Here is a 113,546-nt window from a genome sequence, read left to right as displayed (position 1 = left end):
GCCCGAGGCGGTGGACGCCCAGCTGCATATCGTGCTGGCCGATCTGATCTCGGCCACCGACGTCATGAAGGGCAAGGGCGGCGACCGCGCCGGCGGCGTGGTGTCGGCGCTCAAGGCGCTGGACCGCTACCAGGCCCATTTCGACCATCCCGGCTGGAAGCCGGTCGGCCACTGACGCAAGCCCAACAAATTCCGGCACGCTTCGACGATTGCTCCGGCAAGGGGCGTATGACTATTGTAGCGGCGCGGGAAAAATGAGGGCTCATACGTAGATGCGTCATCCGACGGTGACCCAGTCGGTCGAAGGGACGGACTGGAAGAAGATCAGGGTGCTGGTGTTCGGCCTGGACGACCAGTTCCGCTTTCTTGCCCGCCAGACGTTCCGCAAGCTGAATGTGCGAGAAGTGACGTCCTTCGATCAGGTCGCCGATCTGGGCAGGTTGTTGGGCCAGGGGTTCGACATCCTGCTCGTCGACCTGGCGTCCAAGCCGGAAGACGGCCTGAAGGTGCTCGAAGGCGTCCGCCGCCCGCTGGGCAATCCCAACGAATCCCTGCCGGTGCTGGCGGTGGCGCCCTCGACCCTGAAGGATTCCATCGACCGCGCCAAGGTGCTGGGCATCGAAGGCGTGGTGCCCAAGCCCATCTCCGGCCATGAACTGGGGCACCGGGTGGGCGAGACCCTGGCCAAGCCGGTGCGCATGGCCCCGCCCGCCCGGCTGGCCGACGCGCCGAAGCGCAATTTCATCAAGGAGGCCGAGCCGCTGCCCGAGCTTGGGGATGGCGGCGACGCTCCGCCGCCCGCCGAAGCCAAGGCGGCGCAATCCCAACCCGAAGCCGTTCCGGAAGTGGCCGCCCTGATGGCCCGGCTGGAGGCGCGGGTCGGCGTTTCGGCGTCGCCGTCGGACCCTCGCCCGGCGCGCAACGGACCGGCCATCGCCTTGACCGGGAAAGACAAGCCGGCGGCGGTTCCCGCCGCGCCCGCCGCGCCCGCTGCCCCATCTCCGGCGCCAAAGAGCCCGGCCCCGAGTGCGGCCCCCGCATCCCCGTCCGCCGCGCCGCGCCCGTCTTCGGGCGGCGGCAATGGCGGCTTCGCCTCGGCCGGGGCCGACGTGCCGGTTCGGCGGCCGTCGGGGGGCAAGCTGTCCGACGAGGATCTGGCCCCGGTCCGCAAGCTGTCCGACGGTTCCATCGAAGTGGCGGGCATCCGTCCCGATCCCGACGCCGAGGAGGCCCGGCGCCGCGCCGCGAAACGCCGCCAGCAATGGGAAGAGGCCATGGCCCAGTCCGGGCACAAGGCCAGAAAGGGCCGCGACGTGGCGGCGCTGGATGTCTCGGCGGTGGTGGCCGAGCATGGCCAGTGGCTGCAGAGCAAGGGGGCCGAGGGCAAGCGCGCCACCTTCACCGGCATGGACCTGGCCGGCGTCGACCTGTCGGGCGCCATTCTCGCCAACGCCACCTTCCGCGAGGTGGACCTGTCGGATTCCTGCCTGGCCGAAGCCCGTCTCGATGGGTCGGACTTTCGCTATGCCACCCTGTCGGCGGCCAATCTGGGCGGGGCCAATCTCGGCGTGGCGGCCCTTCGCCATGCCAAGCTGAACCTCAGCAACCTTGAAGGCGCCGTGCTGCGCGGCACCGACCTGTCGGGCGCCTCCTTGACCGGCGCCCGCACCGCCGGTGCCGACTTCAAGGGTGCCGTCATGATGGGCGCCGACCTGCGCGACGCCGATTTGTCCCGGGTGGAGAATCTCACCCAACTCCAGGTGGATAAGGCAATCTGCGACAAAGCGACCCGGTTGCCGCCAGGGATCTTCCGTCCACTCGCGGAAGATGAACGTCTGTCCTGAGTGCGCCATACAAGGCTGTAAATTGCAATCAGTGCAATTTCAGCCTTGAAAGCTCTTCCGCCAGATACAACATTTAGCCTACTGGACTACAATACTTTAGTATTGTTCCAGAGAGGTCGGAAAGGGTTGGGGGCTTTTCCGTAGGTTTCAATGCGGAGGCGTACCCATCATGCGGCTGACCGACATCAGGATTTCGGCCAAGATCGGCCTGTCGTTTTTGTTCCCGGTTCTCCTGATCCTCGGGTTGGCGGCTTATGTGATCAGCGACAAGGCGCGGGTGGTGGGGGAAACCTCCACCCTGGCCGGCGTCGCTCCGCTCACCGCCGACATCAGCGCCCTGGTCCACGAAGTGCAGAAGGAGCGCGGTGCCTCGGCCGTCTATCTCGGCAGCAAGGGCGAGAAATTCGGAACCGAGCTCAAGGCCCAGCGCAAGCTGACCGACGAGGCGCGCGAAAAGCTGCTCCGCTCTTTGGCCGGCGTGGACACCGCCGCGCTCGGCAAGAGCTTCCCGCCCAAGGTGGAGGCCGCCGCCAAGCGCCTCGACGCGCTGATCGCCACGCGCGGCGCCATCGACACCCTGGCCATCGACGGGCGGGCCACGCTCGCCAATTTCACCGAAACCATCCGCTTCCAGCTGGACGTGGTCGACCAGATCGCGCTGCTGTCCAGCGACGTGCGGGTGGGGCGCATGATCGGTGCCTATCTCCGCCTGATGGAAGGCAAGGAAAAGGCGGGACAGGAGCGGGCCACCGCCGCCGGCGCCTTCGCCGCCGGAAAATTCGAGCCCGACATCTATCGCCGTTTCGTCTCCATCGTCGCCGAGCAGCAGCAGTTTCTGAGCGAGTTCCAGACCAACGCCGCCTCCGAGCAGGTCGAATTCTACCGCACCGCCCTGGACGACGAGGCCACCCGCACGGTGGAGCGCATGCGCAAGATCGGCCTCGACAGCCCGGCCACGGGCAATGTGGGCGACGTCACCGGCCCCGCCTGGTTCGCCGCCGCCACGTCGCGCATCAACCTGCTGAAGAAGGTCGAGGACCGCATGGCGGCCGACGTGCAGGCCCTGGCCGCCCAGGTCAACGGCGACGCCAGGGCGATCTTGTGGACCACCATCCTGGGCGTCGTCGCCGCCCTGGTCGTCGCCCTGGCGGTAGCCTGGACCGTGGTGCGCCAGATGACCTCGGCCATCGGCTCGCTGGTCGCCACCATGGAGCGGCTGTCGGCCGACGATTTCTCGGTGAGCGTGGGCGGCGTCGAGCGCGGCGACGAGATGGGGGCCATGGCCCGCTCGGTGCAGGTCTTCAAGGACGCCATGATGAGGGGCCACGATCTGGCCGACAAGCAGCTGGCCGAGGCCCATCAGCGCGAATTGCGCGGCCAGGCCATCGAGACGCTGGTCAACCGCTTCCAGGGCTCGGCCGAGCGCATGGTCGAGGCGGTCTCCGCCGCCTCGGTGCGCCTGCAGGGCACCGCCGCCTCCATGAGTTCTGCCGCCAGCGACACCAACAGCCGCGCCACCGTGGTGGCGGGCGCCACCGAACTGGCCTCGGCCAATGTCCAGACGGTGGCGGCCGCCGCCGAGGAACTGACCTCGTCGATCCAGGAGATCGGCCGGCAGGTCCACCGTTCGGCCGAAATCTCCGGCAACGCCGTGGCCGAGGCCGGCGAGGCCCAGGACACGGTCGCCGGCCTGGCCACCATGGTCGGCAAGATCGGCGAGGTGGTGACCCTGATCAACGACATCGCGTCCCAGACCAACCTGCTGGCCTTGAACGCCACCATCGAGGCGGCCCGCGCCGGCGAGGCGGGCAAGGGCTTCGCCGTGGTGGCGGGCGAGGTGAAGAATCTCGCCAACCAGACGGCGCGCGCCACCGGCGAGATCGGCCAGCAGATCGCCTCGGTGCAGCAGCAGACCGAACGGGTGGTCCAGGCCATCCACGACATCGTCGCCATCATCCGCGAGGTGGGCGAGATCACCGCCGGCATCGCCAGCGCGGTGGAGGAGCAGAGCGCCGCCACCCAGGAAATCGCCCGCAGCGTCGAGCAGGCCGCCGCCGGCACCGCCGAGGTCTCGGCCAATGTGGGCGGGGTTCAGGATGCCGCCGGCCGCACCGGCGCCGCCGCCGACGAGGTGCTGGGCGCGTCGAAGGCCATGGGTGACGAGGCGGTACGCCTCAAGACCACCATCGACGGCTTCCTGGGCGATATCCGGGCGGTGTAGGGGGGGCCACCATCGTCACCCCCGGACTTGATCCGGGGGGCCATGGATTGCCGGGTCAAGCCCGGCAATGACGGTCATTGGCGTAAAATGGACGGCTTGCGGATGCCTCAGCGCGCCTTGTCCAGCGCCGCCAGCACTTCCGCTTCGCTCAGCAGTTCGGGTAGGGCGATGCCGTCGGGGGCGCTGGGGCCGTAGACGGCGTTGAAGGGGATGCCATAGCGCCCGAACGAGGCCAGATAGCGGGAAATGCTTTCGTCGGGCCGGGTCCAGTCGGCGCGCAAGGCCTCCACGCCGGGCGAGGTCAGGCGACGGGCCACCTCGCCCCGCTCGATCACCGCCGCCTTGTTGACCTTGCAGGTGATGCACCAATCGGCGGTGACGTCCACGAACACCACCTTGCCGTCGGCCACCAGCCGCGCCACGGTCTGGGACTCAAAGCGGCCCCAGGTCACGGCGCCGCCGGTCTCGGGGCCGGTTTCGCCGTTGGCCGAGCCGTGGAAGGGGGCGGCCAGGGCCAGCCCGGCCAGGGCCACCACGCAGGCGGTCACCGCCGGCCGCGCCGCCGCCGGCAGCTTGTGGCGCAGGCCCAGGGTGGCGACGGCCGCCGCCATGGCCCCGCCGGTGATCAGCGCGGCCCAAATTCCCGCCTGGACCATCAGCACGCTGAGCAACCACAGCCCGGTGCCGGCCAAAGCGAGGCCCAGGACCTTGCGCACCGTGACCATCCAGCGTCCGGGCTTGGGCAGCTTCAGGGCCAGATCGGGCCAGATCGCCACCGCCAGATAGGGGACCGCCATGCCGATGCCCAGCGCGGCGAAGATCAGCACGATCTCGGCCGGGCCCCGCGCCAGGGCGAAGCCGATGGCGGTGCCCAGGAAGGGGGCCGAGCACGGGGTGGCCAGCAAGGTGGCGAAGGCGCCCGACAGGAAATGGCCCAGCACGGTGTGATGGGGGATGCCGCCGCCCCGGTTGAACAGGAAGGCGGGCATGGGAATCTCGAACATGCCCCACAGATTGGCGGCGAACAGGGCCAACAGCACCACCATCAGGGCCAGGAAGCCCGGCTGCTGGAACTGGATGCCCCAGCCCACCGCCGCGCCCGCCTGTTTCAGCCCGATGGCCAGGGCGGCCAGCGCCAGGAACGAGGCGACGATGCCCACGCCAGAGGCGACGAAGCTGGCCCGCACATGGGAACGCTCGCCGCCGCCATGGCCCAGCACGCCGATCACCTTGATGGACAGCACCGGCAGCACGCAGGGCATCAGGTTGAGGATCAGCCCGCCCAACAGCGCCACCAGCAGCATGCCGGCCAGCCCGGGGGCCTCGCCCGCCGCCACCGGCGATGCCGTGCCGGCAACCGGAACCATGGCGGTCTCGAAGGCGCGCATTCCGTCGGTGACGGTGACGGTCATGGGGGCGCCGGCCAGGGGCTTCATCAGCGCGCCGGCGGGCACCGGAATGTCGAACACCGCCCGGCGGCGGTCGGACGACAGGCTGATTCGGGGCTGGCCGAAGGCGGCCACGTCCTCGGCCTCGACGAAGGCGTCGGGATCGCTGAACGGCTCCATGGACGAGACGGCGAGGCGCAAGGCGGACGTCTCGCCGCCGCCCAGGGCCTCGGCGGACTCCAGGGACAGGCCGTGGCGGCGGCCGTCGCCGGGCACCAGGGCGGCAAAGCGGCCGATATCGTGGGCGAAGGCCGAGGGCTCGGCCGGGCCGGTCGACAGGTCCAGGCTCAGCTCGGCCTTCTGCGGCACGCAGATCTGGGCGCAGGCCAGGAAGTCCACCGCCAGGCGGGCCGCCACGGGCCGCGAGGGCTCGGGCGCGCGGGCGTCGAGCGGCAGGATCACCTCGCCCATATAGCCGTAATTCTGCAACCCGGCCAATACGAAGCGGTGGGGGGCGGGCCAGCGCGGCTGGGGATTGTCCAGATTGGCGGAACCGGCCCAGTCCAGCTTGGGCGGATAGCCGGCGTCGCCCGGCGTGCGCCAATAGATCTTCCAACCCGGCTCCAGCTTGAAATGCAGGCCCAGGCGCAACTGGCCGGTCTCTCCCGTGCCCGTGGCGGCGGAAATCAGGCGGACCTTGCCGGATTCGCTGGTCGCCCATTCCGACGCTCCCGGCTCCGCCGCCGTGGCGGGCAGTCCGACAACCGCCAGCAGGGCCGCCATCAGCATCGTCCGTAACCAGTTCATCCGCACCATGACCGCCTTCCTTGGAATACGTGGCCGGAACAACAGCACCGCCGGCTATCGGGTGTCAATGACGGCGCGCATCCGGTTCTTGGGCTTCGCCCCCCGGGCACGAATTGTTACGCTCGATTGACCGATTCTCCGGCGAGGCGGATACTTCCTAAGGATAGGCCGGTCAACGGGGGCGGGATGGGGCTGGACATCGCCTGCGGGAATGAGCGCTACGGCCGGGTGAAGCTTACCGGCGACGCCTGGGGCGGGCTGGCCGCCATGCTGGTGGCGCTGCCGTCGGCCATCGCCTTCGGCGTCACCATCTTCGCGCCCCTGGGCGGCTCGCTGGCGGCGCAAGGCGCCATGGCCGGCATTCTCGGCGCCACGGCTCTCGGCATGCTCGCCCCGCTGTTCGGCAGCAGCGCCCGGCTGATCAGCGCGCCCTGCGCGCCTGCGGCGGCCATGCTGTCGGCCCAGGCCTATACCCTGACCGGCCAGGGGCTGCCGGCGGGCAGCATCGTGCTGCTGCTGGGCCTGACCGCCTTGCTGGCCGGGCTGTTCCAGATCGCGCTGGGATTGCTGCGCATCGGCCGGCTGATCAAGTTCATTCCCTATCCCGTGGTCTGCGGCTATCTCAGCGGCGTCGGCCTGATCATCATCGGCAGCCAGATCCCCAAGCTGCTGGGCGTGCCCGGGGGCGTCAGCCTGTGGGCCGCCCTCAGCCTTCCGTCCCTGTGGGTGTGGCAAAGCGTGGTGGTCGGCGCGGTGGTGATCGCCGTGATGGTGCTGACGCCGCGCATCACCCGATCGGTGCCGCCGGCCATCCTGGCCCTGGCGGCGGGGCTGGCCGCCTATTTCGCCCTGGCGGCCTTCGATCCCGCCCTGATGACCATCGACGGCAACCGCCTGCTGGTGGGAAAGATCTCCGCCGGAGGCTATGGCGTGGGCGCCACCATCGGCCAGCATTGGCGCTCGCTGGGGGCATTGGAGCCGGAAATCCTGCTCGAGGTGGTGATTCCGGCGCTCACCCTGGCGGCGCTGTTGTCCATCGACACGCTGAAGACCTGCGTCGTGCTCGACGCCATGACCAATTCCACCAGCAATCCCGACCGCGACCTGCTGGGCCAGGGGATCGGCAACGCGGCTTCCGCCCTGGTGGGCGGCGTACCCGGGGCCGGGACCATGGGGGCCTCGCTGATCAACGTCAACAGCGGGGCCAGCACCAGGGTGTCGGGCCTGCTGGCGGGAAGCCTGTGCTTCGCCGCCTTTCTGGTGCTGTCGCCGGTGATCGCCTGGGTGCCGGTGCCGGCCCTGGCGGCCATCCTGATCGTCATCGGCTTTCGCATGATCGACCGCCATTCGCTGGCGTTCTTCTATACCCCGGCCACGCGGCTGGATTTCCTGGTCATCACCGCGGTGATCGTCGTCGCCCTGTTCGGCAACCTGATCGCCGCGTCGGGGGTGGGGGTGGCCTTCGCCATTCTGCTGTTCATCCGCGAGCAGACCCGCAGCACGGTGGTCCGCAACCGCATCGAGGGCAACCAGATCTTCTCCAAGCGCCTGCGCAGTTCCGACGAGACGGCCCAGGCCGAGCAGGGGCCGTGCGACACCGTCGTCTTCGAATTGCAGGGCAGCCTGTTCTTCGGCACCGCCAGCCAGCTGCACGCCGCCCTGGAACCCGAGACCCACAGCCGCAAGTTCGTCATCCTCAGTATGCGCCGGGTGCAGTCGCTCGACCTTACCGCCACCCACGTGCTGGAGCAGATCAAGGACCGGCTGGAGGAGAACGACGCCTTCCTGGTGTTCTGCGACATCCCCAAGGGGCTGCCCAGCGGCCTCAAGATGAAGCGCTTTCTCAAGGATACCGGCGTGGTGCGCCCCACCAACAAGGCCTTCGCCTTCCGCCAGCTGGACGAGGCTCTGGAATGGGTGGAGGAGCAGCGCACCGGCGTCCGCGACGCCGAGGGCGACGGCGAGCTGGTTCTGGGCATCGCCGACATGCCCATGTTCGCCGGATTGCCGCCCGAGACCCTGGCCGATCTGAACGCGACGGTGACGTTGCGGCCCGTCCATGCCGGCAAGAAGGTGTTCAAGGCGGGCGTGGCGGGCGACGAACTGTTCCTGATCCGGCGGGGAACCGTCAGGATCACGCTGCCCATCCACAAGAAGGAGCATTACCACCTGGCCACCTGCGGCCCGGGCGAGATCATCGGCGGCATCGGCTTTCTCGACGCCGGCAACCATGCCGCCGACGCCGTGGCCATAACCGAGGTGGAAGTCTATGTGCTGAGCCGCGAGGGGTTCACCGCGCTGGGCGAGCGGCACCCCGGCCTGGCGTTCCGGCTGATCGAAAACGTCGCCCTCAACCTGGCGGACAGGTTGAGGGCGACGGTCTCGGAAATCCATGCCCTGAGGGGGTAGGATTCGGCAACTCGACGTTGAGGCGCCCTTCCTTTCTCCGTCACCCCCGGACTTGATCCGGGGGTCTGGATTGCCGGGTCAAGCCCGGCAATGACGGTCAATGGGTTAAGACTTTACGGTCTACCGCGCCCCGGCCGAGGACAACGGCTTGGCCCGCCGCGAGGCGCGCTCCAGATCGGCGTTGGACTTGGGTGCCGGCTTCTTCAGCGAGGGCGGAAGGGGCGGCGGGGCCGAGGCCATGGAGGGCACAGCGGCGTTGCTGGGCACGCCGCTCACCGCTTGCGGCGCGGGGCGCACCGGCGCGCTGGCCGGCATGCCGCTGTCCAGGTCGATGGCGTAGGCCAGCGCCGCCAGGGTGGCCGACTTCATGCCGGGCATGGAACGCGGCCAGGGACGCTGGGTCTCCAGATGCTTGGCCAGCTTCTGGACCGCCCACAGGGCGCAGTGGGGGCCGAAGGCCTGGCGGAAGCCCTTCATCTCCAGCCGGGTATAGGCGGTGAACAGGAACACCGTCACCGGCTTCAGCGCGTATTCCATGGCGGGGAAGATCATGTCCACCGCCTTGTTCTCCATGACGGCGATCTGCGACACCGCCTTGCGCAGCGCCACCTCGTCCATGTCGGTGAACACGGCGTCCAGGCCCTGCTTGGTGAAGGCTTCCATCAGGGCGTTGGAATCGATGCTGCCGTCCACGGCGCGCAGGCGTCTGGCGTCTTCCAGCAGCAGCGGCAGGCGCCCGTCGGGCCCCAGCCCCTCGGCCGCCAGGATGTCGATCTGCGCCGATTCGCGCAGCTTCAGGATGCGCGGCCCCAGGACGCGCACCGTGCTGGGATGCAGGGTCGAATAGCTGGGGATCAGCTGGGCCTGCCATTCGTAGCGCAAATTGTCGCGGAAGACCTCGTAGAGCTTGTCGCCCGGTCCCTTGGGCGCCGCGACGGGGGCGCGGTGGACGGGCTTCTTGATGCCCAGCTTGATGGCGGTCTTGTGCAGCAGCGACGGCGCCTGGACCACGATGGGCGGCGCCTCGGGGGCCGGCATGGCCTCGCGGAAATAGCGCTTGGCCGAGGCCCGCACCACCAGCGCCACCACGTGGTCCAGGGTGCGGCCGCACCACATTTCCTCGTCGCCGGCGGTGATGGGACGCTTGTCCCTGCGCATGACGATCTTGCGGAACAGGTCAGGCTGGTTGCGGAACACCTGGAAGCATTCGTGCAGCAGCCCAGGCGTGTTCAGCACGTGGTCGTAGACCTCGTGCGGCGCAACGGTGGAAAGCTGTCCGATATTGACTCGGAGGATGTCCGCGACCTGGGTGCGCAAGGTATCGCGCACTACGTCCAGCCCGTCGTCCTTCTGCGGCTCTGGCCCTTTGCGGGCTTTGATGCTTGCGCTCACACTCTCCCCCCCGGGAAGTGATGATTATGCCCATAACCCTACGATCAGAATGGTCATGGATTGGCGCAAACATCAATAAATTGTTAATAAATCCATACTTCAGTTTGTGGTTCGCCATATATGCCTAGTTGTGACGACAGCCCGATTCGGTTGTCGTCCCCAATTGTTGCGGCAGCAGACGAAGCGCCGTCATGCCCAGGGTGGCGATGGCCAGGGCGATGGCCATGCCGCCCAGGCCCAGCATCACTTCCCAGGCGCTGGGGGCATAGGCGTGGACGTGGCCGTCGGCGAAGGTGGACGACGCCTCCATGCCGGGAAACAGGTCCAGCGGCCAGACCTGGCCGCCGATGATGATCACCCAGACCTGAGCCAGTCCGCCCAGCACCACCAGGATCGAGGCCATCATGGCGCGCTTGCGGGCCGCATGGCCGCAGCCGCCATAGGCGATGGCCAGGGGGGCGATGCCGCCCAGGCCCACCTGACCCACCCAGAACAGGGTGGTGTGAAGGCCGCCGTTCCACAGGATGAAGGCTTCCACCCCGCCGCGTCCGGCGAAATACAGCTGGGTGACGTGATGGAGCGCGGTGAAATAGAGATTGGCGGCGACGAACAGGCCCAGCAGGCGCACCAGCCGGGCGGACAAATCGTCGCCCAGCGGGCGCCGGGTCATCTTGAACGACACCGACAGGACCAGGATGAACGCCGCCAGGCCGTAGGCGAAGGACATGGCGATGAAGAGCGGCGCCATCACCGCCGCGCCATAGGCCTCGCGCGCCGCCAGGAAGCCGAAGATGCACCCGGTGCCGGTGGTCAGGACCAGCCGCCAGAGAAAGGCGGCCAGGGCGGCCGGCTTGTAGAAGCGCTTGGCCCGCCAGTCCATCATGGTCCACAGATAGACGCCCACCACGGCCATGAAGCCGGAATAGAGGATGACGTTCCAGGCGAAGATGGACTTGAAATTGAAATGGGTCATGGCGACGAACAGGCGGTCGGGCCGCCCGAGATCGAGGACCAGCACGGCGAGGCCGCCCCCCAGCAGCGCCACCGCCAGCAGGGCCGACAGGCGGCCCAGCGGCTGGTAATCACCCCGCCCGAACACCGAACCCATGGAGGCGACGTTGAGCGCGCCGGAAGCCGCGACGATCAGGAACACGGCGAAGACGTGGGGCACGCCCCACACCACCTGATTGGTCATGCCGGTGACCCAATGGCCCTGGTGCTCCATGTGGAAGACGGCGCCCAGCGCCACCAAGATCACGGCGCCAAGGCCCGCCATCAGGGCCAGCCAGCCCCGCGTGTAGGGGCGCACCTGGGTGTAGGTGGTGGTGGTGCTCATGGCTCAGATCCCCTGGTACCGGATGGCGGGCTCCAGCCCCAGATCGGCGCGGATGCGGGTGGTGGCCTCGCGCGCCACCCGTTGCGCAATCTCGGACTTGGGGTCGTTCAAATCCCCGAACAGCATGGCGCCCTTGGCCTTTGCCGCGCAGGCCTCGACGCAGGCCGGCGGGCGTCCCTCGTCGATGCGGTGGACGCACAGCGTGCAGCCCTCCACCGTGCCCTTGCCGCGGGGCAGGTGGGGCTGCTGGCCCTTCTGGTCCTCGTGGGCGAAGGAGCGCGCCTTGTAGGGGCACGCCATCATGCAATAGCGGCAGCCGATGCAGATGTGACGGTCCACCAGCACGATGCCGTCGGCCCGCTTCATGGAGGCGCCGGTGGGGCAGACGTCGACGCAAGCCGGCTTGGCGCAGTGCTGGCACATGACCGGCAGCGAGTGGGCCGCCCCGGTGGCGGGGTCGCGCAGGTTGACCTTGCGCACGTACTGGGCGTCGGTCAGCGGCCGGTCATGGCCGGCGAGACCCATTTCCGTCTTGCAGGCTTCGACGCAAACGGTGCATTCGGCGCCGCATTTGGCGGTGTCGATCAGCATTGCCCAGCGGTTCCGCGCCGACGCCGGCTCGCCCGGTGCGCGGGCAAGAGCAGGGGCGGCGACCAGCACCGCGCCCGAGGCAAGGATCACCTGGCGGCGGGACAGTTCGGTCATCGCGACGCCTCCCTGACCGGGGATTTGGGCGTGGCGGCGTGGCATTCGAAGCAATCGGGCTTGGCCGCCACGTAAGAATGGCACGACTGGCAGAACTGGCCGGGATCGTTGACCGGCAGTACCTTGCCCGCAGAATCGGTGGCGGCGTGGCACTCGACGCAGGCCTTCAGCGACGCCTTGGCGCCCCGGATACCAAGCCGCAGCGTGTCGTCACGCTGGTGCTTCAGCATGTCCGCGTGGTCGCGCCGCATCACCTCGTTGGGGGCGATGCAGGCCTCGCCCTTGGGTTTGGGCCAGTGGGGCAGGTCGGCGGCGAAGGCCGAAGCCGCCGCCGCGCTCACCATCAACAGCACTCCCAACAGCAGCCGAGCCAGCATCCCTATTCCCCCAGCCCCATCTGGATGTAGCCGGTGGGGCAGACGTCCTTGCAGATGTGGCAGCCGATGCACTTGGAATAGTCGGTTTCCACATAGCGGCCGGTGGTGCGCTCGCTCTTCTTGACCCGGCTGACGGCGGTCTGCGGGCAGAACACCACGCAATTGTCGCATTCGAAGCATAGGCCGCAGGACATGCAGCGCTTGGCCTCGTCCACCACCTCGGCATCGGTGAGCAGCAGCAGGCGCTCGTCGAAATTGCCGATCACCTTGTCGGCGTCGATATGCACCTCGTGGCGGTGGTGGCGCGCCGTGCGGGTGAAGTGCCCCAGATACAGGTCGTCGTGGGGGATGATCTCGGCCGCCGCCCGGTTCTCGAAATTGTGGACGGCGAACTTGGCCTCGAAGGTGCCGCGCACCGGGCCGGGCTCGTAATGGGCCGGGTCCAGGTTGCTTTCGTGCAGCTTGGCCAGCAGGTTGAAGTGATGCACGTCCACCTTGGGCCTTTTCGCCACGTCGCCGGTTTCCAGGAACTCGCCGATGCCGGCCGAGGCCACGCGGCCATGGCCGATGGCGGTGGTGAGCAGATGCGGCTTGACCACGTCGCCGCCCACGAAGTGCTTGGGCTTGCCCGGCACGCGATAGGCCTTGTCGGCGTTGATGAAGCCCTTGCCGTTGTCCATCTCGGGCAGGTCGGCCAGGTCGCCCGCCTGGCCGATGGCGGAGACCACCAGATCGGCGTCCAGGGTGAACTCGGTGCCCTCGACCGGCTTGGGGGTGGTGCCCTCCATGGTGCATTGGCAGAGCTTGAGGCCCACGGCGCGGCCGTCCGGCCCCTTGATCACTTCCAGCGGCATGATGCCGCCCCGGATGTCGACGCCTTCACGCTTGGCGTCGTCGATCTCGCGCTGGGCGGCAAACATCTTCTCCACCGGGAACAGCGAGGTCAGCGTGACAGTCGCGCCTTCGCGGCGCGCCGTGGCCGCCACGTCGTGGGCCACGTGGCCTAAGATGACGTTGTCGGCGCGGTCCTGCTCGGAGACCTTGTCGATATGACCCAGGCGGCGCGCCACCGAGGCCACGTCGATGGAGGTGTCGCCGCCGCCCACCACGATGATGCGTCCGGGAACGTGCTGCAGGCGCCCTTCGTTGAAGGCCTTCAGGAAGGCGACGCCCGACACGCAGTTGACGGTGTCCTTCCAGCCGGGAATGGGCAGGCCGCGGCCCGCATGGGTGCCGATGCCCCAGAAGATGGCGTCGAACTTCTCTTCCAGTTCCGACACGGTGATGTCGGTGCCGATGCGGCACTTGGCGCGCACGGTGATGCCCATGTTCAGGATGCGGTTGATCTCGGCGTCCAGCACTTCACGCGGCGTGCGGTAGCCGGGGATGCCGTAGCGGACATAGCCGCCCAGCTCGGCCTTTTCCTCGAACACCGTCACCGCATGGCCGGCGCGGCGCAGGTGATAGGCCGCCGACAGGCCGGCCGGGCCGCCGCCCACCACGGCGACGTGCTTGCCCGTCTCGCGCTCGGGCTTGGGGAAGGTGAGCTTGTTGGCGATGGCCCAGTCGCCGATATGGTGTTCGACCGAATTGATGCCGACGTGTTCCTCGACCATGTTGCGGTTGCAGCCGCTTTCGCACGGCGCCGGGCAGACGCGGCCCATGATGGCGGGGAAGGGGTTGGCCTCGGTCATGCGGCGGAAGGCGTATTCCTGCCAGGCCATGCCCGCCGGGGGCTTTTCCACGCCGCGCACGATGTCCAGCCAGCCGCGGATGTCGTGACCCGAGGGGCACGAGCCCGAGCAGGGCGGCGTCCTCAGCACATAGGTCGGGCATTTGTGCGACCAGCCGGCCTTGAAGATCTCTTCCTGCCAGTGCTGGGGCTGGGAATCGCCATCCTTGTAGCGGCGGTAATTCCGTCCCTCGGTGGTGGTCTCGGCTTTGGCGGCCATGCGGGCTCTCCCTCTCGTTGTTCCGTCCCTTTTGACCGTTTCCCTTTCCCGTCACCCCCGGACTTGATCCGGGGGTCCATGGATGCCCGGGTCAAGCCCGGGCATGACGATGAACAGGGGATGGGTTCTTCTGTTGGGACGGTCCTTCTCGTTGTTGTCAGTCGTTGTCGCCGAGGACGATGGCGTTGCTCACCAGTTGGTGAACGCTGACCACCATTTCCCGGTCGAAGTCGTAATAGGGCAGGATCTTGGTGAACTGCGCCTTGCAGATGGCGCACATGGCGGCCATGTGGGTGACGCCTTCCTTGTCCACCACGTCTTTCAGCGCTTCCATGCGGGGGCTTGCTCCCTTGACGCGCAGCTCGATCAGCTCGTCGGTCAGCAACCCGCCGCCGCCGCCGCAGCAATAGGTCTTGTCGCAGATGGTGTCGGGGTGCATGTCGACGAATTTCGGTACGGCCGCCGTGATCACTTCGCGCGGGATGCTAAACTGGCCGCCGGGCCTGTCGCCCATGCGCGCGCCTCTGGCCACGTTGCAGGAATCGTGGACGGTCAGCACCATGCCGTCGTTGCCTGACTTGTCGAGCTTGATGCCCTTGCGGCGGATCAGGTCGGAGGTGAATTCCAGGATGTGCTGGGGCACGGGATAGCGGGGATCGAGGAAGTCCCAGGGCCCGGCCAGGGTGTTGAGGAACGAGTAGGCGACGCGCCAGGCGTGGCCGCACTCGCCGAAGATGATGCGCTTGACGCCCAGCTCCCGCGCCGCCTCGCGGATGCGCATGGAGATCTTCCTCATCTGCTCGTAATTGCCGATGAACATGCCGAAATTGCCGGCTTCCGACGCCTTGGTGGACAGGGTCCACGACACGCCGGCGGCATGGAACACCTTGGCGTAGCCCATCAGGCCCAGCACGTGCGGCTCGGCGAAGAAGTCGGCGGACGGCGTGACGAGGAGAACCTCGGCCCCTTCCACGTCGATGGGCATCTTCACCGCCACGCCGGTGTCGTCCAGCATGTCCTCCTCGAGACCCTCCAGCGTGTCGATCAGGGCCGGGGCGGGCAGGCCCAGGTTGTTGCCGATCTTATGGACCTTGCCGATGATCTCGTTGCAGTACTTCTGGCCCTGGCCGATGGAATCCATGATGTCGCGGGCCGCCATGGAAATCTCGGCGGTGTCGATGCCGTAGGGGCAGAACACCGAGCAGCGGCGGCACTGGGAACACTGGTGGAAGTAGCTGTACCACTCGTCCAGCACTTCTTTGGTCATGTCGCGCGCGCCCACCAGGCCGGGGGCGATCTTGCCGGCCGGTGTGAAATAGCGGCGGTAGACGCTGCGGAACAGGTCGGCTCTCGCCACCGGCATGTTCTTGGGGTCGCCGGTCCCTAGGAAGTAGTGGCACTTGTCGGTACAGGCGCCGCACTTGACGCAGATGTCCATGAACACCTGCAAGCTGCGGTATTTGGAGAGCAGCCCGCCCATGTGGTCGATGGCGCGCTTTTCCCAGCCCTCGGTCAGTTCGCCGGGAAAGCCCAGCGGCTGCTGGTGCGCCTCGGCGGCCACATAGGGCTTGGAGGCGGCCATGGCATTGGCCTTGATGGCCGGAACCGGGCGCTCGGCGGGATCGCCCAAGGCGGGAATGTCGAAGGGGGCGGCGGCCATGGTCTAGCCCCTCTCTTCCAGCTTGGCGGCCCAGGGCGCCAGATGGCGCACTTCGCGCGGATTATCGGTCTGGTTGCGGGTCGGGCTGAAGAACAGGCCCGGCGCGTGCAGCAGCTTGGAGAACGGGAAGACGATCATCAGCAGGCAGACCAGCAGGAGGTGAAGACCCAGCAGCGGGTCGGCGGGCAGCGGCCGCAGCTCGAACCCCATCAGGCCGGTGAAGAAGGCCTTCACCGTGACGATGTCGGTGTGGACGACGCATTTCATGGCCATGCCGGTCACCCCGATGCCCAGCAGCAGGACCAGCATCAGGATGTCCGAGGGCCGGGTGACGTAGCGCACCCGTTCGGAGACGAGGCGCCGGGCCAGCAGCAGGCTAAGGCCCGCCACCATGGCCAGCCCGGCCGGCTGGGCCAGGGGCTGGACCAGCCCGGTGAGAAAGCCGATTTCCGCCTGGAAATAGCGGCCGTGGCGGATCAGCACCACGGCCAGGCCTAAGTGGAAGACAATGGCGAACAGCCACAGCAGCCGGTTGGCGCGATAGAGGCTTTCGAACAGCACCGCCTCGCGGCCCAGGCGCAGGGCCACGCCGCCCTTGGTGAGCGGCGCCGGGGTGGTGGGAATCTTCAAGGGCGCCGGCGTCTTGGCGTATTGGGCGATCTTCATGGCCAGCCCGGCCACCAGGACCAGGCTCGAGACGCTGAAGAGAATGGCGAAAAAGATCGTCACGACGGCACCCTTCCTCGTCACCCCCGGGCGTGGCCCGGGGGTCCATGGATGGCCGGGTCAAGCCCGGCCATGACGGCTGCGGACAGTATCCGCTACACGCAGCCGGTGGGCTTGGGCAGGCCGGCGATCTTGCACGCCTGCTTGCCGGGGCCGTAGGGGAACAGCTCGTAGAGGTATTTGTTGTTGCCCTTGTCGGGCCCCATCTTCTTGGCGATGGCCTTGGTCAGCACGCGCACCGCCGGGGCGATCTGGTACTCGGCGTAGTACTCGCGCAGGAAGTTGACCACTTCCCAGTGCTCGGGGCTCATGGTGATGCCCTCGTCCTTGGCGATCTGGCCGGCCAAGTCCTCGTTCCACTGGTTGATGTCGGTGAGGTAGCCCTCTTCATCGGCCTCGATGGTGGCGCCGTTGCTGGTATAAGCCATGTGTTTCTCTCCTCAGGTCTTTTCTTGAATTACAGCCAGGCGTTGGTCGCCTTGGTCCCGGCCGCCAGATCCACGAATCCGGCGTAATCCACGACGGTAATGTCTTTTACCACCTTTGCGGGGTCCAGTCCCCTGGCCGCCAGATCGGGGCCGAGGACATGCAGCTTCATGGTCTTGGCCGCATCGGCCATCTTGCCCTCGAAGGCGGTGCCGGACAGCGCGGCGATGACCGCGTCCTCCATCAGCAGGACGCTATCGCCCGGCTGGGCGTGGCCCAGGCAGGAATCGAGGCAGGACCGCTCGAAGGGGGATTTGTTGACGGTGTGCAGAATGCTCATTGCATGATTCCTTTTGTCCCTCAATCGCCGGGCGGGTTTCTTCGAAACCCTTGGCTTTCGCGGCATAAGCCGCGGCGGGCCTTGCCCTTGCCTCGGGGCTTGCGCCCCTCGGAGTTACGCCGTCAGAACCACGTCCATCTCGGCCATCAGCTTGCCCATCTCGGCGCGGCTCAGGACCTCGACGTCGACCAGCAGGTCGTCCTCGGTCAGGCCGCGTTCGGCCAGGCTTTCCGCCTCCACGTACAGCTTCTCTATGTCGTAGCCCTCCAACGCCCGGTAGGTGGGCGAGAAGTTCTTGACCCCGATGCCGGCGGGCGTCTGGCCCTTCTTGATCTGCAGCACGCCGTCGTCCAGGAAGGCCAGATGCACATCCTGGTCGAAGGCCGCCGAGATCAGCACCATTTCCAGCACTTCCAGGGCGTAGACCGTGCCGTGGGGGGCCTTGCGGTTGATGAACATGAACTTCTTGACGATGCCGCTTTCCATATCGTCCATGGCTTTAATCCCCGAAAGTCACGAGACGGTCGGCATGGATGCCGGCCTCGATCAGCTGGCCCAGGCCCGAGATGCGGAAGCCCGGGGCGAGATTGGCCTCGGTGATGCCGCGGCGCAGACCGGCGGCGACGCAGACCACCAGATCGACCTTGTGATCGTCCGCCAGCTTCTGCCAGTTCTTGGTCACGTTGCGGTCGTCCGAGGGCGGCTCGCCCAGTTTGGTCGCGTTGTTGACGCCGTCGTAATAGAAGAACACCCGGAAAATCTCGTGGCCCTTCTCCAAGGCGGCCTTGCAGAACTGGAAGGCTGAGTCGGCGGCCTGATGGTTGTAGGGGCCTTCGTTGACGAGGATGGCGAACTTCATGTCCAATCCCCTCCCTTAGAAGTGCAGATGCGCCGAGGCGTTGAGATTGGCCCGGCCGCCCCGCCAGTTGTCCACGTGGTACTTGGTGAAGGGCAGCTCGGTCAGCTCGAAGAAGCGGGGCCAGCCGATGCGCTCGATCCACTCGCCCATGCGCTCCCAGGCCCGGGCGTCGGCCTTGTAGACCGACAGGATCTTCTTCACCACCTCGGCCACTTCCGGCCAGCGCGGCGCGTTGTTGGGCAGACCGGCGGCCACCAGCTTGTGGAACATGGGCTTGGAGCGGGTCGATGAATGCTTGCCGCCCACCCAGATGGCGATCTTGGAATGGACCGGGTCGTTGATCTGCATGGGCGGGCAGGGCGGATAGCAGGCGCCACAGCACACGCACTTCTTCTCGTCCACTTCCAGCGACGGCTTGCCGTCCACCAAAGCGGGCCGGATGGCCGCCACGGGGCAGCGCGCGATCACCGTCGGGCGTTCGCAGATGCCGGCCACCAAGGCGTGGTTGATCACCGGCGGCTTGGTGTGCTGGACGTTGATGGCGATGTCGCCCTGGCCGCCGCAATTGATCTGGCAGCAGCTGGTGGTGATCTTGACGCGGTTGGGCATCTCCTCGGACTTGAACTCGTCGACGAGTTCGTCCATCAGCGCCTTGACCACGCCGGACGCATCGGTGCCGGGGATGTCGCAGTGCAGCCAGCCCTGGGTGTGGCTGATGAAGCCCACCGAGTTGCCGGTGCCGCCCACCGGGAAGCCCTCGTCCTCCAGGCGCTGGATCAGGGCCGGAACCTTGGACTCGTCGGTGGTCATGAACTCGGCCGAGGACCGCACGGTGAAGCGGATGTGGCCGTCGCAGAAGGCATCGGCGATGTCGCACAGCCGGCGGATGGTGAACACGTCCAGCTGGCGCTGGGTGCCGGCCTTGACGGTGTACACCGCCTCGCCGCTTTCGGCGACGTGGCGCAGCACGCCGGGACGCGGGCGGTCATGGTGGGTCCACTTGCCGTAATTGCGCACCAAGGCGGGGTGCATGAATTGCTTGGAATCCGGCACGCCGCTTTCAACGGGACGACGAAGTTCGCTCATGGGTCCTGTCTCCCTTACTCGGCGGCGTTGTTGGTCTTGCGCTCGGCCCACTTGCGGGCCTCCTCTTCCCATCCGTCGGTGCGGATGTAGGAATTGGTGCGCGGCTGGTTGATCATGTTGACGTCGAGGTCGAGGCCCAGGGCGTCGAGGTAGTTGACCAGCCCGATGCGCTCGATCATCTCGCCGGTGCGCTCGTGCTCCAGCGCGTTGTCGGCGAAGAAGTCGAGCATGTTGTGGGCCAGCTCCAGCAGCTTCTCGTAGTCCTCTTCGGTCTCCAGCTTCATGAAGGGGACCACCACGGTGCCCATCAGGTCGCCGATCTTGAGCGTGCGCTTGCCGCCCACCAGGATGCAGATGCCACGCTCCTTACCGGGCTTGAGCGCCTTGGTGCAGACGTTGATGCAGTGCATACAGCGCACGCAGGACTTGTTGTCCACGTCCAGCGTGTCGTCGTCGTTGAGCCCCAGCGCCTGGGTCGGGCACATGCGGATCACCTGGTTGATGAATTCCTTGCGGCCCAGTTGCTTGACCTTGGCCTGCACCTCCTTCTGGTCGACCTGCATGTCGTCCTTCCAGGTCCCTAAGATCGCCACGTCGGCGCGCTGGGTGGCGTTGGCGCAGTCGTTGGCGCAGCCCGAGAACTTGAACTTCAGCTTGTAGGGCAGCGAGGGGCGGTGGATGTCATCGACGAAGTCGTTGATGATGGCGCGGTGCGCGGCCAGGGTGTCGAAGCAGGCCTGCTCGCAGCGCGCCGGGCCGACGCAGGACGCCGAGGTGCGCACGCCCGCACCCGCGCCACCCATGTCGAAGCCCATCTCGTTGATCTTGTCCCAGGCGGCCTGGACCTGCTCGGTGCGGCAGCCCTGGAACATGATGTCGCCCGATTGGCCGTGCAGCGCGATCAGGCCCGAGCCGTGCTCCTCCCAGATGTCGCACATCTGGCGCAGCGTCTTGGTGTCGTAGAAGAAGCCCGGGGCCGGCATGATGCGCAGCGTGTGGAATTCCGAGCTTTCCGGGTACTGGTCGGCCACCTCGGAAAAGCGCGGGATGACGCCGGCGCCATAGCCGAACACGCCGACCGTGCCGCCTTTCCAATAGCCCTTGCGGGTCTGGTAGCTGTGCTCCAGCTGGCCCAGGAGGCTCTTCATGATGCCGGAATGGGCTTTGCCCTCCACCTCGGCCAGGCGCTTCAGGCCCGTCACGAAGCTGGGCCACGGACCGCTTTCCAGCTGGTCGAGCATGGGGGTGGGCGGCATCTTCTTCGACATTGCTTCTCGCTCCCTCGCATTCGTCACGAAGCGTTCGCACGCGCGCCTTCAGCCGGGCGCGGCAATACGCTGGATGAATATCCGATCCGTTGGGAAGCTCTGCTCCCGGACCTCTCCTGATTCGTCCGGCCGTTCTATGCGGCTCGTTACATTCGAGGATGATAATATTGCAGAACCCTACGATCCAAGTGGATTCTTTAGGAAATTCGCATGAAAATGAGGTGGGAGGAAAAATTCCAATGATTCCAGCCTGTTTCCGCCTCGACGATACCGAGTCCTATGCCCGCTGGCGGGGCGGAAGACTGGCGCGGGCGCCTGTCGCGACCTGCGATCTGGTGGTGGAGGTGGGCGACATCGCCGCACTGACCCCTGGTGAAAGGCAGGCGCTGCACCACCGTCTGGGCCGCGCCAACACGGCGGTCTATGCCGAGGGGCCGAAGCCGGGCCGCGACCACAAGGCGGCGCTGAAGGCCCTGGCCGCCCAATTGGGCCTCGCCTCGCTGGATTCCAACGCCCTGGCCGACGACGACGGCATCACGCCGCTGTCCGTGCATCGCGAGGGCACGCGGTCGCGCTACATCCCCTATACCGAGCGGCCCATCACCTGGCATACCGACGGCTATTACAATCCGCCGGACAGGACGGTGCGCGCCCTGCTGCTCCATTGCGCCGGAAAGGCGGCCGAGGGCGGGGCCAACCGGCTGATGGACCACGAGATGCTCTATATCCAGCTGCGTGACGAGGACCCGGAGCTGATCCGGGCGCTGATGCGGCCCGACGCGCTGACCATTCCCGGCAACGAGGAGGAGGGGATGACACGGCCCGAGACGGTGGGGCCGGTGTTCTCGTTCAATGCCGACGGAAGCTTGCACATGCGCTACACGGCGCGCACCCGCAACGCCGTCTGGTCGGACGAGGCTGCACCGGCGGCGGCGGCCATCAGGCGCCTGCTGGACGGGCCGTCGCCCCATATCTTCGAGCATGTGCTGGAGGAAGGCCAGGGACTGGTCTCCAACAACCCGCTGCATACCCGCGAGCCGTTCAGGGACGATCCCCGATCGCCCCGCCTGCTCTACCGGGCGCGCTATCACGAGAGGATTTCATGACCACCGACACTCCCGACTTCGCCAAGGAAGACGTCACCCCCATCGCCACCCTGGCCGCGCCGTGGAGCCGCGAGATCAGCTTTTCCGCCGTGGATCACGAAAGCGGCATGCGAATCTTAAGGATGCGCATCAAGGAAGGCCGCGCCCGCTTCACCATCGTCGATCTGGACGAGAAGACGGTCGGCGAGATGATGGCGGTGATGGGGGAGTGGGCTAGAGCGGTTCGCGATCTAACGGAATCGCAGGGGATTCACAGGCGCGGCTAATCGTGATTCACTTCCTGTGGAGGTGGCCCACGATGACTCGACCTTTATCCGTAGATCTGCGCGACCGTGTTGCGCGATATGTTCTGGCTGGCCATTCGCGCCGACAGGCGGCCAGTGTCTTCAATATCTCGGTGAGCTCGGCGGTACGCTATGTGGCGCAATATCTGTCGAGTGGGACGGTGGCGCCAAAGCGGCAAGGCGGTGATCGGCGCAGTAAATTGGGCGACCATCGGGCCTATGTGCTGCTGCGTGTTAAGCAGGTTCCGGATATCTCGCTGGCCGATTTAACCAAAGAACTGGCCGAGCGGGGCGTTCAAATCCATCTTTCCAACCTTGCCCGGTTTCTCCGGGCACAGGGGCTGACCTATAAAAAAAACTTTGGTCGCGTCCGAGCAGATGAGGCCGGACGTCCGGTTGCTGCGCGAGGAGTGGATTAAAGGCCGCCAACCGCTGATGCGGCGTCAGGCCCATCGCCTGGTGTTCCTCGACGAGACCGGAACCAATACCAAAATGACCCGTCTGCGGGGCCGCTCACCCAAAGGGGCGCGGTTGAAAGCCGCTGTGCCCTTCGGACATTGGAAGACGGAAACATTCATCGCCGGGCTGCGTCATGATGGCTTGGTGGCGCCCTTTGTCATCAATTGCCCGATGAACCGGAAGATGTTCGAGGCCTATATCGAGACCCAACTGGCCCCAACCCTGGAGCCGGGCGACGTCGTGATCCTCGACAATCTCTCAGCTCACAAAAGTCCTCGGGCAGAACGGATCATCCAAGATCGTGGTGCCTTCATGCTGTTCTTGCCGCCGTATTCCCCCGACCTCAATCCCATCGAAATGGCCTTCTCGAAGCTCAAGGCACACCTCAGAAAAACGGCTGCCAGGACCATTCAGGACCTATGGGACGCCATCGGCCGAATCTGCGATCTCTACGAACCTCAAGAGTGCCGAAATTTCTTCAAGGCTGCCGGATATGAACCAGTGTGATCGCGAATTGCTCTAAGGGGAGCCCCGCACCAGATCGAGGATGATCTCCTCCAACTCCGGCTCGGCGCCCAGGCCGGTGGCCAGGGCCACCTGCCGCCCGTGGCTGTCCACCGGGCCGGTCTGGCCCTGGATCAGGCCGAACAGCGGCGGGATGTCCTGGCCGGCGTGCAGACCTTGCGCCACCAGCAGGGGCAGCGCCACGACCCTCTCGCCCTTGACCCGTTCCGGCCAGGTCTGGGCCAGGGGCTCTTGTTCCAGGAAGACCAGTTCCACCTCGGCGAAGTGGTTCATGGCGGTTAAGGCGCGGGCGATGGCCCGCGGCGTCTCGCCCGCGCCGCCCGGCCGGGCCGAGCCGTGGGCGATGAGCAGCAGGCTGGTTTGCCCCGGTTCCCAGCCGCAGGACCGCGCCACGCCGTCGGCGCGGCAGGCCAACAGGCCGGGCAGGCGGGGATGGGTCCCCGCCGGCTCGGTATAGACCACGCGGCGACCGTCGCGCTCGGTTACCTGACCGGTCAGTCCAATTTCACGCGGGATCAGGGTGCCGGTATAAAAGCCGCGCCCGGCGAAGACCGGAACCACGTAGACGGTGGCGGCGCCGACCAGGGACAGGGCGGCCGACAGCGGCGGGTCCTGCTTCATGAACACCGCCGCCACCTCGGTGAACAGATTGCGGCGCCGGATGGACTCCGCCAGGGCCAGGACGGGCTTGGCGGCGTCGGGATATCGTCCCGAGCCATGGCCGACCAGGACCAGGGCGGAATTCTCAAGCATGCTTGCCGAACCAGTCCAGCTCGTCGGCCAGCCCGACGACCTTGCCGATGATCAGCAGGGTGGGAGCCTGCAGCCCGGCGTCCCGCGTCAGGTCCAGCAAGGTGGCCAGGGTGCCGACCACCCGGCGCTGGCGCGGCGTGGTGCCGCTTTCGACGGCGGCGGCCGGCGTGTCGGCGGACAGGCCGGCGGCCATCAGCTGGGCGGCGATTTCCGGCAGGGCCTGCAGGCCCATATAGACCGCCAGGGTGACGTCGGGGTCGGCCAGCTTGGTCCAGTCCAGGTCCAGCGAGCGGTCGTCGCGCAGATGGCCGGTGACGAAGCGCACGCCGGTGGCCAGCCCGCGATGGGTGAGCGGAATGCCGGCATAGGTGGAGCAGCCGGCGGCGGCGCTGATGCCCGGCACCACCTCGAAGGCGATGTGGTGGCGCGCCAGATGAAGCGCCTCCTCGCTGCCGCGTCCGAAGACGAAGGGGTCGCCGCCCTTGAGGCGCACCACGTCGCGGCCCGAGCGGGCGAGGCGCAGCAGCAGGTCGTTGATCTCGTCCTGCACCAGATGATGGTTGCCCAGCGCCTTGCCGGCGTAGACGCGCTCGGCGGCGGGGGGGATCAGCTCCATGATCTCCTGACTGACCAGTCGGTCATACACCACCAGGGCGGCGCCCTGAATCAGGCGCAACGCTTTGACCGTCAACAGGTCCGGATCGCCCGGCCCCGCCCCGATCAGAAACACCCGCCCCGCCTTGGCATTCGACCCGGCCGTGCTCATGGCCTCTCCCGCTCCAGTATATTAAAACACACTAAAGTACATGGCGTGCTCCGCGCCATGACTTTCCGTCACCGTCCGCCCCTTCCCCTTACGGGGGGCGGTCGGATATGGTGGCGCAAATAAGCGTCTTTGACATCGGCCGTTTTGTGACCAATAGCCATTCCGCCCATCCGCATCCGACCTCCCCGCATCCGGGACATCCGCATCCGGGGCAGCGGCACGTGCGCCGCCGGCGCACGTTGCGGCGCACGGTCTACCACATGCTGGGCGGCGAAGGCCATTCCGACCTGCTGGTCAAGGTGGTCGACGCCTTCCTGATCGCGCTGATCGTGCTGAACGTGCTGGCGGTGGTGCTTGAATCCATCGAGCACCTGTCCATCGCCCACGGACCGGCCTTCCACGCCTTCGACCTGGCCTCGGTAGCGATCTTCAGCCTGGAATACCTGCTGCGGCTGTGGACGGCGGTGGAGATCGACGATCCAAAATTCCGCCATCCTGTCTGGGGGCGGCTGCGCTGGGCGGTGTCGCCCATGGCCATCGTCGACCTGCTGGCGGTGCTGCCGTTCTATCTGGGCATGTTCGTCGAGCTGGACCTGCGGGCCATCCGCGTGCTGCGCGTGCTGCGCGTCTTCAAGCTGGGCCGCTATTCCATGGCCATGACGGTGATGGCGGCGGTGGCCCGCCAGGAGGCGCGGTCCATCTCGGCCGTGCTGTTCGTCATGGTGGTGATCCTGGTGCTGACGTCCAGCCTGATCTACCTGTTCGAGCACCGCGCCCAGCCGCATGTGTTCAGCGACATCCCCACCTCCATGTGGTGGGCGGTGGTGACGCTGACCACGCTGGGCTATGGCGACATGGTGCCCATCACCCCCCTGGGCCGATTATTGGGGGCGCTGACCGCCATCCTGGGTGTGGGCATGATCGCGCTGCCCGCCGGTGTGCTGGCCTCGGGCTTCTCCGAGCAGATGCGCATCCGCCGCGAGGAATACCGCGAGGCGGTGGAAAAGGCGCTGGAGGACGGCTCCATCAACCGCTCCGAACGCCGGTTGCTGGAACGCACGCGGCGCACCCTGCAGCTCTCCGAGGAAGAGGCGTCGCTGATTCTGCGTCAGTCGGTGGAGACCGGGCATCTGTGTCCCCACTGCGCCAAGCCGTTGCGCGGTGCCCATGCCCATCCCGAGGAAGACTGAGGGCACGGCGTGGGGGCAAGATGCCCGCGCTCCATGGAAAGCCTTTGTCAGGAGCGCGGCCGTCCCGGCCGCATCAGCCGAACCCGGCCTTGACCAGCAGGACGTGGAAGTCGCGCAGCGCCTTCTGGGCCCGCACCGGATCGGTGAAGCCGTCGATGAAATGGGCGTCGAAATTGGGCTGGCGCAGCAGGGCCAGGATGCGCTGGCGCGCCCTCGTCATGGCCTTGCCCTCGGGCAGCACGCCGGCGGCGCAGAACTGCACCAGCCGCACGGCGCGGTCGCGCAGCGGCGAATCCTGGTGGTCCAGCTTCTCGACGATCTGCTCGGTGACCAGATAGGCTTCCAGCATGGTGTCGATGAAGCCGCAGATCTTGTCGCGCACCACCTGCGGCAGGGCGGTGTTGGCCGCCGCCGTCTTGTGGGCCAGGGTGGCGCGCAGCATCTTTTCCTTAGGGGGAAGCGAGCGCAGGCAGAAATCGCCCAGATGGCGGGCCGACAGGCAGTAATCCACCAGTTCGGCGATGTCGGGGGTGGCGGTGGCGCCCCAGGGCGTGCCTGCCAGGTCCAGGATGTAGATCAAGCCCAGGGCCCGGTCGGGCAGCATGCGGTACAGGCCGTTGACGGTGGCCTTGCGGCCGGGCGCGCCGCCCTGCTCGATCTGGCGGGAATAGCGGATGGTCAGCGCCTCGGCCGTCTCGGGGCCCGAGACGAAGCCGGTGGGCGTCATGGTGCGCTCCACCAGCTTCTTCAGCTCCTCCAGCTCCTTGCCGTCCTCGCTGCGGTACAGCGGGTTGGGCGACTTGATCTGGCGGTGGGCCCGGTCGAGCAGGCAGGCGCGGCTGATGGGCAGCTTCTTCTCGGCGAACAGCCGATTGAGGATTTCGGCGGATTCGCCGGCCTCGCTCTTCTCGGTGGGGAACTTGCCGTCGGCCAGGTCGAACATGCGGCAGATGGCGGCGCCCAGCCCCGGCTGCCAGCCCAGGATCTCCTGCACCACGGATGAGCCCAGCACGTCGGCGATGACACCGTCCAGCATCTCGACCGCGTGGGGGTCGGTGTCTTCGACAGCCAGCTTGCACAGGAATTCCAGCTTGCCCACCCACGAGCGCGCATTGATCAGGTCGCGCGACAGCAGCACCATGGCCAGGTAATCGACGTCCTCGGCCCCGGCCTGGGCGCGGATCGACCGGATGGCGTCGGAGAAGCGCCCGTCCAGCTTGGGCAGCTTGACGTTCTCTACCCGTTTGGCGCGGGCCGACATCTCGTCGATGGTCTTGAACAGCTCGGCGCTGCGCGACTTGGAATCCTGCTCGGTATCCTTGGTCTGAAGCTGGGCGACGCGATCGACGGCGTTGGGGACCAGGGTGTCCTTTTCCTGAAGCCGCTTCAGCTCCTTGTAATTGTGCATCAGCTCGGTGGGCGTCAGGATCGCCTTGTCGAGATAGGAGCGGAACACCCGGTTGACCACGTTGCGGCCCGACGGAGCCATCAGCTCGTCCGGGGTCTCGCACTTTTCGGGAGGCACGTCCTCGATGGGAGAGATGCGGATCGGGCCATCATCGACGCCCGAACGGGTCTGGGAGAAGATCTCCGACTCGTCCATGGTGCCGTCGGAGCGCATCCAGTTACGGACGATTCGCGCACCCTCGCATTTCTTGTCGGCCAGGAATTTCTTGGCGAGCGCCCGCGCCTCGTCTTCCTTGGCGACCACCGTTTCGGTCGCCCAGCGGCCGCCCTTGTTGACCTGGACTTCAAAGTTTTCCCGACTGGAGACCATTCTGGTCCTCGCCCGCCACAACTTGGTTTGCCGCTCCGACCCCCCAAGTTCCGAGCGCATCCGAGAAAAATAACCATTGGCGACACATCGTGTCACGGAATTATTCAAATGTCCGCCAGGGCGCCATGTCCTTCTGGCGGGTTGCGAACCGCCGCAGAAACGTCCAGAATCCAAGGTGATCCAAGGGGACCGGGCCGGGGGAGGACACAAGGCGATGTCGACCTACAGGATATCGTACATACGTTCAGCAGGGTGGACCCGGCTGGGATTGGCCGGGGCCGTGGCGGTTTTGTTCGGCGGCCCCATGCTGTGGGCGCTGGGCGTCTTCGGCAACGGCGACGACGCCCTGCACCGGACGGTCATCTTCACCCTGGCGGGCCTCTGGTTCTTCGTCGGGACCTTCTATGTGATCGGCTGGGCGCTTCAGGGCTTCATCATCCGCCAGAAGGCGGCGGAGGAGGAATCCGACGACATGCCGCCCCGCCGCCCGGCGCCCAGCGCGCCGCCGCCGCCCAGCTCCCGTCCGCCGGCCCGCTCGGGCGGTCACTGACGCCCGCCGCCCGCCCGCCGCGTTCCGCCCCTTCGTTCCCCGCATGCCCCCATGCGGGGCTGTGGCCCGCTCGGGCCTTGAAATCCGCCGCGGTCCTTATATATTAGCGCAATCTAACATATTGTGCTGATTCTAAGGACGAGGTGCGTGATGCTCAAGGATTGGAACGAACTGGCCAACGGCCTGTCGAAGATGGTCGGCCAGGTGCGCGGCGGGGTGCCCGAGGTGATGAAGGGCTTTTCCGCCATGGCCAAGGCGGCCACCGCCGACGGCGCGCTGGACGCCAAGACCAAGGAGCTGATCGCGCTGGCGCTGGGCATTGCGGCGCGCTGCGACGGCTGCCTGGCCTTTCACGCCAAGGCGGTGGTGGACCTGGGCGGCTCGCGCGACGAGGTGATGGAGACCATCGCCATGTCGGTCTACATGGGCGGCGGCCCGTCCCTGATGTACGGCGCCCTGGCGCTGGAAGCCTACGACCAGTTCGCCGCCAAGAAGCAGGCCGCCGAATGATCGTGGCGCTTTCCGCCGCCGATTGGAGCCTCGCCCTGGCGGGCGGGGCCCTGATCGGGCTGGCGGCGGCCGGATTGATGCTGGCCTTCGGCCGGGTGGCCGGGGTCAGCGGATTGGTGCGGGGCGCCCTGGCCGGGCGGTTCGAGGCCATCGCCTTCGTCGTCGGCCTGCCGCTCGGCGCCCTTCTGGTGCAGGGCCTGACCGGCGCCGGCGGCGCGGTTTCGCTGGCCTCGCCCGGGCGGCTGGTTCTGGCCGGGCTGCTGGTGGGGATCGGCGCCGGGCTGGCCAACGGCTGCACCAGCGGCCACTCGGTGTGCGGCATCGCCCGCCTGTCGCCGCGTTCGCTGGTCGCCACCATGCTGTTCATCGCGGTCGGCGCCGGAATGGTCGCCCTGGTGGGAGTGCCGGGATCATGAGCCGGGCGCTGGTCTTCCTGCTCTGCGGTCTGGTGTTCGGCGCCGGGCTGGCGCTGTCGGGCATGACCGACCCCGCCAAGGTGGTCGGCTTCCTGGATTTCTTCGGACGCTGGGACCCCCGGCTGACCGCCACCATGGGCGGCGCGGTGGCCGTCGCCGCCCTGGGGCAGGGGCTGATCCGCCGCTGGGGCCGTCCCCTGCTGTGTGCCGAGAGTCCGGCGCCGCCGCCTACGCGCATCGATCTCCGGCTGGTGGCCGGGTCGGTCATCTTTGGCGCGGGCTGGGGGCTGGCGGGGCTGTGCCCGGCGCCGGCCCTGGCGGTGTCGGCGCAAAATCCGCTGGCCCTGCTGTTCGTGGCGGGCTTCGTCGCCGGATTGCTGGGAATCTCCCGGCTGGGCGGCAAAGGATAAACTGTTTCCGCCCCGGGGGCCTGCCGGGCTATCCTTGCCGCTCCAACTCGGATTGCGGCCGGACCCCATATGCGTGACCATGAGATCGAGGCGGCCTGGCGCGGGCTGGCCTCGTGCGAGCAATGCTCCATCCGCGACCTTGTGCTGTTCGCCGACCTCAAGGGCGAGGATTTCGGCATCATCCACCTGCCCATCGAGGATATCCGCCTCGCCGCCGGGGCCGCGCTCTATCAGGCGGGCCAGGCGGCCGGGCACGTCTTCACCGTGCGCGAAGGCCTGTTCAAGCTGGAACAGTACCTGCCCGACGGCAGCCACCGCATCGTCAGCCTGCTGGGCCAGGGCGACGTGGCCGGGCTGGAGGCCACGGTGGCCGAGTCCTACGAGCACACGGCGGTGGCGCTGTCGCCGGCCAAGGTCTGCCGCATTCCCCGCGACGTGGTCAGCCGTCTGACGCCCAAGTTGCACCGCCAGCTCATGAAGAAGTGGCACGACGCGGTGCAGCGCTCGCACGAATGCACCCGCGAATTGTCCACCGGCAGCGCCCGGCAGCGGATCGCCCGGCTGTTCCGCCTGCTGGCCCCCGAGGCGGCCCCCGATTGCCGCCTGTTCGGGCGCGAAGACCTGGGCGCCCTGCTGGGCATCACGCCCGAAACCGCCAGCCGGGTGGTGGCGGAGTTCAAGCGGCTGGGCGTGGTGACCGAGACCGCGCCGAACGTGTTCCGGCGCGACCTTGGCCAATTGGACGCCATCGCCGGCGAGGGATAAGCCTCCTACTTCTCCGGCCCGGCGAACAGGGTCTCGGTCCTGACCTCGCGGCCCTGGCCGGACAGCACGAAGACGAGCGGCATCTTCCGCGACGCCACCTTGTCGGCCGGCAGGGTGACGTAGAGGCGGAAATCGCCCACGGAATCGCGCGGCACCCGCAACTCGGCCGAAGCCGCGTCGCTGGCCCCGCCCACCACCGAGATGGTGCCGCCGGTCTCACCATCGAGCCGGAGCGTGAAGCTGCGGTCCTCGCCCTTCATGTTCAGCACCTTGTAGGCATAGCCGTTGCGGATGCTGCCGTCCGACATCTGCACGAACAGCGGCGAGCGTTCGTGCAGCACGTTGACGTCCACGTCGGGGCGCGTGGTGAGGCGGAACAGCATCACCGCGGCGACCAGGGCCAGGATGCCGCCATAGGCCAGGGTGCGCGGGCGCAACAGGCGCAGCCCGCCCTGGCGGTTCTCGCCCCTGGCCGCCAGATTGGCCGAGGAATCGTAGGACACCAGCCCGCGCGGCAGCTTGAAGCGGTCCATCACCTGGTTGCAGGCGTCGATGCACAGCCCGCAGCCGATGCAGGCCAGCTGGTTGCCGTTCCTGATGTCGATGCCGGTAGGGCAGGCCTGGACGCAGGCCAGACAATCGACGCAATGGCCGCGCCCGCTGAAATCGCGGTCGGCCGGCGCCGGGCCGCGGGCCTCGCCCCGCCACGCCTCGTAGGAGATGATCAGCGAATGCTCGTCGAACATGGCCGACTGGAAGCGGGCATAGGGGCACATATAGATGCACACCTGCTCGCGGGCATAGCCGGCCAGCAGGAAGCAAAGGCCCCCCACCACGGCGATGGCGCCATAGGTGGCGGTGCTGGCCTGGCCGGTGAAGATGTCGCGCAACTGCTCGAAGGCGTCGCCGAAATACAGCGTGAAGCCGATGCCGCAGGCGCCCGCGATGGCCAGCCACAGGGCGTTGACCACCGCCTTCTTGGCCAGTTTGCCGGCGGAAAGCGGGGCGCGCTCGAAGGCGATGCGCTGGTTGCGCTCGCCGATCACCAGGCGCTCCACCGCCACGAACAGGTCGGTGTAGACCGTCTGCCAGCACAAGAAGCCGCACCAGACGCGCCCCACCAGCGAGGTCATCAGGAACAGGGCGATGGCCGCCATGAACAGCAGGCCGGTCAGGAAGTAGACCTCCTGCGGCCAGATCTCGATGGAGAAGAAATAGCCCCGCCGTCCCGCCATGTCGGCCAGGATGGCCTGGGATGGCGCGCCGGGGCCGCGATCCCAGCGGATGAACGGCGCCAGATGCCAATAGGCCAGCAACAGGGCGCTGGCCCACCACTTCAGGCTGCGGTAACGCCCCTTCACGCCGCGCGGCTGGACCTTGGCCGAGGCGGCGTAGGCCGGGCTCGATGGGCAGGCCGTGGACGGCTCGGGCGTCTTGCCGATCATCGACATGGGGGAGGCTCTCCTCTTGGATTGGGCGGAACCAACCTAGGGGGAGCGACGGTGCGCCCGCATTGACAATTCGCAGAGCTGGTCTGGAATTTTTATAGAAATGAACAAGGCCGCCGACGGGGAGCGCTCAGCGGCCTTGTCATAATGACGCCAAGGGAGGGCGAGGCGTCAGCCGGTCATCCGGGACGGAAGCGGCGGAGAGGGTGGATGGGGGCTTAAGCCTTCTGCCGTTTTCCGCCCGGGAGGTCTCATCAGGCTAGGCAAGCCCGGGCCCGGCCGCATTGACAATTCGCAGCCCGGAGGAAATTTCGTCCGGCGGTGGGTGAGGGGGGCTTTTACAAAAGTATATATCCGATGGTTGAGGCGGATACCCTGTAGGGCTATAGTGGAAAACACCTACGATATGGGCCGGCGAACCGGCAAGAGAGGCATGATGGAACGCCTTCTCTCTCGATTGGCGCTGCGGCGCCAGGTTGCTTCCCTGGTGGTCATGGCCGGTCTGGTGTTTCTGGCGGCGGCGCTGCTGCTGTGGAACAGCCGCCAGCGCGAGGACGCCGCCCGCCGCGAAGCCGATTCCTTCCGGACGGTGATGACCCAGACCGATCAGGTGGACATCGCCCTGCTGCAGGCCCGGCGCCAGGAAAAGAACTTCCTGCTGCGCCATGACGAGGATTCGGCCTCCAAGCAGCCCCGCCATGTGGCCGAGGCCCGCGAGGCCCTCGACCGTATGGCCGCCGTGCTGCCCGGTGACGGGCCGCCCCGGCGCGAGCTGATCGCCAAGGTCAAGGACGGCGCCGAGCGTTACGGCCGCGCCTTCGCCGCCATGGTCGAGACCCAGCGCAAGGTGGGATTCACCGATCAGGTCGGGCTGCTGGGCGCGCTCAGGGGCTCGGCGCTCGATATGGAAAAGGTGCTGAAGGCCCGCGACCTGTCCGATTTGACCATCCTGGTGCTGCAGATGCGCCGGGCGGAAAAGAACTTCCTGCTGCGTCGCCAGCCGGCGGATCGGGCCGAGCTGGACGGCCTGGTGGCGGCGTTCGCCAAGGCCTTGCCGACGGGCGGTCTCGGCGCCGCGGAGCGGGCGCAGCTGGGGGAAAGCCTGGACCGCTATCACCGCGATTTTAGCGCCGCCGCCGATGGCATCGACGCCGTCGCCGGCCTGGAACGCGAGATGATCGCCGTCCACAAGGATTGGCTCGAGGGCGTGCTGGCCTCCATGGTGGCCGACGCCCGGAACGCCGCCGTCGCCGCCGAGACCAGGGCCGTCGAGGTCGGGCGAGCCGCCCAGCTGACCCTGCAGGCGGTGATGGGCGGCGGCTTCGCCCTGATCCTGACCCTGGGGCTGTGGCTGGGGGCTTCCATCGAGCGGCCGATCAAGCGCATGGCCGAGGTGATGAAGGCCCTGGCCGACGGCGACAAGGCCGCCGCCATTCCCGCCCAGGACCGTCACGACGAGGTGGGCGAGATGGCGCGTGCCGTCCAGGTCTTCCACGACGTCATGGTCGAGGCCGACCGGCTGCGCGAGGCGCGCGAGGCCGAACGCATCCGTTCCGAGGAGGAGAAGGCCGCCGCCCTGATGGCCATGGCCGACGATTTCGAGGCCAGCGTCAAGAGCAAGGTCGCCGAGGTCGAGCGCGCCACCGGCGGCATCCGCCAGACCGCCCAGGTCATGGCCGGGCGTTCGGAACGCAGCGGCTCGCGCTCGCTCGACGTGGGCGACGCGGTGCGCATCACCACCGAACGCGCCACCGGCGCCGCCGAGGCGACCCGCCAGCTGGCCCTGGCCATCAACGAGATCGCCCGGCAGGTGGCCAATTCCACCGACATCGCGCGGCGCACGGTGGAGGACGTCAACGCCACCGCCCGGCAGATGGGCGGGCTGGCTAATTCGGTGCAGTCCATCGGCGAGGTGGTCAGGCTGATCAACGACATCGCGTCCCAGACCAACCTGCTGGCCCTGAACGCCACCATCGAGGCGGCGCGTGCCGGCGAGGCGGGCAAGGGCTTCGCCGTGGTGGCGGGCGAGGTGAAGACCCTGGCCAACCAGACCGCCCGGGCCACCGACGAGATCGCCCGCCAGGTGGGCGAGATCCAGGCCTCGTCGCACAGCATGGCCGACGCCATCACTGCGGTGGTCGACATCATCAAGTCGCTGGACGAGGTTTCGGCGGCCATCGCCGGCGCGGTGCAGGAGCAGGAGGCGGCCACCCGCGAGATCGCCGACGACATCGACGAGGTGGCCCGTCAGGCCCAGTCCGTCTCGGCCAATGTGGGTGACCTGTCGCGCTCGTCCGCCCAGACCTGCGCCGGCACGGTCCGCGTGATCTGGAGCGCCAAGAGCCTGAGCCAGGTGGTGGAAACCCTGACCGCCGAGACCGACCGCTTCCTGGTCCGGGTCCGGCAGTAACCTACGACTTTCCATTGGGGAGGAAGATCATGCAGTACAACGTCGCCAGAAACGGTCAGGCGGTCACCGTCGCCCTGCAGGGACAGCTGAACTTCGCGGCCAACGACACCTTCGCGGTCCTGCTGCGGGATCTGGACGGAGTCGGCAAGGCCAAGGTGGTGTTCGACCTGTCGGCCTTGAGCCACATCGATTCGGTGGGTCTGGGACTGCTTTACATCGCCCAGGAGGAACTGGACCGCGCCGGAGCCTCCATGAGTCTGGCCCGGCCGCAAAGCGGGGTGAAGCGCCTGCTGGAACTCACCGAGGCCGGCGACACCTTCGAGATCACGGCGTGACGGGCGGGACCGGCCGGCGGTGGAAGCCGCCGGCCGCCCGACCGGAAGAAATCAGCCGGTCTTGCAGGTCTTGATGCCGAACGGCAGGTAGGCCGGGCACCAGCCGATGGCGGCGGTGGCCAGCGGCACCACGCCGATCCAGCCCCACAGGCCGATGAGCCCGGCAAGGGTCAGGCCGATCAGGACCAGGCCCACCACGATGCGCAGGATGCGGTCGATGCCGCCGACGTTCTTGTTCATGTCATCCACTCCTCGAAAGATTCAGCCAAGGGAACTGGACGGCAGAATAGGAAGGAGGGGCGGGCGTGTCGGTGACCTAGTCACACACTTTGCTAATTTTCACCCAGGGCAGCGGCGTCGAGCAGCGTCACGCTGCCCCGGGACAGGGTGACCCAGCCCCGGCGTTCGAAATCCTTGAGCAGGCGGCTGACCACCTCGCGGGCGCTGCCCAGTTCCACCGCCAGATCCTGGTGGGTGGCGGCGACCGTGCCGGTTCCCTTGGCCCGCGCCAGCAGGCAGGCGGCGAGGCGGCGGTCCATGCGCCCGAACGCCACCTCGTCGATCAGCATCAAGAGGCTGGAAATGCGGGTGCCGTAGGCGCGGAACACGAAGTCGCGGAAGGATTCCGAGCGGCCCAGCAACTCTCGGAAGGCCGGGGCGGGCAGGATCTGGGCGGTGATGTCGCTTTCGGCGATGCCCTCGGCGTCGTAATCCACGCCGCTCATCAGGCAGGCGGTGGTGACGATGCAGGTCTCGCCCGCGCCGACGCGGTAAAGGACGATTTCGCGGCCCGATTCCGCCACCTTCTGCACCCGCACCTCGCCCGCCAGCACGATCAGATAGGCCTGGCAGGGATTGCCCTCGCCGAACACCTTGGTGCCGGCGGGCAGGGCGGCGCGGCGGCTGATGGCCCGCAGCCGCTCGCGGGTCGCCTCGTCCAGGTCCGAAAGGGCGGGAACCGAGCGGGTCCAGTCCTCGGAGCCGGGAACGGCCATGGCCCCTTAAGCCCCGACCGCCGCCTTGATCCTGGCCACCTGATCGGGGGCGTAGAAGCTGCACACTCCGCGCTTGGCGGCGGGCTCCAGGCCCAGATCCTTGATGGCCTTCTTCACCTTGCCGTCGGAAACGCCCAGCGCCTTGGCGATGTTGCCGGGGCTCAAATTCTCGTCGGCCATGATGAATTACTCCAATGTGAATGTGGCGGCGGCGATGATGCGAGAAACCAACCCTTGAGTCGAGGGGCTTACTCCTTGGCCACGTAGGTGTAGAAGCGGATCGACCCGTCCGGCTCGATCTCGCGGTAGAGCCCCTGGATCTCGGCCTCGAAGCCGGGGAACAGGTTGGCGCTTCGCTCGAACATCTTGAGGTAGTCGAGCATGGGCTTGGCCCGCTCGCACAGGCGCTCGCCGGGGATGATGGTGGCGATGCCCGGCGGATAGACCACCCACAGCGTGGTGGCGATGCGGCCCTCGATCTGGTCGATGGGCAGGTAGTCCACCTGATTACGGGTCAGCATGCGCACCGCGTCGTTGGGGCGCATCACCATGTTGGGGCGATGTTCGGGCGCGAACTGGGCGCGCTGCAGCGAGCTGACGTTGCGGTCGCGGAAGAAGGCGTGCATCTCGGCGCACAATTCCTGGATGCGCAGGCCGCGATAGCGGTGCGGGCGGCGCCGGACGAATTCCGGGATGGCGTCGTCCAGCAGGGCGTTGTCGTCATGGCGGCGCTTGAAGGCCACCAGGGTGCTGAGCAGGGTGCCGGCCTTGCTGGATTCGATGCCCGGCGTCAGCAGGAACAGCATGGAATTGAGGTCGTTCTTCTCCGGCACCACCCGGTTCTCGCGCAGGTACTGGGCGACGACGGGGGCGGGGATGCCGTAATCGGCATAGGCCCCGGTCTTGCGGTCGAAGCCGGGCGTGATCAGGGTCAGCTTGTTGGGATCGGTCATGGCGTAGCCGGGCCGGGTCACGTGCTTGAAGCCGTGCCACTGGGCGCCGGGGGTGAATTCCCAGAAACGGGCGTCGGACGCGATGGTCTCGGTGGGCAGGTCCTCCCAGGCCACCAGGGTCTTGCCGCCGCCGGGTTCGGCCACCACGTCGGGGACGAAGGGCTCGAAGAACCAGTGGCGCGCCGGGTCCTTCTCCTTCTCGCCGAATTCCCGCTTGATGGCGCGGACCTTCTTGCGCAGCTCGATGCCGAGATCGATGGTGTCGTCCCACAGCACCTCGCCCGAGCGGCCGCGCATCATCTGGGCGCCCACGTCCAGCGAGGCGAACAGCGGATAGAACGGCGAGGTCGAGGCGTGCAGCAGGAAGGTCTCGTTGAAGCGGCGATGCTCGATGCGGCGGCTCTGGCCCTTGATGTGGCGGTCGCGTACGTGGATCTGCGACGCCTGGGAGAAGCCGGCCATCTGCTTGTGGGTGGACTGGGTCGAGATGATGCCGGGCGAGTTCTCGTCCAGACGGTCCTTCAGCCCCATGCCGTAGCAGCCGCGGAACAGGGGGTGGAACTTGAGGAAGCCGGCCCAGGCCTCGTCGAACAGGATGTAGTCGCACAGATGGCCGATGCGTTCGAGGATGCGCTCGGCGTTGTAGATGGTGCCGTCATAGGTGCACTGCTCGATCACCGCCACCCGGAAGGGGCGGGGCTTCTTCCAGGCGTCGGGGTCCTTGACCAGGGGATTGTCCCGGATCTTGGCGCGGATGGCCTGCTCGTCGAAGGCGTCGGCGAAGATGGGGCCGATCATACCCATGGCGTTGCGGTCGGTTTCCAGGAAGATGGGAATGCCGCCGCCCAGCAGCAGGGCGCCGTGATGGGCCGCCTTGTGGTTGTTGCGGTCGAACAGCACCAGATCATCCTCGGCCACCAGGGCCGACAGCACGATCTTGTTGGAGGCCGAGGTGCCGTTCAGCACGAAATAGGTCTTTTCCGCCCCGAAGATCTTGGCGGCTTCCTTCTGGGCCTGCAGCGCCGGGCCTTCATGGGTCAGAAGGTCGCCCAGCTCGAGCACGGAATTGTCGAGATCGTCTCTGAACACCGCCTCGCCCAGATGCTCGACGAAGATCCGCCCGATGGGGCTGCGGTTGTAGAAGATGCCGCCGTTATGGCCGGGACAGGTCCACAGCTGGTTGCCTTCCTCGGCGTAATCCACCAGGGCGCCGAAGAACGGGGTCTTCAGGGTCTCGGCGAACTGCTTCAAGCGGCTGACCAGATTCTTGGCGATGAAGTCGGGGGTTTCCTCGGCCAGGAAGACGTAGCCGTCGATATAGTCCAGCACGTCCACCGGAATGTCCTCGAACCGCTCGCCGCGGACCAGGATGACGATGGGCATCTCCAGGCCGCGCCGGCGCATCAGGTTGATCAGCTCGGTGGCTTCCGCCCCCTTGCCGCCCTTTTCCCAGTCCACCAGCACGCAGCCGATGGCGGCGTCGGTCTGCACCGCGATCTCCGCGTCCTCGATGCGCCGGGCGCGGACCACCTCGAAGCCCAGGCGCTCCACCTCGGTGATGATCTGCTGCACCCGCACGCCTTCCAGGTCGTCGGTGTCGAAAGCGGGAGCGCAGACCAGGAAGGTCAGGCGGCGAAAGAACTCCATGGGGCGCTCCAATATGGGGTGGCGGTGTGGTCGGCTAACTCTGCCGCAGCCTAATCAGGGTTGGCGGCGGCTTCCATGGCGCGGTCGAGGTGACACAAAAGATTCACCGCTCGGCCGGCTGTCGGCGGGGGCATCTGACGAGAACCGGTTTGCCATGATTTCAATAGGTTGGGCAAATCGATTTTAACCATAAGATACTAAAACATGGCCGTAAGCCCAGAAAGGCCGAGACGCGCCCAATGCCGTGGCCATTGGGCTCAGGGGCCGAACCCCAGGCAGCGCTCGGGGGGCAGATGGGCCAGGAAGGCCTGTCCGATGGCGTCGGCCGACCGGTTGAGCTCGTACGGAACCAGGGAAAATCCCAGGGTCAGCAGGTTCTCCGAATGCTTGACCCCGACCTTGGCGGCCTTGAGGTCCAGCAGCACCTCGAACACCTTCTGGCGGGTCTTGGCCTCCAGGGCGGCCTCGATCTCGGGCGAGCCGCCCGGCGTTATCACGGTCATGGTGCGGCTGGTCAGGGTGACCGATGTCACCAGATTCCAGGGCACCAACGCGTCTCCCAGGGCCTCCGCACGCAGCCCCCGGGGCGACAATTCGGCCACCGGCTTGTTCCGGGCATATCGGACGAACATCCACAGCGACGCCAGCACGGGAATGACCAGGATCAGGAAAGGCAGCCATTCGCCATCCCATTCCGTGGGCGACCCATCGGGATGGAAGACCACGCACCAAGCCAGGGAGGCGCAGACCGCGAAAATCAGGCCGGGCTTCAGCAGCGCCTTGGGAGTCTGGCAGATGAGGAATGTGTCGGACAATCCGGCGCCTGTGTCGGTTTGGGCATGAGGTCAGAATAGGTCTGCCATGATTTTAATGAGTCGGCCAATCCTGATTTTGGTCAAAGGCATGGCGGACGTTGCGAAAAGACGGCTGACCTGCCCTGGCAGCCATCATTCGGCCGCGACGGGGAAGAGACCGGTCCGGCTGGCCCTTGCCGCAATCTCTTCCCAATTGTCGCGATGCCGCGGCGGTCAGCCTCGCAGGCCGTGCTCGATCAGGTAGACCGCCGCCCCGGCCAGGTAGCCGGCCAGCGCCAATCCGCTGATTTTGCGCACGTACCAGAAGAAGTGGATCTTCTCCAATCCCATGGCGGCGACGCCGGCGGCCGAGCCGATCACCAGGATCGAGCCGCCGGTGCCGGCGCAATAGGCCAGGAACTCCCACAGGAAGTGGTCCGGCGGATACTGTTCCAGGCTGTACATGCCCATGGAGGCCGCCACCAGGGGCACGTTGTCGACGATGGCGCTGGCGACCCCGATGATCATGACGATGACGTCCTGGCGGCCGACCACCTGGTCCAGCCACTGGGCCAGATTGGTCAGGATATGGGTGTGCTCCAGCGTCGCTACCGCCAGCAGGATGCCGATGAAGAACACGATGGAACTCATGTCGATGCGCGAAAGTGCATGGGTGAGCGTCAGGCGGGCCCGGAAGACATCGTCCTTGTTGCGGTGAAGCAGGTCGCCCACCAGCCAGACGACGCCCAGGCCGAACAGGATGCCGAGGAAGGGCGGCAGATGGGTCACGGTCTTGAACACCGGCACCGCCACCAGGGTGCCGAGCCCCAGGAAGAACATCAGGTTGCGCTCGAATTCGGTGGTCCGGGGATCGGGTCCGGCATCGCCTTCGGCGGCCGCGCGGGCCGTCACCTCGCGTCCGCGCAGGGTATAGGCGGTGATGGCCAGGGGGACCAGCAGGCTGACCGCCGAAGGCAGGAACACGCCGGTGACGATGGCGAGCGTGGTGATCTGGCCGCCGATCCACAGCATGGTGGTGGTCACATCGCCGATGGGCGACCAGGCGCCGCCCGAATTGGCGGCGATGATGATGATGCCGGCGAAGAACAGCCGGTCGTCCTGCCGGGCCAGGAGCTTGCGCATCAGCGACACCATGACGATGGTGGTGGTCAGGTTGTCGAGAATGGCGCTGAGAAAGAAGGTCACGCCGCCCACCAGCCACAGCAGGGTGGACAGGCTCGACGTGCGGATCCGCCTTGTCACCACGTCGAAGCCGTCATGGGCGTCCACCACTTCGACGATGGTCATGGCCCCCATCAGGAAGAAGATGATCTGCGCCGTGGCCATGATCGTTTCGCCCAATTGGGCGCCGACCTTGGGCGGATTGCCCTGCGACACGGCGTAGACGGTCCACAGCAGTCCGGCGCCGACCAGGGCGGACGCCGCCTTGTTGATCCGGATGGGATGCTCGAGAGCGATCGCCGCATAGGCGAGGATGAAAATGACGACGAGCGCGGTCAGCATGCGGCGAGCCTCCGACGATGGATGGAAACAAGGGCCGGCGCCCGGCGTGAACGGCCGGTGGACGGAGCGTATGATGGAAACAGAGAGCGGGCGGATGGGGAGAACACGGGCGTGACGGCTCCCGTGCGGCGGCCCGACCAGCACGAAACCTGCCTGCATGGTCACGACATTTGCGCAGGCACCCCTGAGGACAAACTACACGTCCCCAACCCGGACGGCAACGCGAACCGGACCACGCAAATGGAAAGCCCCCGAAAGCCGTCAGGCTCCGGGGGCTTAAATGGTGCCCAGGGGCGGAATCGAACCACCGACACTGCGATTTTCAGTCGCATGCTCTACCAACTGAGCTACCTGGGCCTCGCACGCCTCGCGGCGAAGAGGAGGCGCTTATAGGCGACTTTCGCCGCCTCGGTCAAGCCCCCTCAAGGCAAAAAAGTTCATTCGTCTTCGGGAAGCCCTTCCGGGTCTTCCACCGCCGGGGCCCGGTAGGATTCGTTCATCCAGCGATGCAGGTCCACGTCGGCGCAGCGGGTGGAGCAGAAGGGCTTGTACCTGGGCTCGGCGGGCTTGCCGCAGATGGGGCAGGCGGGCACGGTTGGCTCGGTCATCGGGTCGCTTCCTCGATCAGCACGTCCTCAGGCGCGCGGGCGGCATCCTCGCTGATGGACAGGGAATGGCCCAGCAGGCGTTCGGCCTCGGCCCGCTCGGGGCCAAGGCCCATTAGGGCTGCGGCCACGCCGGGCGCGGCGCGGATGGCGAGTATCCGGCCAGGCGCCGCCAGGGCCTCGGCCAGCAGCCGGCGCAAGGCCGCCAGGGCCAGGGTTTCGGGGGTGGCGGCCAGGGCCCGGCGGCACAGCAGTTCGCCCAAGGACGGCCCGCGCCGCTCGCGGGTCAGCTCCACCAGCCCCAGCGGCGACACGCCGAACACATGGGTGGGGGTGGGGTCGGCGCCCACCGCCTGTTTCAAGGCCTCGGCCAGGCGGAACAGCGGCTTCCTATCGCGGCCCGAGACGAAGTCCACCACCACCTGTCCGCCGATATTGCGCAGGCGCAGCTGGCGGGCGATTTCGGCCACGGCCGCCGCGTTGGTCTCGGCGGGACGGGCGCCGGCCGAATCCACGTCGATGGCGGTGAGCGCGGCGGCCTGCTCGATGACCAGCCGCCCGCCGCCCGGCAGAGGCGCCACCGGGTCCAGCGCGGCGTCGAGCGCCTCGTCCACCTCGTGGTGGGCGTCCGGCACCGTACGGGCTTCAGGAAAGGCGGTGCGCAGGCGTTCCAGCGGGTCGGGACGGTGTAGCAGGGTCGGGGCCTCGCCCAGGGCGGCAAAGCCTTCCTGGGGGCTCAGCAGCGGCCCCTTGCCGCCCCTGGCTTCCGCCCGTACCCGGACGACGATGGCGGCGCCCTCGGACAGGCCCAGAGCCTTGGCGCCGGGCAGGAAGCCGGCGCGTCCGCCCCGGCCCAATTCCACGAAGGCGGCGTCCAGGCCCTTGTCCAGCGCCGTCACCCGGCCGCTGAAGACGCAATCTTGCAGCAGGGTGGGACGGTCGACGATCAGGTCAAGGGGGCGGCCGTCGGCCAGCACCAGATAGCGGGCCTCGCCCGGACCGGCGGAAATGAGGATGTCGATGCTTTCCCGGCTCACGGCCGAAAGCCGAACCCGTCCAGCAGCTGCGCCGTCTCGAACAGCGACAGGCCGACGATGTTGGAATAGGAGCCCTGGATGTCGCGCACATAGCGCGCGGCGAGGCCCTGGATGGCGTAGCCGCCGGCCTTGCCCTCCCACTCGCCCGAGGCGACGTAGGCGGCTTCCTCGTCATGGGACAGGCGCTTGAAGGTCACCGAGGTGGTCACGGTGCGCCGTCCCACCCGTCCGTCGGGGGCGATCAGGCAGATGCCGCCCACCACGCGGTGGCGGCGTCCCGACAGCAGTTCCAGGCATTTGCGCGCCGTGGCGGCGTCCTCGGCCTTGGGCAGGATGCGCCTTCCGCAGGCCACCACCGTGTCGGCGGCCAGCACGAAGGCTCCCGGATGGCGTTCGGCCACCGCCAGGGCTTTCGCCTCGGCCAGACGGCGGGCGTGGGGAACCGGCAATTCGCCTTTGAGGGGCGTCTCGTCGATATGGGCGGGGTCGACGAGACCGGGCGTGATGGCGATCTGGCGAAGCAGGTCGAGGCGCCTGGGCGATGCCGACGCCAGCACCAGAACGGCCATGGGATTACTTATAGCGGAAGGTGATGCGGCCCTTGGTCAGGTCGTAGGGCGTCATCTCGACGTTCACCCGGTCACCGGCCAGCACGCGAATGCGGTTCTTGCGCATCTTGCCGGAGGTATGGGCAAGAATCTCATGGTCATTGTCGAGCTTGACGCGAAACATGGCGTTCGGAAGCAATTCCGTCACCGTTCCCGAAAACTCGATCACATCCTCTTTCGCCATTTGGCCTCCGAACAGGGTTTTGCGCGCGCGAAGATAAGTGAGCGCAGCCAGGGTTTTGGTCAAGCCTTTTCGAGCGTCGGCGGGGTTATTATTCCCTTGCCATGCCGTGGGGCGGGAAGCGCTTGCGGATATGGCGCTCCAATTCGTCCCGGACCGCGCGGTAGGCGTCGAGGCGGACCTCGCGGCTGCCCTCGATCAACGTGGGGTCGAAGGTGGGCCAGAACTCCACCTCGCAGGCATTGTGGCGGGTCAGGTCCACCGCCTTGTGCTGGGCCTCGGGCGACAGCGACACCACCACGTCGAAGCTGTCGTCCTCGAGCTCCTCGAACAGGCGCGGCTTGTGCTTGGAGACGTCGATGCCGATCTCGTCCATCACCTGGACCACGAAGGGGTCGGGCTCGCCCCGGCGCACGCCCACGGAATAAACATAGATGCGCTTGCCGTGGATGCGCTTCATGATGCCTTCCGCCATGGGCGAGCGCACCGCGTTCATGGTGCAGCAGAACAGTACGGCGGAGGGCAGGTCCCCCATCCCGGCCTAGCCTCGGATGTGCAATACGCAGATGAGGGTGAACAGGCGTCTCGCGGTGTCGAAATCCACGTCGATCTTTCCCCCCAGGCGCTCGCGCAGCAGTTCCGAGCCTTCGTTGTGCAGGCCGCGGCGGCCCATGTCGATGGCTTCGATCTGGCTGGGCGTCGATTTCTTGATGGCGGCGAAATAGCTTTCGCAGATCAGGAAGTAGTCCTTGACGATGGACTGGAAGGTTTTGAGCGGCAGCGGCACCTGCACCAGGGGGGTTTCGTCCTCCTTGCGCACGTCGAAGATCAGCCGCGTGTCCTCCAGCTTGATGTACAGCGCGTAGGGGCCGACGAAATCGCCGTTGGGGGCGAAGTAATTCTCCTCCAGCAGGTCGTAGACGGCGACGGCGCGCTCGTGCTCGACCTCGGCGGCGCGGCGCACCTGATACTTCTCCACCAGCTCGATCTTGGCCAGCTTCTGGCGGTGCGGCATCAGCCGGCCCCCATATTGAGCCTGAGCGCCACCGACAAGCCGTGCGCCCCCAGCCCCTCCGCCTCGGCCAGACGCACCGCCGCCGGGCCGATAGCCCGCAGGGACTGGGCGTCGCACCCCAAGAGCGTGGTGCGCTTCATGAAGTCCAGCACGCCGAGGCCCGACGAGAAGCGCGCCGAGCGCGCCGTGGGCAGCACGTGGTTGGGGCCGCCGATATAGTCGCCCACCGCCTCGGGGGTGTAGCGGCCGAGGAAGATGGCGCCGGCGTGCCGGACCTTGGCGGCCAGGGCATCGGGGTCTTCCACCGCCAGTTCCAGATGCTCGGGCGCAATGCGGTCGATCAGCGGCAGCGCGGCCTCCAGATCGGGCACCACGATGATGGCGCCGTGGCCGTCCCAGCTTTCCCGGGCGATCTTGGCGCGGGGCAAGGTCTTCAGGTGGGACTCCACCGCCTCGGCCACCCTTTGGCCGAATTGGGCGTCGTCGGTGATCAGGATGGATTGCGCGGCGGTGTCGTGCTCGGCCTGGGACAGCAAATCGGCGGCGATCCAGGCGGGATCGTTGAAGCGGTCGGCCACCACCAGGATCTCGGAGGGACCGGCGATCATGTCGATGCCCACTGTGCCGAACACCCGGCGCTTGGCGGCGGCGACCCAGGCGTTGCCGGGCCCGACGATCTTGTCCACCGGGCGGATGGTGGCGGTGCCGTAGGCTAGCGCGCCCACCGCCTGGGCCCCGCCCACGCGGTAGATCTCGTCCACGCCGGCCACCTTGGCGGCGGCCAGGACCAGCGGGTTCAGCCTGCCGTCGGGGGTGGGCACCACCATCACCAGACGCGGCACGCCGGCGGCCTTGGCGGGAATGGCGTTCATCAGAACCGACGAGGGATAGGCGGCGGTGCCGCCCGGGACATAAAGGCCGGCGGCGGAAACCGGGCTCCAGCGCAGGCCCAGCCGCACCCCGGCGGCGTCGGTGAAGGCATCGTCGGCCGGTACCTGACGGGCATGGAAGTCGCGGATGCGCGTCGCGGCCAGTTCCAGGGCCTCGATCAGCCCGGGATCGCAGGACGCATAGGCGGCCTCCACCTCGGCGGCGGTGATGCGCAAGCCGGCGGGCGTAAGCTCGAGGCGGTCGAAGCGGTTGGTGTACTCGATCAGCGCCGCGTCGCCCTTGGTCCGCACCTCGGCCAGGATGGCCGACACCGCCTGATCCACGTCCTCGTCCACCTCGCGCTTCATGGCCAACAGGGCCAGGAAGGCGGTTTCGAAGCCAGGGTCGCGGGAATCGAGGCTTTGCACCATCAGCCTCCGCAGGCCTTACGGAAAGCGTCGATCCAGCCGCCGATCTCGTCGGGGCGGGTCTTCAGCGCGGCGCGGTTGACGATCAGGCGGCTCGTCACCTCGGCCAGCACCTCGACCTCCTTCAGGCCGTTGGCCTTCAGCGTCGCGCCCGACGACACCAGGTCGACGATGCGGGTGCAAAGGCCCAGCGAGGGGGCCAGTTCCATGGCGCCGTTGAGCTTGACGCATTCGGCCTGGACGCCGCGCGCCGCGAAATGGCGCTTGGTCACTTCCGGATACTTGGTGGCGATGCGCACGTGGCTCCAGCGCTTCGGATCGTCCGAGGCGGCCAGGTCGTCGGGCTCGGCCACCGACAGGCGGCAGGCGCCGATGCCGAGGTCGAGCGGCGCGTAGATCTCGGGATAGTCGAATTCCATCAGCACGTCGTTGCCGGCCACTCCCAGATGGGCGGCTCCGAAGGCCACGAACGTGGCGACGTCGAACGAGCGCACCCGGATGATGTCGATATGGGGATGGTTGGTGGCGAATCGCAACAGCCGCGACTTGGGATCGTCGAAGGCGGGCTCGGGCTCGATGCCGGCGGCGCGGACCAGGGGCATGGCCTCGTCGAGGATGCGGCCCTTGGGCAGGGCGATGACCAGTTTGTCTTGCGGGCTCACGTCACTTGAAACTCATAGAATCCGGGGAGCCCTGTTTACCCGGTTTCGCGCCCCCATTCCAGTACTGAGAAACAATCTTTCGCCTGTTACCATCGGTTACCGAAAACCAACCGACGCGGGGAGCGGGGCGGGGTATAACGGAAGCCATGGACAACACCAATCCACATATTCTGGTCGTCGACGACGACCGCGAAATCCGCGACCTGCTGGCCAAGTTCATGGTGCGCCACGGCCTTCGGGTCAGCGTCGCCAAGGACGGCGTCGAGATGATGAAGACGCTGGACGAGCGCCGCATCGATCTGGTGGTTCTCGACCTGATGCTGCCGGGCGAGGACGGTCTTTCGCTCTGCCGCCGCCTGCGCGAGACCCGCTCGGGCACGGCGGTCATCATGCTGACCGCCATGGGCGAGGACACCGACCGCATCGTCGGCCTGGAGATGGGCGCCGACGATTACGTGGCCAAGCCCTTCAACCCCCGCGAATTGCTGGCCCGCATCAAGGCGGTGCTGCGCCGGACCCAGACCCCGGAGGAAACGCCGCCCGAGCGCGGCGGAACCAAGGTCCGCTTCCTGGGCTGGATTCTGGACCTGGCCAGCCGCGACCTGCTGTCGCCCGACGGCGTGATGGTGGCGCTGTCGGCGGGCGAGTTCGGGCTGCTGCAGGTGTTCGTCGAGCATCCGCGCCGGGTGCTGTCGCGCGACCAGTTGCTGGACTTCGCCCGCGGCCGCTCGGCGGTGCCCTTCGACCGCTCCATCGACATCCAGGTCAGCCGTCTGCGGCGCCGCATCGGCGACGACGCCCGCGACCCGCAGATCATCAAGACGGTGCGGGGCGGCGGCTATCTCTTCACGCCCGAGGTGGAGCGCCTATGAGCCCTTGCCCCGCCGCCCGCTTCCGCCTGCTGCCCGACAGCGTGGTCGGGCGCACCGCCCTGGTCCTGGTGGCGGCGCTGATGATCTCGGCTGCTGCTGCTGCGGCGCTGTTCACCATCCAGCGCCAGGAAGCGCTGGAAACCATCGGCGGGCGCAATGCCGCCGAACGGGTGTCCGCCCTGGTCTCCCTGGCCGAGCAATTGCCGCCGAACCTGCGCCAGGACACCCTTTCCAGTCAGGACACTCCCAATTTCCGCGTCGGCTGGGGCCCCCAGTCCATCGCCCTGGACAACGAGGATTTCGGACTGGCCGCCTATGTGCGCTCGGCCCTGGAAGAGGGGCTGGACGGGCGCGACATCAAGGTTTCCACCCGCCCCGGCCCCTTGCTGGGTGGGCCCGTCACCGGCATCGGACGCGGCGGCCGCCACATGCATGGGCCGGGCGGCCCCGGAATTGGTCCCGGCGGCGGCCCGGGCGGCGGCCCCGGTGGTGGGGGCGGCCGGGTGATCGGCCCGGCGCTCCGCGTCTCGGTCCCGCTGACGGACGGGACCTGGCTGAACGTGCTGGCGCCGCTGGACCTGGGCGATCCCCTGTGGCGGCCGCGCTTCGTCGCTCCGCTGATCATCGCCCTGGTCCTGGTCACCCTGGTCGCCCTGCGGGCGGTGCGCAGCGCCACCAAACCCTTCGCCACCTTCGCCCAGGCGGCCGAGCGTCTGGGCGTCGACGTTTCGGCGCCGCCGCTGGCCGAAACCGGCCCGCGCGAGGTGCGCCAGGCGGCCCAGGCCTTCAACGTCATGCAAGGCCGCATCACCCGCTTTGTCCAGGACCGCACCCAGATGCTGGCGGCCATCAGCCACGACCTGAAGACCCCCATCACCCGGCTGCGTCTCAGGGCCGAGTTCATGGAGGACGACGACCAGCGCACCAAGATGCTGGCCGATCTGGCGGAGATGGAGGCGATGATCGCCGCCACCCTGGCCTTCGCCCGCGACGACGCCGCCAGCGAGCCGCGCATCCGCCTCGACCTCGCCTCCATGCTTCAGGGCATGGTCGAGGATCTGGACGACCTGGGGGCGCACTGCACCTATGACGGTCCCGCCGCCCTGGTGATCGAGGCCCGCCCGGCGGCGCTGAAGCGGGCGCTGGCCAATCTGATCGACAATGCCATCAAGTATGGCGGTTGCGCCGACGTGACCCTGGCGTCGGGCGGCGGCAACGCCCTGGTCACCATCGACGACCAGGGGCCCGGCATCCCCCTGGAAGCCCGCGAACGGGTGTTCGCCCCCTTCGTGCGGCTGGAGACGTCGCGGTCGAGGGATACCGGCGGCACCGGCCTGGGCCTTGCCGTGGCGCGGGCCGCCATCCGCGCGCACGGCGGCGACATCACCCTGGCCGATCGCCCCAGGGCCGACAACACGGGCGGCGGTCTGCGGGTGACGGTCAGCCTGCCGGGATTGGAAAACTAGGGCGTATCGACTGAACAAGGGGGCCGCCATGCAGCGGATCGCCGTCTCATTCTGGGCCACTCTCGCGCTGCTGAGCGTCCTGTGGCTCGCCACCTCTCCCTTCGCGGCTGCGTCGGCCAACTTCTTCCAGTTCCGCGCCATCATGGTCCAATACACCGGCATCCTCGCCGTGGGCTGCATGAGCCTGTGCATGATCCTGGCCTTGCGGCCGCGCTGGCCGGAAAAGCGGCTGGGCGGACTGGACAAGATGTACCGCCTGCACAAATGGTTCGGCATCGCCGCGCTGGTCACCGGCGTGATCCACTGGCTGTGGGCCAAGGGCCCCAAATGGGCGGTGGGCTGGGGCTGGCTGGACCGGCCGGAGCGCGGCCCCAAGCCGGTTCCCGACAACATGGTCGAGCAGCTTTTCAGGACATCGCGAGGCTTCGCCGAGGATGTGGGGGAATGGGCCTTCTACGCCGCCGCCCTGCTGATCTTGGCGGCGCTGCTGCCCCGCATTCCGTACCGGCAGTTCTTCAAGACCCACCGCATCCTGGCGGCGGCGTTCCTGGTGCTGGTCTTTCATTCCTTGATCTTGCTGAACTTCGCCGACTGGATGTCCCCCCTGGGGCTGGCGGTGGCGCTATTGCTGGCCTGCGGCACCTGGGCGGCGGTGGTCGTGCTGCGGCGGCGCGTCGCAGCCCATCGGCGGGTCGGGGGGGAAATCGTCTCCATCCACTACTATCCCGGGGTACGGGTGCTGGAAACCGGCATCCGCATCCCGGAAGGCTGGCCCGGCCACCAGAGCGGCCAGTTCGCCTTCGTCACCTCGGACGCCTCCGAGGGCGCCCATCCCTACACCATCGCCTCCGCCTGGAACGATGCCGAACGCCGCATCACCTTCGTCATCAAGGAACTGGGCGACCACACGCGGCGCCTGCGGGAAAAGCTGCATGCCGGCCAGACGGTGACGGTGGAAGGCCCCTATGGCTGCTTCACCTTCGACGACGACTGCCCGCGCCAGATTTGGGTCGGCGGCGGAATCGGCATCACGCCGTTCATCGCCCGCATGCATCATCGCATCTTGCAGCGGGAAGCGACCGGCCGGCTGCCCGAGCAGATCATCGACCTGTTCCACACCACCACCGACGTGGACGAAGGCGCCCTGGACCGCCTGAAGGCCGACGCCGCCGCCGCCGGGGTGCGTCTGCACATCCTGATCGATGCCCGCGACGGCCGCCTCGGCGGAGATCGCATCCGGGAATTGGTGCCGGACTGGCGCCAAGCCAGCCTGTGGTTCTGCGGCCCAGCCGGATTCGGCACCGCCCTGCGGCATGACTTCCACAAGCAGGGGCTGCCGGTGAAGCGGCGCTTTCACCAGGAACTGTTCGCCATGCGGTGAATGTGTGGGGGGAGACGGCGGGCAAAAGGCCGCCCCAATCCCCCGCCCTCTACTTCCTGGGCGGCGCCAGGGAAATCTCCACCTTGCCGGTGAAGGGCCGCACGACCGGCTTGGGCCGGGGCGGCGCCAGGGCGATGCCGTCCTCCTCGGCTTCCATCTTGGCCATGGCCGCCTCGACGGCGGCGGCCACCTCGGCCAGGTCGTCGTCGGAAGATTCGGCGGGCGCCTCGCCGGCCTCGGCCAGCAGGGCCTGCATGTCGTCATCGGAAAAGCCGGTGGCGGAGCCGATCTCCGGCAGATCCCCGGCGGGGGCGAAGTCCTCGCCGCGCTCGCCTTCCTCCAGCAGGGCGGCGATTTCATCGTCGCTCATGGCGCCCCCCAGATCGAACGGCGAATGCGGCGGACCGTCGGGGGCGCAGGGCTCCGCCTGCTGTGACAGGGCGGCCAGATCGGCGTCGGAAAAGCCGGTCGACGAGCCTATTTCGGGCAGGTCGCCGGCGGGAATGGCCTCCTCGTCCTCACTTTCCTCCAGCAGGGCGGCGATTTCGTCGTCGCTCATGGCGGTGCGGAAGGAGAAATCGGGCTTCGGCACGCTCTCGTCGGCGGCCAATTGGGCGTTGAATTCCTCTTCCTCGGTGGCCTCGGCCAACAAGGTGGACAGATCGGCGTCGGACAGGGTGGTGGAGGTGAGATCGGCGGCCTCCGCCGGCATCTCGCCCTTCTCCTCCTCCTCCACGTCGCCCATGGCGAGAATGGCGGCCAGATCCTCGTCGGAGAGGGTTCCCCCGGACGTTTCGGGCTCCGCGGCATCGTCCAGCGGCGCGGCTTCCTCCAGCAGGGCGACCATGTCTTCTTCCGACAGGATGGTCGAGCCCAGATCGCCCAGATCGGCCGGGGCGCAAGGAGCCGGCTCCTCGTCGTCCGCCAGTTCCTCGACCTCGCCCATGGCCAGGATGGCGGCCAGATCGTCGTCGGGGATCGTGCCTTCCGAAAGCGGCGGCTCGGGCTCCCCCGTCTCGTCGAGCGGCAGGGCTTCGTCGAGCAGGGCGGCCATGTCGTCGTCGGACAGGATGGTGGAGGCCAGATCGCCGAGATCGGCCGGCGCGCAGGGCGCGGGCTCCTCGTCGTCTCCCAGCTCCTCCACCTCGCCCATGGCCAGGATGGCGGCCAGATCGTCGTCGGACAGGGTGCCTTCCGACAGCGGCGGCGCGGCCTCGCCCAGCAGGGCGGCCATGTCGTCGTCGGACAGGATGGGCGAGCCCAGATCGCCCAGATCGGCCGGCGCGCAAGGCGCGGGCTCCTCGTCGTCCCCCAGTTCCTCCACGTCGCCCATGGCCAGGATGGCGGCCAGATCGTCGTCGGAAATGGCGCCCTCGGCCACGGCCGGCGGCGAAGCCTCCTCCTCGACGGCGACGGGCTCTTCCTCGGCCGCGAAGGGTTCCTCCTCGGCGACAAAGGGCTCTTCCTCCGTGACGAAGGGCTCTTCCGGCGGAGAAGTGCCCCCCTCCTCGGCGGGGATGTCGCGCAGCACCGCCAGCAATTCGGTGGACAGCATCGCCTGGGGGTTGGGTTCAGGCGGCGGCAGCGGCGGCTCGGCCGCTTCGGGCTCCATCGCCTCGGGCGTCACCCGGCGGCGCATGTGGTAGACGGTCTGCTTGCCGAAATCCTTGGCCAGCGACAGCACGCCCACGTATTCGCAGGCGAAGCGTTCGACGAAATCCTCGCCCCGGTTCTGGGCCTCCGAGCGCATGGCGCTCTGCTCGGCGGTCAGCACGGCGACGAATTGCTGGGTGGCGTAGACGTGACCGATCACCGTCACCGGCTCGAGCCGGGCGGCGCGGTTGATGTGGCTGCCGTAGAAGTTCTGGCGGCCGCAGATGGGGTCGATGGCCTGGAACACCGGGCCGGCATGCAGCGAGATGCGCAGGGAAAGGGGATGGGGCAGGCGGTCGGCCAGCTCCTCGTCAGCCTTCAGCACCATCTCCTGCAGGGTCTGGGCGTATTCGGCCATGGGGGTGGCCTTGTCCATCACCGCGAAGATGGCGTCGCCCCAGGTGTTGATGGCCAGCGGCTGGTGCTCGAGCCCCGCCATGCCCTCGGAAATGAGGCGCAGGAAGTCGAGGAACACCGGCGTGTGCTCCTCCTTCAGCTTGGAATAGCCGGCGATGTCGCAGAACATCATGGAGCGGATGACCCGGCCCTCGCCCTGCTCCTCGTCGGCCTCGCCGTCCAGGTCCGGCATCATGGGCATGGCGTCGCCGGCCAGTTCGGGGTGCTGTTGCAGCAAACCGTCCAGGTCGATGATGCGCAGCTGGGAGATATCCTCCCACTGGTCGATGAAGTCGGCGGCGCCGCCGGCCAGCGAGCCGGGCATCATGTCCCACACCGCCAGCAGATAAGGAGCGGTGCGCAGGAAATTGGCCCTGAGCGTCGCCAGGCCGTGCAGGCACTGGTTGGCGAAGCGATAAAGCATGCCATGGCCGAGGAACCGCTCCTCGGTGGCGTAGGTCACGGTGTTGGCCAGCTTCAGCGCGTTCCTGAAGCGCATTTCCCAGCGCGATCCGCCATAGCGCACGTTCTCGGCGATGAAATCGTCGATGGCGTAGGGCATCACCACGTTGACCTCGGCGCCGCGCTCCAGCATGGCCTCGATGAACAGGAGGTCCGAGCCGCAAGCCGCGGTGGAATAGCCCACCTGGGCCCCCAGTTCGTCCAGGGACTTGGCGATCTCGGCGCGCACCGCGCTTTCCAGCTCGGGCGGGAAGTGGGGGCCCTCGCCCGGCCGGTCCAGGGCGTGGCCGGTGAACACCACCACGGTGGGCGGCTTGATGATGTCGAAGACGGCCGCCGGGACGGAAAGCCCGCCTTCCTGCAGCAGGGCCAGCTGCTTCAAGGCCGCCACCGTGCTGCCGTAATGGATGCCTTCCAGCGTGCTGGCCCAGGCGAAGGAGGCCAGCGCGTCCTGCACCTCGCCCAGCAGCAGATGCGCCTCGGCCACCGTGGCCAGCATCTGGTAGCGTTCTTCCGGCGACAGCGAGAGATCGGTCTCGGCATGGCTGACCCGGTCGCGGACCCGGCGCGCCAGTTCCCGCGCCCCGTCGTGGTCGCCCAGCAGCCACGAGGTCACCGCCGCGTCGATGCCGTCCCTGGGCGCGCCGCTGATGTGGAAGGCGCGCAGGAACAATTCGCGGCAATGCTCGAGATCGCCCCTGGATCCCGAGGCCAGCCAGGCCTCGCGGAACACGCCGGCCAGCGCGGTGTAGGTCTCGGCGTCGGCGCTGGCCACCAGCTTCTTGCCGCGCACCAGTTCCAGCGCCTCGGCCAGTTCGGCCATGGAGGCCAGGGTGTCCTGGCTGTCGGCTTCGTCCAGCCCCTCGACGGCGCGGCGCAAGGAGTTGTGCAGGCGATGGAAGGGGCCCTCGTCGATCAGGATGACGTCGAGCACCGGCTGCAGCAGCTTGCGCGCCTCGTCCACCGCGCCGGTCTGCGACAGTGCCACCGCGCCGAAGATGGCCAGCTTGAAACTGTCGGGATACTGCCTCAGGCCTTCCCGCGCCGTGTCGTGGGCCAGGAAGTTCTGGCCCTCCTCCAACAGCTCGCGGGTGATCCGTTCCCACTCGGACAGGCTGCGGGGCGCGCTTGCTCCGGCACTGATCGGGCTCGAATCCGCCAAGGTGGGCCAAACCTTTCCAATGGGTCTGAATACCTGTGTACCATGAGCCGGCCCGCCCCGAAAGGTCCGCAGGAACCATCGCGGGGAACCGCCCGCGCCCATGGTAGGCGGCAAATGTTATTATCTAATTAAATCAATCGGCTAATTCGGCTGCCCAGATGGGGTATCCTCCGTTGACGGGGCCTGGGCTCAAGACTACCTTGATAGGGGAATACTCTCCTTTGGCTCCCGGATCGAGGTGCGCTGACCGCCATGACCGAGATCTACCCCCGCGACCTGATCGTCGATGCCGCTCTGCCCGATTCCGATCAGTTCGCCGTGACCGCGGTGAATGGCCGGGTCGGCAGGGGTATCCGGGCAAAAATCCCGTTCGAGCGGGGCACGCGGGTCGCCAAGTTCGCCGGTACCCTGTCCAACACCGTCTTCCAGCACAGCCTGCAGGTCTCGCCCGAGACCCACCTGCACGACCCTTATTTCGTCGGCCTGCTGTCCCATTCCTGCGCGCCCAATTGCGTGCTGGACATGCAGCGCCTGGAAATCCTGGCCCTGCTGGATATCGAGCCGGGCGAGCTGCTGACCATCGACTACGCGGTGACGGAAGATACCCTTTACCGGCAATTTCCCTGCAATTGCGGCTCGTCCCATTGCCGCCGCTGGATCACCGGACGGCGCGAGGCGGTCAACGAGGAGGGCCGGGCCTACCTCGCCGGGCTGGCCGGCAAGCTTCCCCGCGTTCATCGGGGTGCGAGGTGACCGGGCACGCGCCTGCGCGCGGGGTGACGGACTCCTTCCCGTCGGTCGCCGCCTTCGTGGCGGCCGAGCGCCCCGAATCTCCCGTCCATCTGCTGCGGCCCCGCCGCCTGGAAGCGCTGGCGCGGGACTTCGTGGCCGGCTTTCCCGGCGACACCCTCTACGCCGTCAAGTGCAACGCCCATCCCCTGGTGCTGTGGACCATGCACCGCGCCGGCATCCGCCATTTCGACGTGGCCTCGCCCATGGAGATCGCCCGGGTGGTGGAATGCGTGCCCGACGGCACCATGTTCTACCACCATCCCGCCAAGACGCCGGGCCAGATCCGTCTGGCCTGGGAATGCGGGGTGCGCTTCTTCGCCGTGGATTGCGTCCCCGAGCTGGAGAAGGTGGCGGCGCTGACCGATGCCACCATGCGGCCGGTGGTGCGCCTGGCCATCCCCAAGGGCTCTGGCGCCGTCTACGACCTGTCCACCAAGTTCGGCGCGGTACCCGACGTGTTCGAGGCCACGCTTCGCCGGGCGGCCCAGATGGGGCTGAAACCCGCCGTGACCTTCCATGTGGGTTCGCAATGCCTGGACCCGGCGGCCTTCCGCCTAGGGATCGAGATGGCCTGCGCCTCCCTCGACCGGACCGGCATCGCCATCGACTGGATGGATGTCGGCGGCGGCTTTCCCGCCTATTACCGCCTGACCCAGGCCCCGCCGCTTTCCGCCTATTTCGAGGTGATCGCCCAGGCGCACCACGAGCTGACCGCGCCCCGCGGCATCCGCCTGGCCTGCGAGCCGGGGCGCGCCCTGATGGCCGAGGGCGGCTCGCTGCTGGTCCGCATCAATTTAAGGAAGCCGGACGCGGTCTATCTCAACGACGGCATCTTCGGCGGCCTGACCGAGACCTATTGGGGCAAGGACCAGCTGTCCCTGCCTTTCCGGCTGCTGGACGCCCAAGGCAGGCTGAAGAACGGCCCGGCGGGGTCGTTTGCCGCCTTCGGCCCCACCTGCGACGGCAACGACAAGCTGCCCTGGCCGCTGGACCTGCCTCAGGATGCGGCCGAGGGCGACTACATCGAGTTCAACCTGATCGGCGCCTATGGCCGCGAGATGGCGGCCCGCTACAACGGCATGCATTCCGACCGGGTGGCGGTGATCGACGCCGATTTCGCCGGCCATCAGGCGGAGGAAATCGTTTAGACCGGTGGACTCCGTTCCCAACCGCTTGTATCGTTTCTACAGTTGCTTTGGTCATAAGAGAGGAGATTGGGGTATGAAGAAGATCATTCTCGTCGTGGGCACCGCGATGCTGCTGACCGCCTGTGGCCCGGGCCGTTGGGAGCCCTTCGGCGCCTTCAACGATCCGGTGTGCATGCCCGACGGCTCGGTCTCGTTCTACCAGCAGGCCGACGACAAGGGCAACCTGGGCACCCCGCGTGCGACCAGGGAAAACTGCTCCTGGAACAAGGCCAAGTAAGCCTTCCTTCCAGTGCGTTTTCGTGGAAAGGGCCCCATCCGGGGCCCTTTCTTATTGGGGGTCATTCCTCGGGCGGTACGGGGCGCTTCTTTCCCTTGTCGTCCACCGCCACATAGGTGAACACCGCGCTGGTCACCTTGACCAGGGCGTCGGAACCGCCGTGGCGGCGCACCCAGGCCTCGACCCGCACCGACAGCGAGGTCCGGCCCACCCGGATGATCTCGGTGTAGCAACTGACCTCGTCGCCCACATAGACCGGCTGGTGGAATTCCATGCCTTCGACCGCCACGGTGGGGGTGTGGCCCCGCGCCCGGCGATAGGAATGCGTCCCGCCGGCCAGATCCATCTGGCTCATCAGCCAGCCGCCGAACACGTGGCCGAACGGGTTGGTGTCGGCGGGCATGGCGATGGCCCGGGTGGACAGGCGGCCGCGCGGCGCGCCGCTGATTTCGATGCTCTCGCTCATGAAAGTCCCAATCTCACAATATCTTGTGGTTAACTCCGATGACGCTACAGCATGCGCTTGCGCATCGGGCTCGCATTTCTATAATGCCAGCCATGTCCGACCTGTTCCAGCAACTCGCCCCCAAGGCGACCGAATACTCCGCCAAGGACATCGAGGTCCTTGAGGGGTTAGAGCCCGTCCGCCGCCGCCCAGGCATGTATATCGGCGGCACGGACGACCGTGCGCTCCACCATCTGGTGGCCGAGGTCCTGGACAATTCCATGGACGAGGCGGTGGCCGGCCATGCCGGCTGGATCGAGCTGGAACTGGCGGTGGACGGCACCTGCACGGTCAGGGACAACGGCCGCGGCATTCCCATCGATCCCCACCCCAAATATCCGGACAAGAGCGCGCTGGAGGTGATCCTCACCACGCTGCACTCGGGCGGCAAGTTCGGCGGCGACGCCTACAAGGTGTCGGGCGGCTTGCACGGCGTCGGCGTCTCGGTGGTCAACGCCCTGTCCGATGCGCTGACCGTCGAGGTGGCCCGCGACCGGGTGCTGTGGTGCCAGCGCTTCTCGCGCGGGCTTCCGCTGGGACCGCTGGAGAAGGTGGGGCCGGTGCAGAACCGGCGCGGCACCACCGTGATCTTCCATCCCGACGCCCAGATCTTCGGCGAGCGCGCCCATCTGCGTCCCGGCCCGCTCTACCGCATGGCCCGCTCCAAGGCCTATCTGTTCAGGGGCGTGCAGATCCGCTGGAAGTGCGATCCGCTCCTGATCAAGGAGGGCGACGAGATCCCGGTCGAGGACACGCTGCACTTCCCCGGCGGCCTCACCGACTTCCTGAAAGCGGTGCTGAAGGACCGCCCGCTGGTCACCCGCGACGTCTTCAACGGCACCGCGCCGCTTTCCGACGACATGGGGCAGGTGGAATGGGCGGTGGCCTGGCCCGACGACGACGAGGAAGGCTTCACCAACACCTATTGCAACACGGTGCCGACCCCTGAGGGCGGCACCCACGAGGCGGGTTTTCGGAATGCGCTGACCCGGGGCCTGCGCTCCTACGGCGAGATGGCCGGCAACAAGAAGGCCGGCCAGATCACCGCCGAGGACGTCATGGGCGGCGCCTGTGTCATGGTCAGCCTGTTCATCCGCGACCCGCAGTTCCAGGGCCAGACCAAGGACAAGCTGGCCAGCGCCGAGGCCACAAGGCTGGTGGAGAACGCGGTCAAGGACCATTTCGACCACTGGCTGAGTGGCGACAAGGCCTCGGCCGGCGCCCTGCTCACCCGCCTGATCGAGCGGGCCGAGGACCGGGCGCGCCGCCGCGCCGCCAAGGAAACCAATCGCAAGACGCCCACCAAGCGTCTGCGTCTGCCGGGCAAGCTGGCCGATTGCTCGCGCTCGGTCAATGTCGGCACCGAACTGTTCCTGGTGGAGGGCGATTCGGCCGGCGGTTCCGCCAAGTCGGGCCGCAACCGCGAGACCCAGGCCATCCTGCCGCTGCGCGGCAAGATCCTCAACGTCGCCTCGGCGTCCACCGACAAGCTGCGCGGCAACCAGGAACTCAAGGACCTGATGGAGGCCCTGGGCTGCGGCGCGCGCGACAATTACGACGACGAGAAGCTCAGGTACGAGAAGATCATCATCATGACGGACGCCGACGTGGACGGCGCCCACATCGCCTCGCTGCTGATGACTTTCTTCTACCAGGAGATGCCCGACCTGATCCGGAACGGGCACCTCTACCTCGCTTTACCGCCGCTCTATCGCCTGGCCCACGGCCAGACCGTCATCTACGGCCGCGACGACGCCCACAAGGAAGAGCTGCTGAAGACCCTGTTCGCCGGCAAGAAGAACGTCGAGATCAGCCGCTTCAAGGGCCTGGGCGAAATGCCCCCCGCCCAGCTCAAGGAAACCACCATGGACCCCACGAAGCGCACGCTTCTCCGGGTCACCATCCCCTCGGGCCGCACCGAGGAGGACCACGAGGAGGCCAAGGATGTGGCCCGCCTGGTGGAGAGCCTGATGGGCAAGAAGGCCGAACTGCGGTTCCAGTTCATCCAGGAGCGCGCCAAGTTCGCCACCGATCTGGACGTGTAGGTGCCGCCGCCATGGGCGGCTTACACGACGCTTTACAGCCCAAGTGCCGCGCAAAACCACTTTGCGTCCAGAGGTGTCAGCCTGGAGTTGGTGTCAATCGTTTGATTTCATTGAGAAAGATTTGGCGCAACCGGTAGGATTCGAACCTACGACCTCTGCCTTCGGAGAGTTTCCTGTTCTCCTATTGACTTCATCATATTGCGACTATAAATCGATATCTTTGATGGTTTAAATATAGGAAAACTGCGACTTTCATCGTTCCTGGAATTGACAGACCTATGCCATACTTTCTACCATAGCTTGGTGGCAGGTTTTGGGGACGATCCGGGGACGCTTATGAACGCAGCCAAACCATTGACCCGCAAAGGCAACCACTCCAAGGGCCGTAAGGCAGGGGTTTCAGATCTGGCAACGGAATCGCTCAACGAGTTCCGGTTTATAGATATCCCAGTAATTCTGCGCCGGAAACAAGGTCGATCCATTTGGACCGCCCGCGTCACCATGGCTCCCGCTCCAGGGATGTTCGCCATCAACAATGATGGCAATCGGCTGGAACGCACCACCGGCGAAAGCGACCTTGAAAGGGCTAAAGACAAGGCCCGGCAGCTTTACGCGGCCCTGAATTATCGGGCGGAACGAGGCGAGAGCCTTCACCCCAAGAGCTTCAACGGGTTGGTGTCGGAATATCTGCGATGGCTCGATGAGCGGGTCAATCTTGGCTTCGTCAAACCATACGTCCGTGCCCGCGTCAGCACCACCTTGGAACGGTATTTCGTTCCATTCTTCGACGACAAGTTGATCGACACCATCACCGCCGCTGATCTCGTGCGATATCATGAATGGCGCGAGAGCTATGCCATCGCCTACAAAGGTAAGACGTTCATTAAATATGAACGTAATGGCAAGGAACTGGTTCGCCCCTTCACCCCGGTCACCCCAAGCCCCGCCACGATCAGGAAGGAGCGCCAACAGTTCTACCAGTTCATGGAGTTCTCGGCGTCCAGGGGATATTTGCGTGCGGAGGCCATTCCTCGTTTTAAGCGACTTTCCGGCACTGGCAGTGTCCGCTTGGCCTTTTCTCCCGACGAAATCGAGCGCCTGCAAAAGGTATCAGCATCGCGATGTCGTAAACACCTTCACGCCATCCAGCGCCGTGCCATGGTAATTAACCACTACCGCATGATGGTGTTATACTTATCAGGCTTGCGCACCGTTGAGGCGTCGCGCCTTAGATTTCGCGATCTCATTTCTGGGGTAGATAAGGCGGGGGAAATCTCATACCTCGTCCGGCTGCGGCCCGAGCATTTGAAAAAGGCTGATGTCAGAAAACACCTGCGGACGGTGACGCCACAGTCAGGATTCAAGTCAATCGTGGACAACCTCAAGAAGGCTTACGCCCACTTTGATAAATATGAGGTGACCGAGGACGATTTTGTGTTCCATGACAAAGATGGAACAATGAATCGCAACACAGCGAAGCCATTTATTGAACTGCTGGATGCCGCGAAGTTTTCCAGGGGGGTGCGTTACAAAAGCCATTATGCATTGGGATCGTTTCGCCACACCTTTATCACGGACAGGCTCTATGAACGCCAAGATTTGGGTTTTGTCTCGCGCTGGACAGGAACATCCATCGAGATGATCGATCGGCATTACAGCCACGTTCTGAACGAGATGGAACATCAGGAGCCTCGACCGCCGAACACCGTTGTCGTGCTACCCCATAGCTTAGAGTATCTGCTGGGGAAGGCCGATGTCGATCCAACGGAAGAAGGGCCGACCATTTTCAATACAGCAAAGGCGATTGAGCCTGCATTTGACCTGGATCGACGCAGGAAAGAATGGGGCGGCGACGTGAGGGAGTTCTTGCGGATCATGCGGGATGTCTATGGCGATAGGTTCGTCAATCTCCCAGTCGATCAAAAGCTGGGCGAAATCCACAACTTTGTGGGGGAGCACGGCTTTAATTCTGTGGAAGCAAACGATTTTTTGGTTCTGGTGATCGAAGTTCTTGAGGACGAGTCCAGCGCCGTTCTTTAGGGGCGTCGGTTCAAGGGCCGGGCATCAGCATTTTTGCGGTCCTGAACAGCCACAGAGATAACAACCATGAATAGTATTTGCGCCGAACCCTGTCGCGAAGCCCCTCAATTCTGAGGAAAACGATTTGGAACTGGCCGCAGCCAAAGCCGCGGCCAGTTCCAAGAGATTCACGATGTCAAATAGCGATAACATGGTCAGAATGGCACGCTGAAAGCCCATTGTCGATAATACTTTAACGCGCATTTAAGTTAGACATATCTGTGACGTCACATCACATAAATCAGCCAACATGGGAGCGCAGTCGCCGACCGCTTGGGTCACCCTGGAACAAGATTCCCCTCACGGCCAAGCATGCGTCGGTCGCCGCCTTCGAGGGCTATGCCGGTTCCAGCCGCTCCGGTTTCCTGGCTGAGGTTGAAGCGGAGCGTCACCTCGGCCAACTCGATGATCTGCTAGTCTATTTCGATGACCATCACGCTGGGAACTCTCCCTCGGGACCGGCAGGACCAAGGATTGTCGGCGCCCTGGACGCGGCCGCCGAATTAGGCTCGTCTCCTGTCATAATCGCAGATCGTGGACGGGTGCGCGCGTTGCTCTCCACCTTGCCCGCACGCTACATGTTGGTGTCCTAGCTGACTGCTTCTTCGATCCGTCGACCGCGTTGTGTCTTCAGGATTCAACGGCTGCGAAACGACAAGCACCACTGATCTCCTTGTGCCAGCCGATCCGCTGCCCGAATGCCTGCATCACCGAACGTCACAGGCCAGCTTGGACCCGGGCTGCAGCCGATGCCGAAGACATGCTTCGGGAAAAGCGACTGGCGGAACCGCAGCGGGTGGCGTTACGTCAAGACCTTGAACGCTTTCGGGCCATTTTAGATGCAATCAGCCCGTGTGATGATGTCGAAATATCAAAGGACGCGAAATCCTAAAGGAAGCACCCATTTTTCAGCGGTAGAGAACAAGCGGCGGCCCAATACTGGCATTATGACTGACGATCCGAATGTCCGCTAACTGAGAAAGCGGCCGTCTGGCCGCTTGTCAGCGACGCCCCTACCTGACCCAATGAGGCCAGATAAATTTGCCCCATCCCATTTGGGGGTAGTGGCACTGCGTGCTGGCACATTATAAGGAGCAGACGCCCTACATGTTAAATGTCGAGCGATCCTCCTTATTTTCAGGCTACAGGCCAAAGCTTGGGCCAATACTAATTTATGGGAACGATGACGTGCTGTCCGGTCTTAAGATAAAACAACAAATTGCACTGATTCTGATTCTTCCAATCTTTGGCATTGCTGTCTATGCGATTCATGATTCATTGAATCGGATTAGTTCAATACGATCTACTTTGAGATTTGAAAAATTTATCGACATCTCCAATTTAGTCAATGACACCATTCACGAACTTCAACTAGAGCGTGGCCTCACTGTCTCTACGGGATCACAAGATTTTCAGAATGCTAAGGTGCGGTTAGAGGATCAGCGGGAGAAGACTTCCTCTACAATCAAGGCGCTGCAATTGGCTGTCGATGGCACCAAGCAAAGCCTTCTGTTCATAGACGATCACAGCTCAAATTATGCCATCATCGACGGTTTGTCCGCCGCCGTGGGCACCCTCCGAGGCTTGTCGGAGGATACCCGCATCGACCACACCACGGTATTCGCTAATTATACCAACATCATTTCAAGGCTCATGTCGTGGTCGTCTATCGGCAGGACCCATGCGGCGGATGCACAATCCGCATTGGATTTGTCCGCTCTGTTCCTGATAGCCGATGTAACCGAGACACTTGGAAGGTCTCGGGGTACGGGGGTTAATGCCTTTTGGGGCAAGGGTAGTTCGGAAGAAAGGAGAAGAGATGCGCTGACACTGGCGCGCAAAGGGGAAGATGCCATTTCTGTGCTGGAGACATTCGCCAGACATCAGGGCATCAAGCCGCTCGCATCTCAGATGAAAAGCAGCGAGTTCAAGAGCCTGTCGGCCACCATAAATCAGATGACCGATCGTCTGAATAAAGACACAGGCTCTGTCAATGCAGATGAATGGATCAAGGCGACCTCCGAACGGATAGCCCTTCTGCGTGACGTCGAGACTATCCTTGAGAACGATCTGCGGTCGCATGCCGGGACGTTGATCAGGGACAACTTGATCTCCATCATACTTGACCTCACGGTCATGGGCATTTTAATCACCACTGCCGTCGTGATTGCGTTACGGCAATCCCTCTCTTTATCCAAGTCTCTTGCCACCATCAGCAGAGACATGCAGGCTTTAGCAAGTGGGAAACTTGATCAGAATATCACTGTTTCCAGTCACCCAAATGAGATCGGAGAAATTACGCGCAACATCGAGAAGTTCAGAGAAACACTGATACTCAACGCCGAGCTTTTTCAAGTTAATGAATATGTCGCCGAGAGGCATAAGAATGCGACCGAGATCCTGAACGCGGCAATCGATGCGATTGGTGAAGGGTTCGTAATCTATGATGATCAAGACAGATTGCTGATGTGCAACGAGAAGTACCGTGAGATTTATGCTGAATCAGCCGATCTGTTTCAGGCCGGGACGACGTTCGAGGAGATTATCCGGACCGGGGCCGAACGCGGCCAGTACGCTGAAGCGGAAGGACGCATCGATGAATGGGTGCAAGAGCGTCTTGATGCCCATCGACGTGGTGGAAAGCGCATCATCCAGAAACTTGGCAACGGAAGATACATTCGAATTGAAGAACGGATCACGCCGCATAATTATATCGTCGGCGTTCGGGTGGACGTCACCGACCTTCAACTAGCGCGCCTTGATGCCGAAAAAGCAAACCAGTTCAAATCACATTTTCTCGCCAATATGAGCCACGAGTTACGAACTCCAATGAACGGGATATTGGGCATGGCACATCTCGCACTCAGCCAAGATCTGCCAAAGGATGTGCATAACCATATAGAGACCATAGAGCAGTCCACCAAGCGCCTGCTGGGCGTCGTAAACGACATTCTTGATTTCTCCAAAATCCAGGCGGGAGGACTTTCGATTGAGACGGAACCGTTCGATATCCGCACACTGATCCAAGATCAACTCGCACTGGTTAATCACGCTGCCGACGCCAAGGGGATCAATCTTGCCGTCGAAATTGACAATGACATCCCGCCGATTCTGATCGGCGACCCGTTCAGAATTGGCCAGATCGTCATGAACTATCTCGGCAACGCCATCAAGTTCACCGATACGGGCTCCGTCGTGGTCAAGGTTTCGCAGGCATCCGCCGGAGATGACGATCTGGCTCTAACTGTCTCGGTATCGGATACCGGCATCGGGTTGAGTGACGAACAGAAGGCCATGCTGTTTTCGCCGTTCGTCCAAGCGGAATCCTCTATATCCCGACGATATGGCGGCACTGGGCTAGGATTATCGATCTGCAAGGAATTGGCTGAGTTGATGGGAGGGTATGTCAGCGTTGAGAGCGCACTCGGCAAAGGCAGCACATTCCATTTCACTGTGAATCTCAGGCGTTCCGCCACTGGAGGTGGAAAACATGAGGAAAACCGCCCCAAGCGTTCTGGCGCCAAAAGTGCCCAGAACTACGAGATTCTGAGAGGGACGCGCCTGCTACTGGTGGAGGACAACGACGTTAATCAAAAGGTTGCGTTGGGCATCCTAGGTGCCGGCGGAATATCCGTCGACATCGCAGGCAATGGCGCTGAGGCCATTTCAAAAATTGAAGTGAACGATTACGAAATCATCCTGATGGATTTGCAGATGCCAGTCATGGATGGGCTGACTGCCACCAGGAAAATTCGCGAACACGAAAAGTATGCCGATCTTCCGATTATCGCCATGACCGCAAACGCCATGGCGGAGCATCGGTCTCAATGCATCGACGCGGGGATGAACGATTTCATCAGCAAGCCATTCAACCCAGACGATTTATTCCGGACCATATGGAAGTGGGTAACGGGGGAGAGCGACGCCGAGATGTTTGGTGCGCTTAACTTCGATGACGGCGACATTCAGTTGCCGGGCCAGATTCCTGGCTTAGACATCCGTGCAGGTTTACGCCGGGTTGCAGGGATGAAGGGGCTTTACCTCAATACCCTTCGGAGCTTCGCTGAACAGCAAGGCGATTCAGTCTCTCGAATCCGCGTAGCCCTTAGTGAAGGCGACGTCAAAAGGGCTGAACGGGATGCCCATACCCTGAAGGGGCTCGCCGGGATCATTGATGCTTACGATGTGCAGAAACATGCCGAATACGTTGAAGCCGCTTTTTCCAACAGTGATGTAGAGGCTGGCTTGGCGCTACTGGACAAGTTAGATGCTGCACTTGCACCTCTAATTGGGTCCATATTAGCGCACACAAGCAAAAATGTCAGAGCTAAAAATAACGAGCCTAATGATATTGATTGTTGCAGTGAAAACACTGCATTGCATACGGACATAAACCTCGACTCCGCCTTAGAAAAGGCATCAAAGCTGAAGCAGCTGATTTGTCAAGCTGACACCAGCTCCCTCGAAGCGATAGATGATCTGACAAGCATATTGGCTGAATCTGATTTATTAGGCATGTGCGAAGGGCTTGACCGTTCTATTAAATGCTTTGATTTCAAGAAAGCAGAAGCAATAATTGATAACATTCTGGATAAAATTTTGCACACCAAGGATGGATCGATATGACCTTGGAAAAGCCAACTATACTCATTATTGATGATGGAATTCAGAATATCAGGGTTCTATCTGAATTCCTAAAAAATGAATTTCGCATCATTGCGGCCACCAATGGAGAGGAATCACTTTTTCGAGCAAACGCGATACCGCAGCCTGATGCAATATTGCTCGATATTATGATGCCTGACATGGACGGCTATGAGGTTTGCCGGAGACTAAAGGCAGATAAAGCTACTACGAATATTCCTATTATTTTTATGTCCGCAATGGCCGAGTTAACTGATGAGATTAAGGGCCTGGAGCTTGGGGCTGTTGATTATATCACAAAGCCCTATTCACTCCCCATAGTTCGAAGTCGGCTACAGACCCATGTCCAACTCAAGCAAGCGCGGTTTGATGCGATACGGGCTGCCCGATTTGCAGCTGCGGGCCAGTTGGCAGCAGGCATTGCACACGAAATCAATACGCCCCTTCAATATATTACGGCAAATATTGGGTACATTCAAAATGAGGTAAGTGGCTTGTTTAATACCATTAGGGAAAGCAAATCAATAGACTTGCAAGCCGCCTGCGCGGAATCGGAGCTGCAAGAGGCAATCATTGATTTAAGACGCGGTGTTTCCCAGATATCTGACATTGTTTTGGCAACAAAAGTTTTTTGTTCACAGAATGACTCTGAGATGCAAGCCGTAGACTTAAATAATTTAATCAATAATGTTCTTATGATGTGCGCCAGGTTAATAAGAAATAATCATCACATGGACGTGTGCCTTGATCCAGATCTGCCGCCAATTTTCTGCCACCCTGGTAAAATGAGTGAAGTTATCATTAGTTTGATTCGGAACGCCATTCAGGCTGTTCTCCCGGAGCGTAATGGCGATATTCGTATCTTGACCATGCGCCACGGAGACTGGGCAGAAATCCATGTCACGGACAACGGCGCAGGTATACCGCCAGAGATTCGAGACCATATTTTTGATCCTTTTTTCACAACCCGCGATGTTGGATCCGGGCAGGGACTGGGTTTGGCTATTGTGTACGACACCATCACCAAACTGGGAGGGACCATCTCAGTGAAAGATGGCCCAACAGAAGGTTCCGTTTTTACAATTAGGCTTCCAGTCGATGGCAGCCAGACAAAAACTCCAAATCCGTAAGGGATGGATTATGAGCAGCAACAAGAAATATGGCGTAGTGGTGGAAGATTCGCAGCCGATGCGGCATCTGATCAAACTGGCATTAGAATCCCTTGGAATTAGTCACTGTATTGAGGCTGAGAATGGGGCAGAGGCTATTTCAGCGTTGAAGGCACATGGCGCAAACATTGTCATCATGGATTGGCAAATGGACGTAATGGACGGCATGGAGTGCACTCGCCAAATTCGTGCGGGTATTGATGGGGTCGATCCCAAGCTTCCTATCATTCTGCTCACAGCGATGGTCAGTGAGGAGGCGAAAGAGGCTGCTTACGCAGCAGGAGCGAATTTGTTCATGGGCAAGCCGTTCTCGCTTAAGCAGTTGAACATTGGCATCGCCAAGGTCATGGCAGAAGCATCTCGATAGGCTGGTCACCGACGGGATCCGGGCGTGGCCATGTCCCACTTCTGTCAGTCGGGTTTTGAAACTTGCGGGTCTGGTGCGGCAGGGTGGTGTCAAGCGGGAGACTGAAGTTGAGAAATCAAGCCGACGTGTTGGTTGCTCAGACGGATGATTGCGAGCGCGAGCCCATTCGCTTTCCAGGAGGCATTCAGCCTCACGGCGTATTGCTCTGCATTGATCCCCAAACCCGTCTCATATTGGCCGCCAGCGCCAACCACGGGTTGGTTCCTTCGCTATCGGGATTGTTGATCGGCCAGCGCATCAATGATGTATGGCCCGAGTTGGCGGCGTTGTGCGGTTCGTCCGCTTTCCTGATCGATGAAGCCTACATGGTGCGTAGTTATGCGCAGGAGCGGACGCTCCTGGTTGAGATTGAGCCATTGACGGATGACGACCACCCTGATCCCCGGCATGTGATCAGTTTGGACGAGGTGCTGAGTTCGCTGAACGCGTCCGATACGCTTGAGTCGCTTTCGGACACTGCTGCTAGGGCAATCAGGCAGATCACCGGCATGGAAAGGATACTGATCTATCGGTTCACTGAGGAGGGGCACGGCGAGGTAGTCGCTGAGTCCAAAGTGGACGACTGGAATGAGAGCTTCATCGGCTTCCACTTTCCGGCCGCCGACATTCCGGCTCAGGCACGGGCTCTCTACCTCACTAGTCGCTGCCGGTTCATGCAGAGCCGTGATTATGAGCCAGTTCCCATCATCCCTGGATTGGACCCACGTGACGGGCAACCCTTTGACCTGGGACCCTGCCAACTGAGAAGCCTGTCCCCAGTGCACCGGCTCTATCAGGAGAACCTGGGGGTTGATGGAGCGATGTCAGTGTCGATCATCAATGAAGGGCGGCTTTGGGGACTGGTTGTGGGCCACCATCGTCGCCCCCATCGGGTGCCCATCCCCGCTCGCAGGGAAGTTCTCTGTATCACGACAGGCTTGTCCATGCGCCTTTCTGCGACCGAAACAGCAGAGGAACGCGACGCCCGTGCTAAACATGTGGTGCTGCATGCCAAGCTGCTCGAGCAGATCGCGGGAGCGGACGATTTTGTTTCACCGCTGATCAACGGCGACATCAAACTCACCGACTTGTTTTTTGCATCGTCGGGAGCGGCGGTGGTTTATCGCGGCGACCGCGATCCCGAGGAGCATCTGGAAGTCCGAACTGTTGGTCGCGCCCCCGACAATGAATCGGTGCTGGCCCTGGCTCGGGCCTGCCGTGAACATCTGAGAGACGGTGTCTTCGCCACCGACCACACGGCCTCGATTCTGCCTCCCTTCTCTGTTCATACCGAGTATGCGTCAGGGGTTCTTGCCATTACGGTTGGTGAGGACGGCCGCCACATGATCATGTGGTTTCGATCCGAGACCTTGCGCACTACCGTCTGGGGTGGCGCGTCGCCGGCACAGGTGGCGCTGGAAAAGGTGTCAGGGAACCATCTGCCTCGACGATCATTTGCCCGCTGGGTTGAAGAGCAGAGAGGGCACTCACGTCCTTGGACGCCATGGAAGATTGAAATAGCCCGGTCGCTTCGCACTGCGCTTAACGACGTAATCCTTCGACAAATGCGGACCATTCGGAGCCTGAATGTCCGCCTAGAGGAAAGCGATCAAGCAAAATCACGTTTCCTGGCTCATATGAGCCACGAACTGCGCACGCCGCTGAACGCTGTGCTGGGGTTTACGGAGATGCTTGAATTGGGTCTCTACGGAAACATGGAGGCCAAACAGCAAGAATGTCTCGGTCTGATCCGTGAGGCGAGTACTCACCTCCTAACGATGATCAATGACGTGCTTGATCTGTCTAAGATTGAGGCTGGGAAACTGGAGTTGTCATTGGTACAGGGTGACTTGTCCCAGTTGGCGGATCGGGTCGTTTCCTTACTGATTGGTATGGCCACGGAAAAAAAGATTACAGTCGAAACCCGTTACGAATCCAACCTTCCCTCACTGATGCTCGATGAGCGATTCGCCAAGCAGATGCTAATGAATCTATTGTCCAACGCGATCAAGTTCACGCCAGAAAAGGGCGCCGTCACGGTCATGACCCTCCGTCGGCACGACGGAGGGCTGACCCTGGCTGTGGCCGATACCGGGATTGGAATCCCGAAGGAAAAGCACGCCCATGTTCTGGAACCTTTCCGTCAGGCAGACCCCGACATGACGCATAGCCGCAGCGGAACCGGCTTGGGGTTACCCATCGTCAAGTCATTGATCGAATTACATGGAGGGTCGTTTGAATTGGAGAGTGAGCCGGGCAAGGGCACGACCGTCAGCCTGCACTTTCCTTCTGTGGGAGCTGCATCTTGAGCATCGGCGGCGTTTGGCGGGCCCTGCGTGCCGCAACCGCTCCCATGCATGCAGAACTAGAAGCGGTTCCGATCAACCGGCGACTTTTTTCGGATGATTTCTCCACAGCAGAACTTGGCGAATTGCTCGGGAGGTTTGTCACGATCTATCGCCCCCTTGAAGCCACACTGATGAATGCAGAACCGACGCGCTCGCTTCATTACATGCAGCGATTGCCGTTGCTGTTGAAGGGCTTGGAAGCGCTAAAATGTGAGGTTCCTCAACATGACATTCCCGCTCCCATATTGGCTGACATCCCCTCAAGAATCGGCGCGCTTTATGTAGTCGAGGGCTCGACCATGGGGGGGCAACTGATCCATCGTCATCTCATTTTCAAATATCCTCCGGAAGCTCTGGGTTTTTTTCTCCCTCACGGCGAGAAGACCGCTGAGAGATGGCGGCATTTCCTTGCCGAGATGGAAACGTGTCTCGTGCATTCTGAGGCGTTAGACTCCGCTAAGTTTGGCGCTATTGACACTTTCCGAGTGTTCCATCGGGCGCTGACGGCGTAGACGAAACTGAAAGGCTGGCGCTCCAAATATCAACGGTAGGTGCTGGCCCAACTGGTCCATAGCAAAAGGCTCACGATCAAGATTCCATAAGTCCGTGACTTCACTTATGTAAATTTGAGCGGGTGATATAAACAGCGAATTGAAAAATGGTTATTAGGTGGAATCATTTTCGATCCTGGCCATTTCGATGATGGGCTCAAGCTTCCCCGCCTCGTAAAGATTGGCAAAGGCGGAGACCACGGTGGGATCGAATTGAGTGCCCGCCCCCTTCACGATTTCATCGAATGCCCTCTTGGGTTCCCAGGGATCTTTGTAGCTGCGTCGGCTGACGAGTGCGTCGAACACATCGACCACCGAGACAATCCGGGTCGCCAGATGGAATTCCCGCGACGGGCGGCCTGATGGGTACCCTTTACCATCCCATCGCTCGTGGTGATGCAGGGCGACATCGCGGGCAATCCTCAGAAACTCATCGTTTTCAAGAATGCTGCTGCCAATATGCGTATGTAAGCTGACGGCCGCGAATTCCTCGTCGGTCAACCGCCCCGGTTTGCGGAGAATGGCATCGGCCACTCCGATTTTCCCCACGTCATGCAAACGGCTCGCCTTGCCGAAGAGGACCGCTTCATCTTTGGCAAGGCCCAATTCGGTGGCGACCAACTGGGTATAATGGTCAATCCGGCGGATATGGCTTCCCGTGGTTCTGTCTTTGAACTCCGCCACCTTTGCCAGAATATCGATCATGTGGTCGTGGGAATCCGAAAGATTAATATGCAGCCTCAGATTCTCTAGTGCATTCGAGCACTGCTGAGCGACCATACTGATGAGATTCCGGTCCGCCTCATTGAGGTCTTGGGTTGGTTCGACGTAAATGAATCCTGCGGGCTTTTGCTGAACGATCAACGGAACCACGTACGAGTCTTTGCGTAATCCGCTGGGCATTTGGCCTGACAGGACGGCTTCGGCACATAGTTCTCGAATCTGTCCGAACCGATCCTGGCGGGTCAGGTCACCGGATGTCGCCTGGATGGTGATCGCCTGCTCGTCAAACGTGGCGATCAGACCGTCGATCGTGGATATGAAGCTTGTGTCGGACAGGTTGCAAAGACCGACAATCTGGGTCAGGACGCCTTGAAAAAACTGATTCAATGATCGGTTGCTAATGCGGTAAATATCCGGTGCCGCTTCCAGCACATGCTGCAATCCGATCCGATTCATCTCAATCGCCCTCAGATCCCGGTATGATTTCAGGGCGGATCTGACCGTGGTGTAGAGTCTCGTGGCGGTTAGTTCGGTTTTGTCCTTGTAGTCATCGATGTCGAAGCTATCGATGACATACCGTTCCGGGGCGAGGCCCGGTTGACCGGTACGGATGATCAGGCGGATGAACTGGTTGTTGAGGCTCTTGCGGATATACTCCACCAATTGCAGCCCTGCGTCGTCGGTCTCCATCACCACATCAATTAGGGCGACGGCGATATCATCATGTTGGGCAAGTTGCTCTCGTGCCTCATAGGCCGAGGCGGCCTCGATGATTTCAAGATCCCGGTCGACAAATCGAAATCCCCTGAGGCTGATACGGGTCAATTGCCGTACATCGGATTCGTCATCGACAACAAGCAACTTCCATATATGTCGCGGACCAAGCGGTGTTATGTCCGTGACGGGCGGCTCGCTGCGGGTACGGATAAGCTTCATGATGCGGTCTTCTTTGTGGGAGAGGCGGGGTGAGCCGGAAACCAAATATCGAAACGGCAGCCAGCACCCGGCTTGCTCTCAAGTTGAATCGAGCCTTTTAGCTGAGTTGTCGCGATGGAGTAGCAGATATAAAGGCCCAGTCCCGATCCGCCTTTATCGCGTCGTGTCGTGAAAAACGGTTCAAAAGCCCTTGCAACCGCTTCCGATGACATGCCTGCACCATTGTCCGCGAAAATGAGATGAACCTTTTCGTTTTCGAGGCGCGTCGTGATTGTAATAGTTCCGGAGATCCCGCCGTCGCCAAAAGCGTGCTGAATCGCATTCAAGATCAGATTGGTCAGCAATTGTTCGATCAGACCGGGCGTCCCCTCAAGACGGAGTGATTCAGGACAATCGACCTCGACCTTGACCGGAAGGCGCTTAAGATTGTTGTTGAGGGTCGAGAGAACATCGTTGATCAGTTCCTGCATGCTGTAATTGCGCCGGATTTCTCCTGCCTGATCAATAGACGTGCGCTTGAAGCTCTGAACCAGAGCGGCCGCGCGGCGAAGATTGGCCAGGGCCAGGGTTCCGGCCTGGCGCAGGCCGGTCAACTCGGCGCGCAAATCGGCCTCCTGAACCTCTTCTTGGCCGAGCAAGGTTTCTATCCGCAAGATAACCTCTTCGGTTTGGGAAACGGCCCCAACAGCAACTCCCACCGGCGTGTTGATTTCGTGGGCGAACCCAGCAACCATTCGCCCCAGTGATGCCAGCTTCTCGCTCTGCACCAACTCGGTGCGGGTATCTTCCAGTTCCTTGATTTTTCTGGCCAGATCAAACCACCGGCGCCGCAGTAATTCCAGTAGCCCCCATCCCATGCCCGCAACCATCAAGAAAACCGCGGCATACATTGCCATCGCCTGACGAATATGGGCGTTGGTGGCTGTTTCAATTGGTTCGAATGGCTGCGAAACGCTGATTCCGCCTCGGATATCTCCGAGCTTGTAGCCTTGGATCTCATGGCACTGGAGGCATGGGGTTTCGACACGCAGTGGCGCCATATATCTGAGGAAAGCGCCTTGCGTGCCGGTTTCGACGCCGAATTGTTCAGATATTCCGCCTTCGAACGCCTCGAGGGCGGTTCGTTCCCACGGATCGGGAGCGTTTTGCGGCCGTATGGGCTTCAGACTGGTCAGCCTGAAGATCGCTCCCGAATCCGAAGCTGCCATTTCAGCGATCAATCTGGTCATGTAGGCCGGATTCACCAGGGTAAGCTCCAACCCATCCGTTGTCGTGATATCCCGCCTAGGATGGACCAGATAAGGATTCGGTTGGGTGGTGGGGGTGACAGGTACGTATACGCCGCCATGACGGGCGTTCCAACTGCGGGTCAGGACCACCATCCGAAACATGTTTCGCGCACCTTCGGTTGCTACCGTGAGCCCTTGACTGCGGATGTCGGCAACCTGAGTACGAAAGGCAATCCCCATCACGCCCGCCCAGGCGAGCAATAGGAGCAACCATCGGCGGCGATCCCGGAGCAGGACCGGAACGCTTGCGGTCTGACCATTCAACACATACTCGGGCACGAAGCTCTCCTATCCTCCATGAAGTCAACTTACTACAGACTGACAGGCTGACGACCAAGGGCGTGGTACTTGGGGCCTCGGTGTTCTCCGGCGGGGACGAGTGAGAATTGGGGGTCTCACTGGCGGGGATGCTGGTGCCTATTCCGGGTTTTGGCACGTACAAAAGTTGCCGATTTGAAAAGGGCTTCGTCAAAATCTGTAGCGCACCAAGTTGCTTCATTTGTTGTGAGGAATTCTGGCTTCGATACAGGCCCTGCGCAATAGTCCTACATCTTCTATCCGAATGGCATTGCCGGAAGTTTTCACGCCTAACACCCGAAGTCGCCCAAGGAGCCGCGACAGGCTTTCACGGCGGATGCCAACCCGACTGGCCAAGACTTCCCTGGTGTAGGGAAGTGAGATATCGGCCCGTCCTTCGGAGCTTCCGGTTTGGAGCAGCAGGAATTCGGCAACCCTTTGCCAGGGCTCGCGCCCCTTCAGGTCATAGATCTCGTCCGACAGTCGGCGATTCAACTTCACCAGCCCCGCCAGCATCCGATAGGCCAGGGCGTGATCCGAATGGAGGGCATGCATGAAGGCGCGGCGGCCGACCCGGATCGGCTACCGTCACCATCCACCAAGGGGCGACCTGGACCACCGACGCCCCTTACCGTGAAATCGAGGACGCCATAGCGGCTCACCGAGCGGCGGGAATCCTCGCCGTCGAGATGGAAGCGGCGGCGCTCTACGCCTTTTCACGTGCACGAGGCTGCCCGATGGTCTGCTTCGCCCACGTCACCAACACCATGGCGCAAAGCGAGGGCGACTTCGAGAAGGGTGAGGCCGACGGTGCCGTGGAGGCTCTGGCGCTGGTGGCGGCAACCGGAAGGATGTGGCTGGCGACAACATGAATTATGCCACAGCTCAGTTTGAGCAAGCATCTATCCTGTTTGCGTCCCGGTCGTCCTGATTTCAGGGTATTACGACGCCAGGGCATCGATGATGCGGCAATCAGCGGCCACCGCTATCAAGCATAATGCATGTCATCACCTTGGCTTGGGCCGTAAAGATTACCATTAGTGCATGGAAATGCAACATACTCGGCGCCAAATATATCTATAATATCGCTATTATTTGAATATGATCGATGCGCCTTGTTGACATCACATGTCCATCCGACGGTGACGTGACCTGTATTAAAATCTGTATCCAAGACCGTTAGATAGCATCTTCCTCGTCGGATCACATAAATCATATCAAGGGGATAGCAGTTTCCACTATAAGCAATTTTAAAGCGAACGGCATCACTCTTGCGTTTGAACGCAATGCAATAATAATCATATAAATATCGAACAAAACCCATTCGCCACAAACCAATCTCATGGCTCGTCAAATGACAAACCGCTGCATTTATATTTTGTTTTGTCAATGCCTCCGTAATGTTTTCATATTCGCACTCATCTTCATAAAGCTCAGTAGCCAGCATGTATCCCTGTGAATAGATAGTTGGTATTAACGTCGATGTTATATTAGAGATGCTTTTTTGGATTTTCATGATCAAATCTCTCCTGTTCGCGCCGGGGATGATTCGCCCGGCGCGTGATGATGGGTAACTCAGCAGACGTTCTGGGGTTTTAGATCAGCGTGAGAGCTGCCTGGATAGCGTTTAGCAGGTAGTGGAAGTCCCCGAATTGCAAAAGCGGGGAGGCTTTTCGGCATCAGCCCACTGGGGTGTGGAGATCGCCATTGGTGCAGTTAAATGCAACATATTCTGCCCCAACAAGTCTCGGAAGAATACTATTTGTAGTGTATGAACGATATGCTTTGTTTATATCCCGCACCCATTCAACACAAACCGGAACGGGAGCTGGGAAGTAATCGTCTATATCGCTGTCTTCTCCATCATCGACGATAGTGCTCATCCTATTCTTTACCGAAAGGTATGTGTCGCCGCGTTTAATAACATATATTTTATTCAAGGCCCACGTCTCATCATCGCAAACCATTCTAAACTTAACTGCATCGCTTCTTTTTTTGAATACAACGCAGTGGTATATAATAGGAAGCTCATAGTAACGATTGAGACCATCTGGAGTTGGTGTCTCCCCCAGGTATATTTCATTGCTTTTGAAGATACACATTGTGGCGTTTATGTGGTGTTTTTTAAAAGTGTCCTTGATGTCATTCAATTCACAAACACATGTCTCGAACATATCATCAATCTCACATGTCGCTACCATGTGGGCTTGGGAGTATATGGTCGGGATTAGGTTGGCAGTTATAGTTGCGAATGGTTTTTGGGTTGTCATGACTACATTTCTCCTGTTCGCAATGGGCATGACGACGCCCATTGAGTGAATGATTTGGTTGGTTCAGGCTTATAGCGGGTTACCCGCCACCGATGCCTCTGCGGCAGCCTGATCAATTCGACCAAGCCCACCGAAGCTCAGGCGGCAAAGGCGCTGCTGCGCCTGTGCCAGGGACATGAACCCCGCGTCTCGCATGAGCAAGGTTCAGCGGGATGTCTCGGCCACCTTCCGTTGACATCGGAATGTGTCTCATTGATGTCCAATTTGCCTTTTTGGGACATATCGGATACAATATCTTAGATATCATTGAGACGCTTTGCCTGGAGATAGCCCATGCTCGTCGGCTACGCCCGCACATCCACCCTGGATCAGAAGGCCAGCATCGAAGCCCAGGCCCGTGACCTGACGGCGGCGGGGTGCGGCAAGCTGTTCAGCGAACAGGTCTCCTCAATCGATGTCGGGAACCGGGAACAACTTACACAGGCCCTGGACTTCATCCGGGAGGGGGATGCTCTGGTGGTCACCAAGCTGGACCGACTGGCCCGCTCGGTCGGCCACCTGCTGTCCATCATGGACACCATCAAGGACAAGGGCGCAGACCTCCGCATTCTCAACATGGGCATCGACACCGCCACCCCCACGGGCAAATTGATGCTGACCGTGCTGGGCGGGGTCGCCGAGTTCGAAAGGGAGATCATGCTGGAGCGCCAGAGAGAGGGCATCGCCAGGGCAAAGTCCCAGGGCAAATACAAAGGCCGGAAACCGACTGCGAGGGCCAAGGAAGAAGATGTCCTGCGCCTTAAGTCGGACGGGATCGGTGCCACGGAGATCGCAAGGCGTCTGGGGATCGGACGGGCATCGGTTTATCGGCTACTCGCCGCCGGTTAACTATTCCGGCCTGCCTCAACACGCGCCCAGACATCTGCCCATGCCTTGATCTCCAGAGCCCGCAACCCCTTTATGCCCTGCTCGTATTCAGACAACAGGCCTTTTTCGTTACAGTTCTTGATCTCATCGATGGTCGCTTCGACGATGCCGTCAATGTTCAAAATCAGCGCCAATAGGGCTTCGACAGATGGTCGTCGCCCCCGTGACTTCGACGAACTAAGATAGCTCTCGCTTCGGTTCATGATCTCCCCGAGCCGTCTGCCAGATTGAACAGCCCCAAGGCTACTTAACTCCCTATATATTTCATCAATTTCAAGCATTAGCCCTATCTCCTGCATGATGTTGCAGGCTTATTTATATAAGATTGAAGCGCCATATGGATGTATATTATGCATATAAAATATACGACATGTTAGCGTGCAATTACGCGCATTTGTGCCGCACTAATGTTTATGTAGTTAATGTGTATATATCCATCTATCAGATGATCTAAACTCAACATTTGTTTCTATAGCAATTCTTTTTAGCTTACTCACCCATAACGCCTCCCACTCTCTGTTGAAAGCAACAGCTTCATTGCCGATACCGCCGCATGAATACCTGAATATCTGCTTTGTCATATAGCCATACAGGTTGGAGACAGCCACCTCGGTTGCTTGATTTTCGTATACAGGCTTCACAACAACCCTCCATCGGCCCAGCCATGTTCGCTTTAATTCCTCGGCAAGCTTCTCCACGGCACAGCAGGTGCAGGCCACCAAAAAATGGATGTGCAGGTTTATGATCCGCTCGTGATCCGAAATCGGGGGAACCAGCATGTCTTCAAACAATGATTGTCTATGACCATGGACATCCGATGATCGGCACAGATCGATTTCAAAAAATCCGCGAATCCGAAGACCAGGAAGGCGGCGAGCGCGAGTTAGGCCGATCCACTTTTTCTTGAAGGCCGCCATTTCGTTCAATATATCGCTCCGAATTGACTCGGCTGGCGTGTCTGGTCCGACCTTAATTCCCGATATAATTATAGTAACAAAAGCAATTTTTGAACGATCTGTCCGATTAAAAAACCCCCAACTCCTTGGTATTGATTTGCTTTTTGTTGTATATTCCCTTTGTTCACCTTTCGACAATTTCCCACCTCTACAAGAAACGCCCCCGGTGCGTTCCAGCGCACCGGGGGCAGACATGTGCAGGGAGGTGGCTCAGCACATGCTGCTAATAGTTCATTAAAATCTAATTTTGCCACCTTTTGCGTAAATAGCTGGAACAACGCTAATTCTATTTATAATCATACGCATTTCACTTTGACCTTCCTGCTGTCTATTGTCCGCCTATCTGCTCGCATGATGATGATATCGATCAGGCGCTCTGCTCGGTGCGTTGCCGATTTGAGTGCATCGAGAATATCAATCAGACCGGCACCTAATGTCCCGTCTTCCACAAAGTAAATGTCATCATTATTGGATGGGGTGACGGATACGGCATCAGCTGCCGAAACTGTTAGCTCATTTAGTCGCATATTTTTCCTCCATTTCTTGTTTCAACAGAGGTATTTATGCGTAGTTACTCGGCGGCGTTTGTGACTGGAAGTGCCCTGCTTCTTGGCGGTATCTTGGTCTGATTTTGAAATTCCGCGACATAATGATCAATGCCCCCTCCAATCTCGAATGGATGGACCATTTGCACCACATGCAGCATCGTTGACATAGCGTTGATCCAGTCGAAGACATAGTAATCTGTCAAGATACGCCCGACCTTGTAGATTAGGGGGAGTGGTTGGCCGTCGTGAAGGAACCGAAATAATGCTTTTTCAAGATCAAGAATTATTGATGATGCAACCTTTTCGGTTAGAAGATTTGGTCTGATTATAAGGTTAAAATACCAAGATACTTCCTTAACAACTCTAAGGCTTTGCGGGAACGCATCCCACAATATTGCCATTGCTTTTATGTATTTCCCTGGATCATTGAAATGATAGCTGTATATAGGCACCGTCTTAAAAAAGTATTCCAGGGTATCATCCCTTTGTATTTTTCTCCCAATTTCGTTTTCAAGGTCCTCGACGAAGGCGACATTGCACCGTTTTATGTCTGATTTTGTCATGGTTACCAATTGTGGCGTTTCGTCGACAAACTTCATCCTAAACATTGTAAGGTGACGCCTCTTATCGAGTGGCAGGAAGTAATCGACAGCTAAATGCGGATCTTTTCTGTCGTATACTCTTCTGCAATTGCTTTCGAGCCACGAATCGTGGCCCTTCTGGCCGAGGTTATCAAAAAGCCACTGACTGGCCTTTTCGCTTATCTCGGCCCTAACGGTCATTTTCAATTTTTCCATTTTGTCACCTTCATGTTTACCCCTCGTTGCTGGGTTTTGTTGAAAAGAAAAACCTGTGGAGATGTGGCTTGTCCCCCGCAAGTCAACGGCTCGGCAGTTCGTGTTTGCCACGCCGGAGGAAGCAGCCTGAGGATGGCAGCGAGGGAAATGTCCGACATCTCCCTGATGGAAGTGTCCATGGCTGCGATGCCATTCAGGTCCGTAGATACTCAAGGATCGAGACGGATGGTTCAGATCAGGCTAACCTTCTGCACGTCTTGATGCTCTTTGATCCCTGATGACCATTCACACCGTCGAAAATCGCGCCCTTGTCCGTGATGTCCTGGATGCCAAGCCGCTGGCTTGGGACAGGTTTGTGCATCGCATTGCCGATACGGTCTGGGCTGCCTGCCGATTGCTCTGTGGTGACGACGCCGATTCCCGTGCAGCCTTTTCGGATGTCATGGAGGCCCTTCGCGCCGATGGATTTCGGCGGCTGCGGGCCTATAACGGGTCCAGCAGGATCGAGACCTTTGTCGCCCTGGTGACCAGGGATGTGCTGGCCGAGCGGTTGTTGCGGCTGTTCCAGGCCCATTCTGTGTCCGATGGCTGGACCGCGTTCGAGCGGTTCTTCGCCGCCGACATCAACCGCATCATCAACCGCCGCCTTCCCGGAGCAGATCGTGCGGATTTACGCCAGGATGCCTACCAGGACATCTGCGTGGCCTTGATTGCCGACGATTACCGGCGGCTGAAGGCGTATCGCGGCATTGGCAGCTTCACCGGCTTCGTGTTGCAGATGGTTGATCGGCTGTTGATCGACTTCATCCGCAGCACCATGCCGCTGGGGCGGCAAAGAACCGAGGCCCAGACAACGGAATGGGAGGACATCCCCTCGGACCAGCCATCGCCGGAAGATGCCCTGTTGGAGCAGGAAGGGGACCGCCTGTTGTCGTTGGCATCCGAGGTTCTGCGGGAGGCCGCCGCCGCCCTTTCCGAGACGGAGCGCCTATACCTGCACATCGCATTGGGCAGCGGCGAACCTATCCCGGCGCGGGAGGTGGCGCGTCAGATGCGTCGCCCGGTGGAGGAGGTCTACAAGTTGAAGCAGCGGGTCATGGCCCGGCTGCGGGAAACCCTGGACAAACATCCAGCGGTCAAAATGTGGAAGGCGTCCGTCTAATGGTTCAGCGAGGAGACATCAGACCGTGACCCCCGGCACCCTTCATGCGCTGTTCGAGCGGCTTTTCGGCGATGCCGACAATGTGGCGGACAATGCTGCCCATCCACGCCAAGTCGCCCACCTTGCCGCCGATCTGGATCACGGCGAATCGGACACGCTGGATGTTGTCCAACTGGTCGCCTATATGGATGGTGGCTTGGACGAAGCCAAGCAGAACGACCTTCATGCTCGCCTGTCGCAATCGGCTGCTGCCTTGCACGACCTTGCCAGCGCCGATGCGTTCCTGGAAAACGTGGCGACATCACGGGACGCTGCCCCTGCTGACTTGGTGGCATCCACCATCGCCATGAGCCGACCGGCGGCGATATTGCCGTCGTCACCACGTCGGTCATTCCCAATCTGGAAATGGTCAGGCGTCGCGCTGGCTGTGACGGTTGCCGCCTTGGCCGTGTTGGTTATCGTCAGCCGCACCGCCCCTCCGACCGACACCACCCAGCCGGTTACCGCCAAGTCTGCTCCAATACCTGTTGCGCCCGCTGACGGCCCCAGGCTTGCCCAACCTCGGCCCCGTCAAGGGGGAAGCACCCCTCCCCCGGTGGTGGCCGAAGAGAAGACGGCTCCGACCTATCTGGCTCCGGCGGCTTCAGAGGCATTAATGCCTGTGCAATCTGCTCCAATTCGCTAAAGAATAAGTGGGTTGCAGTCAGTAACAGAATGATTTGCCGCTGACGATGTAGTTAAACTTATTGACAACTCTATTGGCTTCGTTGGTTTTATCCTGTATTTTCTTTTTTGCATCTCTGATAAGACATTCATTGTATGTGTCAACAGATGATAGATATGCTGTAATTTGTATCTTACAGGAGCTAAAGGATAGTTCCGTCAGATTCATCGAGAGCATGGATAGGCATGCTGGCTCAGTTGGCTCGGTACAGAAGTTCATTCCGGCATGGGCTGGAGTAACAACGGACATGATCGCAGCAAGAAGCAGAACGATCTTCGTAGTCATCCGAGCCTCCTTCTCCCTTCCAATCACCATGATGAGATCACCCGATTGCCGTCGCCGATCAATTGCGGCGTCTGGGTGCGGCCCAGCTTTGCCGCCTCGGAGGGCATCTTTCCGGCAAGATAGGCTTCCAACTTGGCGGCGGTGATGGTTCGGTCGGAACCGGCGGCTTCACCCTCCAGCCCCTTCATCAGGAAGTAGCTGAACAACCCATGTTTGGCCTGGGGCAGGGAACTGGATAGCTGGTCGTTTCCGGCAGCGGCCAGGATGGTGACATTGGGCGGCACCGCCTGTTCCTTCGCCGCCACCAGGATTGGCCGGGCGGAGGAAATCAGGGTGTCTTTGCCCCGTGTCCCGCCGGAATAGCAGGTGTCGAGGAACAGGGTGGCCGATTTGGCCCCACTGTCCACGATCATGTCGATCAGTTCCTTGCGCCGCAGGGCGGAGCGGTCCAGAAGTGCGCGATTGCCATCCTGGGGCAGCAGATACAAATCCTTGCCATCGTCGGAGGCAAGGCCATGGCCGGAGAAGAACACGAAGACCTCACTCTGCCCCTTGACCACCTGCGGCTTCAGCCATGTCAGAATGGCGGCCTCCACATCCACCCGCTGGGCATCGGCCCCGGTCAGCAATTTAACCCGTGAAGCCGGAACGCCTAGGGCATTGGTGGCGTAGTCGTAGAACCGGCGGGCGTCGTTCTCGGCGAATTCGGCGGGCGGGGCGCTCTTGTAATGCTCGATGCCGATAATCAGGGCGATGGCGTTGGGGCGAGACTTGCCGTTGAGGTGACCTGGAGACAAGCTTGCCAGCGTAGTTTCAGTGGACGCGGTGATACGCGTCACCTTCACCATGGCTTCGGCTGACTGCCCCCACTCGTCAGTCGCAACCAGTCGGATTACGCTCTCCCCCAAAGGAATGCCCCGGCGCACGGAGAACCCGCCACCGGACTGAAGAGGCACATCCGTGCCATCGATCTGGAGGGAGGTGATCCGTCCCTTGCTGGAAACGTTCCCGGCCACATCGATGGTGGAGGATGGGGTTGTGGCAACAGGCTTGACCGATAGAGTTGGGGCTGCTCCAGCGTGGGCTTTGGGAGGGGCAGCAACTTTCGGGGGATCGAACTGATCGAACGGATTGGCGGCTCCAGTTTGGGCGAATTTTTCCCAAGGGCCAGATGGGGTTTTGGGCTTCCACTCACGGGCCAGCTTCTGGGCCTCGGTCAACTGGGCTGGGGTCATGAATTTGGCTGTATGATCCCTATTCTTTACCGCTTCTTGATTGCCATTAGCTGCGGCAAGGTTGAACCACATATGAGCCTGCACAAAATCTTGGGGAATGGCTCCGCCAAAGGTGTACATTCGACCGAGGCTGAGTTGGGCGTCCACGAACCCCTGTTCAGCGGCTTTGCGGTACCATTTAATACTTTCGGCGTAATCCTGGGTTGTTCCGTTACCCAGGGAGTACATGGCTCCAAGGCTACCTTGCGCCTCGACAAGCCCCTGTTCAGCGGCTTTGCGATACCATTTAACAGTTTCGGCAAAGTCCTGGGGAACGCCTCGGCCAATGGCGTACATTTGACCTAGGCTGTATTGAGCATGAGCAAGCCCCTGGTTGGCTGCTTTGCGGAACCAACTGACTGCTTCGATATGTTCTTTAGATGTTCCTTGGTCCCAGGCGAGCAAAATTCCGAGATTGAATTGGGCTGCCGCAATTCCTTGTTCTGCTGCTCTCCGATACCACTTATAAGCCTCGGTAAAATTTTTGGGGACTCCTGAGCCGCTAGCGTACCCGTTTCCAAGGCCGACCTGCGCCATGGTATTTCCCTGCTCAGCTGCCTTGCGATACCAGCGCATAGCCTCGGAGTAATCCTGGGAAACTCCCAGACCGTTAGCGTAGTAGCCTCCAAGGCTACCTTGCGCCTCAGCATTTCCCTGTTCAGCCAGTGACCGCAGGAGTCTGACTGCCGTCGTATAATCGCCGCGCGTGGAGGCAGCCACTGCATCCTCAACTGACTGGGCCGATGCCATCGCGGTCAGGCATAGGATCACGGCGGCAGCCATCGCCGACAACTTCGTCACCTGTCTCATTGCGCCATTCCATTTCCGCCCAAGCGTCGCACTTTACACCTCCTTGACCGCCTCAGCCGCCAGCACCGGCCTTCCTGGCATCCTGGATGTCCTTCTCCAACTCCTGGAACGCCTTCGACGCCCGCACCTTGCCCTGCAACAGGGTGTTTTTGTTGACCTGATCGACCAGGATGCGGTTGGCGCTGCCCAGCGGATATTGCAGCAGGACATAGGCGCGGTACTGCTGCCCGGCGGGAACGAACTTCTTCTCGGTGACGGCGTAGCCGGACAGGTTGACCTCGGTGATCAGGTTGCTGGTCATCCGCTCGCTCTCGGCCATGACCTGGGTGTTCTCGCCCGCGCCGGATTCCGACAGGAACTCCTTCATCTTGGACGACAGGCGCGAGTTGATGCGATCGGCCAAGGACCGTTTGGCCCCCAGTACCGCCTTGTCTTCGGCGAACTGAAGGTCGGTCGAGGTGGCGGTGCCCGGCGCATAGATGGAGAACTCGTCATCGGGCGGGCTGGCATACCAGGACGGCAGATCGTCCACCGACGCCTTGACCGTCTCGATGCGGGCCTCCTGCTTCTTCTGAGCCTGATCGGCGGTCCAGGCGGGAGTGCCGGGTTGGGGACCGGCGCAAGCGGAGAGGGTCAAAGCGCCCAGGACGGCGCAAAGGGCGGAGCGGTTCATGTCTTCCTCCTGGTCAGATCGGAAAGGGCATCCTGGATGGTCTCGATCTTGGACTGCACCGGGATGCCGGATTGGGAGAGATCACGGAGATCAGCCAGGGCGCGTTCGGCCTTGGCGTAATCACCGGTCTTGAGATAGGCGAGGCCAGCCCCGTAAAAGGCGTCCGCCGCCTCGGTCGGATGACCCGCGTTGAAATGGATGACGGCGCTGTTGTACCAAGCGAAGCCGTTGGTGGAATCGGCGGAGATCGCCATGTCATAGGCGGCCAACGCCCGATCATTGGCCCCTTTGGCGGCATTGACCGCCCCAAGAGCGTTCAGGTATCGGGCATTGCCACGATCCAACGCCACCGCCTTCAGGATGGCAGGCTCGGCCTGGGCATAATCGCGGTCCAGCATCAGGATGCGGCCCTTGAGAAACCAAGCCCCCGACCGGTTGGGATCGGCGGCCAGGGCACGATCAGCGGCGGCCAAGGCACCGGCATGGTCACCTTCGGCTAATAGCTTTTCCGCCATCACCAAATCGTCGGAGGGGGCTGCTTGCTGAATCGGCTTCTGCGGTTCGTTCACCGGGTCGTCCAGCGCCACCACCCTGTTGTCGGGAATGGTGGAGACCAGACGGCGGGCAAGATCGTCGGTCACCCGCAAAATCTGCTCGTCGCGGATGTTGCTGGCGGCATCAAGCACCCCCATGGCGACCCCGACCGGATCGATGGGGATGGAGCCGCCATGGCTGGCGGCGGTGTGATGCCCCTCCCACAACACCACGCCATCGGCGGCGCGAACCATCTTCAGATCGATCCCAACAGCAACGCGGGAATACAGGGCGAGGAAGGTGGTGCCGTATTCGGTGATTTCACCTTCCAGGATGGTGCCGCACTTGATCCGCTCGGCCAGCACCTTGCGGTCGCCCTTGACCTGATTCAGCACATGGTCGATGCGCTCCAACCGAACCCCGCGTTTGGATTGGGTGGCGAGGTGGGCATAGAGCGACAGCCGAACCCTCGCCGCATCCTCGGGGGTTGCCATGGGCTGGGACGGCGTTTTGATGGTCAGCGGCAGGATGGCGACGCAATCGGGCGGATTGGCCTTGTAGGAATCGTGGACCTGGAAGGTGACCTCGTTCATGCCCAGCCAGCCCGTTTCGTCAGCACCTTTGTTGACGTAGGTGGGACTGGCGCAGCCGGTGGCGGCGGCCAGGGCGAGAACGACCGGCAGGGTGCGGGCGGCGCTCATTCGGCCCCCCGCACGATATTGTAGAGCCGACGCACAATGCGGCGATCCCCCTGGGGAATCTCGGCCACCACCCGGTTGAAGTCGTCCAGGGAATAGCTGTCGCGCAGCACCATGGGCTTCTTGGTGGCGACCACCATCAGGTATTCGTCCACCATCTTGCGGCTCGATGGCTGACCGGAGGGGAAGCTCACCTTCAGATCGTAGCGTTTGGCACCGGCCTCGGTGGGAATGGTGACCGATTTGGCGATGCGGTCGGCTGCGTCGAATTGGTTCGGGAAGATACGCCCCACCTGGGTGTCGCCCTTTTCATAGGGCAGCCATTGGAAAATCTGCACCGCCATGGGCTGGGACGGCTTCAGGGTGACGTTCAGATTCTCGCCATCCCGATAGACCGTGTTGTTGAGTGCCACGCCGACATCGAAATTGGGGTCGGGCCTACCCTCGGCCACATGAACATCGGCCTCGAACGACACCACGCATTTGCGGAAGGTTTCAACCTCGACCATGGTTTCGACCTTGCGGTCGCGGATGGAGCGGATGTCGCCACCCACCATGGTCCAGACCGTCGAATTGCGGGCGCATTCGGCTTCGTCGCCCTGCTCGGTGCAGCGCATGGCCTCTTCCGACGACAGGGTTTCCCCGGTTACCTGACGCACGGCATCGGCGCGGGCGCGGGTTTCCGCCTGCTGGCAGGCTTCGGCCTCGGTCATCACCGGCGGGAAGATGTAGCTGCCGGAGGCCCGCACCCATTCGGCGGAGGCCGACTGAGGCGGAAGGGCGATCAGGCCGATGATGAGGACGCTCTTCTTCATCTCACTTCTGCCCGACGATCAGAACGGCGCGGGGAAGCATCTGCTGATACAGGTCTTCCAGGCTCATTTCCGGGGGAGCGGATTCGGCGGCGGCGGTCTTGCCCAGGAAGGCCAGGATGCGGCCGCCCTTGATGCCGATGTTCATGTCTTCCATCAGGGTGCCGCTCTTTTGGTAGATCCCGGCGGTATCGGTCTTGCCGACCGCCACCCCCAGCAGATGCCCGCGCTTGTCGAACACCGGGCCGCCGGAATTGCCCTTGTTGATCTTGGTGGTCATCTGGAAGGTGTTGGGGTCGTTGCCCAACCCGGCGGCCTTGGCGACGATGCCTTCGGTCAGGGCCGGTTGCTCGTCCCCCAACAGACTGATCAGGGGATAGCCCATGACGATGGCGGCGCGTCCGGCGGTGGGCTGGACGATATCGGAGATCGGGGTGACCGCCCCTTCGGGGAAGGGCTTTTCAATTTCCAGCAGGGCCAAGTCATCCTCATTTGAGACCTTGGCGATGCGGGCCTTGCGGACATGGCCGGTGCCGTTGCGCACATAGAGGGTGGTGATGCCCTCGACCACATGCCGATTGGTGATGATCTGACGGCCACCTTCCAGGACCACTCCACTGCCGGTCATGATCGGACTACCGGGGGCGAAGGGGAACGGCTCGGGTTGGGCCAGGGCCACCGCCTGGGTGACCTTGCGGGGTGGCGGCGGCAGTGCCGGGGCGGCTTCGACCGGTGGGCGAGGTTGAGCCTTGGGGGGCGGGGCCTCTTTGGGTGGAGTTGGCCTTTGAAGTTCCGGTTGGATCGGCTTCACCGGTTCCTCGACCGTCGCCTCTTGGGCTTTCCACTTGCCCTGGGGATCGACCGCTTTGATCCATGCCGCCATGGCTTCGGAACGACCGGTCTGGCCGCGATCCAGGTAGAGTTGGCGGGCAGTGTCCCGCGCTTGAACGGCGTCCACCTTGCGCCCGGTTGCCCACAGCAACTGCCCGAGGGCATCATACGCCCCGGCGGAAGTTGGGACTTGGCGCACGAACCGCTCCAGTTCCGCGATACCGGCGGTGGGACCGTCCTGTTGGGCCAGGAAACGGGCGAGGATAATGGCGACATCCTCGGAGTTCTCGCGGTCCCGTTGGAGTTGGCGGAGACGAGCGGCTGCTTCGGCAGCCTTGCCAATGCGCTGATCGGCGCGGGCTAGCACCAGATGGGCGGCGATCAGATCGGGATCGCTTTTCAGCGCCAGGGCGGCATTGCGGCGGGCCTTGGCAAGATCGCCCAAAGCGAGATCGGCTTCGGCCAATCCCAGATAGGCTTCGGCTTCCCCATCCATGGACGCGAAGGACGCCTCCTCGAAGAACCCCAACGCCTTGGCCGGTTTGCCGATGGCGAGGTAGATGCGTCCGAACAGCAGGTCGATCTGGGCGGAAGTGTTGGCGTCACTGGCATCGAGTTGCTTGAGGACAGCAACCGCTTGCTCGAACTGTTCGGCGTCGATCAAGCTCCGAGCCAGTTCCATGGAGGGGATGGGTTTGGACTCAGGAGCAGCAAGGGCAATTCCACTCAGGGCAAGAATGCCAACCGCCAGCCCGACCGTCTTCCGTGTGAAGAACATACCCATACCCCCGTCTGGATCGATCCACCGCACGAAACGATAGCATGGGTGGTTCGTTAATCCATAAGACGGAGGCAATCAGATTTTTTGCCGAAACAATTTTTGAGCCCCGCCTTTGTCGGCTACTTGGATGTGCCTCCCCACATTCTGCCTTCCTGTCAAACGCCCTAAAGAGTCAAAAGTTTATGCTGCGGACAACGGAATTGCGCGACTGCATAAATAACCATTGATGAGGTGCGGCGATAGAAAGCGCATCACTTTTTAAGAATACGTGACACTATAACATAGTAAATTATGAATATAATAGGAGGTTTATTATGAGCAGAAGATTATCTGTTAGGCATTGGCGCAATAGCCCCGGAGCCGCCATTGAGAGGAGATTGAAAATGCTGCGGGAGCGATACCCTTGGCACATCACCATAGCCGCAGATGCAGAGGGCTACCAGTTCCTACAAAGCGTCTTGGCAGGGTGCCGTGGCCGGATCGAGGTCACCGACAATTGCGGGGGGGAGGTTACCTCCAAACATTTGGAGGCGGTGTTTCATAGCAGTCTTGGATATGGGGCTTTCACGGTCTGGACAACCGAACAAGATGATATTTCGATAATTAGAGCAACTCTGCATCCATCTGATAGCACTCCACGAGCACTGGAAGACCGATTTCCAGCCAAGGTCACGTTCTACATAGACTCTGGCGACATAGAGGATTTTGCGTGCCGCTTTGAGATGACTGACAACGCGACTTATGCGGTGATGGTCGGTGGCGTCCAAATCCAAGACGGCGATCATTTGCTTGATGTCGCCGACGAGTGGGGCGAAGTTCCAGTCATGCTGTGCCAAGTGGGTCCGCGCCAAGCGCCGGATGAGATTCGCTGTTGGCTGGATCGGCATGACCAGGACTGCGAGTGATCAGCGTTGATCCGTTGAACGAGATTACCCTTGGGTCAAGGCGATTGAGTTTAGTTATCACGTCGGGCGACCAAAGTGACCGTGGACGCAGACTTTGGGGGCGCATTGGGGGCGCAAGACAAAATGCTTGGCCCCGCCCCCTGGGGGCGCGACATATCATATTGAAAAATATAGAAAATTGGCGCAACCGATAGGATTCGAACCTATGACCTCTGCCTTCGGAGGGCAGCGCTCTATCCAGCTGAGCTACGGCTGCGCGGGTCTCGGGTGAACGAGAGGCGAGGGTTATAGCGCAGGCGGGCGATGGTGGGAAGGGGGGAAACAACCTCTGCCCTCCGACGGCAGAACTCGGCTGAAGCCCTTGCGCCGTACCGTCGCCTGCCACTTGCCACGGAGCTGCCTGATCGTCGCCATCGTCCTCGTCCCCTGTGGTTGTTGTCATCATCGACAGAGGAATTGAAGGATACCGCCGGGTCTTCAGACCCTTGGTCCGGACGGTACGGTGTTGTGGTGGTTATTCCGGGGGCGTCCGGTTATGGACAGGGGAGGCTCCAATTGATGGGGGAATGTTCTTGGCTGCCATGGTGAACGGAACCGAGTGGACAAAGCGCACCATGGTGGGTCTGACAATCTTGTGGGTGGTCAGCGCGGTGTCTGCCGTGCCCGTGGCCCTGTTCTCCATGTTCATGTTCGACGCTCCCGGAAGCGACGGGAACCCGGTGAACATCGCCTTTGCCGTGTCGCTTTGGTCCTTTCCCGTCTTGGCGGCGGCGTCGCCGCTGGCAAGCTGGGGCGCCCGTGTCGCCGGGGCGGCAAAGGTCTCCAAGCTCCTCATGGCGGCGCCGGTCCTGTCGATCGTCGCGGTCATCGTCAGTTGGGCGGCCCTGGAGCTCTTGTGCGGTGGGTCTTTTTCCTGTCACTCGCGGTGGTGACGGCGGATCGGGCCGCCGTGGCTCTCGGGTCACGCGGGATTGGTCACGGCGCGCTTCATTTTCCTATAACGGGCAATCAGCCAGACGCCCGTCGAGCATAATGCGGCGCCCGCCAGGGCGCTGATAATTCCCATCCCCGTAAATACCGTATAGAAGACCGCGATGCTGCGGTCGTTATTAGCCAAGCCCCCCATGCCGTTTTCCATGGCAAACAGGGCCCCGCCGGCCAGGGCAGGCAATCCGAATAAGATCATTGCTATTCCCGCCGCCGCTCCGACGCGCGAGGGGGGCTCCCCAAGAGGATGCCGGTGCTGTCTTTCCAAGGCATCGAGGCGCCTGCGCAGGGCGAGGCGAAATTTCCACGCCCCGGAGAAACGCGGCAGTTCGGGGTGGCGTCTGGCAAAGGCCCCGACCGCATGGGCGGTCAAGTCCGGATCGCATCGCAGCGCCGAAAGAATTTTCGCGTCCTCAACCCCTGGCTGCTCGTTACGCCGTTCTGCCAGCAGGCAGTCAAGAGCCTCCTGGGCCAGGGACGTGGGCAGGCGACGCGTGGCTAAATGGAACGCAAAATAGCCGAGAGCCAATAAAGGAAGCCACTCGGCCACGGACAGGATTTGGGTAAGGTATTCAAGGATAAGAGACATTCCATTGCCTCGGCGTACCGTCGATGACCTGGGTTTTGTTCATACTGGCTCTTCCCCCCGTCCTCCTCAAGCCTCGGTTGCAGGTTCGAGTCCTGCCGGCTGCGCTGTGTTCCGGGAGCGTGGTGGGGCGCGCGTTTTCAGGCGGGCGGCCCGGGGGCTTCTTGCCCGTCGCGTCAGCTTTTGGGCAGTGAGAAGCAGACTGCCGTGCCGCCGTTTAGACCGTCCTCGATCCAAATGCGCCCCTCGTGGCTTTCGACGATCTTCCTGCAGACCGCCAGCCCGATGCCGGTTCCCTCGTAGGCGTCCTGGGCGACCAGTCTCTGGAAGATCTTGAACGCCCGCTCGCGGTCCTCCGGCGAGATGCCGATGCCGTTGTCACGGATGGCGATGAGCCACTCGTGACCATCTGGCCGGCAGGTAATCTGCACGCGGACGGGCCGGTCCGGGGCGCGGTACTTGATGGCATTGCCGACCAGATTCTGGAACAGGCGTTCAAGCTCGGTCGGCGATCCCTGGGCAGAGGGCATCTCATCGATGATTTCCACCACGGCGCCGGCCTCGGCGATCGCCACCTCCAGGTTGGCAAGGGCGGCGGACACCACGTCTGCCAGCGGCGTCAGCTGGAACGAGGAATCGTGCCGCCCGGTGCGGGAGTATTCGAGCAGATCGAGAATCATCCGGTCCATTCTCTTGGCGCCATTCATCGCGAAGGCGAAGAACTCCTTGATCTCGTCGTCGGTCTCGGTGCCCAGCCGCTTGCTGATCAGGCCGAGATAGCTGCTGACCATGCGCAGCGGCTGGCGCAGGTCGTGGGAGGCGACGTAGGCGAACTGCTCCAGCTCGGCATTGATCTCGGCCAATTTGCGCGCCTGGACGGCAAGGTTGCCCCGCGCGGCCTCCGCAATGTCCTTGGCCGCCAGGATGTCCTGGTTTGCGAGGTCTCGCTCCAGGACGGCGCCTGCCCAGCGGGCCAGCAACCGGACGAACTCGATGTCGCCGTCGTCGAACTCGCGTGCATAGGGATCGGGCGAACTGAAGTTGATCGTGCCGAATGTCTGCCCGCGCACCGTGATCGTTGCTCCGATATATGCTTCAAGTCCAAAGGCCTGGTAGCAGGGGTGTCCTGCGTGCCTGGACTTGGCCATATGGGCAATCGCCACCACGTCATTGGTACTGATGGTCAGGGCGCAATACGTGTTGCCCAGCTCGAAGACCTGGCCGTCATGAAGCGGTGCCGACGGGGGCGCGTCGTGGTGGCGGACGGTGTAGGTATCGCCTTCTATTCGGCTGATGATGCCGATGGGCAGCGCCAGATGCCGGGCTCCCAGGACAAGCGCCTCGGTCAATTGCTCGGCGGCATTGATGTGGGGGAGAGCCGCGACGTCGCTCAGCGCGCGAAGGCTTTCGTAGTGACGCTGGACCATGCGTGTCCGCTCGGCCAGAACGATCTCGACATCCTTGCGGGCGGTGATGTCCTCCTTGATGCCGACGAATTGCACGATATCCCCGGAATCGTCCAGAACGGGGAAGATGATCGCCTGCTCCCAATAGCGCTGGCCGGTCTTTCGTTTGTTGCGAAGTTCGCCCTGCCAGTGCCGCTTGTTCTTGATGGTCCGCCACAATTCGTCGTACAGGGCGGACGGCGTTTCCCCCGAGGCCACCAGCCGGGGGGTCATGCCGACGACCTCGGCCTGATCATAGCCCGTGACCTCGGCAAAGCGCGGATTGACGTACTGGATCTTTCCGTCCGGATCGGTGATCACCACGGATACGGGCGACTGGTCGACGATGCGGGAGAACAGCCGGAGCTGCATGGCGATTTCGGCTTGGGCCGTGATATTGGTGCCGCTGCCGCAATACCCGACGAATATGCCGCTGTCGTCATAGCGCGGGGCGCCGCTGATGCTGATCCACTGGGCGGTCTTGTCCTTGCCGATCCAATAGCGATAGTCGCGGAATTTCCGGTGGGACGCCAATTCATCGCGATGGGCCTTCCACGAGGACAGGTCCTTGTCCGTGCTGCGGGCCGAAAGCTCCCAGTAAAGCTTGCCCATGGCCAGGCAGGGATCAATCCGCGCAGCCTCGGCAAAGCCGGGGGAAAGCCAGGTGATGCGATGGTCCTTGTCCGTTTCCCAATACCAGTCGCTGGATGCCTCGGAGAAGGTTCTCAGGCTGGCCTCGTTCTGGGATAGGGTGCGTACCACCTCCTGCAGCTTTTCCGCCATGCTGTTGAATGCCATGGCGGTTTCGGCCAGCTCATCCTTGCCGGTGATCGGGACACGCGTATCAAGTTCGCCGGCCGCGAGGCGGGCGCCCGCCAGTCGCAGCGCTTCAAGCTGCCTGGTCAGGTATGATCCCAGGAACCACGAGAACAGGGCCGTCAGGGCCAATCCGATCACGGCGATGGCGGTGGACAGGCGACTGGTGTTGTAAACGGCGTTGTCCAGGCTTTGGTAATCGATGCCAAGCTGTACGGAGCCAAAGTCATTGCCGGCAACGATCACCCGCTGGCGGCGTTCCGCCAGACCGGGGACGGCGGCGCCCGTCTTGTCTTCCGACAGAACATTGCCGCTCTCATCGGCAAAGCGCAGATAGGCGACGCTGCCGGTGGCCCGCGCCTCCGAGACGATCGCATCAAGCGTCGCGAAGTCCTTGGAGATCATCGCATCCTTGGCGCTCGCCGTGATGAGGCGCAAGGTCACGTCGGCGCGACGATTGATCTCGTAGCGGCCGGATTCCTTCATGGCGCCGACCGTTATGAACAGAATGACGCCGAGCACCACGAGTTGAAGCAGGGCGATGCCCGCGATGGTCCTGGAACGGAATGTCATTCGGCCTTCTGCTTCTGCCATTGTTCCAACAGGTGAATGTCCAAGGCCCGGACATCGTTCCATTCCTGGTCGAGCCCTGCCTCGATGCCCTTCATGGCGACCCCCTCGAGGACGCGCCGGCCGATTTCGTCGTCCTGCAGCGATCTCATGGCGGCCATGATCCGCGCGATCAGCTCGGGGGAGACGCGGGGGTGGGCGGCAAACGGATGGGGCGTGTATTCCCGGGTTGTCGCCAGCACGCGCAGTTCGGCGCGCTGTTCGGCCGGCAGGGCATCCAGGGTCCGGGTGATGCCGCCACCCGCGGCGAAATTGCCGGTGGAAACGCCCCGATAAACCGAATCGTGGGACGAGACGTATCTGGGGGTGATCTTGACGCCTTGGCGCGCGAACTCCGCCTGGGTCAGGATACTGGCGGCAAAGGCCGCCGGGGCCGGGAAGATGACCGACTTGTCGGCGAGGTTGCCGATCGTCCGATACGGGCTGTCGACGCGGACGACGAGGATGCCGATCAGGCGGCGGTCCTTCTCCTTGGCGAAGGCCTGATAGCCCGAATGCCGGTGGAAGACCGAATAGTGGTAGGGGTTCATGTAGGCGAGGTCGTAGGCGCCCGCCCCAAGCTCGGCCTCGAAGGTCGGAATGTCCTTGGTGGTGCGGAAGGCAATTCGCACGCCGGCCCTTTGGCTGACCTCATTGAGAAGCGGCACCCATTGCTCGGCTAACCGTGACGAGGCCGCCTGGGGAACGATGCCGAAGCTCAAGGGTTGAGGCTCGGCCCGAGCGCTGGCGGACCACAGCAAGGCGACCAGCGCCAACACGGCGCCATGCCACGAGCGGAGCGAACGCTCCAACATCAGAACCTCCCACTACGGATATGCCGGCTTGGCTGTGAGTAAGCCTTTCGTATAGGCCGACTATACGTAAAATTCCGTAGGAGTTCAACGAGGACGTGCGTAATCGATTGGCGCCGTCAGCGTTCTTTCAGCGCCGAACTGGCCAAGCCCATGAAGGGCTCGAGAATGTAGGTGAGGACAGTCCGCTCTCCGGTCCGGATATGGGCTGTTACCTGCATGCCCGGGTAAAGCCGGTAGGTTTCGATGCCATGCTGGAAGTGGTCACGGGTCGTTTCAATCCGCACCTTGTAGAAGGCTCCGCCCTTCTCGGTCACGTTGGTGTCTGGTCCAATGTGGACAACGCTGCCGTCGATGGATCCGAAGCGCACTCCGTCCTGGGACGCCAGGCGGATCCGGGCGGGTTGGCCGAGCGAGACGTAACCGATGTCGTAGGTCGGCAATTTGGCTTCGACGATCAGGCGGTCGCCGGCGGGAACAATGTCGAGAACCGTCCCGCCGGCTTTGACCACGCCGCCCCGGGTCGCCACGTAGAGCGTCTTCACCACCCCGTCCACCGGCGAACGGATCGTGGTTCGGTCCAGATTGTCCGATACCTTGCTGAACCTTTGGGACAGTTCGTCCACATCACGCCGGGCCTGGGCCAGTTGCTCGACCACTTCCTGGCGATAGGACTGGCGACCGGTCTCGATCAGGGTTCGGGCTTCCTTGATGGCGGCCTGGTTGCGCTTCAGGGCCGCCTCGTCCTCGTCGATTCGCGATCGCAGGGCTGATTGCTCGCGGAGCAGGGCGAGATGGGTATAGCGGTTGGACAGGCCTTCCCGGATCATGGATTCGCTGATGCTGACCTGTTCGCCCAGATGGCGCAGGGTGTTGCGCGCGTTGCGCAGCCGGGCTTCCACCTCGCTGGCCGCCTGCTCGCGCTGGGTCAGCGCCTCGTGCAGCCCTCCCAGGGTGGAAGCCAGCTTGCCCCGGCGGCTGCGGAACAGGTTGTCGGTGGCGGTGACCAGATCGGGATGGGAGCGGACGATCTCCTGCGGATAGGTGACTTCTCCCTTGTCCGCGGCCTCCGCTTCCAGACGCGCGACATTGAGGTTGAGCGTCACCAGCCGGATGGCCATCTCGTTGACATCGGCGCCGCTGGCGGTGGCCTGCAGGGCCACCAGCGGCTGATCCTTGCTCACCGCCTGACCCTCGCGGACCAGGATTTCCGATACGATTCCGCCTTCAAGGTGCTGGATGGACTTGAGCTGGGTGGAGGGAACCACTTCCCCCGAGGCCTGGCTGACCACATCCAGGACGGCGACGCTGGACCAGACGAGGAAGCCTATGACCAGCATCGCGGCGCAGGCCACGAACAGGTGGGTTCCGCGGGTGAGTGGACCGATTTCCACGTCTTCCGGTTCAGTCATGGCCGGCCTCGTGGCGAATGGGACCGGTAAGGGCGGGGACCGGCTTGATCCCAAGGTCGAGCATCCAACTCGCGCCCCGGATCACCAGCGGGTCGTGGGAGAAGACGATGATGGTGGTTCCCGACTGGGCCAACTCGTTCATGGCCTGATAGACCGCCGCCCGTCCCTCCGCGTCGAGGGACTCGGTCGGTTCGTCGAAGACCGCAAAACGGCCACCGGACGCCAGGGCTCGGGCAAGGGCGACCCGGCGGCGCACCCCGAGGGCAAGATTCCGGCCGCCCTTGGCTATCGGCGTGTTGATGCCGTCAATGGACGAATCCAGCCATTTTCTCAGCCCGGCGGATTGAAGGACGCGGTTGAACGAGGCTTCGTCCATGTCGGGATTGGCGGACCGCACCGCCGTCTCGATGGTGCCGTCCAGCAGTTCCGGTTCCTGGGGCAGATAGCAGACCTGCTTTCGCCACCACTCCATGGACAATTGCCGCAATTCGACCCCGTCCACCAGGATCTGCCCCCGGACGGGCTCGATCAGCCCCATCAGCAGGCGGGCCAGGGTGGTCTTGCCGCTGCCGTTGGGGCCGGATACCGCCAGCACCATGCCGGCGTCGAGACGCAGCGACAGGTGCTCGGCCAGGGGGCCGGAGGACCCCGGATGGGCAAAGGCCACGTCCACAAATTCCAGCCTGCCGCTCACCGAGCGGAGCGCGGCTCCGGACTGGTGTTCGCGCGGCAGGCGCATCAGATCCTGAATCCGGCGCAGGGCAAGGTCGGCGCGCGCGAACATCTCGGCCAGTCCGGCCATGCGGTTGATGGGGCCAAGGGCTCGCGCCGCCATGATGTTGGCGCCGACCAACGCTCCTACGGACAGGTCCCCCTTCACCGCCAGAACCGCGCCAACCGTTATGATGACGACGCCCTGGAGTACGGCCGTGGCTTGGGTGATGGACTGAACCAGGCTTTGCCGTTCACCCAGCCGCCGCCGGGCGTCCAGCACGGAGCTCCGGGCATTGCGCCAGACTTTGAGGGCGCGTCCGCCCCCGTTGAAGACGCGCAGCGTGTCGGCGCCATGGATGGCCGCGTCCAAGGCGGCCTGGGCCGCCGTCTCGCCCTCGCCTGCCTTTCGCACGACGTTTCGGAGCAGTCGCTCCCCCATCACCACGGTTCCCATCGACACAATCGTGAAGAACAGGGCGATGAAGGCCAGCGGCGGGCTGAGGAAGATCAGGGCGAGAATGGTCAGGATGGCGAAGGGAACGTCCAGGGCGGCGCAGAGATTGGCGGGGGTAAAGACGCGGTCGATCACGTCCAGGCCGCGCATGATCTCCTGCATGAGACCCGATGGCAGGCGCTCCAATACCCCGACCCGGGCCTGGGCCAGTGCCGCGAAGGCGCTTTCACCGCGAAGGGCCTCGGTCGGACCGGTGACCGCACCGCACAGCCTGATGCGGGCCTCGCGGAAGCCGAACTCCAGGGCGACCGCCAGCAGGACGCCAGAGGTAAGGGTAACCAGTGTCGCATCCACCCCATAGGGGACGTAGCGATTGAGAACCAGCATGACGAACAGCGTCGATGCCAGGCCCAGAAGGGTGATGAACAGGGTGGACGCCAGCAACTCGGCAAGGACGAGGGGGTGGGCCGCCAGGCGGCGGAGGAGCTCCTGCACCGCGTCCTCCCCGTTCCCGCCTAGCGCACCACGCCCGGGTCGAAGCTTCCGATCACCGCAAGAACCGTATAGGACGCGATCACCACATCCGCCTGGGCCGAGCTGGCCTGGCTCTGGGCGTTGATCAGCGCCGTCTCGCCCGCCAACACGTCGATCAGGGAGCGGTTGCCGAGCGCGCGCTCCTTTCGGGCCAGTTCCAGGAATTCGTTGGCCAGCACCGCCTGATTGCGCAGCGATTCGGCCCGCGCCTTCTGGTGCATGTAGTTTTCCCAGGCATTGCCCACCTGCTCGTCGATCTGGTCGCGGCCTTCGGCGAGGCGGCGCTCGGTGGCGACGATGGAGCTTTCCGATGCCTTCAGGCTGTTGATGGCCGTGAGCCCGAGATTGATGGGGATGGAGACCTCCATCTTGGCCAGGTATTCCTGCTGGGTTCCCATGGTACCGCTGACGTTGCGCTTGTTGCGGGCCTCGCCCACCATCTCGACCTTGGGATAGAAGCCCTGGGCCTTGGTGGCTTCCGCCTGCATCCGGGCCGCTTCGACGGCGTGGGTCGCGGCCTTGATGGAGGGGCTGTTGGCCCGCGCCGTGGCCACGGCCACTTCCAGGCTGCTCGGCAACGTATCCAGGGGGACCTTGGGCAGGACCATGGACTTGGCGTCCTGCATCGGCTTGTTGAAGACGTTGCGGAACCGGTTCTGGGCCTGGGCCAGGAGGAATTCCGCTTGAATTCTGGCCGCCTGGGCGCCCGCCAGCTGGGTCTTGGCCTGCAGCACGTCGGATGACAGGCCCGAGCCGAGATCGACCTTGGCCTCTTCCAACCCGGTCTGCCGGCGGATGTTCGCCTCGGATTCGCGGGCATAGTTCAACTGCTGCAGGGTCCGGACCAGATTGGTGTAGGCGGAAAGCCCCTCCAGCATCAGCCCCTGGCGAACGCCGTCGCGGGTGGCCTCGGTCTGCCGATGGGTGGCGGCCGCCTTGTCGATCTGCGCGTTCACGCCACCGAAGTCCCAAACCAATTGCTTCAGGCTGGCGCTGTATTCGTTGCGATAGGCGTTGGTGTCCTGCGACCCGCTGGGCTTGTTCTGCTTCTCGTAGCCGTAATTGACCGCAGGGGTCAGGGTCGGATACCAGCCGCCGCGCGCGACCTCGATATTCTGGCGCGCGCCTTCGACATCCGCGTCGGATGCGACGAGGCGGTCGCTGGTGCGAAGCAGATCGTCCATGAGTTGGCGGAGATCATCGGCCCTGGCCTCCGGGGCCAAGACAATCCCTGCCGCCAGCGCCGCCAGAGCGCCCAATCGTACAGCCCGCATGAAATGCCCCCTATTGGATAAGACGGGACCAATGATATAGTGGATAGAACAATTTAGCTACCAGCTTATACCTAAGGTAGTGATTATGACTTTCATAGTCATTCTATCTGGGGATGCGTGGCAGATGGGGGGATTCTGAGCGATGACGGCCTCAGCCAACGGCACGATCCACGATAGCGCGCCGACCAAGGTGTTCGACGCAGCCAGGGGCGGCGCCATCACGGTGCCTGAGGGCTTCGCCCTTGCCTCGGCCGATTTCCACCGCATCGGACCGAACCTGGAAATCGTCGCCACCAACGGCTCGCGGCTGGTGGTGCGGGACTTCTTCGCTCTGGCCTCGCCCCCCGACCTGCACACCGGGGAGGGGGCGATCATTCCCGCTGATCTGGCGGTCCGCCTGGCCGGGCCCATGGCGCCCGGCCAATACGCGCAATCGGCCCCCACCCAGGGACCGGCGCCGATCGGCGAAGTGGACGCCACTTCCGGAATCGCGCAGGTCCGCCACGCCGACGGCACCGTCGAAGCCGCGATCAAGGGGATGGCGGTATTCGAGGGCGATGTCGTCACCACCGGGGCCAAGGGCAGCGTCGGCATCGTGTTCGTCGACGGCTCCACCTTCTCGGTGGGCAATGCCGCCCGCGCCGTCCTCGATCAGCTCAGCTACGACCCCGGCACCAATACCGGCTCGTCGACGGTCTCGGTGACCAACGGCCCGTTCAGTTTCATCAGCGGAGAAATCGCCCGCACCGCCCCCGACGCCATGACGGTCAAGACGCCGGTCCTGACCATCGGCGTTCGCGGCACCACCGTGGCGGGCGTGGCCGCTCCCGAAGGCGGCAGCAACACCGTGGCGCTGCTGGCCGATTCCGGCGGAACGGTGGGACAGATCGCCATCAAGAACGCCGCCGGCGTACAGGTCATGTCGCAGGTCAATCAGGCGGTGCAGATGTCCAGCGCCCTGCTGCCGCCGCCGCCGCCGATCGTTCTGTCGCCGCAGCAGATCCAGGATAGCTTCGGCAGCGCGGTGCAATCCCTGCCGCCGCCCCAGCCGCCCCTGCAGCAGCGGACCGAGCCCCCGGCCTCGCCCCAGATGCGCCAGCAGCAGCAACAGATGCAGCAAAAGAGCGACGCCGCCTCCAAGACCCAGGCGGAAAAGGCGACGGCTGTCGCCGAGGCCAAGGCCGCCGTGGAAGCCAAGGTGAAGGCCGAGGCAGAGAAAGTCGCCAAGGATGCGGCGAAGCTTGCCGCCGACCCCAAGGCCGTCGCCGAGGCCAAGGCCAACGAGGCCAGATTGGCGGCCCAGGCCAATCTGCCGGCCGCCACCGATCTGGCAAAGGCGGCCACCGCCTTGTTCGGCGCCCAGGGGGCCGGCGAGATTGCCAAGGCGGCGACCTCCCTGTTCGGTGCCCAGGCCGGTTCTGACTTCGCCAAGGCCTCCGCGACGCTGTTCGGGCCGACATCGGAGGGCAGCCTGGCGGCGCTGGGGCAAGGCGCGCTCGGAAACGAGGGTTTTGGCGCGGCCGTGGAGCAATTCGCCAAGGCGATCGATTCCCTGGTGGGAAACGCACTGGCCAACGACCCCAACACGGCGCTGTTCGGTGGCCTGCCCATCTTGGCCCCCGAGAACCAGATACTGCTGGCCCAACGGATCGAGACGGTGGTGCAGCAGCAAATTCAAAATCAGGTCAACTCAGTCGCCCAGCAGGCCTCGCAGCAATCCACCACGGTGCATACCCTGACCGGCGGCTCCCAAACCGTCACCACCACGTCGGGGGTCAACGACTACATCACCGGTACCGCCTCGGCCAATACCGTGACCATCTCCGGCGTCATGGGCACCGGCGACAGCTTCATCGATGAAACTGACGGTGATGGTGACAAACTGATCCTGATGGGCGCCAACACCGGATTCCAGGTGGGCAAGGTCGAGACCATCGATCTGAGCGGCACCAACGGCGCCAATACCTTCATCATCGGCAGCGACGGAACCGTTGCCATCACCCTTAGCAGTTACGCCGATTCCATCACGTCCTCGCAACTGGTCGGCCACGCAACCCAGATGACCACGGGCAGCCAGACCTGGAACCTTACCGGCCTGCTCGGCGTCAACGGCGCCGCCGACGCCTTCGACATGGGGGGAGGCACGGACACCATGGCGCTGCTCACCGCCGGCACCCACTCCCTGACCCTAACCGGCGTCGAAACCCTGACCCTGGCCAATGGCGGCAACAGCTTGATCTTCAGCACCCCCGTCTCCAACGGCATGACCGTGACGGGGGGAAGCGGCACCGATTCCATGACTCTGGCCCTGGGCGGAAATTCCATCGTTTTCGGTGGCATGGAGACGATTGTCGGCGGTTCCGGCAGTGATGCCCTGACCACGGCCGGGACTTTTTCCGGCTTCAATCTCGATGGCGGCAACGGCAGCGACAGCCTGACCTGGTCGACCGGAACGGTCCCCACGGCGGGGTCTCAGATCGTCATTTCCCCCACTATCTCCAACGTGGAAAGTTTGATCTTCAATGTCCATCCCGGGTCGGGCTCGGGGAGCTTCGGCAGCCTGGAAACCCATCTGGACCCGACCGACATCAGCGGCGTCACTTCGCTGCAGATCACCGGCGGCGGCGCGTTCTACATCGACACCACCTATTTGCCGAGCACGGTGACCAGCGTCCAGGTTGCCCAGAGCGGCAGCGTCAGCACCCTGGACGGCAGCGGCAATCCCACCACGGTCAATTACGCGGATACGGACATTCATCTCCGCCTGTCGGGAGCCACCACCTCGGTGACCGGCGGCAATGGCAGCAGCGACAGCATCGTGCTGAGCGACGGTACCGCGCACACCCTGAGCGTCAGCGGCGTGGAATCCATCACCGGCGGCAACGGCGTGGACACGGTGAGCGCCACGTCGGGCGCCGTCACGTTCATCGGCGGAGCGGGGGCCGACATCGTCAACTTCACCGCGAGCGGCGGCAACGCCGACATCATGAAGTACACGGCGACCGGCGACGTGGGCGACTATGTCAACTACTTCACCGCCGGCGAGGACAAGATGTCCTTCGACGGAGCCCTGTTCTCCCATACCAACGGCGCCGCCAATGGAACGCTGGGCGGCTTTGCCCTCAACGCATCGGATTTCACCACGACCAGCGCGGCCAATTCAGGCAAGCACTTCGCCTACGATACCAGTACCGGCAACCTCTACTACGACGCGGATGCCAACGCGTCGACCAACGATTCCGTGGTTGTCGCCCATATCGCCAGCGACAGCGGATCGACCGCCGTCAGTACGCTTGCCGCCTCGGATATCCATTTCACCTCTTGAGACAGCGAAGTCCCGAGAGCCCGTTGGCGTGAGCGGTGGGGGCCGGGTGTTGCGGACCGGCCCAAGGGGGAGGGAACCTGCCTCTTGCGGCCCGTCGTGCGCGGTGGGATGTTTATGCCGTGTGTATGGGGGCGGTCGGCCGTGATGGTGATCCAGGCCCCGTTGTTGCTGGGCAACGGCCTGTCCTGGCTCGGCATCCTTTGGGAGTTCTCGCTTTGAAAACCATGGTGCGGTTGATCGGTCTTGCCGCCGTGCTGTTCGGCCTGGGACTGGCCGGGGCGGCGTTGATGAGCGACGCCGGCGAGCTTCAGGTGCTGTTCAGCCTCTTCGCCCTGGCCGGATCGCTGATCGCCCTTGTGGGGGGAGGGGTCTTCGTCATGGGTGCCCTGCTGGGGGGGAGCAAGACGAAGGTGGACGGCCCGGGCCTTACGGCCGAGCAGCAGCAGCTTCTGGACGCCCGGGAATTCCTGGCCAGCCGCCGAGAGAAATAGCCGGGGCGATGTTTCGCGCCACAACATTTGTGCATTGCAGCATTTCCGCATGGCGGGGATGTGATCTTCGGGAACCACTTCCGCCGTGAAAGCGGGCAAAACGGAAGGGCGCGGCATGTCGCCGCCGTGAAGGAGGCCGAAGATGCCGAAATTTCATGTATCCATGGTCCGGGGCGTGGCCCGGCGCGAAGTGCTCGAGGTGAGCGCCGATACCGCGGAGGAAGCACGCTGGATCGCGCTTTCCAGCTGCGACGCCTGGATGGACCTGGACAATGACGCCGTCACCGTGACGCCCGCCGAGGCGGTCGCGTCCAAGGTCGTGGCGCTGAAGAGCGCCGCCTGAATCAGGGGAAGGTCAGAACAGGTAGTTCATCACGCTGCCGGGCTTCACTGAGCCAGGCGAGGTGATGCGGATGTTCTGCTCGTAGGTGCCGACGCCGCGCAGGACGTCGTTGAGGAAGATCCGGGACGAGGTCGGGTCGCTGCCGTCCTCGGATGTGTCGGTGCCGTATTCGAAGATGCGCAACGAGGTCTGCGGCGCGAAACCGCCCCTGTCCTCGCGCTGGCGGCGACCGCCATCGGGATTGATGCCGTTTTCCTGCTGGAACCGGAGGATCGATTCCTCGTTCAGCCCCATATGCTGGGCATAGTCCAGCCGTTCGACATCGGGTCTGGTGGAAGAGGCTACATTGCGCCCGCCATGGCCGATACGGGTCGTCGCCGCCGCCACACTGGACGCCGCCGCTGATGCCGATCCGACCTGTTTGGTGCTCAATGCCATGATGGGCCTGGATACACGAAACCTAGATTAATCCGACGTTAAGCATACCCCCCTGGGGTCCCGAAGGGAAGCGCTAACATAACGCCGGGGCGAGTCTTGGTCGCGGTCCGGGCGGATTACCCATTGAAAATACAGGGGTAAATGGGGGCGGGCGGAATTTGCCGGCAAGATCGGCCGGATGGTGTCGACGCGACGCGACGGCTGTCTTTCAGAACCCCTTGGCCGCCAGCCAGGCCAGGGTCCGTTCGGCCGTCGGCTGCCACCAGCAATCATCGAGCATCAGCCCGTGGGGCGCGCCGGTCAGCAGGGAAAGGTCGGCGCCGAAATAGGTGGCGGTCTCCATCAGGGCGGCGGACGGCACCAGGACGTCGCGGTCTCCGCCCAGCACCAGGACCGGGGGGCGGTCGCCGCCCAAGGGTAGGCGCGGCCGCACCGGATTGAGCAATTCGACGCAGATGCGGTGCGATTCCTTCTGCAGCCGGGGCAGCAGATGGGCCAGGGTGTCGGCGGGCGTGGCGTCGGAGAAGAAGGCGCGGCGGATGACCTCGCCCTTCACCACCGACGGCCCCAGGGCCTGCAGCAATCCGAACTGCAGGCAGACGTCGGGGGAAAACACCGAAAGGTGCAGGGCCGAGGACATCAGGCCCGACGGCGGCACGCTGGCCATCAGCACGGCGGCGCGCACGCGGTCGTCCCCGGCCAGGCAGTGCTGGACCAGCAGGCCCCCCATGGAATGGCCGACCAGGATCATCTCGCCGCCCACATGGGCCATGGCCGAGTGGATGTCGGTGACGTAATCGGCCAGGGAGGCGTAATTGAAGCCGCCTTCGCTTTCCCCGTGGCCGCGCAGCGACAGCGCGTGGCTGGACCAGCCGCGCCGGGCGAAGAACGGCATGAAGCGTTCGGCCCATACCCAGGCGCCGCAATAGGAACCGTGAACGAACAGCAGCGACGGACGCCCCTGAACCGGGCCTTCCGGCGGATGGCAGTGCAGCAGTTCCAGTTTCACTTGATTCCGATCGAGTTCATCAGCCGGGCCAGCAGGCCGGGCTTGGGGGCGGGCTTTTTCGCGGGGGCCGGCTTGCGGGCGGCGGATGCCGCCCCGGCGGGCCGCGCCTTGGGCACCGGTTTGCAATTGGGATTGGTGTAGGAGAAGAACATGCGGAACTCGCCGTCGGCGGCCACCTTGTAATAGGCCACCTTCTTGATGAACGGGTCCAGCTTGCAGCGGCGCTTGGCATCGATTTCGGCGGTCTCGCGGTCCTCGATGTCGGAATAGTCCAGCTTGCCCTGCTTCAGCTCCTGGCCTTCGCGGCAGGAATAGATTTCCGTGCTCATGCGCCCTTCCTTCCGCCCGGCCGGATCATAGCGGGGCGAGGCGCGAAATCGCAACTGTCTCCAATATGCAGATGGCGCATACGGCCTTTAACCGGATGTTGGGAAATGCCGGTTATGCTCCATATTGTGAAGCCCCGCGTGACCGGGGCCAAAAGGATGAGGCGACATGGCCGACGACGACGCGATCAACGCAGCCCTGGGGATCGGAGACAACCGCGAGGCGGTCTACGACGTCTCGGTGGAGCTGTCGGCGGTGCTGGGCACCGCCAACCTGCCCATCGCCCAGCTGCTGAAGCTGGGCCGCGGCGCGGTGGTGGAACTGGACCGCAAGGTCAACGATCCCGTCGACCTCTACGTCAACCGCAAGAAGGTCTGCCGCGCCGAGGTGGTGGTGGTCGAGGACCATCTGGCGGTGACCATCACCGAGGTGCTCAAGCGCGCTGCTGATTGACGGCGCGCCGCTCCCTGGTAGTCTGAGCCCCGCATCCGCCAGAAGCAGGGGCCTTTCATGAAGTTCTTCATCGATACCGCCGAAGTCGCGGAAATCCGCGAGCTTGCCGCCACCGGTCTGGTGGACGGCGTCACCACCAATCCGTCGCTGATCGCCAAGTCGGGGCGCAAGATTCTCGACGTGATCGCCGAGATCTGCGACATCGTGCCCGGCCCCATCTCGGCCGAGGTGGCCGCCACCGATTTCGACACCATGCTGGCCGAGGGCCGCAAGCTGGCGGCGTTGCGCCCCAACGTGGCGGTCAAGGTGCCGCTGACCCCGGCCGGCCTCAAGACCTGCAAGGTGCTGGCCGACGACGGCGTGCCGGTCAACGTCACGCTGTGCTTCTCGGCCAATCAGGCCATCCTGGCCGCCAAGGCCGGCGCCGCCTTCATCTCGCCCTTCGTCGGGCGTCTGGACGATATCGGCCAGGACGGCATGGAGCTGATCGCCGACATCGTCGAAATCTATCGGGAATATCCGGCCTTCCGCACCGAGGTGCTGGCCGCCTCGATCCGCCATCCCATGCATGTGACCGAAGCGGCGCGTCTGGGCGCCCATGTGGTCACCATGCCGCCCACCGTGCTCAAGCAGATGTACCAGCATCCGCTGACCGACAAGGGCCTGGCCGCCTTCATGGCCGACTGGGCGAAGACCGGCCAGTCGATTCTCTGATCAAATCGCGCACGGTGTCGCGGTCGAGGAAGGACCCGCCCCGGGTCACCTTGGCCGCGCCCCAGCGCACCGCCAGGGGCAGGGCCTGGGCCATGTCGAGCCGGAGCGCCAGGGCATGGGCCATGCCGGCGGCGAAGGCGTCGCCCGCCCCGGTGGTGTCCACCGCGTCCACGTCGGGGGCGGTGGCCCTGAGGCGCTGGCCTTCGATGCCGAACGCCTCGGCGCCCTCGGCTCCGTGGGTGATCACCACCCAGCGCAGCACGTCCCCGGCCAGCCTTCGCCCCTCGGCCAGGGGATCGGCGAGGATGCGTTCATCCAGATCCTTTTGCGAGCCGACCAGCACATGGACGGGCAGCCGGCCTTCGCGTAACGGCCTGAACTGGGCCACGATGGGGCACAGCTTCGCCTTGGTCCGCAGCAGCTCCGACAGGTCCTGGCCGTTGGAGCGCACATAGACGCAGTCGGCGTCCAGGCTGAGCAGGCGCTGCGGCGGCCGGGCCTCGCGCGATCGGGTCAGGTTGACGATGGTGCGTTCGCCACTGGGGTCAAGCAGCACCAGCGAGCGGGTGCTGGCGCCTGATATGCGGGTGACGGGGCCGATATCCACGCCGTGGCGCGACGCTTCCGCCAGCAATTCGTCGGCCAGGGGATCGGTCCCCACCGCCGCGACCAGCGACACCTCGTGGCCGGCATGGGCCAGCGCGATGGCGGTGTTGGCGCCGCCGCCGCCCAGGCGGGGAACAGGCGGCGCGCCCTGCAGATGGCGTCCCTCCAGCAGGCGGTCGTCCAGGTGGATGACTTCGTCGCGGGCAATGCTGCCCAGGACTACGATTCGGGCCATCGCGGCCTCCTTGCCACTACCGACAGGATAGCTCCAAAGCGCCGGTGATGCCATGATCGCCATCATGACCGACGCCGATGCCAGACCTCGTCGATTTCCCTGGGGCCGACCTCATTGGGGACGCGCGCTCCGCCACCGGGGCTATCGCCTGTTCTTTTGCGGCCAGGCGGTGTCGCTGATGGGGTCGTGGATGCAGATGGTGGCCCAAAGCTGGCTGGTCTACCGCCTGACCGGCTCGGCCGAGATGCTGGGGTTGGTGGCCTTCGTCGGGCAGATCCCGGTCTTCGTCTTCGGCCTGCTGGGCGGCGCCATGGCCGAGGGGCGCTCGCGGCGGCGGCTGATCCTGGTGACCCAGGGCGCCTTTTTGGTCCAGGCGGCGGCGCTGGCCGCCCTGACCCTGGCCGGCTGGGTGCAGGTGTGGCACGTCCTGGCCCTGGCGGTGCTGTTCGGCCTCATCAACGCGGTGGACATCCCCGCCCGCCAGGCCTTCACCGTCGATCTGGTGGGCAAGGCCGACCTGGGCAACGCGGTGGCGCTGGACGCCTCCATCTTCAACGCGGCGCGCCTGGTGGCGCCGGCGGCGGCGGGCGCGCTGGTGGCCCAGGTGGGGGAGGGGTGGTGCTTCGCGCTCAACGCGCTCAGCTTCCTGGGCGTGCTGGCCGCCCTGGCGCTGATGGCCGAGCCGGCGACCGCGTTTTCCGCTCCGGCGGGGGAAAGCATGCTGGTCCGGGCCAGGGCCGGTCTGGCCTTTGTCGCCGGGCATCGCCCCATTCTGGCCCTGATGGCCATGCTGGGCCTGTCGGGCCTGATGGGCATGTCGTTCTCGGTGCTGATGCCGGTCTTCGCCGACAAGGTGCTGGGCGGCGGGCCCCAGACGCTGGGATGGCTGATGAGCGGGGCGGGGGGCGGCGCGCTGCTGGCTTCGCTGGCGGTGGCCGGGCCGGCGGGCGGGGCGTCGCGGGGCCGGGTGGCCTGGGGCCTGTGCGCCTTCGGCGCCGTCCTGGTGGCCTTCGCCCTGTCCACCGTGACGAGCCTGTCCATGGCGCTGCTGGCCCTGGCCGGCATGGCGCTGGTGGCCCACAACACCGCGTCGCAGACCATGGTCCAGACCCTGGTGCCTGACGAGTTCCGGGCGCGGACCATGGCGCTCTATACCATGACCTTCATGGCGGCGACGCCGTTGGGCTCGCTGCTGGCGGGCTTCCTGTCCGAACGCGTCGGGCCGCAGCCCACCGTGGCCCTGGGGGGAGTGGCCTGCGTTCTCGGCGCGCTGGCCTATCGCCGCTGGGCGCCCTGATCGGAGAAGACCAGCGAGAACACCGCGCCGCCGCCGGGGTGCTCGCCCACCTCGACCCGGCCGCCATGGGCCTGCATGATCTCGCGCACGATGGACAGCCCCAGGCCCGAGCCGCTCTTGCGCCGCTCGGCCCGCCAGAAACGCTGGAAGATCCGTTCGCGCAGTTCGGGCGGAATGCCGGGGCCCCGATCCTCGACCCGGAGCGTGGCGGGGCCTTCCACCCGCACGGTGACGGTGGTGTCCGGCGGGGTGTGGGTCAGGGCGTTTTCCACCAGGTTGCGCAGCGCGTTGAACACCGCCTCGCCATTGGCGATCACCCGGCAGCCGGCCGGGTCCTCGATGACTTCCACCAGACGGCGCTGCCGCAGCGCCATGGGCGCCAGGAAGGTGCAGACGTCCACGGCGATGGCGTTGAGGTCCGCCTGCTCGTCCATGGCGATGGTCAGCGCCTCGGCGCGGGCGACCGCCAGCAGCTGGCTGACCAGTCGGGTCATGGAATCCACGTCGCGGGACAGGGCGTCGCGGATGGCGGGATCGGGCAGCGTCTCGATATGGGCGCGCAGCACCGCCAGCGGGGTGCGCAGTTCGTGGGCGGCGTCGGCGGTGAAGTCGCGCTGGATGCGAAAGCCCGCCTCGATGCGGTCGAGCGCGCTGTTGATCGCATGGACCAGGGGCAGAATCTCGCGCGGGACCTGGGCTTCCGGCAGGCGGATGTCGGTGCTGGCCGGGCCGATGGCGGCGGCCTGCTCGGACAGGCGCTTAAGCGGCAGCAGCGAATTCCTGATGGTGATCAGGCTGACCACCAGCATGGCCAGCAGGAAGGGGGCGCCCAGCCAGCCGCCTTCCTCGGCGAAGCGCTCGATCAGCGAGCGGGTCATGGCGTCGAAATCGCTGCCGCTTTCCTCCACCTGGATCAGCAGGTCGCCCGCCGGGGTGGTCAGCCTCACCGCCGCCCCGAACATCAGCACCGGGCCGGGGCCGTCGGGATTGCGGCGATAGAGGCGGGGGCCGTCGCCCATCTCGGGGGCGGGTCCCACCGTCTCGCCGCCCTGGGCCAGGATGGCGCCGGTCTTGGCGTCGCGCACGGCGAAGCGCAGCCCGCCCTCGGATTCGGCGTAGGACGCCAGCTGGATCGGCGGCAGGTCGACGACGATGCGCCCGTCGGGCAGCAGAAGCACCTGATTGCGGATCGAGACCGCCTGCTCGATCAGGTAGGTGTCGCGCATGATCTCGGTGACCGAGTGGTACTTCCACCACAGCCAGGAATAGGCCAGCACGATGGCGATCAGGGTGGTCAGCGACAGCCGGATGACGATGCGCCACAAGATGGCCGGCGGCTGGCGGATCAAGGGGCGCCGTCCGCCATCATGTAGCCGATGCCGCGCAGCGTGTGGACGGTCACCGCCGCTCCCGATTGCTGCAGGCGCTTGCGCAGGCGCGACACCAGCACCTCGACGGAATTGGGGGTGACGTCGTCGTCGAAGCCGTAAAGCCCCTCTTCCAGCGAGCGCTTGGACACCACCTTGCCCGAGCGGCGCAGCAGATGCTCGAGCATCTCCATCTCGCGCCGGGGCATGGAGATCAGCTGGCCGTCCACCCGCACCTCGCGCCCGGCGGTGTCGAAGGTCAGGTTGCTCAAGGACAGCTCCACCGACAGCGCCGCGCCGGGGCGGCGCAGGATGGCGCGCAGCCGGGCGATCAGCTCCTCCATGGCGAAGGGCTTCAGCAGGTAGTCGTCCGCGCCGGCATTCAGGCCGGAAACCCGGTCGCTGACCCCGTCCCTGGCGGTCAGCACCATCATGGGGCAAGGCGCGGCCTTGGCGCGCTGGGCGCGGATGATCTCCAGCCCGTCGCCGTCGGGCAGGCCGAGATCGAGGATGGCCGCCTGGTAGGAGGCGGAATCGAAGGCGGCCACCGCGTCGGCCACCGTGCCGAAGACGTCGGGGACGAAACCTGCGCTCTTCAGCCCCGCCGAGATGAATTCGGCCAGACGGTCATTGTCCTCGACCAGAAGGATGCGCATGGAAAGGCCCGCCTATTTGAGGACGTAGTAGATGTCCGAGCCGTCGTCGCCCCGAATCCAGACCTGGACCAGGGTCTGGCGGGTATCGTACCACAATTCGCGGCGCAGCCCGTCGTCCCACAGCCAGCGGGTGGTCGGCGTCGGCTTGCCGCGTACCGTAATGGTCTCCTCGCCCAGCCGTTGGACCTTCAAGGGCGTCGGGTTGCCGTCGCCGGGATCGAGCATCATGGTGTGGTCGGGCGAGGGGGGATACCACAGCGAGCCGGGAATCATCTCCGGGTGGGTGGTGTGCGGCTGGCCGTCCACCGAGACCCGCAACCGGCCGCCGGCCAACTCGGCCTTGACCGCATGGCGGGCGCCGTCGTCGTTGGTGACGTAATCCAGCGATTTCAGCCGGCCGTTCTCCCACACCTCGACGCCCTGCTGCTCGTAGACGAAGAAGGGGATGAGCAGGAAGCTCACCCGGATATCGGCCTCGACGCGGACCTCGAAACCGCCCTTGCGCGGGCGGAAGGCATAGGTGTGGTAGCCGATGGTCCCGCCGTTGCGGGTGACGTCGAAGGCCAGAACCTGTTCAGGCTGCGACGCCAGGAAGGCGGGCGTGGCCGCGGCGGCCTGGGAGGAGAGAAGCAGGACCAGGGCGGCCATGATGGGACGAAGTGCCCTCATGAGCGGCGGCTCCCTCTGCTGTGACGGCCGGCCCCCGCTCGGAAGCGGGGGCCGCACACGTCAAATCACGACATCAGCCGGTTCCACCAGCCCTTGCGCGGCGGCTTGGCCGGGGCCGGGGGCTCGGGCTCGGCCGCCGGTTCCGTCGTCACCACGGTTTCGGCGACGACGGTCTCGGCGACGACGGTCTCGGCGACGGGCGTCTCGGCCACGGCCGGAGCGGGTTCCGGCTGGGGGGCGGCGGGCTCCTCGACCGGCGGGGGCACCGGTTCGGCGGCGGCCTCCACGGCGACCTCGGCCTTCTTCTTGGCCGGGGCGCGCTTGCGCTTGGGCTTCTCGGCCGGAGCGGCGTCCTCGGCGGCGGCTTCGGGCTTGGCCTCCTCGGCGGGGGCCTCGGCCTTCTTCTTGGCCGGGGCGCGCTTGCGCTTGGGCTTCTCGGCCGGCGCGGCGTCCTCGGCGGCCGGAGCGGCCTCGGCGGGCGCTTGCGCCGGGACGTCGACGGTCTGGTCGGCGGCCGGCTCGGCGGTCACGGCCTCGGCTCCGGCCTCGGCGGCCTCTTCGGCTCCGGCTTCGCCCTCGGCGCCCTCGCCCTCGCCCTCGCCGTCACGGCGGCGGCGGCGGCGGCCACCGCGGCGGCCACGGCGGCGCTTGCGCGGCTGATCGTCGTCACCGCCCTCGGTGCGGTGGCCTTCGCCCTCGCCCTCGCCCTCGCCTTCGCCGTCGTCTTCGCCGGCTTCGGCCGCTTCACCTTCGTTCTGGGGCTGGTCGTCGGCGTCGGGCGCGCCTTCGCCGTCGGCCTGGTCCGGACGGTCGTCGCCGGGCTTGCGGCGGCGGCGGCGGCGGCGGCGGCGCTTGCGGCCCTCGCCGTCCTCGCCGTCCTCGTTACGCTCGTCGCGCGAGCGCTCGTCCCGGTTCCGGCCCGAACGCTCGGGCTGGGCTTCCTCTTCCTCGTCGTCCTCGTCCTCGGCCTCCTCCGGCTCGGCCTCGGCCGGCGGGCGGTGGGCGGCGTCATCCATGGAGATGGCGGCGCGGGCCGGTTCGTCGGGGCGGAACTCGGCCTTGACCTTGTCCATGCGGAAGGCGGGCGGGATCAGGCTGTCGTCGCCCTCCAGGAAGACCTCGAACTCGTAGCGCTCCTCGATGGCGGCCAGCGCCGAACGCTTCTGGTTGAGGATGTAGAGCGCGATGGCCGGCTGCACATGCACGGTGACCTCGGAGGAGCGGCGGCGGATGCCCTCCTCCTCGATGGCGCGCAGGATATGCACGGCCGCCGATTCCACCGAACGCACCAGGCCGGTGCCGCCGCAATGGGGGCAGGGGCTGAAGGTGGTTTCCTGCAACGAGGGGCGCAGGCGCTGGCGCGACAGCTCGAGGAGGCCGAAGGCGCTGATCTTGCCCACCTGGATGCGGGCGCGATCGTTCTTCAGGGCTTCCTTGAGGCGACGCTCGACCGCATGGTTGTTGCGGTTCTCCTCCATGTCGATGAAGTCGATGACGATCAGGCCGGCCAGGTCGCGCAGGCGCAGCTGGCGGGCCACCTCGTCGGCGGCCTCCATGTTGGTCTTCAGCGCCGTCTCCTCGATGTGGCGCTCCTTGGTGGCGCGGCCCGAGTTGACGTCGATGGCGACCAGCGCCTCGGTCTGGCTGATGACGATGTAGCCGCCCGACTTCAGCTGGACCACCGGCGAATGCATGGCGTCCAGCTGGGCTTCCACCTGATAGCGGTGGAACATGGGCATCACCGGGTCCTTGTAGGGCTGGACCTTCTTGGCATGCGACGGAGTCAGCATGCGCATGTAGTCCTTGGCGAGGCGATAGCCCTCGTCGCCGTCCACCAGCACTTCGTCGATGTCGCGGGAATAGAGGTCGCGGATCGAGCGCTTGATCAGGCTGGCCTCTTCATAGACCAGGGCGGGCGCGCTGGACTTCAAGGTCAGCTCGCGCACGCTGTCCCACATGCGCAGCAGGTATTCGTAGTCGCGCTTGATCTCGGTCTTGGAGCGCTCGGACCCGGCGGTGCGGATGATCACCGCCATGCCGTCCGGGATGTCCATCTCGTTGGCGATGGACTTGAGGCGGCGGCGATCGGTGGCCGACACGATCTTGCGCGACACCCCGCCGCCCCGCGCCGTGTTGGGCATCAGCACGCAATAGCGGCCGGCCAGCGACAGGTAGGTGGTGAGAGCCGCGCCCTTGTTGCCGCGCTCTTCCTTGACCACCTGCACCAGCATGATCTGGCGGCGCTTGATTACTTCCTGGATCTTGTAGTTGCGCAGCAGGCGCGCCCGGCGGCGCTCGTTCTCGGCGTCGTCGTCGCCGCCCACGGTTTCCACCTGGCGCTTGCGCGGCGCGCGTTCGGCGGCCTCGCCGTTCTCGCCGTTTTCGGGGGTGGGGGCGTCCTCGACGGTGGTGCCGTCGGTCTGCTCGGCCACCGCCTCGGCGGCCAGATGGCCTTCGCCGATGGGCTCGGCCTCGTCGCGGTCGTTGGTGGCTTCGCGCATCACCTCGGCCCGCTGGGCGGCCAGCAGGGCCTGGCGGTCGGCCACCGGGATCTGGAAGTAGTCGGGGTGGATTTCGCTGAAGGCCAGGAAGCCGTGGCGGTTGCCCCCGTACTCGACGAAGGCAGCCTGAAGCGAGGGTTCGACCCTCACCACCTTGGCCAGATAGATGTTACCCTTCAGCTGCCGCTTGGTGGATGTCTCAACATCCAGTTCTTCCAGGCGGGTTCCATTGACCACCACGACCCGGGTCTCTTCCGGGTGGGTGGCGTCGATCAACATACGCTTGACCATTAAGGCGATCTCTCCGTGGCGCCGCCCGCGACGCGCTATGCGCATGCGAGCAGGTGTCTGATCCAGCGAAGCCGGCGCGCAGGCACGGGCGATCTATCAGTTTGCCGCTGGAACCAGCGGCGCCTCGGAAAATGCCCGCGCGTCCGATAGTGGACACGGGCCTCATTCGGGGGAAACCTGATCGCGGGCGAATCCGCCCGGCTTCGAATTCTAGGCTGGCGTCGCAATCCGAACCATGGCGCATCCCCGGGTTCGCAGTCGCTGCGAACCGCCGTGACGCCACCGTCCCATAAAGGACTATTGGATCGTGCGAGCTCATGGGCAGTCAAAATAGCCCTGCTCCGTCCATTCGACAACGATCTTGTTGCAGCCGGTCGGACCACGAGGTCGATTTCGCCGAAGAGTCTGGTGAATCAATGCGTTTTGGGTTGAGCTTGAGTCCGCGTCTGCGCTATAGCTGTCCTTGTGATTCACCAATCGGCCCGTGACTATGAGGCAGATGAGGACCAGACCGCGTTTCCTGTGGGCCTTGACGGCCCTGGCGTTGCTGTGGGGGCTGGCCGACGCGCCGGCCGGACTGGCGGCGACGGCGTCGGGCGCGCGGCTGGGTATCCACAGCGAGGGCGTCACCCGTTTCGTCCTCGACCTGTCGGATCAGGTGGGCTTCAAGGTCACGCCGCTGGCCGATCCCTACCGCATCGCCATCGAGCTCTCGGGAACCGATTACGCCGGGCCGGGCGGCATCTCCAAGCCGTGGGGCGCGGTCAACGCCATGCGTCTGGACGGCGGGCGGATCGTCCTGGACCTGCGCAAACCCGCTTTGGTCAAGAACGCCTTCATCATCCCGCCCCGTGACGGCCTGGGCCACCGTCTGGTGGTCGACCTGTCGGAAACCACCCACGCCGCCTTCATGGCCGCCGCCGGCAATGCCAAGGCGCCGGTGCTCAAAGCCCCCGCCGCCGCCAAGGCCGCGCCGCCGCCGCCGCCCGCGCCCAAGCCGGTGGAGGAGTTCCACCTGCCCGAGGCCGTCGCCCCCACCGCTCCGGCCGCCAACGCCAGCCGCATCGTGGTCACCAGCCCCAACGCGCCGGCCGAGTCCCTGCCGCCCGAGCCGGTGACCGCCGCGCCGCCCCAGCCGGTTGCTGTGGCTCAGGCCCCGGTCAATCTCATTCCGCCGCCCATGCCGGTGGAGCGCCCCCAGATGGCCGATCCCAAGGTCGTCGACAAGGCGGGGCGGCCGATGCTGTCGGCCCCCATGCCGCCGCCGCCCGAGCGCCCGGCCCCTCCGCAGCCCGTCGCCGCGCCCCAGCCCGCTTCGCCGCCGCCCCAGGTGCTGCAGGCGGTGCAGCCCGCGCCCCAGCCTTCTTCTCCCCCGACGGAAAGCGTCGCCAAGGCCAAGGACGGCGTGCCGGTGATCGTCATCGATCCCGGCCATGGCGGCGTCGACCCCGGCGCCACCGGCGTGTCGGGCACCTACGAGAAGCACATCACGCTGGCCATGGCCCGCGAACTGAAGACCATGCTGGAGCGCAACGGCCGCTACCGCGTGCATCTGACGCGCGACCGCGACGTGTTCATCCGCCTGCGCGAGCGTATCGCCATCGCCCGGGCCCAGGGCGCCGATTTGTTCATCTCGCTGCACGCCGACGCGGTGCAGAACCCGCAGATCAGGGGCCTTTCGGTCTACACCCTGTCGCGCAACGCCTCGGATTCCGAGGCGCAGGCCCTGGCGGAAAAGGAAAACAAGGCCGACCTCATCGCCGGCATCGACCTC

General features: G+C 63.9%; 104 protein-coding genes and 2 tRNA genes (2 of these 106 cut by a window edge). 41 read left to right on the top strand and 65 right to left on the bottom strand.

The features are described 5' to 3' along the window. The 3 genes from XM1_RS19635 to XM1_RS19625 form a co-directional block, all read left to right on the top strand. Positions 1-175, top strand: the final stretch of a protein-coding gene (locus tag XM1_RS19635; RefSeq protein ID WP_068436479.1) for a hypothetical protein. The gene continues 299 nt to the left of window position 1, outside the view; only the last 175 of its 474 coding nucleotides appear in the window; the start codon falls outside the window, past its left edge; its stop codon occupies positions 173-175. A 97-nt stretch (positions 176-272) separates the two neighbouring features. Further along, entirely contained in the window at positions 273-1,844 is a 1,572-nt protein-coding gene (locus XM1_RS19630; protein ID WP_068436477.1) for a pentapeptide repeat-containing protein, read from the top strand. Between the two features lie 169 nt (positions 1,845-2,013). Beyond that, entirely contained in the window at positions 2,014-4,065 is a 2,052-nt protein-coding gene (locus XM1_RS19625; RefSeq protein WP_231920596.1) for a methyl-accepting chemotaxis protein, read from the top strand. 107 nt (positions 4,066-4,172) lie between these two features. Here XM1_RS19625 and XM1_RS19620 read toward each other — a convergent pair whose 3' ends face one another. After that, positions 4,173-6,269: a protein-disulfide reductase DsbD gene (locus XM1_RS19620; RefSeq protein WP_082700620.1), complete on the bottom strand. Its 2,097-nt coding sequence runs from the start codon at positions 6,267-6,269 to the stop codon at positions 4,173-4,175. 177 nt (positions 6,270-6,446) lie between these two features. Between XM1_RS19620 and XM1_RS19615 the strand changes: the two genes are divergently transcribed. Beyond that, positions 6,447-8,669, top strand: coding sequence for a SulP family inorganic anion transporter (locus XM1_RS19615; protein WP_068436471.1), 2,223 nt, complete (start codon positions 6,447-6,449; stop codon positions 8,667-8,669). A gap of 120 nt (positions 8,670-8,789) precedes the next feature. On the opposite strand, the gene XM1_RS19610 is transcribed toward XM1_RS19615, so the two are convergent. From XM1_RS19610 to dsrA, 13 genes are all read right to left on the bottom strand, one after another. Then, complete coding sequence (locus XM1_RS19610; RefSeq protein WP_068436469.1) at positions 8,790-10,061, bottom strand: hypothetical protein; 1,272 nt, start codon at positions 10,059-10,061, stop codon at positions 8,790-8,792. A gap of 124 nt (positions 10,062-10,185) precedes the next feature. Next, positions 10,186-11,397 (bottom strand): NrfD/PsrC family molybdoenzyme membrane anchor subunit, encoded by a 1,212-nt coding sequence (nrfD, locus tag XM1_RS19605; protein WP_068436466.1) that lies wholly within the window; start codon positions 11,395-11,397, stop codon positions 10,186-10,188. 3 nt (positions 11,398-11,400) lie between these two features. After that, positions 11,401-12,102 carry a sulfate reduction electron transfer complex DsrMKJOP subunit DsrO gene (dsrO, locus tag XM1_RS19600; protein WP_068436464.1) on the bottom strand — a complete coding sequence of 234 codons (702 nt, stop codon included), beginning with the start codon at positions 12,100-12,102 and terminating at the stop codon, positions 11,401-11,403. Further along, positions 12,099-12,479 carry a cytochrome c3 family protein gene (locus XM1_RS19595; protein WP_068436462.1) on the bottom strand — a complete coding sequence of 127 codons (381 nt, stop codon included), beginning with the start codon at positions 12,477-12,479 and terminating at the stop codon, positions 12,099-12,101. Before XM1_RS19595 ends, dsrO begins: the two co-directional genes overlap by 4 nt. Positions 12,480-12,481: 2 nt before the next feature. Further along, complete coding sequence (locus XM1_RS19590; protein ID WP_068436460.1) at positions 12,482-14,431, bottom strand: NAD(P)-binding protein; 1,950 nt, start codon at positions 14,429-14,431, stop codon at positions 12,482-12,484. A gap of 157 nt (positions 14,432-14,588) precedes the next feature. Continuing rightward, positions 14,589-16,091, bottom strand: coding sequence for a sulfate reduction electron transfer complex DsrMKJOP subunit DsrK (dsrK, locus tag XM1_RS19585; protein WP_068436458.1), 1,503 nt, complete (start codon positions 16,089-16,091; stop codon positions 14,589-14,591). Between the two features lie 3 nt (positions 16,092-16,094). Then, positions 16,095-16,820 (bottom strand): respiratory nitrate reductase subunit gamma, encoded by a 726-nt coding sequence (locus XM1_RS19580; protein ID WP_068436456.1) that lies wholly within the window; start codon positions 16,818-16,820, stop codon positions 16,095-16,097. 92 nt (positions 16,821-16,912) lie between these two features. Next, a complete protein-coding gene (locus XM1_RS19575) occupies positions 16,913-17,245 on the bottom strand; it encodes a TusE/DsrC/DsvC family sulfur relay protein (protein ID WP_011385732.1) in 333 nt (110 codons plus the stop codon). 29 nt (positions 17,246-17,274) lie between these two features. Beyond that, positions 17,275-17,583, bottom strand: a complete 309-nt coding sequence (tusB, locus tag XM1_RS19570) for a sulfurtransferase complex subunit TusB (protein ID WP_082700619.1) — start codon at positions 17,581-17,583, stop codon at positions 17,275-17,277. A gap of 114 nt (positions 17,584-17,697) precedes the next feature. Then, positions 17,698-18,078, bottom strand: coding sequence for a sulfurtransferase complex subunit TusC (tusC, locus tag XM1_RS19565; protein ID WP_068436454.1), 381 nt, complete (start codon positions 18,076-18,078; stop codon positions 17,698-17,700). Between the two features lie 4 nt (positions 18,079-18,082). Beyond that, positions 18,083-18,442 carry a sulfurtransferase complex subunit TusD gene (gene tusD / locus XM1_RS19560; protein ID WP_068436452.1) on the bottom strand — a complete coding sequence of 120 codons (360 nt, stop codon included), beginning with the start codon at positions 18,440-18,442 and terminating at the stop codon, positions 18,083-18,085. Positions 18,443-18,457: 15 nt separating this feature from the next. Then, positions 18,458-19,528, bottom strand: a complete 1,071-nt coding sequence (gene dsrB / locus XM1_RS19555; protein WP_068436450.1) for a dissimilatory-type sulfite reductase subunit beta — start codon at positions 19,526-19,528, stop codon at positions 18,458-18,460. A gap of 14 nt (positions 19,529-19,542) precedes the next feature. Further along, complete coding sequence (gene dsrA / locus XM1_RS19550; protein ID WP_068436448.1) at positions 19,543-20,796, bottom strand: dissimilatory-type sulfite reductase subunit alpha; 1,254 nt, start codon at positions 20,794-20,796, stop codon at positions 19,543-19,545. A 239-nt stretch (positions 20,797-21,035) separates the two neighbouring features. On the opposite strand from dsrA, the gene XM1_RS19545 reads away from it, so the two are divergent. The 3 genes from XM1_RS19545 to XM1_RS23625 all read left to right on the top strand — a co-directional run bounded on the left by XM1_RS19545 (position 21,036) and on the right by XM1_RS23625 (position 23,152). Continuing rightward, positions 21,036-21,902 (top strand): TauD/TfdA family dioxygenase, encoded by an 867-nt coding sequence (locus XM1_RS19545; RefSeq protein WP_068436446.1) that lies wholly within the window; start codon positions 21,036-21,038, stop codon positions 21,900-21,902. Continuing rightward, entirely contained in the window at positions 21,899-22,168 is a 270-nt protein-coding gene (locus tag XM1_RS19540) for a hypothetical protein (protein WP_068436445.1), read from the top strand. The genes XM1_RS19545 and XM1_RS19540 overlap by 4 nt, the downstream gene beginning before the upstream one ends. A gap of 32 nt (positions 22,169-22,200) precedes the next feature. After that, a protein-coding gene (locus tag XM1_RS23625) for an IS630 family transposase (protein ID WP_156428594.1) occupies positions 22,201-23,152 on the top strand; the annotation gives its coding sequence in 2 pieces (ribosomal slippage) (positions 22,201-22,538 and positions 22,537-23,152; 954 coding nt in all). Between the two features lie 12 nt (positions 23,153-23,164). Here the strand turns inward: XM1_RS23625 and XM1_RS19530 are convergent. Both XM1_RS19530 and cobA read right to left on the bottom strand, forming a co-directional pair. Next, on the bottom strand, positions 23,165-23,923 hold the full coding sequence (locus tag XM1_RS19530; protein WP_068436443.1) for a CbiX/SirB N-terminal domain-containing protein: 759 nt from the start codon (positions 23,921-23,923) through the stop codon (positions 23,165-23,167). Continuing rightward, positions 23,916-24,689: a uroporphyrinogen-III C-methyltransferase gene (cobA, locus tag XM1_RS19525; RefSeq protein WP_068436441.1), complete on the bottom strand. Its 774-nt coding sequence runs from the start codon at positions 24,687-24,689 to the stop codon at positions 23,916-23,918. Before cobA ends, XM1_RS19530 begins: the two co-directional genes overlap by 8 nt. 221 nt (positions 24,690-24,910) lie before the next feature. On the opposite strand from cobA, the gene XM1_RS19520 reads away from it, so the two are divergent. Continuing rightward, positions 24,911-25,879 (top strand): ion transporter, encoded by a 969-nt coding sequence (locus tag XM1_RS19520; protein ID WP_068438056.1) that lies wholly within the window; start codon positions 24,911-24,913, stop codon positions 25,877-25,879. 73 nt (positions 25,880-25,952) lie between these two features. On the opposite strand, the gene XM1_RS19515 is transcribed toward XM1_RS19520, so the two are convergent. Continuing rightward, the gene (locus XM1_RS19515; RefSeq protein ID WP_068436439.1) at positions 25,953-27,656 is read right to left on the bottom strand and encodes a hypothetical protein; all 1,704 of its coding nucleotides are present in this window, start codon (positions 27,654-27,656) and stop codon (positions 25,953-25,955) included. A 280-nt stretch (positions 27,657-27,936) separates the two neighbouring features. On the opposite strand from XM1_RS19515, the gene XM1_RS19510 reads away from it, so the two are divergent. From XM1_RS19510 to XM1_RS19490, 5 genes are all read left to right on the top strand, one after another. Further along, positions 27,937-28,206, top strand: a complete 270-nt coding sequence (locus XM1_RS19510) for a hypothetical protein (protein ID WP_231920595.1) — start codon at positions 27,937-27,939, stop codon at positions 28,204-28,206. A 150-nt stretch (positions 28,207-28,356) separates the two neighbouring features. Then, positions 28,357-28,716, top strand: coding sequence for a carboxymuconolactone decarboxylase family protein (locus XM1_RS19505; RefSeq protein WP_068436437.1), 360 nt, complete (start codon positions 28,357-28,359; stop codon positions 28,714-28,716). Further along, a complete protein-coding gene (locus tag XM1_RS19500; protein ID WP_068436436.1) occupies positions 28,713-29,132 on the top strand; it encodes a YeeE/YedE family protein in 420 nt (139 codons plus the stop codon). The genes XM1_RS19505 and XM1_RS19500 overlap by 4 nt, the downstream gene beginning before the upstream one ends. Further along, positions 29,129-29,542 (top strand): DUF6691 family protein, encoded by a 414-nt coding sequence (locus tag XM1_RS19495; RefSeq protein ID WP_068436434.1) that lies wholly within the window; start codon positions 29,129-29,131, stop codon positions 29,540-29,542. The genes XM1_RS19500 and XM1_RS19495 overlap by 4 nt, the downstream gene beginning before the upstream one ends. Positions 29,543-29,611: 69 nt before the next feature. Continuing rightward, a complete protein-coding gene (locus XM1_RS19490; RefSeq protein ID WP_068436432.1) occupies positions 29,612-30,307 on the top strand; it encodes a Crp/Fnr family transcriptional regulator in 696 nt (231 codons plus the stop codon). Positions 30,308-30,312: 5 nt separating this feature from the next. Here XM1_RS19490 and ccoG read toward each other — a convergent pair whose 3' ends face one another. After that, complete coding sequence (gene ccoG / locus XM1_RS19485; RefSeq protein ID WP_068436430.1) at positions 30,313-31,758, bottom strand: cytochrome c oxidase accessory protein CcoG; 1,446 nt, start codon at positions 31,756-31,758, stop codon at positions 30,313-30,315. 433 nt (positions 31,759-32,191) lie between these two features. On the opposite strand from ccoG, the gene XM1_RS23620 reads away from it, so the two are divergent. Beyond that, positions 32,192-34,165, top strand: a complete 1,974-nt coding sequence (locus tag XM1_RS23620; RefSeq protein ID WP_231920594.1) for a methyl-accepting chemotaxis protein — start codon at positions 32,192-32,194, stop codon at positions 34,163-34,165. Positions 34,166-34,194: 29 nt separating this feature from the next. Continuing rightward, positions 34,195-34,500, top strand: a complete 306-nt coding sequence (locus XM1_RS19475) for an STAS domain-containing protein (protein ID WP_068436428.1) — start codon at positions 34,195-34,197, stop codon at positions 34,498-34,500. 51 nt (positions 34,501-34,551) lie between these two features. Here XM1_RS19475 and XM1_RS19470 read toward each other — a convergent pair whose 3' ends face one another. The 15 genes from XM1_RS19470 to hisG form a co-directional block, all read right to left on the bottom strand. Beyond that, positions 34,552-34,740, bottom strand: a complete 189-nt coding sequence (locus XM1_RS19470) for a DUF2892 domain-containing protein (RefSeq protein ID WP_068436426.1) — start codon at positions 34,738-34,740, stop codon at positions 34,552-34,554. 92 nt (positions 34,741-34,832) lie between these two features. After that, positions 34,833-35,495 carry a Crp/Fnr family transcriptional regulator gene (locus tag XM1_RS19465; RefSeq protein ID WP_068436424.1) on the bottom strand — a complete coding sequence of 221 codons (663 nt, stop codon included), beginning with the start codon at positions 35,493-35,495 and terminating at the stop codon, positions 34,833-34,835. Between the two features lie 6 nt (positions 35,496-35,501). Further along, positions 35,502-35,675: a hypothetical protein gene (locus XM1_RS24610; RefSeq protein WP_168185820.1), complete on the bottom strand. Its 174-nt coding sequence runs from the start codon at positions 35,673-35,675 to the stop codon at positions 35,502-35,504. 68 nt (positions 35,676-35,743) lie between these two features. Further along, positions 35,744-38,095, bottom strand: coding sequence for an Orn/Lys/Arg decarboxylase N-terminal domain-containing protein (locus XM1_RS19460; protein WP_068436422.1), 2,352 nt, complete (start codon positions 38,093-38,095; stop codon positions 35,744-35,746). A gap of 257 nt (positions 38,096-38,352) precedes the next feature. Beyond that, the gene (locus XM1_RS19455) at positions 38,353-38,910 is read right to left on the bottom strand and encodes a hypothetical protein (RefSeq protein WP_068436420.1); all 558 of its coding nucleotides are present in this window, start codon (positions 38,908-38,910) and stop codon (positions 38,353-38,355) included. 213 nt (positions 38,911-39,123) lie between these two features. After that, the gene (gene nhaD / locus XM1_RS19450; RefSeq protein ID WP_068436418.1) at positions 39,124-40,413 is read right to left on the bottom strand and encodes a sodium:proton antiporter NhaD; all 1,290 of its coding nucleotides are present in this window, start codon (positions 40,411-40,413) and stop codon (positions 39,124-39,126) included. Between the two features lie 281 nt (positions 40,414-40,694). Continuing rightward, positions 40,695-40,770 (bottom strand) — tRNA-Phe (locus XM1_RS19445). Positions 40,771-40,850: 80 nt separating this feature from the next. Further along, on the bottom strand, positions 40,851-41,021 hold the full coding sequence (locus XM1_RS23615) for a DNA gyrase inhibitor YacG (RefSeq protein ID WP_082700617.1): 171 nt from the start codon (positions 41,019-41,021) through the stop codon (positions 40,851-40,853). Next, on the bottom strand, positions 41,018-42,055 hold the full coding sequence (locus tag XM1_RS19440; RefSeq protein WP_068436416.1) for a ribonuclease E/G: 1,038 nt from the start codon (positions 42,053-42,055) through the stop codon (positions 41,018-41,020). Before XM1_RS19440 ends, XM1_RS23615 begins: the two co-directional genes overlap by 4 nt. Further along, positions 42,052-42,624 carry a nucleoside triphosphate pyrophosphatase gene (locus XM1_RS19435; RefSeq protein ID WP_068436414.1) on the bottom strand — a complete coding sequence of 191 codons (573 nt, stop codon included), beginning with the start codon at positions 42,622-42,624 and terminating at the stop codon, positions 42,052-42,054. The genes XM1_RS19440 and XM1_RS19435 overlap by 4 nt, the downstream gene beginning before the upstream one ends. A 4-nt stretch (positions 42,625-42,628) precedes the next feature. Then, positions 42,629-42,847: a translation initiation factor IF-1 gene (infA, locus tag XM1_RS19430; protein ID WP_008617671.1), complete on the bottom strand. Its 219-nt coding sequence runs from the start codon at positions 42,845-42,847 to the stop codon at positions 42,629-42,631. A gap of 88 nt (positions 42,848-42,935) precedes the next feature. Beyond that, a complete protein-coding gene (locus tag XM1_RS19425; RefSeq protein ID WP_068436412.1) occupies positions 42,936-43,379 on the bottom strand; it encodes an arsenate reductase ArsC in 444 nt (147 codons plus the stop codon). A 6-nt stretch (positions 43,380-43,385) separates the two neighbouring features. Further along, a complete protein-coding gene (locus tag XM1_RS19420) occupies positions 43,386-43,859 on the bottom strand; it encodes a UPF0262 family protein (protein WP_068436409.1) in 474 nt (157 codons plus the stop codon). Beyond that, entirely contained in the window at positions 43,859-45,160 is a 1,302-nt protein-coding gene (gene hisD / locus XM1_RS19415) for a histidinol dehydrogenase (protein ID WP_068436407.1), read from the bottom strand. Before hisD ends, XM1_RS19420 begins: the two co-directional genes overlap by 1 nt. Then, positions 45,160-45,819 carry an ATP phosphoribosyltransferase gene (gene hisG, locus XM1_RS19410; RefSeq protein WP_068436405.1) on the bottom strand — a complete coding sequence of 220 codons (660 nt, stop codon included), beginning with the start codon at positions 45,817-45,819 and terminating at the stop codon, positions 45,160-45,162. Before hisG ends, hisD begins: the two co-directional genes overlap by 1 nt. Before the next feature lie 146 nt (positions 45,820-45,965). Here hisG and XM1_RS19405 point away from each other — a divergent pair, with 146 nt between their 5' ends. From XM1_RS19405 to XM1_RS19395, 3 genes are read left to right on the top strand one after another with little or no spacing between them, the layout of a single operon-like run. Then, positions 45,966-46,691 carry a response regulator gene (locus XM1_RS19405; RefSeq protein WP_068436404.1) on the top strand — a complete coding sequence of 242 codons (726 nt, stop codon included), beginning with the start codon at positions 45,966-45,968 and terminating at the stop codon, positions 46,689-46,691. Further along, entirely contained in the window at positions 46,688-48,157 is a 1,470-nt protein-coding gene (locus XM1_RS19400; RefSeq protein WP_068436402.1) for an ATP-binding protein, read from the top strand. Before XM1_RS19405 ends, XM1_RS19400 begins: the two co-directional genes overlap by 4 nt. A 28-nt stretch (positions 48,158-48,185) precedes the next feature. After that, positions 48,186-49,538, top strand: a complete 1,353-nt coding sequence (locus tag XM1_RS19395) for a ferric reductase-like transmembrane domain-containing protein (protein ID WP_068436400.1) — start codon at positions 48,186-48,188, stop codon at positions 49,536-49,538. Between the two features lie 49 nt (positions 49,539-49,587). On the opposite strand, the gene XM1_RS19390 is transcribed toward XM1_RS19395, so the two are convergent. Continuing rightward, complete coding sequence (locus tag XM1_RS19390) at positions 49,588-53,211, bottom strand: adenylate/guanylate cyclase domain-containing protein (protein WP_068436398.1); 3,624 nt, start codon at positions 53,209-53,211, stop codon at positions 49,588-49,590. Positions 53,212-53,463: 252 nt separating this feature from the next. On the opposite strand from XM1_RS19390, the gene XM1_RS19385 reads away from it, so the two are divergent. The 3 genes from XM1_RS19385 to XM1_RS19375 all read left to right on the top strand — a co-directional run bounded on the left by XM1_RS19385 (position 53,464) and on the right by XM1_RS19375 (position 55,428). After that, positions 53,464-53,964 carry an SET domain-containing protein-lysine N-methyltransferase gene (locus XM1_RS19385; RefSeq protein ID WP_068436396.1) on the top strand — a complete coding sequence of 167 codons (501 nt, stop codon included), beginning with the start codon at positions 53,464-53,466 and terminating at the stop codon, positions 53,962-53,964. Continuing rightward, positions 53,961-55,151, top strand: a complete 1,191-nt coding sequence (locus XM1_RS19380) for a type III PLP-dependent enzyme (RefSeq protein ID WP_172821947.1) — start codon at positions 53,961-53,963, stop codon at positions 55,149-55,151. The genes XM1_RS19385 and XM1_RS19380 overlap by 4 nt, the downstream gene beginning before the upstream one ends. Before the next feature lie 73 nt (positions 55,152-55,224). Beyond that, positions 55,225-55,428: a hypothetical protein gene (locus XM1_RS19375; RefSeq protein ID WP_068436392.1), complete on the top strand. Its 204-nt coding sequence runs from the start codon at positions 55,225-55,227 to the stop codon at positions 55,426-55,428. 61 nt (positions 55,429-55,489) lie between these two features. Here XM1_RS19375 and XM1_RS19370 read toward each other — a convergent pair whose 3' ends face one another. Beyond that, complete coding sequence (locus XM1_RS19370; protein WP_068436390.1) at positions 55,490-55,894, bottom strand: acyl-CoA thioesterase; 405 nt, start codon at positions 55,892-55,894, stop codon at positions 55,490-55,492. A gap of 92 nt (positions 55,895-55,986) precedes the next feature. Between XM1_RS19370 and parE the strand changes: the two genes are divergently transcribed. The 7 genes from parE to XM1_RS24310 all read left to right on the top strand — a co-directional run bounded on the left by parE (position 55,987) and on the right by XM1_RS24310 (position 69,136). After that, entirely contained in the window at positions 55,987-57,978 is a 1,992-nt protein-coding gene (parE, locus tag XM1_RS19365; protein WP_172821946.1) for a DNA topoisomerase IV subunit B, read from the top strand. A gap of 336 nt (positions 57,979-58,314) precedes the next feature. Then, positions 58,315-60,018: a tyrosine-type recombinase/integrase gene (locus XM1_RS19360; protein ID WP_068438050.1), complete on the top strand. Its 1,704-nt coding sequence runs from the start codon at positions 58,315-58,317 to the stop codon at positions 60,016-60,018. A 1,227-nt stretch (positions 60,019-61,245) separates the two neighbouring features. Then, positions 61,246-64,683: an ATP-binding protein gene (locus XM1_RS19355; protein ID WP_172821945.1), complete on the top strand. Its 3,438-nt coding sequence runs from the start codon at positions 61,246-61,248 to the stop codon at positions 64,681-64,683. After that, entirely contained in the window at positions 64,680-65,831 is a 1,152-nt protein-coding gene (locus XM1_RS23610) for a hybrid sensor histidine kinase/response regulator (RefSeq protein ID WP_082700614.1), read from the top strand. Before XM1_RS19355 ends, XM1_RS23610 begins: the two co-directional genes overlap by 4 nt. 10 nt (positions 65,832-65,841) lie before the next feature. Then, positions 65,842-66,237 carry a response regulator gene (locus XM1_RS19345; protein ID WP_172821944.1) on the top strand — a complete coding sequence of 132 codons (396 nt, stop codon included), beginning with the start codon at positions 65,842-65,844 and terminating at the stop codon, positions 66,235-66,237. Between the two features lie 107 nt (positions 66,238-66,344). Beyond that, positions 66,345-68,585 carry an ATP-binding protein gene (locus tag XM1_RS19340; protein ID WP_172821943.1) on the top strand — a complete coding sequence of 747 codons (2,241 nt, stop codon included), beginning with the start codon at positions 66,345-66,347 and terminating at the stop codon, positions 68,583-68,585. Beyond that, positions 68,582-69,136: a biliverdin-producing heme oxygenase gene (locus XM1_RS24310; protein ID WP_156428802.1), complete on the top strand. Its 555-nt coding sequence runs from the start codon at positions 68,582-68,584 to the stop codon at positions 69,134-69,136. Before XM1_RS19340 ends, XM1_RS24310 begins: the two co-directional genes overlap by 4 nt. Before the next feature lie 153 nt (positions 69,137-69,289). Here the strand turns inward: XM1_RS24310 and XM1_RS19330 are convergent, their stop codons facing one another. From XM1_RS19330 to XM1_RS23605, 3 genes are all read right to left on the bottom strand, one after another. After that, positions 69,290-70,834, bottom strand: coding sequence for a response regulator (locus XM1_RS19330; RefSeq protein WP_068436376.1), 1,545 nt, complete (start codon positions 70,832-70,834; stop codon positions 69,290-69,292). Continuing rightward, positions 70,831-72,402 carry an ATP-binding protein gene (locus tag XM1_RS19325; RefSeq protein ID WP_068436374.1) on the bottom strand — a complete coding sequence of 524 codons (1,572 nt, stop codon included), beginning with the start codon at positions 72,400-72,402 and terminating at the stop codon, positions 70,831-70,833. The genes XM1_RS19330 and XM1_RS19325 overlap by 4 nt, the downstream gene beginning before the upstream one ends. Before the next feature lie 216 nt (positions 72,403-72,618). Next, positions 72,619-72,975: a helix-turn-helix domain-containing protein gene (locus XM1_RS23605; RefSeq protein WP_082700612.1), complete on the bottom strand. Its 357-nt coding sequence runs from the start codon at positions 72,973-72,975 to the stop codon at positions 72,619-72,621. A 38-nt stretch (positions 72,976-73,013) separates the two neighbouring features. Here XM1_RS23605 and XM1_RS23600 point away from each other — a divergent pair, with 38 nt between their 5' ends. Beyond that, on the top strand, positions 73,014-73,292 hold the full coding sequence (locus XM1_RS23600; protein WP_082700611.1) for a hypothetical protein: 279 nt from the start codon (positions 73,014-73,016) through the stop codon (positions 73,290-73,292). 116 nt (positions 73,293-73,408) lie between these two features. Here XM1_RS23600 and XM1_RS24305 read toward each other — a convergent pair whose 3' ends face one another. Then, positions 73,409-73,936, bottom strand: a complete 528-nt coding sequence (locus XM1_RS24305) for a hypothetical protein (protein ID WP_156428801.1) — start codon at positions 73,934-73,936, stop codon at positions 73,409-73,411. A 163-nt stretch (positions 73,937-74,099) separates the two neighbouring features. Next, positions 74,100-74,690 (bottom strand): hypothetical protein, encoded by a 591-nt coding sequence (locus tag XM1_RS24300; protein ID WP_156428800.1) that lies wholly within the window; start codon positions 74,688-74,690, stop codon positions 74,100-74,102. Between the two features lie 333 nt (positions 74,691-75,023). Between XM1_RS24300 and XM1_RS19320 the strand changes: the two genes are divergently transcribed. Then, on the top strand, positions 75,024-75,578 hold the full coding sequence (locus XM1_RS19320; RefSeq protein ID WP_068436372.1) for a recombinase family protein: 555 nt from the start codon (positions 75,024-75,026) through the stop codon (positions 75,576-75,578). Here XM1_RS19320 and XM1_RS19315 read toward each other — a convergent pair. The 4 genes from XM1_RS19315 to XM1_RS19310 all read right to left on the bottom strand — a co-directional run bounded on the left by XM1_RS19315 (position 75,575) and on the right by XM1_RS19310 (position 77,918). Continuing rightward, positions 75,575-75,898 (bottom strand): hypothetical protein, encoded by a 324-nt coding sequence (locus tag XM1_RS19315; RefSeq protein WP_068436370.1) that lies wholly within the window; start codon positions 75,896-75,898, stop codon positions 75,575-75,577. The genes XM1_RS19320 and XM1_RS19315 overlap by 4 nt on opposite strands. A gap of 138 nt (positions 75,899-76,036) precedes the next feature. After that, positions 76,037-76,543, bottom strand: a complete 507-nt coding sequence (locus XM1_RS24295; protein ID WP_156428799.1) for a hypothetical protein — start codon at positions 76,541-76,543, stop codon at positions 76,037-76,039. A gap of 326 nt (positions 76,544-76,869) precedes the next feature. After that, complete coding sequence (locus XM1_RS24290) at positions 76,870-77,100, bottom strand: hypothetical protein (protein ID WP_156428798.1); 231 nt, start codon at positions 77,098-77,100, stop codon at positions 76,870-76,872. A gap of 44 nt (positions 77,101-77,144) precedes the next feature. Then, positions 77,145-77,918, bottom strand: coding sequence for a hypothetical protein (locus XM1_RS19310; protein WP_156428797.1), 774 nt, complete (start codon positions 77,916-77,918; stop codon positions 77,145-77,147). A 277-nt stretch (positions 77,919-78,195) separates the two neighbouring features. Between XM1_RS19310 and XM1_RS19305 the strand changes: the two genes are divergently transcribed. Beyond that, positions 78,196-79,080: an RNA polymerase sigma factor gene (locus tag XM1_RS19305; RefSeq protein WP_068436366.1), complete on the top strand. Its 885-nt coding sequence runs from the start codon at positions 78,196-78,198 to the stop codon at positions 79,078-79,080. A 25-nt stretch (positions 79,081-79,105) separates the two neighbouring features. Beyond that, complete coding sequence (locus XM1_RS24285) at positions 79,106-79,765, top strand: hypothetical protein (protein WP_156428796.1); 660 nt, start codon at positions 79,106-79,108, stop codon at positions 79,763-79,765. 18 nt (positions 79,766-79,783) lie between these two features. Here XM1_RS24285 and XM1_RS24280 read toward each other — a convergent pair whose 3' ends face one another. The 6 genes from XM1_RS24280 to XM1_RS19270 are packed head-to-tail and all read right to left on the bottom strand — an operon-like array spanning position 79,784 to position 86,499. After that, complete coding sequence (locus XM1_RS24280; protein WP_156428795.1) at positions 79,784-80,089, bottom strand: hypothetical protein; 306 nt, start codon at positions 80,087-80,089, stop codon at positions 79,784-79,786. Between the two features lie 23 nt (positions 80,090-80,112). Continuing rightward, complete coding sequence (locus XM1_RS24725) at positions 80,113-82,173, bottom strand: caspase family protein (RefSeq protein ID WP_197603089.1); 2,061 nt, start codon at positions 82,171-82,173, stop codon at positions 80,113-80,115. A gap of 52 nt (positions 82,174-82,225) precedes the next feature. Further along, positions 82,226-82,846: a hypothetical protein gene (locus XM1_RS19285; RefSeq protein ID WP_068436361.1), complete on the bottom strand. Its 621-nt coding sequence runs from the start codon at positions 82,844-82,846 to the stop codon at positions 82,226-82,228. Beyond that, positions 82,843-84,081, bottom strand: a complete 1,239-nt coding sequence (locus XM1_RS19280) for a tetratricopeptide repeat protein (RefSeq protein WP_068436359.1) — start codon at positions 84,079-84,081, stop codon at positions 82,843-82,845. The genes XM1_RS19285 and XM1_RS19280 overlap by 4 nt, the downstream gene beginning before the upstream one ends. Continuing rightward, complete coding sequence (locus tag XM1_RS19275) at positions 84,078-84,893, bottom strand: DUF4384 domain-containing protein (protein WP_068436357.1); 816 nt, start codon at positions 84,891-84,893, stop codon at positions 84,078-84,080. Before XM1_RS19275 ends, XM1_RS19280 begins: the two co-directional genes overlap by 4 nt. Before the next feature lies 1 nt (position 84,894). Next, positions 84,895-86,499, bottom strand: coding sequence for a serine protease (locus XM1_RS19270; RefSeq protein WP_068436355.1), 1,605 nt, complete (start codon positions 86,497-86,499; stop codon positions 84,895-84,897). A 317-nt stretch (positions 86,500-86,816) separates the two neighbouring features. Here XM1_RS19270 and XM1_RS19265 point away from each other — a divergent pair, with 317 nt between their 5' ends. Continuing rightward, positions 86,817-87,407 (top strand): hypothetical protein, encoded by a 591-nt coding sequence (locus XM1_RS19265; protein WP_231920593.1) that lies wholly within the window; start codon positions 86,817-86,819, stop codon positions 87,405-87,407. Positions 87,408-87,586: 179 nt separating this feature from the next. Here the strand turns inward: XM1_RS19265 and XM1_RS19260 are convergent. Then, positions 87,587-87,663, bottom strand: a tRNA-Arg gene (locus tag XM1_RS19260). A gap of 316 nt (positions 87,664-87,979) precedes the next feature. Here XM1_RS19260 and XM1_RS19255 point away from each other — a divergent pair. Then, positions 87,980-88,339 (top strand): hypothetical protein, encoded by a 360-nt coding sequence (locus tag XM1_RS19255; protein WP_156428794.1) that lies wholly within the window; start codon positions 87,980-87,982, stop codon positions 88,337-88,339. A 29-nt stretch (positions 88,340-88,368) separates the two neighbouring features. On the opposite strand, the gene XM1_RS19250 is transcribed toward XM1_RS19255, so the two are convergent. The 6 genes from XM1_RS19250 to XM1_RS19225 form a co-directional block, all read right to left on the bottom strand. After that, positions 88,369-88,983, bottom strand: a complete 615-nt coding sequence (locus tag XM1_RS19250; protein WP_068436349.1) for a hypothetical protein — start codon at positions 88,981-88,983, stop codon at positions 88,369-88,371. Positions 88,984-89,156: 173 nt separating this feature from the next. After that, on the bottom strand, positions 89,157-91,877 hold the full coding sequence (locus tag XM1_RS19245) for a PAS domain S-box protein (RefSeq protein WP_082700610.1): 2,721 nt from the start codon (positions 91,875-91,877) through the stop codon (positions 89,157-89,159). Beyond that, the gene (locus XM1_RS19240; RefSeq protein ID WP_068436345.1) at positions 91,811-92,665 is read right to left on the bottom strand and encodes a phosphate/phosphite/phosphonate ABC transporter substrate-binding protein; all 855 of its coding nucleotides are present in this window, start codon (positions 92,663-92,665) and stop codon (positions 91,811-91,813) included. Before XM1_RS19240 ends, XM1_RS19245 begins: the two co-directional genes overlap by 67 nt. A 116-nt stretch (positions 92,666-92,781) precedes the next feature. After that, complete coding sequence (locus XM1_RS19235; protein WP_068436343.1) at positions 92,782-94,074, bottom strand: HlyD family type I secretion periplasmic adaptor subunit; 1,293 nt, start codon at positions 94,072-94,074, stop codon at positions 92,782-92,784. Further along, a complete protein-coding gene (locus XM1_RS19230; RefSeq protein ID WP_068436341.1) occupies positions 94,067-95,737 on the bottom strand; it encodes an ATP-binding cassette domain-containing protein in 1,671 nt (556 codons plus the stop codon). The genes XM1_RS19235 and XM1_RS19230 overlap by 8 nt, the downstream gene beginning before the upstream one ends. A 20-nt stretch (positions 95,738-95,757) precedes the next feature. Then, a complete protein-coding gene (locus XM1_RS19225; protein WP_082700609.1) occupies positions 95,758-97,050 on the bottom strand; it encodes a TolC family protein in 1,293 nt (430 codons plus the stop codon). A gap of 142 nt (positions 97,051-97,192) precedes the next feature. Between XM1_RS19225 and XM1_RS19220 the strand changes: the two genes are divergently transcribed. The 3 genes from XM1_RS19220 to XM1_RS19210 all read left to right on the top strand — a co-directional run bounded on the left by XM1_RS19220 (position 97,193) and on the right by XM1_RS19210 (position 101,209). Beyond that, positions 97,193-100,375 carry a FecR domain-containing protein gene (locus XM1_RS19220; RefSeq protein ID WP_068436337.1) on the top strand — a complete coding sequence of 1,061 codons (3,183 nt, stop codon included), beginning with the start codon at positions 97,193-97,195 and terminating at the stop codon, positions 100,373-100,375. A 215-nt stretch (positions 100,376-100,590) separates the two neighbouring features. Continuing rightward, positions 100,591-100,866 (top strand): hypothetical protein, encoded by a 276-nt coding sequence (locus XM1_RS19215; RefSeq protein ID WP_068436334.1) that lies wholly within the window; start codon positions 100,591-100,593, stop codon positions 100,864-100,866. A 142-nt stretch (positions 100,867-101,008) separates the two neighbouring features. Next, positions 101,009-101,209: a hypothetical protein gene (locus XM1_RS19210; protein ID WP_156428793.1), complete on the top strand. Its 201-nt coding sequence runs from the start codon at positions 101,009-101,011 to the stop codon at positions 101,207-101,209. A 12-nt stretch (positions 101,210-101,221) separates the two neighbouring features. Here XM1_RS19210 and XM1_RS19205 read toward each other — a convergent pair whose 3' ends face one another. The 3 genes from XM1_RS19205 to XM1_RS19195 all read right to left on the bottom strand — a co-directional run bounded on the left by XM1_RS19205 (position 101,222) and on the right by XM1_RS19195 (position 102,985). Then, positions 101,222-101,647: a hypothetical protein gene (locus tag XM1_RS19205; RefSeq protein ID WP_068436330.1), complete on the bottom strand. Its 426-nt coding sequence runs from the start codon at positions 101,645-101,647 to the stop codon at positions 101,222-101,224. A gap of 208 nt (positions 101,648-101,855) precedes the next feature. After that, entirely contained in the window at positions 101,856-102,656 is an 801-nt protein-coding gene (locus XM1_RS19200) for an alpha/beta hydrolase (RefSeq protein ID WP_068436328.1), read from the bottom strand. Further along, complete coding sequence (locus XM1_RS19195) at positions 102,653-102,985, bottom strand: hypothetical protein (protein ID WP_068436326.1); 333 nt, start codon at positions 102,983-102,985, stop codon at positions 102,653-102,655. Before XM1_RS19195 ends, XM1_RS19200 begins: the two co-directional genes overlap by 4 nt. Positions 102,986-103,151: 166 nt before the next feature. Between XM1_RS19195 and fliN the strand changes: the two genes are divergently transcribed. Together fliN and fsa are read left to right on the top strand one after the other, a co-directional pair. Next, positions 103,152-103,436: a flagellar motor switch protein FliN gene (gene fliN / locus XM1_RS19190; RefSeq protein WP_068436324.1), complete on the top strand. Its 285-nt coding sequence runs from the start codon at positions 103,152-103,154 to the stop codon at positions 103,434-103,436. Positions 103,437-103,493: 57 nt separating this feature from the next. Beyond that, the gene (fsa, locus tag XM1_RS19185; protein WP_068436320.1) at positions 103,494-104,150 is read left to right on the top strand and encodes a fructose-6-phosphate aldolase; all 657 of its coding nucleotides are present in this window, start codon (positions 103,494-103,496) and stop codon (positions 104,148-104,150) included. Here fsa and XM1_RS19180 read toward each other — a convergent pair. Then, positions 104,110-104,991 carry a carbohydrate kinase family protein gene (locus XM1_RS19180; protein WP_068436318.1) on the bottom strand — a complete coding sequence of 294 codons (882 nt, stop codon included), beginning with the start codon at positions 104,989-104,991 and terminating at the stop codon, positions 104,110-104,112. The two genes, fsa and XM1_RS19180, sit on opposite strands and share 41 nt — an antisense overlap. A 52-nt stretch (positions 104,992-105,043) precedes the next feature. Between XM1_RS19180 and XM1_RS19175 the strand changes: the two genes are divergently transcribed. Continuing rightward, on the top strand, positions 105,044-106,288 hold the full coding sequence (locus XM1_RS19175) for an MFS transporter (protein WP_068436316.1): 1,245 nt from the start codon (positions 105,044-105,046) through the stop codon (positions 106,286-106,288). On the opposite strand, the gene XM1_RS19170 is transcribed toward XM1_RS19175, so the two are convergent. From XM1_RS19170 to XM1_RS19155, 4 genes are all read right to left on the bottom strand, one after another. Then, positions 106,267-107,637, bottom strand: coding sequence for a cell wall metabolism sensor histidine kinase WalK (locus tag XM1_RS19170; protein ID WP_068436314.1), 1,371 nt, complete (start codon positions 107,635-107,637; stop codon positions 106,267-106,269). The two genes, XM1_RS19175 and XM1_RS19170, sit on opposite strands and share 22 nt — an antisense overlap. Further along, entirely contained in the window at positions 107,634-108,311 is a 678-nt protein-coding gene (locus XM1_RS19165; RefSeq protein ID WP_068436312.1) for a response regulator transcription factor, read from the bottom strand. The genes XM1_RS19170 and XM1_RS19165 overlap by 4 nt, the downstream gene beginning before the upstream one ends. A 12-nt stretch (positions 108,312-108,323) precedes the next feature. After that, positions 108,324-108,980 (bottom strand): DUF6134 family protein, encoded by a 657-nt coding sequence (locus tag XM1_RS19160; RefSeq protein WP_068436310.1) that lies wholly within the window; start codon positions 108,978-108,980, stop codon positions 108,324-108,326. Positions 108,981-109,045: 65 nt separating this feature from the next. Further along, positions 109,046-111,772 carry a ribonuclease E/G gene (locus XM1_RS19155; protein WP_068436308.1) on the bottom strand — a complete coding sequence of 909 codons (2,727 nt, stop codon included), beginning with the start codon at positions 111,770-111,772 and terminating at the stop codon, positions 109,046-109,048. 499 nt (positions 111,773-112,271) lie between these two features. Here XM1_RS19155 and XM1_RS19150 point away from each other — a divergent pair, with 499 nt between their 5' ends. Beyond that, positions 112,272-113,546, top strand: partial view of an N-acetylmuramoyl-L-alanine amidase gene (locus XM1_RS19150; RefSeq protein WP_231920592.1) — the 5' portion only. Its footprint extends 324 nt past the window's final position; 1,275 of the gene's 1,599 nt are visible here — the first part of the coding sequence; the start codon lies at positions 112,272-112,274; the stop codon falls past the right edge of the window.

The sequence above is a fragment of the Magnetospirillum sp. XM-1 genome (genome assembly GCF_001511835.1).
Lineage (GTDB): Bacteria > Pseudomonadota > Alphaproteobacteria > Rhodospirillales > Magnetospirillaceae > Phaeospirillum.
Note: the sequence above shows the minus strand (reverse complement) of the source record. Positions and strands in the feature narration are given on the sequence as shown.

Excerpts from the sequence above, each read along its gene's own strand:
- XM1_RS24725 (WP_197603089.1), bottom strand. The coding sequence starts at position 82,173 with ATGAGACAGGTGACGAAGTTGTCGGCGATGGCTGCCGCCGTGATCCTA.
- XM1_RS24610 (WP_168185820.1), bottom strand. The coding sequence starts at position 35,675 with ATGGCCGACGAGAATTTGAGCCCCGGCAACATCGCCAAGGCGCTGGGC.
- XM1_RS23620 (WP_231920594.1), top strand. The coding sequence starts at position 32,192 with ATGGAACGCCTTCTCTCTCGATTGGCGCTGCGGCGCCAGGTTGCTTCC.
- XM1_RS19175 (WP_068436316.1), top strand. The coding sequence starts at position 105,044 with ATGATCGCCATCATGACCGACGCCGATGCCAGACCTCGTCGATTTCCC.
- hisD (WP_068436407.1), bottom strand. The coding sequence starts at position 45,160 with ATGGTGCAAAGCCTCGATTCCCGCGACCCTGGCTTCGAAACCGCCTTC.
- parE (WP_172821946.1), top strand. The coding sequence starts at position 55,987 with ATGTCCGACCTGTTCCAGCAACTCGCCCCCAAGGCGACCGAATACTCC.
- XM1_RS19240 (WP_068436345.1), bottom strand. The coding sequence starts at position 92,665 with ATGTTGGAGCGTTCGCTCCGCTCGTGGCATGGCGCCGTGTTGGCGCTG.
- XM1_RS19405 (WP_068436404.1), top strand. The coding sequence starts at position 45,966 with ATGGACAACACCAATCCACATATTCTGGTCGTCGACGACGACCGCGAA.
- XM1_RS19435 (WP_068436414.1), bottom strand. The coding sequence starts at position 42,624 with ATGGCCGTTCTGGTGCTGGCGTCGGCATCGCCCAGGCGCCTCGACCTG.
- XM1_RS19615 (WP_068436471.1), top strand. The coding sequence starts at position 6,447 with ATGGGGCTGGACATCGCCTGCGGGAATGAGCGCTACGGCCGGGTGAAG.
- XM1_RS19505 (WP_068436437.1), top strand. The coding sequence starts at position 28,357 with ATGCTCAAGGATTGGAACGAACTGGCCAACGGCCTGTCGAAGATGGTC.
- XM1_RS19315 (WP_068436370.1), bottom strand. The coding sequence starts at position 75,898 with ATGCTTGAAATTGATGAAATATATAGGGAGTTAAGTAGCCTTGGGGCT.
- XM1_RS19265 (WP_231920593.1), top strand. The coding sequence starts at position 86,817 with ATGAGCAGAAGATTATCTGTTAGGCATTGGCGCAATAGCCCCGGAGCC.
- dsrO (WP_068436464.1), bottom strand. The coding sequence starts at position 12,102 with ATGACCGAACTGTCCCGCCGCCAGGTGATCCTTGCCTCGGGCGCGGTG.
- XM1_RS23615 (WP_082700617.1), bottom strand. The coding sequence starts at position 41,021 with ATGACCGAGCCAACCGTGCCCGCCTGCCCCATCTGCGGCAAGCCCGCC.
- XM1_RS19630 (WP_068436477.1), top strand. The coding sequence starts at position 273 with ATGCGTCATCCGACGGTGACCCAGTCGGTCGAAGGGACGGACTGGAAG.
- XM1_RS19270 (WP_068436355.1), bottom strand. The coding sequence starts at position 86,499 with ATGTTCTTCACACGGAAGACGGTCGGGCTGGCGGTTGGCATTCTTGCC.
- XM1_RS19165 (WP_068436312.1), bottom strand. The coding sequence starts at position 108,311 with ATGCGCATCCTTCTGGTCGAGGACAATGACCGTCTGGCCGAATTCATC.
- XM1_RS19220 (WP_068436337.1), top strand. The coding sequence starts at position 97,193 with ATGACGGCCTCAGCCAACGGCACGATCCACGATAGCGCGCCGACCAAG.
- XM1_RS23610 (WP_082700614.1), top strand. The coding sequence starts at position 64,680 with ATGACCTTGGAAAAGCCAACTATACTCATTATTGATGATGGAATTCAG.
- XM1_RS19545 (WP_068436446.1), top strand. The coding sequence starts at position 21,036 with ATGATTCCAGCCTGTTTCCGCCTCGACGATACCGAGTCCTATGCCCGC.
- XM1_RS19310 (WP_156428797.1), bottom strand. The coding sequence starts at position 77,918 with ATGGAAAAATTGAAAATGACCGTTAGGGCCGAGATAAGCGAAAAGGCC.
- XM1_RS19275 (WP_068436357.1), bottom strand. The coding sequence starts at position 84,893 with ATGAAGAAGAGCGTCCTCATCATCGGCCTGATCGCCCTTCCGCCTCAG.
- XM1_RS19285 (WP_068436361.1), bottom strand. The coding sequence starts at position 82,846 with ATGAACCGCTCCGCCCTTTGCGCCGTCCTGGGCGCTTTGACCCTCTCC.
- XM1_RS19370 (WP_068436390.1), bottom strand. The coding sequence starts at position 55,894 with ATGAGCGAGAGCATCGAAATCAGCGGCGCGCCGCGCGGCCGCCTGTCC.
- XM1_RS19590 (WP_068436460.1), bottom strand. The coding sequence starts at position 14,431 with ATGGCCGCCAAAGCCGAGACCACCACCGAGGGACGGAATTACCGCCGC.
- XM1_RS19210 (WP_156428793.1), top strand. The coding sequence starts at position 101,009 with ATGCCGAAATTTCATGTATCCATGGTCCGGGGCGTGGCCCGGCGCGAA.
- XM1_RS19245 (WP_082700610.1), bottom strand. The coding sequence starts at position 91,877 with ATGGAACGATGTCCGGGCCTTGGACATTCACCTGTTGGAACAATGGCA.
- infA (WP_008617671.1), bottom strand. The coding sequence starts at position 42,847 with ATGGCGAAAGAGGATGTGATCGAGTTTTCGGGAACGGTGACGGAATTG.
- XM1_RS19540 (WP_068436445.1), top strand. The coding sequence starts at position 21,899 with ATGACCACCGACACTCCCGACTTCGCCAAGGAAGACGTCACCCCCATC.
- XM1_RS19460 (WP_068436422.1), bottom strand. The coding sequence starts at position 38,095 with ATGGAGTTCTTTCGCCGCCTGACCTTCCTGGTCTGCGCTCCCGCTTTC.
- fliN (WP_068436324.1), top strand. The coding sequence starts at position 103,152 with ATGGCCGACGACGACGCGATCAACGCAGCCCTGGGGATCGGAGACAAC.
- tusB (WP_082700619.1), bottom strand. The coding sequence starts at position 17,583 with ATGAGCATTCTGCACACCGTCAACAAATCCCCCTTCGAGCGGTCCTGC.
- XM1_RS19620 (WP_082700620.1), bottom strand. The coding sequence starts at position 6,269 with ATGGTGCGGATGAACTGGTTACGGACGATGCTGATGGCGGCCCTGCTG.
- dsrA (WP_068436448.1), bottom strand. The coding sequence starts at position 20,796 with ATGTCGAAGAAGATGCCGCCCACCCCCATGCTCGACCAGCTGGAAAGC.
- dsrB (WP_068436450.1), bottom strand. The coding sequence starts at position 19,528 with ATGAGCGAACTTCGTCGTCCCGTTGAAAGCGGCGTGCCGGATTCCAAG.
- XM1_RS19225 (WP_082700609.1), bottom strand. The coding sequence starts at position 97,050 with ATGCGGGCTGTACGATTGGGCGCTCTGGCGGCGCTGGCGGCAGGGATT.
- XM1_RS19360 (WP_068438050.1), top strand. The coding sequence starts at position 58,315 with ATGAACGCAGCCAAACCATTGACCCGCAAAGGCAACCACTCCAAGGGC.
- XM1_RS19250 (WP_068436349.1), bottom strand. The coding sequence starts at position 88,983 with ATGTCTCTTATCCTTGAATACCTTACCCAAATCCTGTCCGTGGCCGAG.
- XM1_RS19205 (WP_068436330.1), bottom strand. The coding sequence starts at position 101,647 with ATGGCATTGAGCACCAAACAGGTCGGATCGGCATCAGCGGCGGCGTCC.
- cobA (WP_068436441.1), bottom strand. The coding sequence starts at position 24,689 with ATGAGCACGGCCGGGTCGAATGCCAAGGCGGGGCGGGTGTTTCTGATC.
- XM1_RS19465 (WP_068436424.1), bottom strand. The coding sequence starts at position 35,495 with ATGGCCGTTCCCGGCTCCGAGGACTGGACCCGCTCGGTTCCCGCCCTT.
- XM1_RS19425 (WP_068436412.1), bottom strand. The coding sequence starts at position 43,379 with ATGGGGGACCTGCCCTCCGCCGTACTGTTCTGCTGCACCATGAACGCG.
- ccoG (WP_068436430.1), bottom strand. The coding sequence starts at position 31,758 with ATGTCGATGATCGGCAAGACGCCCGAGCCGTCCACGGCCTGCCCATCG.
- XM1_RS19330 (WP_068436376.1), bottom strand. The coding sequence starts at position 70,834 with ATGAAGCTTATCCGTACCCGCAGCGAGCCGCCCGTCACGGACATAACA.
- XM1_RS19500 (WP_068436436.1), top strand. The coding sequence starts at position 28,713 with ATGATCGTGGCGCTTTCCGCCGCCGATTGGAGCCTCGCCCTGGCGGGC.
- XM1_RS19385 (WP_068436396.1), top strand. The coding sequence starts at position 53,464 with ATGACCGAGATCTACCCCCGCGACCTGATCGTCGATGCCGCTCTGCCC.
- fsa (WP_068436320.1), top strand. The coding sequence starts at position 103,494 with ATGAAGTTCTTCATCGATACCGCCGAAGTCGCGGAAATCCGCGAGCTT.
- XM1_RS19395 (WP_068436400.1), top strand. The coding sequence starts at position 48,186 with ATGCAGCGGATCGCCGTCTCATTCTGGGCCACTCTCGCGCTGCTGAGC.
- XM1_RS19235 (WP_068436343.1), bottom strand. The coding sequence starts at position 94,074 with ATGACTGAACCGGAAGACGTGGAAATCGGTCCACTCACCCGCGGAACC.
- XM1_RS19495 (WP_068436434.1), top strand. The coding sequence starts at position 29,129 with ATGAGCCGGGCGCTGGTCTTCCTGCTCTGCGGTCTGGTGTTCGGCGCC.
- XM1_RS19530 (WP_068436443.1), bottom strand. The coding sequence starts at position 23,923 with ATGCTTGAGAATTCCGCCCTGGTCCTGGTCGGCCATGGCTCGGGACGA.
- XM1_RS19375 (WP_068436392.1), top strand. The coding sequence starts at position 55,225 with ATGAAGAAGATCATTCTCGTCGTGGGCACCGCGATGCTGCTGACCGCC.
- XM1_RS19155 (WP_068436308.1), bottom strand. The coding sequence starts at position 111,772 with ATGGTCAAGCGTATGTTGATCGACGCCACCCACCCGGAAGAGACCCGG.
- tusD (WP_068436452.1), bottom strand. The coding sequence starts at position 18,442 with ATGAAGTTCGCCATCCTCGTCAACGAAGGCCCCTACAACCATCAGGCC.
- XM1_RS19475 (WP_068436428.1), top strand. The coding sequence starts at position 34,195 with ATGCAGTACAACGTCGCCAGAAACGGTCAGGCGGTCACCGTCGCCCTG.
- tusC (WP_068436454.1), bottom strand. The coding sequence starts at position 18,078 with ATGGACGATATGGAAAGCGGCATCGTCAAGAAGTTCATGTTCATCAAC.
- dsrK (WP_068436458.1), bottom strand. The coding sequence starts at position 16,091 with ATGGCCGCCGCCCCCTTCGACATTCCCGCCTTGGGCGATCCCGCCGAG.
- nhaD (WP_068436418.1), bottom strand. The coding sequence starts at position 40,413 with ATGCTGACCGCGCTCGTCGTCATTTTCATCCTCGCCTATGCGGCGATC.
- XM1_RS19305 (WP_068436366.1), top strand. The coding sequence starts at position 78,196 with ATGACCATTCACACCGTCGAAAATCGCGCCCTTGTCCGTGATGTCCTG.
- XM1_RS19400 (WP_068436402.1), top strand. The coding sequence starts at position 46,688 with ATGAGCCCTTGCCCCGCCGCCCGCTTCCGCCTGCTGCCCGACAGCGTG.
- XM1_RS19470 (WP_068436426.1), bottom strand. The coding sequence starts at position 34,740 with ATGAACAAGAACGTCGGCGGCATCGACCGCATCCTGCGCATCGTGGTG.
- XM1_RS19195 (WP_068436326.1), bottom strand. The coding sequence starts at position 102,985 with ATGAGCACGGAAATCTATTCCTGCCGCGAAGGCCAGGAGCTGAAGCAG.
- XM1_RS23605 (WP_082700612.1), bottom strand. The coding sequence starts at position 72,975 with ATGCATGCCCTCCATTCGGATCACGCCCTGGCCTATCGGATGCTGGCG.
- XM1_RS24305 (WP_156428801.1), bottom strand. The coding sequence starts at position 73,936 with ATGAAAATCCAAAAAAGCATCTCTAATATAACATCGACGTTAATACCA.
- XM1_RS19320 (WP_068436372.1), top strand. The coding sequence starts at position 75,024 with ATGCTCGTCGGCTACGCCCGCACATCCACCCTGGATCAGAAGGCCAGC.
- XM1_RS19420 (WP_068436409.1), bottom strand. The coding sequence starts at position 43,859 with ATGCCGCACCGCCAGAAGCTGGCCAAGATCGAGCTGGTGGAGAAGTAT.
- XM1_RS19625 (WP_231920596.1), top strand. The coding sequence starts at position 2,014 with ATGCGGCTGACCGACATCAGGATTTCGGCCAAGATCGGCCTGTCGTTT.
- XM1_RS24280 (WP_156428795.1), bottom strand. The coding sequence starts at position 80,089 with ATGACTACGAAGATCGTTCTGCTTCTTGCTGCGATCATGTCCGTTGTT.
- XM1_RS19280 (WP_068436359.1), bottom strand. The coding sequence starts at position 84,081 with ATGAGCGCCGCCCGCACCCTGCCGGTCGTTCTCGCCCTGGCCGCCGCC.
- XM1_RS19515 (WP_068436439.1), bottom strand. The coding sequence starts at position 27,656 with ATGGTCTCCAGTCGGGAAAACTTTGAAGTCCAGGTCAACAAGGGCGGC.
- nrfD (WP_068436466.1), bottom strand. The coding sequence starts at position 11,397 with ATGAGCACCACCACCACCTACACCCAGGTGCGCCCCTACACGCGGGGC.
- XM1_RS19160 (WP_068436310.1), bottom strand. The coding sequence starts at position 108,980 with ATGAGGGCACTTCGTCCCATCATGGCCGCCCTGGTCCTGCTTCTCTCC.
- XM1_RS19490 (WP_068436432.1), top strand. The coding sequence starts at position 29,612 with ATGCGTGACCATGAGATCGAGGCGGCCTGGCGCGGGCTGGCCTCGTGC.
- XM1_RS24290 (WP_156428798.1), bottom strand. The coding sequence starts at position 77,100 with ATGCGACTAAATGAGCTAACAGTTTCGGCAGCTGATGCCGTATCCGTC.
- XM1_RS19345 (WP_172821944.1), top strand. The coding sequence starts at position 65,842 with ATGAGCAGCAACAAGAAATATGGCGTAGTGGTGGAAGATTCGCAGCCG.
- XM1_RS19180 (WP_068436318.1), bottom strand. The coding sequence starts at position 104,991 with ATGGCCCGAATCGTAGTCCTGGGCAGCATTGCCCGCGACGAAGTCATC.
- XM1_RS19575 (WP_011385732.1), bottom strand. The coding sequence starts at position 17,245 with ATGGCTTATACCAGCAACGGCGCCACCATCGAGGCCGATGAAGAGGGC.
- XM1_RS24300 (WP_156428800.1), bottom strand. The coding sequence starts at position 74,690 with ATGACAACCCAAAAACCATTCGCAACTATAACTGCCAACCTAATCCCG.
- XM1_RS19595 (WP_068436462.1), bottom strand. The coding sequence starts at position 12,479 with ATGCTGGCTCGGCTGCTGTTGGGAGTGCTGTTGATGGTGAGCGCGGCG.